This is a genomic window from Bradyrhizobium sp. SZCCHNS30572, assembly GCF_032484415.1.
In the GTDB taxonomy this organism is placed as follows: Bacteria; Pseudomonadota; Alphaproteobacteria; order Rhizobiales; family Xanthobacteraceae; genus Bradyrhizobium.
The window spans coordinates 112356-200091 of record NZ_JAUESY010000014.1; the positions used below are offsets into that span (position 1 = coordinate 112356).

Below are 87736 nucleotides of genomic sequence, written 5' to 3' on the forward strand. Positions count from 1 at the left end.
ACATCCGCACCTTGGTCCAGGGCTGGCCCGAAGCCTCGCGCCGGAATTCGATGCGGTCGTGCAGGCGGTATGGCCGGTCGTGCCAGAACTCCATGCTGACGGGCGTGATGCGCCAGCCGCTCCATCCTGGCGGGCGCGGCACCTCGCCGATGATGTATTGCGCGGCGACCTTGGCGATCGCCTGCTCGAACGCGAAGCGGCTCTCCAGCGGCTGCGACTGCTTGCTGGCCCAGGCGCCGAGCTGCGCCTGCTTCGGCCGGGTCGCGAAATAGGCGTCGGCCTCTTCGTCGGTCACCGGCGCCACGAGGCCGCGGATGCGGACCTGGCGGCGCAGCGATTTCCAGTGAAACAGCAGCGCGGCCTTCGGATTGGCGGCGAGCTCGCGGCCCTTCTGGCTGGCCTTGTGGCTGTAGAAGACGAAGCCGTCCTCGTCATAGCCCTTCATCAGCACCATGCGCACGTCAGGCAGCCCGCTGTCGTCGACCGTTGCCAGCGCCATCGCATTCGGATCGTTGGGCTCGCTCTTGCCGGCTTCGGCAAACCACGCCGCAAACAGCGCAAACGGCTCGCCGGCCTGGGTAAAATCGGCCGATGTACCGGATGTTAAGGTTGTCTGGTGTTTGATGCTCGTGGGGTCGGTCATGTGTATGGGGAGTCCGAGTTTTGCGTTCACCCGCGGCCAGGCGCGTGCAAGTCCATTCTGGTCCGGCCCTATATAGGGCATCGGTCCGGCTTGGCCTATCCGCGATCGGTCATGCCGGCACGGCTTTGACACTCATTCTAATCGGCCTGTCCGGCGGCGGCTGCAGCCTGTCGCGCCCTGAAACGGCCTTTGCCAAGATGGACGATGCGGAGATCACCGGCGCGGTCAGCCCGCCGCCCGAGCGCGAGCCGACCGAAGCCGATCTCGCTTTTGCCCGCAACGCCGCGTCGGACGTGCTGACCAAGGGGAGCAAGGATTCCAGCCAGCCGTGGCAGAATCCCCAGACCGGCGCCCGCGGCTCGGTGACGCCGATCGCCAAGTCCTACACGGCCGACAACGGCCGCACGTGCCGCGATTTCCTGGCGAGCTACGTCAACGGCAAGACGGAACGCTGGCTGCAGGGCTCGGCGTGCCGTATCGAGCGTGGGCGCTGGGACATCCAGACGCTCAAACCCTGGCAGCAAAGCTAGCGGGGGTCGTCTGGAGCCCGTTGCAAAAATACAACGGACTCCCCAGATGAAATGCGAAGCGGGCGGGGAGCCCATAGGTTAGTATCTGACTTTCTGTAAGGAGACGTGACGGATGCGCGACCCCTATGAGGTCTTGGGGGTGCCGCGAAGCGCCAGCGCTGCGGCCATCAAGAGCGCCTATCGCAAGCTCGCCAAGAAGCATCATCCCGACAGCAACAAGGATGACCCGAAGGCATCGGCGCGGTTTGCCGAGATCAATTCGGCCAACGAGATCCTGGGCGACGAGGAGAAGCGCAAGCAGTTCGATCGCGGGGAGATCGACGCTGACGGCAAGCCGCGCTTCCAGGGCTTTCCGGGTGGCGGCGCCGGCCGCGGCGGGCCGGGTGGCGGCTTCGAGAGCTATACCTTCCGCAGCGGCGGCGGGCCGGGCGGCGGCTTCGGCGGTGGCGGATTCGAGGACATTCTGAACAGCATGTTCGGCGGCGCCGGCGCGCGCGGTGCACGCGGCGGCGGCGGCTCGTTCGAGTTCGACACCGGCGGTGTCGGCCTCGACCTCGATCTGAAGGTTGCAATGTCGGTCTCGCTCGAGGAGTCCGTCAATGGCGGCGAGAAGCGGGTGCGGCTGCCGTCGGGCAAGGAGCTCAACGTCAAGGTCCCCGCCGGTGTTACCGCCGGCCAGCAGATTAGGCTGAAGGGGCAGGGCGAGAGCGCGCCCGGACACCGGCCGGGTGATCTCCTGATCACGATCCAGATCGCGCCGCATCCGTTCTTCAAGGTCGAGGGCAGCGACCTCAGGCTCGATCTGCCGATCACGCTTTACGAGGCGGTCCTGGGCGCCAAGGTGAGGGCGCCGACGCTCGGCAGCGCGGTCGAGCTGTCGATCCCGAAGAACACCTCCAGCGGCCGGACCTTCCGGCTCAAGGGTAAGGGCCTGCCCAAGAGCGACGGCTCGGCCGGCGATCTGTTCGTCACCACCCGGATCGTGCTGCCCGACGGCAACGACGCAGAGCTCGAAGCCCTGATGACCAAATGGCGCGACCGTCATCCCTACAATCCGCGCAGCAACCTCTCCTGAGGTTGCGCGTTGCGGACCACTCGGCTGAAAGCTGAAGGACGAGCTGGAAAGCTGAGAAAAAAGTGCGGCCTCGAAAGGGGGACCAGCGCGGTACAAAACCCCGATCGAGGCCGCTTCCGTGTCGATCGGCGGATCGAACACTCCTCATTTTTTCGTGAACATTTGGCGCTATATTGAGACGTGCCGGTGACCTGATTCCAGATTTCCGGTGACCGAATTGCGGCGCCGACCCTGGCGTGTCGCCCGCCTGAGCCATGCGGGGATCAGTACCCTCTCGGGCAGCGTTCGCGGCCATCCTGCAAACGCTTCTGATCACGGCCGTAATCGCGCCGAGGCCGGCACCTCGCGAAATCGGGCAATGGTCCGCCGCTAGCCGCCCGTCCGTTCGGTCTGGTCATAAACAAGGCGCGCGACCTGGGTGAGACGCGTCCGGTCACTGCCGCCGCTGACGACGTAGCTGACGCCGCGCTCCGCCCACGACAGTGCAGCGGTGTTGCCCTGCGTCGTATAGCGCATCTCGGCCGCCTCGATCCCGACCTTGGTCGCATACACCGTGAAGCGCTCGCCGGAGGTGCTCTCGTACATCAGGAAGGACGCCGGGCCGGTCGGCCCCGGCAGCAGCCGGCCGCCGACGAGCTTCAGCCCGGTGGTTTCCAGCTCCGGCGCCTGCACGGTGCGACCGCAGCGCCGCGTCAGCCATTGCTGCAGATGGGCCTTCTCGTCGCCAGGAACCTCGACCGGATGGCGCACCTCCACGACATAGAGTCGGTGCGCATCGAGCGCCTCGCCGGCAAGGGCCTGGAGCGGCGACGGCGAGGAGGCGGCGCCACGCGCGACCCAGCCGACCGCGCCGCCGACCGCGAAGGCCGCCACGCTTGCCGCCATGGCCGCGACGACCCAGCGCCGCGGCCGGCGCTCCAGGCCGTCGAGGTCGAGCCGCGGCGGCACCGGCTCGTTGACGATCGAATCGTAGCGGGCATGGAGCGCCTCAGCCATGCTGCGCCAGGATTGCACCCGCTCGGCGTCCGCCGGATGCGCGGCCAGCCAGCGCTCGACGTCGCTGCGGCGCTCGGCCGGCAGCTCGTTGTCGACATAGGCGTGCAGCTCGTCTTCGGTGACGGGAATGGTCGGGTCGGTCATCATCGGGATCTCGTTGCAATCGGGCGGCTGCGGCGATGCGCGGTCGCTGCAGGCTTGGGCAGCCGAACATGGCAGGGCGGCTTTTGTGCAGTGGTCATTTCACCCTCCGCAGCGCCGGCCGCTCGCCCTCGAGCACGGCACGGACATGGGCGCGGGCGCGGGCGAGGCGGGACATCACGGTGCCGATTGGGACACCCTGGATGTCGGCGACCTCGCGGTAGCTCAGGCCCTCGAGCACGACGAGGAGAAGCGCCGCGCGCTGCTCCTCCACCAGGGTCGCCAGCGCGTGCTCGATGTCCCGGCCCTCGGCCTCGGTGCCGCTGGCGTCGGCATTGTCGTCCTGGAGCGGCATGAAGTGCGGCCGCCGCGCCAAGGAGCGCCGGCGGTTCTTGTTCAGATTGGTCAGGATCGTGTACAGCCAGCTCCTGATGTCGCCGCCCAGGAACAGCCGCTCCGAGCGCAGCGCCCGCACCAGCGTGTCCTGGACCAGCTCGTCGGCCGCGTCCATGTCGCGCGCCAGCGCCCGGGCATAACGGCGCAGTGCCGGAATCATGGTCTCGACGCTCTGGCGGAACGCGTTCATGGAATGCCCTGCGGCTGTTCGCTGCGATGACAAGGGCGCAGGCCGCAGCCGGCGTCTTGCAAAGATCATAACCCCGCGATGATCAGCGTATTCCGGACCGCAAGCCCTGCGGGGGAGTTTGCCACAGAGCGGGCGGAATGGGGCTGTACCGGGCCAGACCGGTGGTGTACGTCCAGTCCTTAATAATCAGTTCGATGGGAAGCCGCATGGCGCAGATTTCAGGTTTGATGCAGGGCAAGCGCGGGGTCGTCCTCGGCGTGGCCAACAACCGCTCGATCGCCTGGGGCATCGCCAAGGCCGCGCGCGCGGCCGGCGCGGAGATCGCGTTGACCTACCAGGGCGACGCGCTGAAGAAGCGGGTCGAGCCGCTGGCGGCCGAGCTCGGCGGGCTCGTGCTCGGCCATTGCGATGTCACCGATCCCACGACCATCGACGCGGTGTTCGACGTGCTCAAGGAGAAGTGGGGCCAGATCGATTTCGTGGTCCACGCCATCGCCTTCTCCGACAAGGACCAGCTCGACGGCCGCTACATCGAAACCACGCAGGACAATTTCTCCAAGAGCATGCTGATCAGCTGCTACTCGCTGACGGCGATCGCGCAGCGCGCCGAGAAGCTGATGACCGACGGCGGCTCGATCATCACCTTGACCTATTACGGCGCCGAGAAGTGGATGCCGCACTACAACGTGATGGGCGTCGCCAAGGCCGCGCTGGAAGCCAGCGTGCGCTATCTCGCCGCCGATCTCGGCGAGAAGAACATCCGCGTCAATGCGATCTCGGCAGGACCTATCAAGACGCTGGCCGCCTCGGGCATCGGCGACTTCCGCTACATCCTGAAGTGGAACGAATACAACGCGCCGCTGCGCCGGACCGTGACCATCGACGAGGTCGGCGACAGCGCGCTGTATCTCTTGTCCGACCTGTCGCGCGGCGTCACCGGCGAGGTGCATCACGTCGATTCCGGCTATCATGTCGTCGGCATGAAGCGGCCCGAGGCGCCCGACATCTCGCTGAACAATTCCGTCGGCGCCAAGGAATAACGTCAACGCGCAATGCCACGGCCCACGATCTACTACATCCGCCACGGCGAGACGGAATGGAATGCGCTCGGCCGGCTGCAAGGCACGCAGGACATTCCGCTGAACGCGCTCGGGCGGGTGCAGGCGGTGCAGGCCGGCAACATCCTGGCCGAGCTCGCTGCGCGCAACGGCCATGATGCGGCGCGCCTGCCTTACGTCGCCAGCCCCCTCAGCCGCGCCCGCGCGACCATGGAGCTGGTGCGTGAGACCCTGAGCCTGCCAGCCGAGGGCTATGCGCTCGATGCCCGGCTGCGCGAGATCGGCTACGGCAAATGGGAAGGGGCGACGCTGCCGGAAATGCAGGCGGCCGATCCCGCCTTCTATGCTAGGCGGCTGACCGACAAATGGTCGCTGGCGCCCGAGGGCGGCGAGACCTATGCCGACGTCGAGCGCCGCGTGCGCGACTGGTACGATGGGCTGTCTGGCGATATCGTGGCGGTCGCCCATGGCGGCACGGCGCGGGCGCTGATGGTCGCGCTGGGCTTCGAGACGCCGCACGGCGCCGTCGACCTGCCGATCCAGCAGGGCGCGGTCTATGTGTTCGGTGAGAACGGGTTCGAGAAGTACAGTTAGTTTGTCTCCGTCGTTCCGGTGCGCCTCGCGGAGGCGAACCCGGAATCTCGAGAGTCCGGGTCTGGTCCTTCGGACCATCCCGGAATGATGGTTTTTCCGGTTGGGTGATCAGCTCATGTCCTTCAACACCTTCGGCCACATGTTCCGCGTCACCACCTTCGGCGAGAGCCATGGCGTGGCCATCGGCTGCGTGGTCGACGGCTGTCCGCCGCGGATCCCGCTCGCCGCCGACGAGATCCAGCGTGATCTCGACCGCCGCCGTCCCGGCCAGTCGCGCTTCACCACCCAGCGCCAGGAGCCGGACCAGGTGAAGATCCTGTCAGGCGTGATGGCTGATCCCGACACGGGCGTGCAGGTCACCACGGGCACGCCGATCGCGCTCCTGATCGAGAACACCGACCAGCGCTCCAAGGACTATTCCGAGATCAAGGACAAGTTTCGTCCCGGTCACGCCGACTTCACCTACGAGGCCAAATACGGCCTGCGCGACTATCGCGGCGGCGGTCGTTCCTCGGCGCGCGAGACCGCGACGCGCGTCGCCGCCGGCGCGATCGCGCGCAAGGTCCTGCCGGACGTGAAGGTGCGCGGCGCGCTGGTGCAGATGGGGCCGCACAAGATCGATCGCGGCAACTGGGACTGGGACGAGGTCGCGCGCAATCCTTTCTTCTGCCCCGACAAGGATAAGGCGGCGTTCTTCGAGGGCTATCTCGACGGCATCAGGAAGTCCGGCTCGTCGATCGGCGCCGTGCTCGAAATCGTCGCCGAGGGCGTGCCGGCGGGACTTGGCGCGCCGCTCTACGGCAAGCTCGATGCCGATCTCGCCGCGGCGATGATGAGCATCAACGCCGTGAAGGGCGTCGAGATCGGCGCCGGCTTTGGTGCGGCCGAGCTGACCGGCGAGGAGAATGCCGACGAGATGCGCTCGGCCAATGACGGCACGCGCTTCCTCTCCAACAATGCCGGCGGCATTCTCGGCGGCATCGCCACGGGACAGCCGATCGTGCTGCGCTTCGCGGTCAAGCCGACCTCGTCGATCCTCACCCCGCGCCAGACCGTCGACCGCTCGGGCCAGGAGACCGAGATCCTGACCAAGGGCCGTCACGACCCCTGCGTCGGCATCCGCGCGGTTCCCGTCGGCGAGGCGATGATGGCCTGTGTGCTGGCCGATCATCTGCTGCGCCATCGCGGCCAGGTGGGGTAGCCGCACGCTGCCGCCGCGGCTGTTTGCTGTTGCCACGCTGCTCGCCTAGTGTCGTCCCATGGACGCTTCGAAGCTGCGGGACATCAAGGACTGGCTGGTCGACGGCGCGCGCTCTGCGGCGACGCCGAGCCAGATGATGTCCGAATGCTGCGATCGTCTGGTCGGGCTCGGCGTGCCGCTGTGGCGCGTGGGCGTGTTCGTCCGCACCCTTCATCCTGATATCGCCGGCCGCAGCTTCATCTGGCGCCAGGGGGCGGAGGTCGAGATAGGCTCGGTCGATTTCGGCTTCGAGAGCACGCCGGCCTACAGGGACAGCCCGCTTGCGCGCGTGTTCGAGCAGGGGACCGAGTTCAGGGCCGATCCTCGCGATCGGGAAGCCGAGCTCTTTCCGATCCTGATGGATCTGCGGGCCGAAGGCGTGACCGACTATTTCACTCTACCTTTGACCTTCATCGACCGTGCGGTCCACGCGTCGAGTTGGACCACCAAATCTCCAACAGGCTTCACCGACGCGCATCTGAATGCGATTCGCTCGCTGATGCCGGCTTTGGCGCGCTACACCGAGATCGTCACGCTTCGACGTACGGCCTCGATGCTGCTCGACACCTATGTCGGCAATAGCGCCGGCGAGCGTATTCTGGGCGGCCAGATCCGCCGCGGCCACACCGATACGCTGGATGCGGCGATCTGGCTGTCGGATCTGCGCGGCTTCACGCCCTTGTCCGATCGCCTGCCGGCTGAGGACGTGGTGGCGATCCTCAACCACTATTTCGACTGCCAGGTCGATCCGATCCGCGAGCAGGGCGGCGAGGTGCTGAAGTTCATGGGCGACGGCCTGCTCGCCGTGTTTCCGTTTCGCGAGCAGGGCGGCGATCCGACCGAGGTCTGCGCCCGCGTCCTTGCGGCGGCGCGCGCCTCGCGGGCCCGCGTCGATGCGCTCGAATACGCGGCCGGCGGCACCGGGGAACGCTTCCGCTTCGGCGTCGCGCTGCATGTCGGACGGCTGCTCTATGGCAATATCGGCGGCGGCAACCGGCTCGACTTCACCTGCATCGGCCCGGCCGTCAATCTCGCCGCTCGGCTCGAGAAGATCGCCGCGCGACTGAAGCGGACGGTGGTCGCGTCCGAGGCGTTTGCCGGCGCCTGTCCCGGGCCGCTGACCGATCTCTGGACCGATCTCGGCGAATTTCCGATCGCAGGCCTCGCGACCGCACAACGTGCGTACGGGCTGCGCGAGGAAGGGAATTAGTTCGCCGGCTCAGGTCTCCGGCTCGGTGGTGAACAGCAGCGGGTATCCCTTGGCGCGGCCGGCATCGGTCGCGCGCGTCGCCTTGGTCTCGGCGACGTCCTTGGTGAACACGGCCACCACGCAGACGCCGAGCTTATGCGCCGTGATCATGACCTTGTAGGCCTGGTCCTCGGTCATGCTGAATTCCGCCTTCAGGATCATCACCACGAAATCGCGCGGCGTGAAGTCGTCGTTGACGAGGATCACCTTGTAGAGCCGCGGACGCTCGGTCTTGGTGCGTACCTTCGTCTTGGGCTTGGTGACGGCATCGTTCATTCTAAGGGCGCGCCTGTGTTCCGGATGCGGCAGTCACGCCACGATACAGGCTTCGGCCGCTCCGGGAAACCACGGGCTGCATGCCTTGCGCGATGGGCGCACGCGGCTGCCTGACATCCGGGCAAACCCCAGGGGACTAACCGGAATGTGAATGGATGTGTGCGTTCCCGCTTTGCGCTCTGCGGATTGCATGTCACCATCATCAGACGCGATTGGAGGGCAGCTCATGCGCTGGTGGATCTCGATCGGGGTGGCGTGTCTGGCGGGCGCCTTGGCCGGCGGCGACGTCGCCACCGTCGTGGCCGCGCCGAGGACCCAGCCGGCGCAGCAACTGAGCGAGAAGGAAGCGTCCGTCGACGTCGAACTGATCCTCGCCGTCGACGTGTCCTACTCGATGGATCTGGACGAGCTGGCGATCCAGCGCGAAGGCTACGCCCAGGCGCTCAGCTCGCGCGAGTTCCTGCAGGCGCTGAAGAGCGGCGTGCACGGCCGCATCGCCGTGACCTATTTCGAATGGGCGGCCTCGAGCGACCAGAAGATCATCATTCCATGGCGCCTGATCGACGGACCGGAAAGTGCCGACGCCGTCGCCGCCGAGATCATGAAGACGCCGATCCGCCGCGCGTCGCGCACCTCGATCTCCGGCGCGATCTACTTCGCCATGCCGCTGTTCGATGAGAATCCCTACCGCGGACTGCGCCGCGTCATCGACATCTCCGGCGACGGGCCCAACAACAATGGTCCCTCACCGGTGACGATCGCGCGCGACGAGGCCGTCGACAAGGGCATCACGATCAACGGCCTGCCGATCATGGTCAAGGAGCCGTCCTACTCGACCATGGATATCGAGAACCTCGATCTCTATTACAAGGATTGCGTCACCGGCGGTCACGGCTCGTTCGTCGTCACCATCAAGAGCCGCGACGAGTTCAAGGAAGCCATCCGCACCAAGCTGCTGATGGAGGTTGCCGGACGCTCACCTCCGCCGCGGATCGTGCCGGTCGCCGACGATGCCGACAAGGAGCCGCGCGTGTCCTGCACGATCGGCGAGAAGATCTGGCAGGACCGCTGGGGGCGGTGACCCGCAGGCCCGGGCTGCCGAGCAGACGCGCGCGCGGGGAGACTTGATTGGTAAGGCGCCGATCTCAGCCGGCCGCCGCAGCATGGACCAACGCCTGTTTCAATTCGGCCTCGACCTCCCGCAGGCTGCGGAGCGCCGCACCGAATTCGCCATTGCCGATCGATTGCCAGATGAGCTCCACGCGCGCCGTCAGATCGGCGAGTGCCAGTCCAAACGTCGCGGCCTCATTGAGCGCACCCTTCTCGTTGATCAGGTAGCGCCCGTTGACCGCAAACAGCACCTGCGCAAGGCAGGCGAGGGCGCGATAGGCGCAGCCCGCGACGTGGGTATGGTCGCCACGCCCGACAGCCAACTCGGCATTATCGATGCTGAATGCGATCTCCCACTGGAAGCGCGCAATAATCGCGTCGCGCAGGCGGCGCGGATAGGGCGTGCAGCGCGACTTCAGCCCCGCCAGCAGTTGCGCGGGATCGTGCAGCGGGCGGCAGAGCGCGACCTCGCCCATCCAGATCGCCGAGACGAAGCCATGCGGATGGCCTGGCTGGTAGTGCATCTCAATCCGCCCATTCCGGCAGTCGTCGATCACGCCGCCGACCGCATCGATCTCGCGATAGAGCAGGTCGACCTTGTGCCCGTCGATTCTGAGCCAGCCGCCGCCGACGATCCACTGTCCCCAGCCGCCGACCGCCGTCAGTTCGAGCGTTTGCGGGTCGTCGACGAGCCGCCGCACTGCTTCGCGCAGCACGTCGGTGTCGAGGTCGTGCCTGGATGCGATGTAGAGCCCGACGTCGTAGTCCGAGCCCGAATGCGCGGTGCCGCGCGCACGTGATCCACCGAGCGCGATGGCGCGCAGTCCCGGGACATCGGCAAGTTCGCCGACGATGCGGGTCAGCAGCGGGTCAGGCATTCACGTGTTCTCCCAGGATGACAGTATGAAGTTCTTGCGTGGAAAAACTCCACAGGGCCGCTGTTCAGGCTGATCTGTTGCCATTAAGCCACAATCTCCCAAAAACCAGGGGTTGCACCTCCCGCAAGTTTCCCTTTGCCACCGTGCCGCCGCGATTGGGCCGCGACCATGAGCGAGTTGAGGCGGAGGCGCACAGAACATGCGTATCATCGACCGGACAGCACGTCCCGCGCAGCGCGTCAGGCGCTCGTCAGTCATCCAAGGTCCGCGTGCAGGGCTCGCTCGCCAACTTCTCAGGGCAGCGCTGGTGTGTGCGGCGGCGGCTTCGCTCGCAGCCTGCGCGCAATCATCGGCGGTCCGGCAGGCGCGCTGGGCGGCGCCGACGAAGCAGGCCGGAGCCGAATTTCGGCCGCAGGTGCAGCGTGCGGAGACGGCACCGGAGTCAGTGGTGCGCGTCCGGCGGGCCGAGCTCAGCCCGCCGCCGGCGCACTCCGGAGCGTCCGGTCTCGCCAGCTACTATTCGGAAGGCCAGAAGACCGCGAGCGGCGAGCGCTTCAATCCCTCCGAGCTGACGGCCGCGCATCGCAGCCTGCCGTTCGGCACCCGCCTGCAGGTCACCAACGTCAAGACCGGCCGCTCCGTGGTGGTGCGTGTCAACGATCGCGGACCGTTCGTGCAGGGCCGGGTGGTCGACGTGTCCTACTCAGCCGCGCAGGCGCTCGGCATGGTCAACTCCGGCGTCGCGCCGGTGAAGGTCAGCGTGGTGAGGTAGCGCATCGGATAGGCGACATCGCTGGTCGATCGCCTACGAGTTCGTGCTCATAGTCAGCGGCGTTCTCAGTCGACCTCTCCCCGCAAGCGGGGCGAGGGGGCGCACCGAGCGTGATGCGCGAGCTCCGTGCGTCATTGCAGGGGCAACGCTTGGCGCTTCCCGAAAAAGCCGATATCGCTCGTAAATCCGCTGACGGTGCTCACCGCACCAGCCTCGCCACCAGCTCGACATGCGGCGTATGTCGGAACTGGTCGACCGGCACCACGGTCTCGAGCTTGTAGCCGCCGTCGATCAGCATGCGCATATCCCGCGCGAACGTCGTGACGTTGCAGGACACCGCGACGATCACCGGCACCTTGCTGGCCGCGAGTTGCCTGGCCTGCGCCTGAGCGCCCTGGCGCGGCGGATCGAACACGACGGCGTCGATGTCGCGCAATTCCGGCGACATCAGCGGGCGGCGGAACAGGTCGCGCGCCTCGGCCTTGATCGGCTTGAGGCCGGGCGTGCCAGACGCCTTTTGCAGCGCCGCGATCGCGCCGGCATCATTGTCCATGGCGGTGACGCGCGCCCGCGTGGCGAGCCGCAGCGCGAACGGGCCGACGCCGCAGAACAGGTCGGCGACGTGCTTGGCTTTGCCGATCCGCTCCATCACCAATTGCGCCAGCGTCTCCTCGCCTTGCACGGTGGCCTGCAGGAACGAGCCGGGCGGCAGCGTCACCTGTGCCGTCCCCATCGTAACCACGGGCGCATTGCGCATCAGCACCAGCTCGCCATGGCGCGTCAGCCGCGCCAGCCGGTGCTGTTCGGCGAGGCGGGACAGGGCCGCGACGCGCGGCGGCGGCAGCGGGCCGGAGCCGCGGATGTCGATGTCGAGGCCGTTGCTGGTCGCGGTCGCCTGAATGTCGAGCGGCTTGCCGGTCGGCTTCAGCGCCTCCGCCAGCGCCCATGCGGCTTCCAGCGCACCGTCCAGCGCGGGGTCGAGGATCGGGCAGCGGTCGATCGGCACGATATCGTGGCTGTTCGCGGCCGAGAATCCGACCCTGAGGACGTCGTGCGTGCCCATCCGGGCGTGGAAGGTGGCGCGGCGCCGGCCGGCGCCGTGGGCATCGATCAGATCGGCCACGTCGCAGTCGACCTTGGCGGCCCGTAGCGTCTCGACGACGATGTTGCGCTTCCACTGCTGATAGGGCCCGGGCATCCAGTGCTGGATGGCGCAGCCGCCGCACACGCCGAAATGCGCACAGAATGGCGCGATCCGCTCCGAGCTCGCCGCCTCCACCGCGAGCAGCTTGCGGCGATCGGGATGCCCGGGCACGACAGCCGCCTCGACGGTCTCGCCGGCCAGCGTGTAGGGCACGTACAGCGCCTCGCCCGATGACAGCGACACGCCATCGCCGCGATGGCCGACATGGTCGATGACGAGACGCTCAACCATGGCGGCGCGCTCCCAGGAAGAACTCGGCGTTGCCGTCGCCGCCCTTGATCGATGACGGGAAGATCTCGATGTCGCTGCAGCCGAGCGAGGCGGCGAAGGCCGCAATGTCGTCGCAGACGGCGGCATGCACGCTTGCATCCTTGATGATGCCGCCCTTGCCGTGCTTTCCCTGCGCCTCGAATTGCGGCTTGATCAGCGCCAGCAGGCTCATCGGCGAGGCCGCGAGTGATAGCGCGACCGGCAGCACCGCCTTGAGCGAGATGAAGCTGCAGTCGATCACGACGACGTCGGGGCGCTGCGGCAGGCGCTTGCCGTCGTAGCTGCGGATGTCGGTCTGCTCCATCGAGATGATCTTCGGGTGATTGCGCAATGATGGGTGCAATTGGTCGCGGCCGACATCGACCGCGAACACGAGCGCCGCGCCATTCGCCAGCAGGACCTCGGTGAAGCCGCCGGTGGAGGCACCGACATCGAGGCAGACATGGTCTTCGACCTCGATGCCATAATGCTCCAGCGCCGCCGCCAGCTTGACGCCGCCACGCGACACCCAGGGATGCGCCGGCTCGGCCTGCAGGACGGCGTCGGCGGGAATGTTCTCCGAGGCTTTGCCCACCTGCTTGTCGTTGGCGAACACGAGCCCCGCCTCGATCGCCGCCTGCGCCCGCGCGCGGCTCTCGAACAGGCCGCGTTCGACGAGGAGGATGTCAGCACGTTTGCGGGCAGGGGTCATGGGCCGGATCGCGAGATAGGTGAGATGAGGGCGACGCAATGAATTTTGAACTCCGTCATTGCGAGGAGCGAAGCGACGAAGCAATCCAGACCTCCTTTGTAGCCCTGGATTGCTTCGCTTCGCTCGCAATGACGGGTGTTGCAAGCTGTTCGTGCGTATTCGCGGCTTCGGAGGGGCCCGGGATCAAACCGTCCTCGTCGCCAGCCGCTCCGCCGCCAATCTCACGCAGGTCTCGAACGCTGCCAGATGATGCCAGACGTCCGCAGGGCGTTCGCGTGGAGCGACGAGCGGAGCGCCGCGTAGCTCGAGCGCGTGGATCATCATGAGATTGTCGGGCAGGCCGAAATCCTCGACAGTCAGGCCTTCGCCATCGACCAGGCGACCGTCCTGCTCCGTCACCGCCGTGAAGCGCCGGGCACGATCGGCGTAGACGGCCGGGTCGTTGCAGTAGCCGAGACACAGCTTGCCGGAGCCGGCCATGTAGCCGAACTCATAGACCGTGCCGGCATCGGCGCCGGGCCCGCGGAACGGTGTGAGATTGGCGATGATGGCATCGGCGTCGTCCATCATCGCCTCGTTGCCATGGAAGATCTGGCGCGAGGCGTCGGAGGAGGCGAGGTCGATGCTGTTGTCGAGGGGGTAGAGGCCGATCAGGCCGTGGCGGTCGCAGATCGCGACCTTCCGCCGGCCGATTTCAATGGCATCCGGCAGGAACACGTCGGGACCTGCCAGATAGATCTTCATGGCTCACCACTGCGGGACGCAAGCTCGCCTCAGGCGAGCTTGACCGACTCGGTCGTGTAATCCTTGCCGAGCGCCTCGAACACCTTGCGGACGATGCCTTTGGCGTCGAGCCCGGCGCGCGCGTACATCGCTGCCGGCGTGTCGTGGTCCTGGAACTCGTCGGGCAGCACCATCGAACGCATCTTCAGGCCGCCGTCCAGCATGCCCTGGTCGGACAGATACTGCATCACGTGCGAGCCGAAGCCGCCGATCGAGCCTTCCTCGATCGTGATCAGGATGTCGTGCTCGCGGGCGAGCTTCATCACCAGCTCCTCATCGAGCGGCTTCATGAAGCGCGCATCGGCGATCGAGGCGGACAGGCCATGGGCGGCGAGCTCGTCGGCGGCCTTCTCGCACTCGGCAAGCCGGGTGCCGAACGAGAGCAGGGCGACCTGCTTGCCCTGGCGGATCATGCGGCCCTTGCCGATCGGCAGCGGAACGCCAACCTCGGGCATTTCCACGCCGCGGCCTTCGCCGCGCGGATAGCGCACCGAGCTCGGCCGGTCGTTGATCGCGACCTGGGTCGCCACCATGTGCACCAGCTCGGCCTCGTCGGAGGCCGCCATGATCACCATGTTCGGCAGGCAGCCGAGATAGGCGTTGTCGAAGGAGCCGGCATGGGTCGCGCCGTCGGCGCCGACCAGGCCGGCGCGGTCGATGGCGAAGCGCACCGGCAGGCTCTGGATGCAGACGTCGTGGACGATCTGGTCGTAGCCGCGCTGCAGGAAGGTCGAGTAGATCGCGCAGAACGGCTTGAAGCCCTCGGCTGCGAGGCCGGCGGCGAAGGTCACGGCGTGCTGCTCGGCGATGCCGACGTCGAAGGTGCGCTTCGGGAACGCCTTGGCGAAGATGTCGATGCCGGTGCCCGAGGGCATCGCGGCAGTGATGCCGACGATCTTGTCGTCCTTCTCGGCTTCCTTGACCAGGCTCTGGCCGAACACGTTCTGATAGGCCGGCGCGTTCGGCTTGGCCTTCGCCTGGGTGCCGGTGGCGATGTCGAACTTGGCCACCGCGTGATATTTGTCGGCCGCCGCTTCCGCGGGCGAGTAGCCCTTGCCCTTCTGGGTCACGACGTGGACCAGGATCGGGCCGGTCTCCATGTCGCGGACGTTCTTCAGGACGGGGAGCAGATGGTCGAGGTTGTGGCCGTCGATCGGGCCGACGTAGTAGAAGCCGAGCTCCTCGAACAGCGTGCCGCCGTCCATCATGAAGCCGCGGGAATATTCCTCGACGCGGCTGGCGCGGTTGGCGATCACCTTGGGCAGATGCTGGCCGAGCTGCTTGGCGGCATCTCGCAGCGTTCGGTAGGTCTTGCCCGAGTACAGGCGCGACAGATAGGCCGACATGGCGCCGACCGGCGGCGCGATCGACATGTCGTTGTCGTTGAGGATCACGATCAGGCGGGAGTTCATCGCGCCGGCATTGTTCATGGCCTCATAGGCCATGCCGGCGGACATCGCACCGTCGCCGATCACGGCGATCACGTTGTTCTTGCCGCCCGACAGGTCGCGGGCAACGGCCATGCCGAGGCCGGCGGAAATCGATGTCGACGAGTGCGCAGCGCCAAACGGATCGTAGTCGCTCTCGGCGCGCTTGGTGAACCCGGAGAGGCCGCCGCCGGTGCGCAAGGTGCGGATGCGGTCGCGGCGTCCGGTCAGGATCTTGTGCGGGTAGGCCTGGTGGCCGACGTCCCAGATCAGGCGGTCACGCGGGGTGTCGAACACGTAATGGATGGCCGTGGTCAGCTCGACCACGCCGAGACCAGCGCCGAAATGGCCGCCGGTCACCGAGACCGCGTCGATGGTCTCCTGGCGCAATTCGTCGGCGACCTGCCGGACCTGCTCGACCTTCAGCCGGCGCAGATCTTCCGGGGTCTTGATGGTGTCGAGAAGCGGCGTCTTACTAAATGTGGTCACGGTGACATTCCAATTTTGCAGGTCGGGTTCAAGGGCCGACATCTGAGAGGTTCATCGTAACGGGCGGCGAAACCTGAGGTCTTGAAGGTCACATCCGCGCGGATCGAAGCCGCAGTCCGAAGACTAGCCGGGTTTGGGATCGATCTATGTGATGTAAGTCACTCTTGGTGGCCTTGCCGTCCTCGTTAGTCGCCCAAGATCGCCAAGTCGTTCAGCCAAGTCAGTTTTGCTAGCTCTTGCAAGCGCTTAGATTCCTCTCTCCGGAGAGGATGGACACTTCCAAAAACCCGCAGTTGCGAGAAGCTTTACACCAAAGTGCGTCTTAAAGCCAACCCGGCGGGAGTTGGCAAGCCCGCAAACGGTACCTTTGCGCCACGTCTCAACCGCGGCGGCATGCCGGAGGTTCCATTGCTCTGCTCAAATCGACGGCAACCGTCGCTCCGGAATAGACCGGGGACGCGAGCTCGGTCCAGGCTTTTTCCCGCGCCGCAGAATCGGCCGATGCGGCGATTGCGCGCGCCGCGGTACGGTGAGCCATGCGTCCGCGTCAGGGGATCGGTCCGCAGACGATCATGAAGAAGTCGCAGGCGTGCGGCCTTTCGTGGATCGTCACGAAGCGGACGCGGAAGACCTGCGAGCCAAGCACATTGTCATGATCGGGCCGGACGATCGCAGACGCGGAACGGAACGATCGTAGGATCGGGGGGCGCCACGGCGAACTGCCCGGATCCAATCGTGTCGCATGGTAAACGAAGGACGTCGCGCTGGCTCTCGAGCGGTGAACGCGGTGGCAGAGACTTCGCCGGGGGACACTTGGCGGCCAAGCCCATTGACGATGCAGTTGCACCGATGCGCGGCTGAATTGCACGAATGGGAGGCGCTTTGCCCGCGTGTCGCGTCGGGCCACAACCAGCGAAATAAATCCGGACTGTCGCTCGGAGACGGCCGGTCGGCCGCAAGCCGCTATTGCACGTCGAGCGGCACGGTTCCCACCGCATGGCCGCTGGCGTCGGTCGTGATCTTCTCGACCCGGGCCTCCGCTTGGCGCAGCAGCTCCTCGCAGCGCCGCTTCAGCGCCTCGCCGCGCTCATAGATCGCCACCGACTCCTCGAGCGGCACCTTGCCGTCCTCGAGGCGCTTCACGATCGATTCCAGCTCCTCGATCGCGCGCTCGAACGACAGCTTCTTGACGTCGGTTACGGTGTTGTCCGCCATGCGGGTTCCCTGCAGCTCACTCAACTCCGGGGCCGTGCTTTTACACCCCGCTCGCGGCCCTGTCAGGCCCTGCCGGGGTGGATCGGCTGGAACCTGGGGATTACGCCCCGGTCAGCGCCGCAACGTGGGCCGCGACGGATTCCTTAAGTCCCTGAAGGTCATAGCCGCCCTCCAGGACAGAGACGACGCGGCCGCCGGCGGTCTTGTCGGCGAGCTCCATCAGCTTGCGGGTGACCCAGCCGAAATCCTCCGCCCGCAGGTTGAGCGACGCCAGCGGGTCGCGATAGTGGGCGTCGAAGCCGGCCGAGATGATCACGAGCTCGGGGCTGAACTTGGTGAGCTGCGGCAGGATCAGGTTCTCGAAGGCGGAGCGGAACTCAAGGCTGCCGTCCTCGGAGGCCAGCGGTGCGTTGACGATAGTGTCGTGCTCGCCGCGCTCGCCGCGGGCGCCGGTGCCCGGGAACAGCGGCATCTGATGGGTCGAGCAGTACATCACGCTCTTGTCGGCCCAGAAGATGTCCTGGGTGCCGTTGCCATGGTGGACGTCGAAGTCGACGATGGCGGCACGCTCGATGCCGAAGGTGCGCTGGGCGTAGCGGGCGGCGATCGCGACATTGTCGAAGAAGCAGAAGCCCATCGGCTTGGCGATCTCGGCATGATGTCCGGGCGGGCGCACCGCCACGAAGGCGTTGCGGTGGCGGCCCGACATCACCGACTCCGTCGCCGCGACGGCGCCGCCGACGCCGCGCATCACGGCCTCCCAGGTGCCCGGCGACATCGAGGTATCGCCGTCGAGATAGATGATGCCCGAGGTCGGGGCCATGTGGCGCAGCTCGGTGACGTAGTGCTCGTTGTGGCAGAGCAGGGCCAGCTCGATGTCGGCCTCCGGGGCCTCGTCGCGATCGAGCAGGGCGAAGCGCTCCTCGGTCAGGGCCTCCTCGACGGCGCGCAGGCGGTCGGCGCGCTCGGGGTGGCCGGACGGCGTGGCGTGATCGAGGCAGGCTTCATGAGAGAGATACAGCGTCGACATCAGGGCTCTGCCACTCGCGCGTTGCGGGAGGGCCCAATCTATGCGCTGAACGCAGCCTCGGAAAGAGCCCCGCGGGCGATATGACCGGCTTTCCGCCCGGCGCGGCAGGCGTCACGAAGCCTTGTTGACGATACGGCCGCGCGGCGGCAGGGCCAGCGGGCTGTTGGCCTTGAGATAGGCGAACAGCGCCTCGTCGTCATAGGGTCCCGTGATCGGATCGCGGCCGCTCTTGAACGCGGTGAAGCCGTCGCCGCCGAGCGCGAGGTAGTTGTTGATGGTGACCCGGTAGGACGCGGCGGGATCGATGGCCTTGCCCTCGAGCATCATGCTGGCGGCATCGATCCGCGCGCCCGCGGACTGTTTCGCATCGAAGGCATAGGAGAAACCGCTGGAGACCTGCAGGATGCGCGGCCGCGCCGGGTCGAGCCATTGCTGCTCCAGCGCGGCCTTGATCTCGGCACCGGTCAGGGTGACCGTCATCAGCTGGTTGCGAAACGGCTGGCTCGCGAACACGTCGGCATAGGTCACCGCGCCGTCGTCGCGGCGAACGAGATCCGTCCGGATGCCGCCGGGATTGGTCATCGCGATGACCGCGCTCCCTTTGTCCGCCGCGGCTGTCGCTGCGAGCTGGGCATCGGCGATGACGTCGCCGAGCACGCTCTCGCCGGAGGCGTTCGGCAGCCGCGACAGCGTCGCGGTGAGCACGCCGGCGGGGCGATTGGCGTAGGGCGCCGCGAGCTTCTCATAGGCGTCGATCAGCGCGGTCTGCGCCGGATCCTTCGGCAGGCTGGTGTCGACGACGATGTTCGTCGCGGTGGCGCTGATCACGTCGCGCGTGGTGCGGTCGAGCTTGACGTCGATCGCCGTCACCAGCGTGCCGAACTTGTCGCCCGAGGTGACGAGCCGCTTGTCGATGGTGCAGACATAGGCCTGATGGGTGTGGCCGGAGATGACGATGTCGACCGCGCTGTCGAGCTCCTTGACGATGTCGACGATCGGCCCCGACAGCCCGGGACATTCGTTCATGCCACCGGACGGCCAGCCGCCCTCGTGGATCAGCACGACGATCGCCTGCACGCCCTTGGCCTTCAATTCCGGGATCAGCGCGTTGACGCTCTCGGCCTCGTTGCGGAAGTCGAGGCCGGCCGCGCTCGCCGGCGAGATGATGCCCGGGGTCCCTTTCAGCGTCAGCCCGATGAAGGCGACCGGAACGTCCTCGAAGGTGCGGATCTCATAGGGCGGAAACACCGTCTTGTCGGTGCCGGCGAGGAACGTCGACGCCGCGAGATAGTGGAATTTGGCACCGGTGAACGGCTGCGGCCCGCGGCAGCCGTCGGTCGGATGACAGCCGCCGTTCTGCATCCGCAGCAGCTCGGCCTTGCCCTCGTCAAACTCGTGATTGCCGACCGCCGACAGGGCGAGCCCCATCTGCGACATCGATTCGATGGTCGGCTCGTCGTGGAACATCGCCGACAGGAACGGGCTCGCACCGATCAGGTCGCCGGCTGCGACGAAGATCGTGTTGGGCTGGCCGTCGGCGAGCAGCTTGACGAGGCTCGCCATGTGCTCGGCGCCGCCGGCTGGAACAACGGTGGTCTTGGTTGGATCGGCGGGATCGGCGACGCGGATGCCGGAAGAGGGCGGCTCCAGATTGCCGTGGAAGTCGTTGATGGCGAGGATGCGCAACGCTATCGGCTCGTCCTCGGCCGATGCTGGCGGGCCGACGATGCTTGCAACGGCGGCGCCGGTCAGCAGGCAGGCAAGGGCGAAGCGGGAGAGACGGCTCATGGCAGGGTCACGTGTGATGCAGGGGCCGCGGGACGAAGCGCGATTGCCCCGCCGCGGTCGCAATGACATAAAACGATTTCATAACACCAATACATCGGGAGGCCGGAATGAAAAGAATGATGCTGCTCGCGGCGACATTGTCGCTGGCCGCCGGCTCCGCTGCAGCGCAATCGCTGCCGGACCTGATGAAGCAGATGGTCGCGGCGTGGAATAAGCCGACCGAGCCGTTCAAGGTGATCGACAACGTCTACTACGTCGGCACCAACGGGCTCGCTTCCTACCTGATCACCACGCCGCAGGGCCATATCCTGATCGATACCGTGATGCCGGAATCGACCGCGCAGATCGAGGCCAGCATCGGCAAGCTCGGCTTCAAGGTCGCCGACATCAAATACATCCTCAACACCCACGCCCATATCGACCACACCGGGGGGCTGGCGCAGATCAAGCAGGAAACCGGGGCGCAGATGGTGGCGGGCGCCAAGGACGTGCCGCTGCTGGAAGGCGGCTTCTATCCGGGCCGCGAGGAGGAGCGCTATCTCGGCTTCCCGCCGGTCAAGGTCGACCGCGCCGTGCGCGAGGGCGACACCGTCACGCTCGGCGGCGTCACGTTGACGGCGCATGAGACGCCGGGCCATTCGCCGGGCTGTACCAGCTGGACGACCGACGTGAAGGATGGCGACGCCACCCGCAGCCTGATCTTCTTCTGCAGCGCCACCGTGGCGCTGAACCGGCTGGTCGGCCGTCCCACCTATCCGGGCATCGTCGACGACTACAAGAAGACCTTCGCCTGGGCCAGGACGGCGCATCCCGACATCCTGCTGGCGCCGCATCCGGAGATGTACGACATGGCCGGCAAGCGGGCGAAGATCGCCGACGGCGCGCCCAACCCGTTCGTCAAGCCGGGTGAATTCAACGCCTATCTCGACAAGCTCGAGACGCAGTTCAACGACGGGCTGGCCAAGCAGACGGCGGCGCTGCAGTCCGGCAAGTAGTTGCGCCGTCCGCTATGCTGGATCGGCGACGGCCAGCCGGTCCAGTGTGAAGCCGGAGAGGTCGACGCGCGGCGTCTCGCCCCGGGCCATCGCCGCGAGCGCCTCGCCCACGGCCGGCGAATGCTTGAAGCCGTGGCCCGAGCAGGCCGAGGCGTAGATCACCTCGGCGTCACCTGGATCGTGGTCGATGACGAAGCGGCCGCCCGCCGCGTTGGTATAGAGGCAGACCTCGCTGCGCAGGCAGCGCGGGCCGAGATCCGGCACGAAGGGGCGGACATAGGTCTCGTAAACCTCGGCGATCTCGTCCGCCGTCACCGCGCGCGACACGTGGTCGGGATCGGTCTCGCCGGTCAGCACCTCGTTGGCGATCTTCACGCCGTTGTCCGGCGAGCCGAGCCAGGGGAAGCCGTAGATATCGGACGCCGCCCGCCCGCGTCCGCTGACGTCCCATATGAAGACCGGCGTGTCCGGCCCGAAGCGCTCGGGATGGGACAGGACCTCGAGCCAGTACAGCACCTGCCGCGTGACATTCACACGCCGGCGCAGCGGCGCGATCAACTCGGTGATCCAGGGCCCGGTGGTGACGATCAATCTGTTGGCCGACGCCGTCGTGCCGTCGTCCATGGTCACGATGTGGGCGCCCGCGGCGCGGCGAAACGCCGCCACGCGCCGGCCGGTCACAAGCTCCGCGCCATGCCGCGCGGCGACCGCGAGCTCGGCCCGGACGCAGTCCTCGACCAGGAGATAGCCGCCCTCGCGATCGAGGAAGGCGCGATCGCCCGGCGCGATGGCGAAGGCGGGATAGTCGGCGCGTAGCCGCTCCGATGAGATGATCTCGCCGTCGACGCCGTGCAGCCGCGCCGCGGTTTCGATGTTGCTGAAGAACTGCGCGCTAGAGACGCCGTGAACCTCGCCGCCATCCTGGCTCGGGATGAACAGGCAGCCGCATTGTTCGAACAGCCGCGCGCCGGTCTCGCGCTCCAGCTCCCGCCACAGCACGTGCGAGCGCTGCGCCAGCGGCGTGTAGTCGACGCCTTCGCCGATCGCCGCGCGGGTGATGCGGGTCTCGCCATGGGTCGAGCCGAAGCGGTGCGGCGGCTGGAAGCGGTCGATGCCCAGCACGCGCCGCCCGGCCTTGGCGAGATGCAGCAGCGTGGCGCTGCCGACCGCGCCACAGCCGATCACGATGACATCAAACTGCGCCATGCGCGCCCGCCGCGGCCCCGCTCATTTCTTCTTCTTGCGCGACAGGAACGCCTTGAAGGCGCCGACCGCCTCCTCGGAGGTCATGCGCTCGGCGAACAGATAGGCCTCCTGGTCGATCCGGCGGGTCAACTCGTCCGGCGCGGTGCGGATCAGCTTGCGGCCGATCGCCACCGCCTCGGCCGGCAGCCGGCAGATGTCGCGCGCCACCTTGTGCGCCTCGACCTCGGTATGGCCCGGCGCCACCACGGCGTTGACGAAGCCGGCGATCTGCGCGTCCGCCGCCGTCATGGTGCGGCCCATCACCAGCATCGCGAACGCCCGCTGATAGCCCATGGTCCGCGGCATCAGCAGGCTCGAGGCGCCCTCCGGCACCAGGCCGAGATGGATGAAGGGCGTCGAGAACGTCGCCGTGGTCGAGGCCAGCACGTAGTCGCAGTGGAACAGCATCGTCGTGCCGATGCCGATCGCGACGCCGTCGACCGCGGCGATGATCGGCTTGACGTTATGCGCCAGCGAATACAGGAACTTGGTCGCCGCCGAGGTGCGCGCGGCGTCGTTGCCGGCCGCCCCCGCATGCAGGAAGTCCTCGAGATCGTTGCCGGCCGTGAACACGCCGGAGCCGCCGGTGATGATGATGCATCGCACCAGCGGATTGTTCTGCGCGGTGTCGATGGCATCGCTCATGCCGAGATACATGGCCTGGGTGATCGCGTTCTTCTTCTCCGGGCGCCTGAGCTTGATCGTCCGCGTCTCGCCCTCGTCGGTCACGATCAGATGGTCGGTCATGGGCCCCTCATGCGTGTGCGCCGGCGGCTGCGTTGCCGCCGGTCATTTGTCCAGTCCTGCATCTCGCCGCAGCCTACATCATCCGCTGGTCGCGCCAAGGGCTGAAGCGGTCATTGGTCGCGGAGGGAAGGCGGGCGTGATCGCAGGCGAGCGCTCGCCATGGATTCTCGCCGTGGTTTACGACTGGTTTGCAACAGCATCGGCGTCCGCTATCGTCCCGCGCAGAGCTGCGATCTTTTGCAAGGCAATTCGATGACCAAGGTCTTTTCAATACTGCTGTCGCTGCTGCTACTCTGTCACGCCTTCCCGGGGATCGCTGAGGCTGCCGCCACCGACCGCGCGCTGCTGTCGCTGTTCTGCGCGCCCGGCGCGATCGCGGGCACCACCTGCAAGCGCGCCAGGTCCTATCCCGACTCCGAGGGGCGCCGCTGTGACGTCACCCTGAGGCCTGAGCGGCAGCAGGGACGTTTCCTGGCCTCCAGCAATCCGCTGCTGGTCGTGAGCTATGGCAGCGGCTGCGAGCCGCACGCGACCGATTTCGGCGGCGCGGTCGTGTTCGAGCAGGTCGGCGGCGCTTACAAATTTCGCGGCTTCCAGCCGGGCATGCAGGTGAATGAATGCGTCATCTCCACCACCAGGGACGAAGCGCAGGACGTGCTCGTCTGCCTGACCGGGCATATGGGGCAGGGGGTGGTCGAGACCGGCGTGGCGCGCGTCGGCTTCGCCAGTGCCAGCGGCGGGTCCATCGAGATGTCCTACGATTTTCTGCTGCAGGCCGAGGACACGACGGGAGCCTATCTGACCAACATCGTTACCTGTTCGGAGCAGCTCAAATATTTCGGCCTGTCGAAGCTCGCGGCCGGGCCAACCCCCGGCAGCGTGGTCGCCGCCGTCAGCTACGCCGATCACGAGACGATCAGCACGGCCTGCGCCAAAGGCTTTCCGAAGCCGAAGGACGCGGAGGACATGCGCGAACTCGCACCGGGCGAAGCCTTTGTGCCGGACGGTTACGCCAAGAGCGGCAGCGTCATCATCGAGATTGCAAGCCGCTCGGCAAAGTTGCGCTGAGTCTGCCGCGGTCCAGTTGTCGCGCCTCAGCGTGATCCGTCCGGGCGGGACGGGGCAGCCGGCGGGCGCGGGCCGGCGGCCGGCGATGCCTGCTGTCGGACAGCCTCGCGCCGCAGTGCCTGCTCCAGCACCACCAGCCGAGTCGCCATGCGCGTCAGTTCGTCATGCACCGAGCCCTGGACACCCTGCACGGCGTGCTGCACCTCGCGCAGCGCATCGCGCTGCGTCTCCGCCTTGAGCACCCTGAACTCGGCCTCGATCGAGGTCAGGCGGTTGTTGACCGCCCTGATCGCCTCGGCGATCTCCTTCTGGCCATCCTGCAGCGCGCGCACGTGATCGACCAGCCGCAGATGATCGGTCAGCTCCTCGACCGTCTTGCCGATATTGCTGCGGCCCCACATCCTACTTTACCGACCTCAGCAGGTTCCTGATCGTCGCCAGATGATCCTCCGGCGATCCGAGCCGCGCTGAGATCGCGCTCATCAGGTCCTTGCGCAGTTCCGACAGTTCGTCCTCGGGCACGATGCGCTCGGCGGCCTCATCATAGGCCATCCGCCGCGGCTCGACCTCGACGGGGCGCGGCGCGACGTCGAAATAGGGTGGCCGCTCGTACACCGGGATGTGCGGCGCCTGGCGCGACGATGTGACGCGCGCGAGACTCGGAAACCGTGGTGGCGGCGTGTGCGCCGGACGTTCGATCTGATCAATCAGCGCCGCCAGCGCGACGTCCATGTTGCTGTCGTCAGGCTCATCGTCGACAACGTAGGACGGCTTCCGCAGTGTCGCCCCATTCGCGGGCGATGATGAGGTGAATGACGATGCGTGGTCGCGGAGTCGCTCGATGACCCGACGGACTCGCGCGCCGAGACCTGGCTTCTCCCTGGCCGGTGTTCGCATCAACATGTCGCTCTCCAGCGGAACAGCTTAGGCGAGCAGGGAAAACCTTAGCAAGGGGCCATCGTTCAGCTGCCAACAGGATGTCGCGTGGCAGCCCGCGCCGGTGGCGCAGGCGCCGCCTCCCCCCGGCAGGTTCCCTCTTGCGCATTCCTGGCACCAACGCGCAAAGCCTCGATGATACCGGCAATCCGGGTGTGGAGTGCGTCTTGGCGTGCATAATGGAGCTCGCCGACAAGGGGAAGGCGCGTTTGACGCGGCATCGCCCTGACCCCTCGTGCCGTGGCCGGCCTGCCTCGATCGCGCAGCCGGCAGGAACGCGCATGGCGTCAGTCGGCGGTAAGGAACAACCGTGGTGGCCGGCCGTTCGGACCTTGCTTGCCGTCCCCCCGCAAACGTCCGAGGCCTTCCATGTATCACCACGTCAAGAAGCTGATGTTCACCGTCCGTGTCGACGAGCCGGATCCGCGCTTCGGCAACATGCTGCTCGAGCAGTTCGGCGGCGCCAACGGCGAACTCGCCGCGGCCATGCAGTACTCGATCCAGGGCCTGAATTGCGAGGATCCCGACCGCAAGGACCTGTTGATGGATATCGGCACCGAGGAGCTGAGCCATCTCGAGGTGGTCGGTACGCTCGCCCGCATGCACCTGAAGCCCGCCAAGTTCGACCGCGAGGCCGCCGAGGCCGATCCGCTCATTGCGATCGCCGGCGGCGGTGGCGTCAACCTGTTCAACTCGCAGGGAAATCCGTGGACTGCCGATTATCTCAAGATCACCGGCGAGCTCGACGTCGACCTGCGCAGCAACATCGCCGCCGAGGCGCGCGCCAAGATCGTCTATGAGCGGCTGATCAATTTCACCGACGATGCCGGCACCAAGGACGCGCTGCAGTTCCTGATGACGCGCGAGATCACCCACATGAAGGCGTTCGCGCTGGCGCTGGAGAGCATGGGCAAGCCGGCCTTCAGCATCGGCCGCCTCGCGCCGACGCCGGGCCTGGTCGATCAGTTCTTCAACGATTCCACCGGCGCCGGGGACCACGGCGAGATCGACACCCGCGGCCCCTGGAACGAGGGCGGCGACTGGGTGTTCACGGAATCGCCGGCGATCCAGGCCGGCGAACCCGGTACGGCCTCTGCGATCGTCACTGAAAGCTCGCCGCCGGCGGACGAATCCGGCTTGAGCGATCTGCTCATGGACGAGCTGCGCGACATCCTGCACGCCGAGAAGCAGCTCACCAAGGCGCTGCCGGCCATGGCGGAGGCCGCGCGCTTCGATCAGCTGCGTGAACTGTTCGAGCAGCATCTGATGGAGACGGAGCAGCAGATCGAGCGCATCAACGAGTGTTTCGGCCTGCTCGGCAAGACCCCGCGTGCAAAGCCCTGCAAGGGCATGATGGGCCTGGTCGAGGAGGGGCAGGAGATCATGACCCAGAGCGAGGACAAGGAGGATGCCGCCGCCGACCTCGCACTGATCGGCGCCGCGCAGCGGGTCGAGCATTACGAGATCTCCGGCTACACCACCGCGCGCAACCTCGCCCAGCAGCTCCGCCACAGCGCCGTCGTCGCGCTGCTGTCGAAGTCGCTGGCCGAGGAGGAGAACGCCGACCAGCTCCTCAACCAGGTCGCGCGCTCGCTGATGTCGGTCGCCAAGATGCCGGCCGCGATCGAGCAGGCGTGAGGAGGGCGTAGTCGTAGGCGGATGAGCGCAGCGTCATCCGCTGCCTTCCAAATCAAGACGGCGGGTTACGCCCGCGGCTAACCTGCCCTAAGAGTCTCAACTCTCTCCCAGTCGTCATTCCGGGGCATTCGCGCGCAAACGGCGCAGCCGTTTGAAGCAGCGTGAATGAGCCCGGAATCCATAACCACAGGCCTCAGTTTGAGGCGAGCACGCGCCACATGCCGCTCGCACCTCACCACCATCGTGAGTATGGATTCCGGGCTCGCCCTGCGGGCGCCCCGGAATGACGGTGGAGGGAGCGATGACAACAACGAGCAAGCCAATATGGGCTGCCGTCTCACTCCGTATAGCTGTGCGACCGCTCCGCCCGGCGGAAGTGAACCGGCGACAGGCAGCGCCGGGCCCGGCTGATCTGGGCGTCGGTGGCGCCCCGGCTGCGCGCATACATCTCGGCCACCTCGGCGGTATATTTCTCGACGTAGTAGCGAACCTCGGAGCACGACATCCGTGTCTCCGGACCTGCTTCGTTGGCCGCCTGCAACTCGGACCCCATCGCCAGCACCAGCACTCCCGCGCCGATCACGCTTCGCAACATCGTCGTCTCCCCATTGTCGTAGCCGCCTGCCAGCAGGCGTGACTCGGCGCGCCGGGGCAAATTAACAATGGGCCGCGCATGACATCGCGCGCGGACTGTTGCTTCACGGCGTCACCGCGACGCGTGCGTCGCAGCGCGTTTTGCTGTTGTAATGCTCGTCCAGTTCCTCATTCGGAACCGGCGCGTTCGGATGCGACGCTCGCGATCGGCGCCACGCCATCGCTCGGCGCGACCCACAGCTCGTAGGACGGCGCGGGGATTCCGAACGAGCCTCAGGCCGTCACGCCTTGGCTCGACGCAGCCGTGCTGCTGGCTGCGCCATTGGTCGCGCCCTGCGCATTGTAGGTCTGCGCGTTGTTGCCGCTTCCGTTCGAGGCAGCGGCAGTCTTGGTCACCTCGGTCGAGCCGTCGGAATAGGTGATCGTCGTCGTGGTGATCCCGTCGAGGGTGATCGAGACCTCGCTGACCACGGTCTTGCCCGACGATGAGCCGCCGCTGCCGGAAGAACTTTCAGACGTGGCGCTGGCGGAGCTGGTGGCCGAGGACGACGACGTCTGAGACGTGGACGAGGTGGATTGCGTGGCGGTGCTTGCCTGGGACGCGGTGGCCGCGACGGGCGTTGTGACAGAGCTGATCGACATGGGACTCTCGCGTGAAGAAGGAAGCCGGGCCGCGCGGTGGACGTTCGGCCCGCTTCTTCAACGCAACTGCCGCCCGAAACTGGCGGCGCCAGTTGCGTCTGATTATGTCCGGACGCCGCCGTCCTGATGCCGGACCAAGACCGAAGCTTGACGCCGGTGGCCCCATCGCGCTCGCATCTCATGTCCATCGTGGGCATGGATTGCGAACTCGGCGGCGGGAAAGAAGAGCGATTGCCAAGCTCCCGCGGCGCACTCTAGTCTCCTGCGCGCATGACCTTCGCGCTCTCTTCCCAGCAGAAATCGCAGTTCACCGACGCCGGCGCGCTGCACGTCACGACGGCACTCGATGCGTCCGCTTTGCACGCTCTCGCCGCCGCGCTGTCCCGCCACGCACCGGCGCAGGCCGGCACCCGGCTGCACGGTGTTGCCGCGCTGACGCCGTTGCTCGCCAATGACGGTCCGGTCGGCCGCGCCGCCGCCGCCGTTCTCGGCGATGCCGCGCGCCCGGTGCGCGCCGTCTATTTCGACAAGACGCCGCAGATGAATTGGGCGGTCCCGTGGCATCAGGACCGGACCATCGTAGTGCGCGAGCGCATCGAGCTCTCGGGTTTCGGTCCCTGGACCACCAAGGGCGGCCTGCAGCACGTCGCGCCGCCTTACGAGGTGCTGGCGCGGATGGTCACCTTGCGTGTCCACCTCGACGCCGTGCCCGACGGCAACGCCCCGCTCCTGATTGCGCCAGGCTCACACTGCCTCGGCCGCATCCCGGAAGCCGATGTGCCGATCGTCGTCGCGCGGTGCGGCACCGTCGCGTGCCACGCCGAGCCGGGCGACATCTGGCTGTATGCAACACCGATCCTGCACGCCTCGGAACTATCCGTGCAGCCCGGCCATCGCCGCGTGCTGCAAGTCGATTTTGCCGCGGATGAACTGCCGGGCAGACTGGAATGGCTCGGCATTTGAGACAACGGAGGAGGGCGGATGAGCGGAGCGTCATCCGCCCTTGGCGGCGCGGTGGAAAGGCGGGTCACACTAACACCAACCCGCCCTACGCGACACGGATGGTGCGCGTCGCCGGTTACTTGCCGAGGATCTTCTCGGCCGCCGTCACGATGCTGACCGTCGGATGCTCGGCGCAGTACGCGCCGAACTTCTTGGCGTTCGCGATGAACTCCTCGGTGTCGAACAGCGCTTCGTCCTGATCGCCCTTGTACCAGCCGTCCAGCCAGATCAGCACCATCTTGATGGTGTCGTCGCCGCTTTCGACGAACTGCTTGCAGCTCATGGTCGACAGATCGAGGACGACCGCCGACGCCGGCGCAGATGACAGCAGGAGGGCGACGGCAAATAGTGGGGCAACGAGCGATTTCATATGTCTTCTCCGAACGGGCATGATCAAAAACGATGAACTATGCAGAGGCTCACCAATCCCTTCGCGAAGCGGCGCGAATTCCGTGATCACGATCGCGACGGGAGCGGTGGCCGGAACTGTCCGTACCGCGCGGAGAAAGTCAAGCATGAGCGGGAGAGCCGCAGGGTGCATCGAGCCTTTCCAGCTCCGAGGTCTGAATTGGGAGCCTCGGCGGGCGCGCGTGCCCGTCGGGCAAATCACGTTAACCCGAAATGATCGTGTCAAGGTTTGCTGAAAAACATAAATCGCTTTGTCGTTTCCCCAAATCAGCATTATGGTCCGCCCATCCCGTTGCACGGTAGGGGACGGTTCGCGGTCGTCACGGACGTTGGCAGCGGGATGCGGTGGACGCGGGCGGGCGCAGTGCTGTTGGCACGGACGAACGGCTGCTCGCGGACGGTCAAGGCGTGTGGTTCTGATACTCCGACGCTAGTATCAAGCGTAATGCGCGAGAGCGCATTGCGCGACATGGTGGCCAGAAAGCCCGGTGCACCAGGAAGAGCGCGCTATAGACCGTTAAAACCATCGCGCGGGGAAGGCCGGGTCTGTCCGGCTGTACCTGTGGTGACTGCCGCCTGCTTTTTTCTGCAGGCGGGCCACGGGCCTCAGCCGAGGTCCGGCCTTCCTCGCGCCCTCCACTCGGTGAGGGCGGGAATTTAGCTCATAGCTCGGGCGCGGAGCGCGTCGCGAGAGCGCGGATGCTCATGCCGAGCTACGCTCCGAGCTGATCGTGACATGCTGTTTGAGATTGTGGATCACACGATGCTACATGGCCGGTGCTCACCCTCCCCTGGAGGGGGAGGGTCGATCGCGCGCGAAGCGGGCGAGCGGGGTGGGGTGATGTCTCCACCGGCACGGGTGCGTGTGGAGACATCACCCCACCCCGCCTCACGTTTCGCTGCGCTCCTCGTGAGGCGACCCTCTCCCTCCAGGGGAGGGTGGGAGCCCGGTGATCAGCCATGATGTAAGGACGTCAAAGCTGCGCTGTCACGACCGAGTCGAACTCACGCCACCAGCACGGCCTCGGCGCCGAGCACCGCATCGGCGCCGTCGGTGACGGTCTTTTCCAGGGACGGCGCCTGCACGGCAAACGTCTCGGCGAAGAACCGTGCCAGCGCCACGTGACGGGCGCCGACGGTCTCGCTCTCGCTGCGCGCGGCGAGCGCCTCGTTGGCCAGCATGCAGCCGCCGAGCGCCGAACCGAACAGGCGCAAGTACGGCGTGGCGCCGGCAAGCGCGTCGTTCGGGGCTGTCGCCAGCTTCTCCAACAGCCAGCGGCTGGAGCGGTCGAGCGCGCCGAGCGCGTCGCGCAGCTTGGCGCCTGTCGTGCCGAACGCCGGATCGTTGGAGGCCTCGACGCGGCGGACGATGTCGGTGAGCTCGTCGAGCAGCTTGAACACCGAGGCGCCGCCGTTCGCACCCAGTTTGCGGGTGACGAGGTCGATCGCCTGGATGCCGTTGGTGCCCTCGTAGATCGCGGTGATGCGCGCGTCGCGATAGTGCTGCGCGGCGCCGGTCTCCTCGATGAAGCCCATGCCGCCATGGATCTGCACGCCGAGATAGGCGACCTCGTTGCCGATGTCGGTGGAGAACGCCTTGGCGATCGGCGTCAGCAGCGCGCCGCGCGCGGCCGCCTCGGCGCGCACGGCGGGATCCTTGGCGCGCACGGCGACGTCGAGCGCCACGGCGGTCGCGTAGCAGATCGAGCGCGACGCGGCGGTCAGGACGCGCATCTGCATCAGCATGCGCTTGACGTCGGGATGGGCGATGATCGCGTCCGAGCCGGTGCCTTTGCTGCCGACGGCGCGGCCTTGGCGGCGGTCCTGCGCGTAGGCGAGCGCCTGCTGATAGGCGCGATCGGCGACGCCGACGCCTTCGAGGCCGACTCCGAGCCGCGCCTGGTTCATCATCGTGAACATGCAGCGCATGCCGGCGTTTTCTTCGCCGATGAGATAGCCGATGGCGCCGCCATTGTCGCCCATCGTCATGGTGCAGGTCGGCGAGGCGTGCATGCCGAGCTTGTGCTCGACGCCGGTGGCGTAGATGTCGTTGCGGGCGCCGAGCGAGCCGTCGGCATTGACGAGGAATTTCGGGATCAGGAACAGAGAGATGCCCTTGGTGCCGGCCGGCGCGTCCGGCAGCCGCGCGAGCACGAAATGCACGATGTTGTCGGTCATGTCGTGGTCGCCATAGGTGATGAAGATCTTGGCTCCGGTGATGCGGTAGCTGCCGTCCGCGGCCCGCTCGGCGCGGGTACGCAAGGCGCCGACGTCGGAGCCGGCCTGCGGCTCGGTCAGTTGCATCGTGCCGGTCCATTCGCCGGAGATCAGCTTGCCGAGATAGATGTCCTTCAGCTCCTTGCTGCCGTGGGCGTCGAGCGCCTCGATGGCCGACAAGGTCAGCAGCGGGCACAGGCCGAAGGCGACGTTGGCCGCGCTCCAGATCTCGGTGCAGGCGGCGTTGATGGCGAGCGGCAGGCCCTGGCCGCCATGCGCCTCGGGGCCGGACACCGCGTTCCAGCCGGCCTCGGTCCAGCGCTTGTAGGCATCCGGCCAGCCCGGCGCGGTGGTGACCTTCTTGTCGGCGAGCTTGACGCCGTTCCTGTCGCCGATCTGGTTGAGCGGGGCGAGCACGTCGGTGGCGAACTTGCCGGCTTCCTCGAGCACGGCGGCGGTGATGTCGGGGTCGAAATCGCCGTAATGGCCGGCCTCGACCGCCGCCTTCAGCCCGGCGCCATGGTTGAGGGCGAGCAGCATGTCGTTGAGCGGGGCGCGATAGGTCATGGCGTGTCCTCGGGGGTCGAAATTGGCCGGTTTGGCCGCCGTCATCCCATGAAACCGGCCGGGTCTCAACTTTTTCGCAAGCCGTTGCGGCGGGCGGCCGCGGCGGACCCGGCGGGACAGGGTAAAGGCTTGTTCAGATTGACGAATCGGCGAGCGCGGCGGATCACCCGGAGCCCGCGCAAATTTCCTGCGGCGCAGCGGTTGAAATGGGCCGGCGCGCTCTGTAGACCACGGGCGCCGATCCGGAATCGCATGGCGCCCGCGCGCCATGCCGATCCGCCGGGCCTGATGGGGCGTAGCCAAGCGGTAAGGCAGCGGATTTTGATTCCGCCATTCGGAGGTTCGATCCCTCCCGCCCCAGCCAGATTTCCGGAGCCCAGTCGGTATCTTACATTTTTACGATCTTGTTGTTCTGAAACTCGCCAGACGCCGCATTCCGAAACCCTGTTTGCGTTGTGTTCGCCAAAACGTGAGCTCGTCGTTTGCGTGTTGCCGCAAGGACGCGCGGAGCCGTGCGCTTGGCGTAGCCGGCGTTACTCCGGGCCAAGGATTCGGGATATCCCTGGCGAATTCGGCCGGGTACAGCCGATGAACCACGCGCCATGCCTTGCGGCACAGGCCAACGAATTTCTCGCCGCGCCGAGAGAGTGTGCTCTCGCCCGCGTCATCCCTGATGAACATTTCGTAGAGCTTATCAGCGGCACGCGGGGCGATACTCTTGATCGGCAAGCACCCGATGCGCTCGCCTCCTCTGTTGCGCACGTCGCAGATGGCTTGCATGCTGTGCTCGTAGCCGGGTCGCGAGCGCTTCGAGACCTTTTCGAGACATGCCTTTGTCTGCCTATATTCGCGGAAAAGCCAATCAACCGAGCCGACGCGCGCTACGGAAGCCTTTGGATTGGAGATGCCCTTTCGATTTTGGCATCGGCATCACTCCACGTCTCGTCGTTGTCAGAATCACTGTCATCCGAAGGCAGCCGATCATTGGCACAATCAAGCTCTCCGACGTTCCATGCTCTTCGGCGAGCGCCAATGAGTGCGGGCTTCGGCATACTTCCTGCCTGCACCATCTGATCGAAGACGTTGAGGGAAGCGCAGATGCAAGCGGCTATGGCCTCACGGGTGATGGGCCGGGGCTTGAGCGATGACGAGCGAGTCGTCTGCCTTGGCTCGGCGAGATCTTGGTAACAGAGCCTAGATTCTTCGTGCCCGTTCTATCTTTTTCGGTGTAGTTCGCTATCCTTGTTACGACATGAAAGATATCATCGTCATACGTCGATGTGGGTGCAATGGAGTTGCTGGAGATGAACAAGCAGGGTGGAGGCGTCGAGATCGCGAAGGGAAATCCCTTTCACGCAGATGTCGTCCGTATGCTCAGAGACGCAGACGAATATTATGCGTCGCTTTACCCGCAAGAAAGCAACCACTTGATCGATGTGAATGAGTTGGCGAAGGACGATACTCTATTCTTCGTCGCTCAGATCAACGACAGGGTGATTGGCTGCACGGCCCTCGTCTTGTCACCTGACTATGGTGAGTTGAAACGCATGTATGTAGATCCTGCCTATAGGGGGCTGGGGGTCGCGCAAGATCTGCTGGATACGATCGTGCAGGCCTCGCGAGGGGCAGGGCTATCTTGTATTCGTTTGGAAACCGGATATTTGCAGCATTCCGCGATAGCATTGTATCGAAAGAACAGCTTCTTCGAAATTCCGCCGTTTGGCGGTTACGGCATTGACCCGCTGAGCATATTCATGCAGCGCGACCTCTAGCAACCTGTTGAATGTCCCACAGGCATCTGCCTGCACTTTGGTGCCGATGTTGGACTCTGTCGTTGTCTTGGTCGTTGCGCGGTATTCGCTCTTCTGCGCAGCGGCCGCAGGCGGCCTATTTGAGGAGCATCAAGTGGACGCCAGTTCCCTAAGGGCTATGCGCTTCAACAGCAGCGCGGCACGCTCGATATTGCGATCGTCGAAATCATATGAGGGGCTGTGCAGGCTGGCAGCACCGTCCGCCCCCTGACCAATCAAGCAATATGCTCCCGGGACCTTTTGTAGAAAGAAGGAAAAGTCCTCTCCGGCCATGCTCGGACGAACGTTGCTCAGGATGTCGTCTTGATCAAGCAAGCTGTCTGCAACGCCGGTCACGAGAGCAGCGCGGTCCGCATGATTGATCGTGGCTGGATAGAGCTTCTTGTAGGTCACCAATCCCGTCAAATCATGGGCATCGCAGACGTGGTCCACGATATCTCGGATCTTCTTCTCAATAGTCGATTGAACGTCCGTACAATATGTACGAACCGTGCCGACACAGTCGACCCGATCGGGAATCATGCTGCCCTTGAGAGGGCTTCCGCCGTGAATGCCTCCGATAGATATGACGGCAGCCTCCGCGGGATCCACATAGCGCGATACGACGTTTTGCAGCATCGAAATGATGTTTGCGGTGGCAACGATCGGATCCCTCGTCTGGTGGGGAATTCCGCCATGGCCACCCGCTCCAAGGACGGAGATTTCGATTCGGTCCGCCGCGGCCATCACCGCCCCGCTATTGATGGCGATCTTTCCGATTGGAAGCCATGGCGCATTATGAATTGCATAGATCGAGCTGAGCGGGAATCTCTCAAGCAATCCATCTTCGATCATCGCTTTTGCACCCGCTCCCCCCTCCTCAGCGGGCTGGAAGATGCAACATACGGTTCCGGAAAACTCACGGTTCGCTGAAAGCTCTCGTGCGGTGGCGAGCAGAATGGCCATGTGGCCGTCGTGACCACACGCATGCATGCAGCCGCTGTTCTGCGACTGCCAAGCAAGACCCGTCTGCTCCGTCAATTCCAGGCCGTCCAACTCTGCCCTCAACCCCACATACTTTCTGGTGCCGGTCCCTTTGATGCCGCGAATGATGCCGACCACACCGGTTCCGCCGATCCCGGTCTGTATCTCGTCGGCACCGAGCGCTTGCAGACACTCCACAACCATCGCCGACGTCTTGAGCTCCTTGTACCCTAACTCCGGAATCGAATGCAGCGCCCTGCGGATGCGTATCGCTTGATCGAGAGTGCCTGGCTGCAGTGCGTCACGCAATGACATATCATCTCCTTCGTCTCGAAGCGGGCGTCCTCGTCGCTGCGACCCGCTACGGCAGCTTCTGGATGTTCTCGGACAAGGCCATTGCCTCCGACCTTCCACGAACAGGAGCGAGTTGGTGAAACGACAGCATGTCCTCCAGGGCGGCCGCACAGGAAATGACGTCGTGGTCGCCATTTGTCGGCCCGATCACCTGCAGTCCTACTGGAAGACCCGACCGCGTCATACCGCAAGGCAGCGACAACGCAGGAAGACCGGCCACGGCCGCAACGTAGGTCAACGCTGTCCAGTCGAAATAGCCATCGAATACATGGCCTGCACATTCAACTACGGTCGGCTGATCGATCGGATGAGCCGGCACGATTGTCGACGGACATATCAAGAGATCATATGTTTCGAAGAAATCAGCCACATGCTGCACGATGCGAACCCGCGCCTGTTCGGCTTCAAGCATCTGGTCGATCGTCAGCTGCAGCCCCTCGGTCACGTTCTCCCTGATATCGGTTGATCTCACCAGCGTACCCTGCTTCCTCAGGACGCTACCAAGGCTGCACGCCAATACGTAAGCACGCATCACTCGAAAACATCGCTGGACACCATCTAGATTCGGAGACGCCTGATCCACGACGACGCCATTGGCCTGAAGTCGCGCCGCGGCATTTTGCACGATGCAAGCGACTTCGGGGTCCACAGGGCCGATGTTCAGATCAGCAGAGAAGGCGACTCGCTTCGGCAACTTCTGGACTTCAGCCGCGCTGGCAAACGACCGCAATGGACGTGGTTTGGAAAGCAGATCCCTGTGGGTCTCGCCCGACATGGCGTCAAGGAACATTGCAAGATCGACCACGTTTCGTGCCATGGGGCCTTGGACGGCTAGCGTCTGATCAACGGATGCGCGGTTAGCCATCGCGACCCGCCCCGGCGACGGCCTCATCCCAACAACGCCACAAAAGCTCGCGGGAATGCGCAAGGATCCCCCCATGTCAGAGCCATGAGCAAGCCACGTCATATTCAACGCCAGAGCAGCAGCCGAACCGGAAGATGATCCCCCCGGCGAATATTTGACGTTCCACGGGTTCAAACATGGGTCAAAGACCGGATTCAGAGAATTGAATCCAACGCCGAGTTCAGGGACGTTGGATTTTCCAAATACAAGTCCCCCTTCATCCTCGATGTGCTGGACGACCGCATCAGTGAAGGCTGGAACATGATCGCTATATATGAGAGATCCGGCCGTCGATCGAACCCCGGACACTTTCTGAAGGTCCTTGATGACCAGCGGCAGGCCAGACAGTTGGCCGCGCTCGTCGCGAGGCTTCTGCATCAATTTTGATGCACGATCATGCGCCCTATCGAAGCAGAGCGTCGGCAGGGCGTTGACGGTCGAGTTGACCTCGCCGACGCGCTGTTCCACGGCATCAAGGCAATCATGCGGAGTCACGTCACCGCGTCTAAGCAGGGACACGATCTCAACAGCCGAATAGTCGAGCAAGGCGTTCATCGCTGGTGTGCCCCTTCGAAGATGAGTAAAGCGGTGCCCGCCACTGCCGTGATTGCGCCCAGGAGCGAACTTGCATTCGGTCTCTCACCCCGCGTAAGCCAGAGCAGAAGCAGGAGCACCAGCGGCGTCGAGGACGCGTATGTCATCGATATTGCGATTTTTCCGCTCGTGATCGCCAGCATAAGAAGCGTCAGGCCGCCGCACATTCCAACGAGCGCACTCACAACGATCTTGGCGTAAACGGTAGCTGAGCTGGCGTCTGTCCTGATGTCGTCGCTGCGGGTCCGGCCCATGATGACAAACAATAGGGACGCTGCGCAGAACCGTATTGTCGTCGCCATGATGGGCGACGTTCCCGCCGTTACGACGGGAGTCGAGATCAGCGTGCCGATCGCCTGGCATCCGGCTGCAAGAACCGCCAATGCGACGCCCGTGTTCTGACGTTCGGCGTTGAGATGTCCATTCAGGGGAGCGCCGGCGCCTCCTCTGAAGGCAATGACAATCAACGCCCCAGTCATTACAAGAAGAATACCAACTCCCGCCTCTATCGTGGTCCTCTTGTGATAGATGGCAGCCTCCAGCACGGCGCCGATAACGACGTTGGACGAGAATATGATGCTGGTCTTCTTCGGCCCTATTTTGCTGATGGCGGCAATGAGAGACAGGTCGCCGACCACAATTCCAATGAGGCTCGATGCCGCGAGCGTCAGCGCGTCCGCGACACTCACGCGAAGCGGAACATCGGCGATGAACAGCACCGGTAGCATGAAAAAAGACGCGAAGATCATTCGCGTCTTCGTGAACTCGAAAACACCTGTGGTGCGACTGACGTCAGCGGCAATGAGGCTACTGATCGCCAGGCACGCAGCGGTTCCAAGCCCGGCAACTTCGACGCCGACCGTCATTCGACGTTAGCCGTCTCGACTGTTGCGTCATCAGACCTGGTATCATCTGGATAGATGTCTTCCATCGAGTTGTGCGTTATGGAATCCGACACCATGTCTTCCGGCGACGCAAACGTCAGGACCACAACGGTTCTCTTGGTAGATCCCGTCAGGGGCGCCACACGATGCAGTGTCGTATTCGCCTTCATAAAATAGCAATGTCCGCTGTTGACGTAGAGAGACCGAACGACGTTGTCTTGCAGGATCCGCCGGAGGTATGGCTCAGTCGAGCCTTTCTGCCATTCGACGTTCGAGAGGTACTCGACGCGTCCCCCGAGGAGCGGATCTGGAGCCTCAATGACAAAAATGAGGGCATAGGCATAATCGTCCCAATGCCATCCATGGGTGTCGCCAGGCTCGCACTGGCTGTTGATGATATACTCCTCGGGTCGGTAAGGAACCCGTTCAATGTTCTCACCGGCGAGCTTCCGGAGGAAGGAGAGAACCGCGTCGCTATTGAAGATGGCCGGAATAATCCCGTCATGTTGACAAATAGCGTCACGCCCGACGCTGCTGTAGGCTCTTGGTGTGTTGCCGCTTTCCTTGATGGTCAGCTTTCGCCGCTTCGACTCCCGGTCGAGCAGGATATTGGCTTCGCTGGTGAGCGCTTCGACCATATCCTTCGGAAGAAGCTGATCGATGACAGCGACGTGATTGCTCCTGAACGTTTGTGACAGCTGATCGATGGCGGCTTGCGACAGGCCGCCAATGTGACTGGCTAGGCGCAGCTCGGTGTCTGTGGGCGTGCAGTTTGCTGACAGATTCATTGCAACCTCAAGTTCGCTGCTGAAAGAGCCAGGGCGGATCCCCCCGCCCGAGGACGTGCGGCTATGCATCGCGCGCGTCGCGACTGCCTCCGTCGTTCTGTACGGTGCCTGTGGGCCATGGAAGTATCGATACCGTATTTTTCGGATATGGCCGCCCGCGGTGGTCGTCGGTAGCTATGGACGACAGGGCATTGGGCTCGCTCTGCTTCGCGTTGAAGGCGACAAATCACAAAGGATGGCGTCGGTGAGCGAGAGCCAAGCAGGATGCGGCGCGATATTGCGAATGTTCGACGCGGCTCCCTGACGTTCAGTATCGTGTCACAAAGTTAAGGAGTGCGTCTCCGACGGACATCCTCCCTACGTCACGCCGCCTGTTCGGCGTTCATCGCCGGTGCCGTTCGCCGCGGCGCTGCTTGCCTGCTAATCACCGTGTCATCCACCGCCGCTCGGAGCTCTCTCTCAAGCCACCTCGACTTCACCGACGATGTGTTCGCTCAATAGAGTGGAATCAGCGATGATGAATTATGAAGGCATATTTGTCCGGGCGATCGACGCTCTTCGTGAGGAAAGGCGATATCGGACATTTGCCACTCTGGTGCGCAATCCCGAGACTGCGCCGACTGCGCTCTGGCGACCGCCGGGCGAGACACGAGCACCACAGCCCGTCACCGTCTGGTGCTCCAATGACTATCTCTGCATGGGCCTGCATCCGGATGTGATCGAAGCGTCCACGGAAGCGTCCCGGAGCTTTGGCACGGGCGCGGGAGGAACAAGGAACATCTCCGGCACGCACCAAAAAATCGTAGAGTTGGAGCAGGAGCTGGCCAGTCTGCATGGAAAGGAGGCGGCGCTCGTCTTCACGTCAGGCTGGGTATCGAACTTCGCAGCAATCTCCACCATCGGGACTCTGTTGCCGGACTGCGTGATATTTTCAGACGCGGACAACCATAACTCGATCATTGAGGGTATCAGCCGCTCGAGATGCGAGAAGAAGATCTGGCGTCATAACGACGTGAGGCATCTTGAGCAGCTGCTTGCCACGGAGCCCCGCAATCGCGCAAAACTCATCGTATTTGAAAGTCTCTATTCGATGAGCGGCAGTATTGCGCCCATCGGCGGGATCGCTGCTCTCGCTGAACGGTACGGTGCCATGACCTACATCGACGAAGTTCATGCCGTGGGGCTGTATGGACCTCAAGGTGGGGGCATTTGCGATCGAGACGGCCTCGCAGATCGGATCGACGTCATTCAAGGTACGCTCGCCAAAGGGTTCGGATCGCTTGGCGGCTATGTCGCCGCAAATGCATCGATCGTCGATTCAATCCGAAGCTATGCGCCGTCGTTCATCTTCACGTCGACGATACCGCCACACGTCGCCGCGAGCGCAACGGCGGCGGTACGGCATCTGCGCCGGTCCAAGGCCGAACGCGACCAACAGCAAGCGGTGACGCGCAGGGTCCGGCGTGCGCTTCAGGCCGCGCGCCTGCCGGTCATGGCCAATGAATCGCATATCATCCCGGTCGTGGTAGGCGACGCGCAGAAATGTACCGCCGCGAGCCAGATGCTGTTGGAACGACACGGGATATATGTTCAGCCTATAAATTATCCGACTGTGAGCAAGGGCACGGAGCGGCTTCGTCTGACTCCGACACCGGCCCATCGAGACGTGCACATCGACCTGCTGGTCGCCGCTCTCTCTGATGTCTGGGCGTCTCTCGAGCTTCCGTACGATGAACGGGCCGCGCGATCTCCGATCGTTGGCATGACGGACGACGCGGTCAATCCGAAAGACATGACGAATCAGCGGTCGGTTCCGGCGGAGTAAAGGCGGACGCACCGCGCGTCGTGACGATGCGGCATCAGGCATGACGAGGGCGGATACATGACGCATTCCAAGTACAAGATCCTGTTCGTAACGCAGCACTATCATCCAATTCATCTGGCAGACGACCGGATCTATATTGTTGAACCCATCCAGTACGAAGTGCTGGCGTCCATGCTGGACAAGGATGAGGTGGACATTTCTCTGCTGGATCAGCGCCTTGATCGCCGCCCGTTGGCCCTGCTCGAGACGATAAGGCGCCTGCGTCCAAACTTCGTCGGATTCACGTCTTGGACGATGCATGTCGACCTCGTGCGGATGCAGGCGGCGCTGGTCAAGCAGATCGACCCTTCGATCATCGTTGCGGTAGGGGGGCATCATGCTAGCCTAAGTCCGTCCGACTTTGCGGACCCCAACATTGACTACGTCATGATGGGAGAGGCTTATCTCTCTTTCCGGGATCTGATCCTGCGCTGCCGGGAAAGCGAGCGTAACGTAGCTGATCTGGCAGGCGTTGCCTGGCAGGACAACGGCAAATTCTTCTCGAACGGCAAGGCGGTCGTTCCGAAGTCCTTCGATCTCGACAGCCTCCCCCTCCCGGACCGAAGCATCCTCGGCAAATATAAGGGCAGATACTATCACCTCTGGTGGAAGCCGGTTGCTGCCCTGAGGACGTCCATGGGATGTCCCGCAAGATGCTCGTTCTGCAATTTGTGGCGGCCGAACCTCGGAAAGTATCTAACGTGGAGCCCGGAATACATCGTCGAGTATCTCAAGACGATCGAGGAGCCGTATGTCATATTTACAGACGACCACTTCTTCGGGGACGGGCGCCGGGCGCACGCCATTGGTGAAGCGATCCTTCGGGCGGGCATCAAGAAGGAGTACTTGTTCTACAGTCGGGCGGACGCGATTGTCAGAGACCCGAGCCTGGTCGCGCTGTGGTCGCGGGTTGGGCTCAAGCGCCTTCGGATGGGTCTGGAGAGCTATTCCGATTCCGAGCTCGGTGCCATGGAAAAGGGCAGCTCCGTGGCGCACAACGACAGGGCCATCGAGATTCTCAAGAAGAATGATGTCTTGATCGAAGGCCTGTTCATCGTCGGTGTCGACTACAAAAGAGAACAGTTCGAAAACTTGACGAGCTACATCCGCAGCCGAAAAGTCGATATCCCGAACATCACTGTCGCGACGCCGATGCCGGGGACGACAGACTACGCCAAGAACGAAGACGCGCTCATTTACAAGAATCCGACGTACTACGATTTTCAGCACGCCGTGCTCCCCACAAGGCTCGATATCAAGGAGTTCTGCCATCTCTATGGGAAGATGCTGCTCAAGGTCCAGAGACCGCCACTCGAGCAGATCCGGCGCATAGGTCTGTTCAAATTCATTTGTAACGTTCCGTCATTCTGGATCTACTTTCTTCGCGTCTACACGTCTTACAAGCACTACGGCTACGTAGAGCGAAGCGGGGGCGAACTTCCAACACTTCCATGGGTTGATATGCGGCGCGGAAGCTGCGGCGGTGACGCGGTAGCGGACAAGAAATATGGCTCCGTCGACATCGACAAGGTGTTTCCGACAGGGGTTCCGTCATGACGGACGAGGCCGACGTCACGAATGATATCAAGCTGCGCTTCGGACGCCCCGACGATTTTGCCGCGCTTAGGTCTCTGCGGGGCGAGGTGTTCTGCGATGAGCTTGGGATTCAGGAGCGATCCTATCACGACGTCATTTTCGATTGGTATTCGAAGAATGTCGTTTTGCTTGCGGGCAACCGTTTGATAGGTGCTGTTCGTCTTGCCTACATCCGAGATTGGCAGGAGTACTATGTCAGCTACCTATGCCTCGCGGCGCAATACCGCCGGAAAGCGCATCTGCGGCTGTTGTTCGGAGCCATTATTCTGCTCATGAAGCGAAATGGGATCAGGTCAATCAGGGCGGATTCGTCCGACGCAAATCTGATGATGTATCAGGCGATGGGGTGCGTTCCCATCGGAGGAAAGTTCAAGAAGCCAGGATTTGTCTGCGACTGGACACCGATGCGCTACGACATTGGTGTCAATGCAGCGGCGGAGGAGAGTCTTTCAGAACGCGCGGCGGCTCATTTTGAACCGTGGACCGAGAGCGATCTGACATGGGTGTTCGACACCGTGTTTCATCGGTGTGACACCGCGTCGGCATTCGGGGCGACTTTCGAGGCCCTTCTCGAAAAGGATCTGATCCCTGGGCATCTGCCGTATCTGGCTCGTCCCGACCGGGTGATCGACCTGCCGCACGATGAGGCGTTTACGCGTCATCTGAGGACAGTCGAGGTGCGGTCAGATGACGATGAATTCTTTTCGGCAACTTCAACAGCATCTCCCACTCGCCCTGCCTGCCCGGATCGCACGACCATCACCGCGAGCAGTCGGTTCGCGCATCTGAATGCTCGGTTTTCGTCCAAGACCCTGGTGGCGGTTCTTGTCGACTCGGAGGCGTTGGTCTTCGCGCGACTATACGCTGTCCTGACCTGCAAGCGTCTGGTCGAGTTGAACGATTGGGGGGAACTGCCCTCTCTCTGCCCACCGTCCGTATCGAGCGTGACTGCCATTATCGGACCGGCTGATCGGGCGCTGCCGAAGGCGGTTTTATCGGCAGCGCAACGCCGATGCGCTATCGGGCTCCTGAGCGCCGCGGACCTGCCGGCTCTCTCGTCGACGTTGCTCGGCTCGTATCTGAACTTCATTGGACCAACACAAGTCGCGATCGCGGTCCATCCGGCGGGTCTTGCGTCGTACGAGGCGCCGACAGGCGAGTGCGGTCGTGGGCTCGGCCCAGGTTTGTGGAGCCTCGCCGGTGGACCAGAAATGACCGTCGTCGCGATTGGCCCGTATCATTTGCTCATCGTGCCCGCCAGGATATGCCGAGCTGCCGTAGCGGCCATTTCAGAATTTCTCAAGGTTGGCTATGCCATCGGACAATCAGTCCGATTGGTCCGCGAGGAGTGCCTGGGCGATGAGCCGATCCTGCTGATGGGAGATCCGAGCCTTCGCCTCGATGTCGCCCCGTCAGAGAAGAACGTGGAGGCGACGTGGCGCTTGGCGGCCGTCTCGAACTGATGTTCGTGCTGAACAACTCATTTTCGATGCCTGCTTTCACGGCCGTGGTGGTGACAGGGACGCTATGCGTTGTTGGGCCGTGTTTTCTTTTCGGGCTGGCGCTGGTCGCGACGATCTTCGTGCGCGCGATGCCAAGGCGATCGGGTGAACGCAGGCTTGCCGGGTTGGGGAACGAGGTCAGGATTTATCACGACAAGCATGGCGTTCCCCATATCTTCTCGGAGAATTTTCAGGATGCCGCGCGGTGCCTGGGTTACCTGCACGCAAGCGAGCGCCTGTTTCAGATGGAAATTCACCGACGTGCTGGACAAGGGCGACTTTCCGAAATCTTCGGGGCGGATTTCGTCGACACAGACAAAATCATTCGTGTTCTAGGTCTCTACCAGCTGGCCAAGACCAGCTTTGCCGCGCTTGCGCCGGAAACTCAATCCACGCTTTCGGCCTATGCGGACGGCGTCAATGCATTCTTGTCGACGCACCGAAGCAAACTGCCGTTTGAGATGGTCTGGTTGAGATTCCGGCCGGAGCCATGGTCTCCCATTGATTCAATCGTGTGGGGCAAGCTCATGGCTTGGCAAATGAGCCGGAACTATCTCGCCGAGCTGAATCGAGCCGAGTTGACCAGCAGAATCGGAACGGTCGATGCCGGCCCGTTCTATCCCGATCCCATGCGGGGCAAGACTGGACCATCGGCGTCGGGTGGGTCTGGTGGCTCGCGCGGACAATCCGACTTTTCAGACAAGATGGGAGCGCTGCTCGGATTGGCCAATGGCGCTTCAAATGCTTGGGTCGTCGCCGGCGAGCGAACCACCAGCGGCCACCCGCTCCTCGCGAACGATCCGCATCTTGACGTGTCGTCGCCAGTGCTCTGGTTTTTATGCCGGATCGTCACCCCCGAAGGATGGGTGAAAGGAGCCGGAGTACCAGGCGTACCGATGATCCTGCTTGGACAGAACGAGAGCTTCGCCTGGGGAACCACGGCGGCGATGTCCGACGTTCAGGATCTGTTCGTGGAAACTCTGGATCCGGCGGATCCGACCAAATATCTTGCGCAGGCTGGCTCTCACGCATTTGACAGGCATGAAGAGACGATCCGAGTCCGAGGTCGGCCCGACGTCAAATTCGCCATCCGCAAGTCGCGGCATGGCCCGGTGCTATCCGATGCTGTCCCGCGTCTTGCCGCGCTGGCGGGCAGCGATGGCGTCATCGCGCTATCCTTCAGCGGGCTCGGAGATTGTGACCGCACTGCCGAGGCGTTTCTGAAGCTCAATCGGGCGCGGAATTGGGAGGAGTTCAAGGATAGTTTGCGGCTGTACGAAACGCCTGCGCAGAACATGTTCTACGCCGACGTCGCCGGCAATATCGGTGTCATGAGTCTAGGGCGGGTCCCAGTGCGCAAGTCGGAATATGGCCTGCATCCCGCGGCGGGATCAACGGGTGATGCAGACTGGTCAGGCTACGTTCCGTTCGAGCAGATGCCGCACTCGTTCAATCCGGCCTGTGGCTATATCCATAATGCGAATGGTCGACCGGCCTGGTGTGGGCACGATGTCTTTATGGGATGCGATTGGGAAGAGCCGTATCGGACACAAAGAGTCCAGCAGTTTTTCGACAACATCAGATTGCACTCGCTGGAAACATCTGCCCAAATGCAGGCCGACATTCTATCTCTCGCCGCTCAGGATCTTCTGCCGATTTTGCTTCGAGCAACCCCGTCCAGTCCACTGGGACGGCAAGCCCTCGCGCTGCTCTCGAAGTGGGACGGCACGATGCACAAGGACTGGGCAGAACCGCTCATTTTCAACGGGTGGATGCAGGCGCTCCGACGAATGCTGATCGATGACAAGGCGAAGGTGAAGCTTGAGTATGTCGGGCCATGTGCGGCTTCGCTCCTCAGGAAGCTTATCCTGGAGCATCCCAAATGGTGCGCTTCGGGCGAAGAGACGGATCTGGAATGTCGTGCATGTCTGACGCGGGCTCTCGAAGAAGCTATGGCGATGCTCTCGAGGCGCCGCGGATCTGACCTGACGAAATGGCGGTGGGGAGACGAGCACATCTCGACGCTTTCGCACGTCTTCTACTCGCGGATACCGATCTTCAGGTCATTGAGCGAGCTTGGCGTCGGAAGTGGCGGGGACCTGTATACGCTCAACAGCGGAGGTGCTCTGCAGCCGCACCATGATCGCCCGTTCGAGCGGAAACACGTTCCGACATTTAGAGCCCTATATGATCTCGGCGATCCGGATCGGTCCCGCTTCATGATCGCGACCGGCCAATCTGGCCATATCTTCTCGCGCTTTTACGGAAACCTGACGCCGCTTTGGAACGAAGGCGAGTCGATCACGCTGGCTGGCGATGAGTTGGCCTTGCAGCGTGAAGGCGCGACTCTCATGAGATTTATTCCGTAGGGCTGACAGGGCAGTCACATGGCGGTCGAGGAAGCATCTTTGGTCAAATCGGGTGATACGGAAGCCGATTCCTCGGGCGCGCCGTTGCCGCCGGTTGACTCAGGGTCCAGTCGATCAAGTCCCTATGTTTCGGGGCTGATCGCAGTCATGTTTTGGGGAACGACTCCGGCCGCGACGGTACTGGTCGCCCATGACATGCCCTCATCGTTGATCGGGCCGTCCAGACTTCTCCTGGCCGCGGTCTTCCTCCTACCAATGGTTCTCCTGCTTCGGCCGCCGCTTCCGACCGATAGGGGAGGTTGGATCGCCGTCGCGATCAACGGTGTGATCGGGTTCGGTGGCTCGTTCTTTCTGCAGGGTCTGGGCTTCTCGCGAACGTCGACTTCGCACGCGGCTCTCATCTTGGCTTGCGCTCCGGTGTTTACATCCATCATCCAGCATGTGCTGTCCCGGACATTTCCCCGCACTCTTTGGCTGATCGGAAGCGCGATGGCATTGTGTGGTGAGACGTTTCTAATCGGCGCTCGTTCGAACGGCGATGTCTTCGGCAGTGGAACAATGGTGGGCGACGTCATCGTTCTCATCGGCACCATTACGGTCAGCATTGGATATGTGGCAGGCGCTCGCGCATCTGCGCGAATTGGCCTGTTCGGAGCGACGGCATGGTCGATCATCTTCGGTGCTGCTCTTGTGACGCCGCTGTTGCCCTCTGTCTTGGAGGCGATCTCCGGGGTGACGGTCGTAGGAGGAGGGGCCCTGTTCTTTCTTGCGGTCTTTTGCACCTTGATCGGATTCGCCGCATGGTTCTGGGCTTTGGACAAGGGAGGCGTCTCGGCGATTGCGCCTCTGCAGTTCGGACAGCCGATCGTATCACTCTTGATAGCCGTGATCTTTCTGGGAGAGCAGCTTTCGATGAGCATTTTTGCTGCAGTTGGATTGGTTCTCACGGGGGTATACTTCTGTCGAAAGTCGGCGTGAGAGGTCGTATCCCGCGAGGTGGGTCGCCGGTTAGCAATGCGGCTCTTGATGTGCGTTCCGCAATAGCGGCTGGGCGAATTGCTGTGCTGGATGAATGCGGTTGCAGGTTGTTGTTGTCAGCGAGCCGGACCGCAAGGTCGAAGAACAGCGTTTCGTTCAAGAACTCGTCGCGGATCTCTGCATCCGGTTCATCATGACGCTGCGGGTGAGCTCGGTACTTTGTCCGAGACGATCGCGCCCGGCTTGCCGTCCGGTGCGACAATCGCAGTCAGCCCGCGCTTCCTGTCGCCCGAGAGCGAAGTATCGGCAAATGCTCCCAGCCATTCCGCGGTGACGATCGTCGATCGCACAGCTGTCAGCGCGAACGCTGGCTCGGCACGCTCTTGGCGCGGCGGACCGCAAACTGCTGATCGGCACTCGAACTGCCGAGCTCTCGTCCTTGGACGGGGCTTACCGCCTGCAGGTGCTTGCGGGCGGCTCGCTGTAGCCAACAGCCAGAAGGCAACTTGGGCCCGGAATGACAGGTCTGGTTAGGTCACCGGGGTCGCCGCGCTGTAGGTGCGGTTGGCGCCGTCCACCTGCAAGGAGCATAGATCTAACGGCTCGGGTACAATCTCTCGTTGCGCGTGAAGTACCCCGGTCCTGCGCAGCGCTCCTGCGCAGATGTGACGTTTTGCTTTGGAAGCGGCGAGGTCTCGGAGGGATGGTTGGTCTAAGATGTCAGTGTCGATTCCCAAGCATTTGCGCGATGTAGATACCGTACGGTCAGAGACTCTCGCCTCCAACGCAAGGGTCGGTCGCCCATCAAAGACCACGGGATCGGCGAGTGGTTGCGCATTCCATCCAAGCCGGTTCAGCCGCCGTACCCAACCCGGCTTGGATTGCGCGATAAGACCCGTGATGCCGAGGTACTGGCATATCTCTGCTATGGCGACCATCAGTCGACGCGAGGCTAGAACGTCACCGTCTCCGATCTCGGACCTGGCGCAAAGACGGGTCCATTCGAAGATGTCCGGCGCCTTCGGATATGATCGCCCCCGCACCAGCTCCGGATACACGTGCGACAGGAGATGCGGCCTGGTCGTCGGAAGAAGCCGCGAGTACGCCATCACCCGTCCGTCGTGGATATCAACTACATGCAGCGCATCATCACCATCAAACTGGTCCCGATCGCGCCGGTCCGGCTTGACAAGGCTTGACCACGCAAGCGCTTCCACGAAGATCCTATATCTAAGATCGTAGATTTCATCCATAAGGCTGGGGGTCGCCAGTTTTGAATCCTCGTAGAACGCAAATATCATCATGGTCTCCTCGGGTAGGGAGACCAACCGATCATTTTGCAGAAGTATTGGCGATGCCGTTCTAGTACAGTATTTACTTCATACTGGCTTTAGCGAACCGTTCAATATCGCGATGCGGACGGCCTCTGTTCGGCTGCCGGCGCGAAGCTTCGACATCGCGTTGCGAAGATATTGATCGACGGTTCGCTTGGAAAGACGAGCCTCAAAGGCGATTTCCTTGGATTTCAGGCCGTGCATCGCCCAATGTAGGCATTCCAGTTCGCGCGGCGCGAGCACGCACGCTCGCTCCTCTTTCGCCGTTGCAGGTCTTTTCGCGTGTATCATTTGGTCGACACGCTGATGACTGAGTAACGCCATGAAATGAAGATTGTGCCGATCGCTTCGCTGCAGCGGCTTGGCGCCCGTCGCAAACGATACGCAGGTTGTGCGCATTTGCGGACCGTGGATGGGGACCGTGAAGCCGTCAATCAGTCCTGCGTCCCTTGCTTCGTCCATGAGCTTTCGTTGTTTTGCGGTGAGCGGCTGAACCGCACACTCCTCGCTCCAGACGTACGGCGTCGCTCTTTCCCGAAGCAGTTGGGCAATCGGGTCTATATGGACATAATTTCTCTCATTATAATATCTGATCCAGGCATCATTCCAGCCACGTAGCTGGATATGAGGCTCGAGGATTTCCATTCGGCTCGGCAGGTCAGCGATAAAGACGCCGGTCACTCCGAAGCGCTCAGTGGAGGCTAGAAGCAGCTCGAGTAGGCTGTCGATGCTAGTAGCATCAGCGATAGCTTCGCCATAGGCCTGAGGGATCTCAAACATTGCCTTCTGTCTCGAACGCAAAGTAGTCAGGATACTGCCGATAGCTGACGGATATCTCTCGTCCGGACAGTCACCCTAGAAGTTCGCGAGTCGCCACACATTCAACCAGCGCACCTCCTCCCGACGTTCCGTTCAGAAATTCCTCGTCTCGCCCGCGCGGTCGTGCACAAAAAAATTGGAGAGTCGCTTCTTCGACATGCCCTACAACCTCTGCGGATGATTAGCAGTGACGGTATAGGAATGCAACCGTTCTGGTTTCCTTGGAATGGTTTTTTGCAGATTGAATGGCAATCTGGTCGGAGCGGTGCGTCGAATGTCTGCCGTACGACTCTGGTAATCGGCCGCAGACATCAAGAAAGCTGTGGCGAAACCCATTCACCGATTCCTCTGCTGGGCGGCTCTCGCTGCCATCAAACGCGACCGAACGATAATGAACGGCCAGAAGCCGGCGGCCCCGACGTCCTGGGTAGGAGACGAGAGTGTCAGCGAATACACGTATTGATTGACGATGAGAAGACTGATCCAGCCAGCACTTGAAAAGCGGTCTGCAAGCGCAGCGTTTTTTCGCCATCAACGCGAACAGCCGGCCTGCTGAACCGATCGCGCCGCGCGTCGGGATACGACGCGTTCATTGAGAAGGCAAACAACCGATTGATATTGCGGCAGTTCGTCTCGACGATTTGCCAAAATGGCTTTGATATCGTTGCATCATCAAACTGATTTTGAATCCGCCATGCGGCCTCTCATCCAGCAGCGTGGCCCGACGTCATGGAATCGTCATTGGTGGAATGACCATGGAAGTTACTGGCAAGTCATATGCCTCTTAATCAGCGGGTCCTAGGTTCGAGCCCTATGCGCCTGCCGCCAACAATCTATGGTTGTGTTTGATCCAAGGCCTGAACTGCAGGCCTCGTACGGGCAATCTTCAACACGGTGGGTGAGATCGATTATGTCGTCGGTGACGTGCCCGTGGTTGCTCACTCTGCTCGAACCAAGGAGCGCGACATCAATCGACGCCCGTGAGGCCGGCACATCGAGACTGTGAATAGCTCGGATCAAAACGATCAATTTTACGAATGATCTGGGATCGCTCATCAATGACGCGATCGGTCGGGCGCGGGCGCGTCGCCGTGAGGTCGGTCGGGGGCAAGCTCGTTTCGTAGAAAACGCGCCACCAAGGGGGGATTCATGACAAGAGGACTGCAGCGGTCCGCTTCCGCAGCGTTGATGTTGGCCGGGATGATCCAGGGTGCGTGGGCCGCCGAGAACGCGGCCACCAACTATCCGGCGGGCTCGCCCGGCGTGTTCATTGCGTCGTTTCCGCCGATCCCGGGCCTGTTTGCGATCAGCCAGACCAGCTACACCAGCGCCAACGGCCTGTATGACGGGCAGGGCAAAAAGCTGCCGATCGACTTCAAGCTCTCCGCCGTGTCGGAGACGATGCGGTTTCTCGCCAGTTATCCCGGCGACTTTTTCGGCGCCCATGTCTATTCGCAGCTCGTGGTGCCCTTCGTCCATCTCGAAAGCACCAATCCCGGCGGATCGTTCCAGGCCAACGGCCTTGCCAATCTGACCTTCTCGCCGATCATTCTGAGCTGGGCGCTGTCGCCCGTGCAGACCTTCACGGTCGGCCTGGACATCATGCCCAACACCGGCACCTATTCGGCGCGGCAGCCCCTCAACGTCGGCACGAACTACACCACCATCTCGCCCGTCCTCGCCTATCGCTATGCCGATCCGAAGGGCTTCGAATTCGCCGTCTCGCCACGTCTGCTGCTCAACGGCACCAATACCGATTCGGTCAACGCCTTCACGCAGCTGACCCAGCAGTACCGCAGCGGTGATGCGCTGGTGGTCGACTTCAACGCGGGCTATAATATCGGCGCCTGGAAGCTCGGCGTCGTCGGTGGCTATACGCATCAGTATCAGGACGACAAGATCAACGGCGTCAAGGCATTCAATTTCGCCGGGGTGCAGGACGGCAACCGGTTGCGCTCGATCAATGCAGGCCCGTCGCTGACCTATAATGCGGGTCCCTTCCAGATCAACGTGAACTACCAGCATACATTCTACGTCGAGAACGGCAGCCGCGGCGATACGGTCTGGGCCAATCTGGCATTCCCGATCTGGGTGCCCGCGCCGCCGCCCGGAGCCGGACCGATCAAGCGCTGACTCGCGCAAGCTGGATTGATCGCTCCTCAACGAAGGCGGCCGGCGTCTCGCGCCGGCCGTTCGCCATCGCCAGTGCCGGTCGACGGTGGTCAGGGCAGCTCGGCGACGACCTCGCGGATCAGAGTGCGCAGCCACAGCAGGCCGGCATCGTTGGAGCGGTAGCGATGCCATTGCACGCGCTGCCGCAGCGCCGGCAGCGCGATCGGCAGCTCGATGATGCGGATGGGAAGGCTGCGCTGGGCGGCGATGGCGAGCCGCCGGTGCACGGTGGCAAGGCGGTTCGTCCCGGCAACGAGATGCGGAATGGCGGTGAACGCGTAGACCGAAACGTCCTCGCTGCGGCTCGTGTTGCGCTGCTCCAGATAATAGGTTTCGAGCGATTGTGCCGCGATCGCCGGCCGCATCACGACGTGGGACGACTTGGCGAAATCCTGCCGTGACAGCTTGCCCTTGCCATACTTTCCCTTGCTCCACGCGATGACGCAGAAGTCGTCCTCGAAGATCACCTCGGACGGGTGCAGCTTGGAGCTGAATTCCTCCGGGATGATCAGCAGGTCGACGTCGCCGCGCTCGAGCGCGCGCTCTGGCCGCTGCACCTGCTGCAGGAAGTCGAAGCGGATACCGGGCGCAAGGGCCTCGCTGCGCGCCAGCAGCCGCGGGATCAGCGTCACCAGCGTGTAGTCCGACGCCAGGATCTTGAAGCAGCGGTCGGACTGCGCGGGATCGAACTCGGCAGACGAGGCGATGGCCCAGTCGACCCGCACCAGAAGGTCCCTGATCGAGTCCTTCAGCGTCTCCGCTCGCGGCGTCAGCTCCATTTTGCGGCCGATCTTCACCAGCAGTTCGTCATCGAAATAGGTTCGCAGACGCAGCAAGGCATTGCTCATCGCGGACTGCGTCATGTTCATGCGCGCGGCGGCGCCGCTGACGCTGCGCAGGTGCAGCAGATGGTCGAGCGCGACCAGGAGATTGAGGTCGAACTTGTTGTTGAAGCGCATCGGCGGCCTCGCTCGAGGTATTCAAGAGATCAATGCGATCAATCTTGTTAATCAATTTTTCGAAATGGTCAAACGGGGCTATGCCAGACCTCGGGAAGAACGTCGAGGAAGACGCGTGGCCGGGCCGCGCGTCGCGAGTGCATTCATGTTCAAGTATTTTCCGACCAACTATGTCTGGAATCTCTCGGTCGATCTCGCGATCGAGATGGGCGCGCGGATCGGCGAGATCGAAGAGATGTGCGCGCCGCTGCAGGAGGCGGCCCGGCAGCCCGATGCCAACGGTACCCAGGCCTTCCGCGAGACCTGGGCGCGGATGGCAGACAAACTCTGTGCGCTCGCGTCCGAGGACGAGGCGAAAGGGCGGCTGCTGTCGGCCGGCGAGAAATATGGCCGCGCAGCGAGCTATCTGATCACCTGCGAGCGTCTGCAGGCGCACGAGGCGCCGGGGCGGCTGGCGCTGTACCGCAGATGTCTCGACGTGTTCGCCAAGGGCATTGCACTGGCGCGGGAGAACTGCGAGCGCGTCGAGATTCCCTATGAAGGCTCCCACATTGCCGGTCTCATGGTCCGCGCGGAAGGGCGCGACGGGCCGGCGCCGCTGCTGGTGCAGGTCAACGGCCTGGATTCGACCAAGGAGATGAAATACCGCGTCGGCTTGCCCGCCTGGCTCGCCCGACGGGGCGTGTCGTCGCTCGTGATCGACCAGCCCGGATCGGGCGAGGCGCTCCGGCTGCAGGGTCTCACCGCGCGCCATGACAGCGAGCATTGGGCGTCCCGGGTCGTCGACTGGCTGGAGACCCGCAGCGACGTCGACCCCAAGCGGATCGGTCTCGAGGGCGTCTCGCTCGGTGGCTACTACTGTCCGCGCGCGGTGGCTTTCGAGCCGCGCTTTGCCTGCGGCGTCGCCTGGGGTGCCAATCACGATTGGCGCGACGTGCAGAAGAGGCGCCTGCAGAAGGAAGGTGATTTCCCGGTCCCGCATTACTGGGCGCATGTGCGCTGGGTGTGGGGTGCGAGAGATCAGGACGACTTCATGCGGATTGCCGAGCAGGTTCACCTCGACGGCATTCTCGACCGCATCAAGGTGCCGTTCCTGGTGACGCATGGCGAGAAGGACTCGCAGATTCCGCTGCATTGGGCCGAGCGGACCTATGAGCAACTGGTGAATTCGCCCAAGCGCGAGCTGAAGGTCTTCACCGCGCGCGAAGGCGGCGCCCAGCATGCGAGCTTCGACAACAGCATCAATGCCGGCCACTACATCGCGGACTGGGTCGCAGAGACATTGAACGGACACATCGCCTGAAGCAGCAGGTGGAGAGGAAAGTTATGAAAATTGTCGGTCTGGAGAGCCTGATATTCGGTGTCGACGACGTGAGGGGCGCGGCGCGCTTCCTGGTCGATTACGGGCTGACGCCCGTCGACGTCTCCGATCGCGGCGGCCGCTTCGAGGCGATCGACGGCACCGCCGTGGTGATCGCACGGCAGGATGATCCGGCTCTGCCGCCGGCGCCCGTGCCGGGCTGCCGTCTGCGCAAGACGGTGATGGGCGTCGCCGACGAGGCGACGCTGGGGGCGATCACCGCCGAGCTGCGGCGCGACCGCGAGGTCCGGCGGCTGCCCGATGGCTCGATCGAGTCGACCGACGATTCCGACTTCGTGATCGGCTTTCAACTGACGGCACGGCGGCCGTTCATGCTGGCCAGCGAGATCTCGAATGCGCCGGGCGGCGTGGTGTTCCGGCCGATCAACAGCCTCGGCGTGCCGCCGCCGGGCAGCGTGATCCGTCCGCGCTCGCTGTCGCATGTGGTCTATTTCGTGCCCGACGTGGTGAAGGCCGAGGCGTTCTACGTCAACCGGCTCGGCTTCCGCTGCACCGACCGCTTCACCGGCACCGGGCCGTTCCTGCAGCCGGGCGGCTCGCTCGACCATCACACCCATTTCCTGATCGGCGCGCCGCCGCACATGCACGGCGTGGAGCACTTCACGTTCCATTTCGGTGGTCCTTCGGAAATGATCACCAACGGCTATCGCTTCGTCGAGAAGGGCTATCAGGCGTTCTGGGGCCCCGGCCGTCACATCCTGGGCTCGAACTGGTTCTGGTACTTCAATAGCCCGTTCGGCTGCCACATCGAGATGGATGCCGACATGGACCAGCACGATGCGAGCTGGCAGCCGCGCGAGGCGACGGCATCCGCCGACAATTCGCAGACCTTCCTGATGAAGATGCGCAAGAAATGGTACCCCGGCCCCGGAATCCCCGAGAATGGCGACTACGCGTGAGGCCGAGGCGCGATGGATCCGGCTGTGCCGCGCCGATGAGATCGGCGAGGCGCAGTCGCGCGGCTTCGATCCCGATGATGAGGGGCAGGACAGCCTGTTCGTCGTGCGCCGGCACGGACAGCTGCATGGCTGGCGCAACGCCTGTCCGCATATCGGCGGTGCGCCGATGGCCTGGCGCAGGGATGCGTATCTCAACGCCGACGGCACGCGTATCGTCTGTCACGCGCACGGCGCCGAGTTCATGCCCGACACCGGGCTGTGCGTGCAGGGGCCGTGCCGCGGCGAGCGGTTGAGCCGTCTCGAGCTCGTCGTCATCGACGGCGAGTTGTTCGTAAAGTCATAACATGCCCGCAAGGGCGGACTGCAGAGGGGGAAGCACCATGGCAGTGGTGAGCAGGGTGCTGACGATCGGAGGCGGCTTTTCCGGTATGGCCGCGTCGATCCAGATGCGCAAGGCGGGCATCAACATCGATCTCGTCGAGGTCGATCCGAACTGGCGGCCGGAGGGCGCCGGCATCACGGTCAGCGGACCGACCTTGCGCGCGCTCGAGACGATCGGCGTGTTCGCGGAATTCGCGCGGCGCGGCTACACGGCTGACGGTGTCGACCTGTTCGCGCCATCGGGGCATCGGATCGGCGAGATCCCGACACCGAAGGCCGTAGGATCGGATGTGCCCGGCGGCGGCGGAATCATGCGGCCCGAACTCGGGCGCATCCTCGCCGATGCGACGCGCGCCGCTGGCGTTCACGTGCGTGTCGGCTGCACCTACACGCGGATCACGCAGCACGACGGCGATGTCGAGGTCGCCTTCACCGATGGCACGACGGGCCGTTATGATCTCGTGGTGGCTGCCGATGGCGTGCATTCGAAGACGCGGGCGCTGCTGTTTCCCGAGGTCAAGTCGCCGCAATACATCGGCCAGGTGGTCTGGCGCGCCGTGCTGCCGCGGCCGGCCGACATCGTGCGTCCGCGGATGTGGCTGGGTGGTGCGGTCAAGGCGGGCGTCAACCCGGTGTCGCCGAGCCACATGTATATGTTCGTGACGGAGGCGCGGCCGGAAAAGCTCCAGGCCGAGCGCGCGTCCTGGCCGCAACTGGTCGCGGACCTGCTGGCGCCGTTCAGCGATCCCGTGCTGGTGGCACTGCGGGCGCATTTGTTCGCTCCCGACGCCGCCATCGACTATCGGCCGCTCGCCAACCTGCTGGTGCCGGCGCCGTGGAATCGCGGCCGCGTCATCCTGATCGGCGACACCGTGGCCGCGACCACGCCTCACCTCGCCTCCGGCGCGGGCATCGGCATCGAGAGCGGCATCGTGCTGGCCGAGGAGCTGGCTCGCGCGACGACCCTGCAGGAGGCATTCGACCGCTTCCATGCGCGCCGCTGGGAGCGCTGCCGCATGGTGATCGAGAACTCCGCGCAGCTCTGCCGCATCGAAATGGAGAACGGCGACAAGGCGGAGCACGCCAGGATCATGCGCGAGTCGATCGTCGGGCTGACGCAGCCGATCTGAGCCAACAACATCAACGAACAACATCATCAACGGGGAGGAAGCCATGACGGTGACGACGGAGACGTGGCGCGGACGCATCGCGCTGATGGTCGCGCATTGCGCCGGGATGGTCGATCTCGTCGCGCTGCCGGTCTGGGTGGGCGCGCTGATCGAGCGCTACAGGTTCAGCCCGCAGCAGGCGGGACTGCTGGCCACGCTGTTCCTGCTGGGCGCCGTGCTCAGCAGCCTGTTCTTCGCACCTCGCTTCAACCGGATGAACGCCCGCCTGGCGGCGGCTGCGGGATATGGCGTGGCCGCGCTGGTGTTCCTGGCCGCGAGCCGAACGTCGGAGTTTGCGCTGCTCGCGATGCTGCACGCGCTGGGCGGCGCAACAGCGGCCTGCGGGCTGAGCTTCACTCACGGCACCATCGCACGCAGCGCCAACCCGCACCGCCTGTTCGCCATCGTCGGAATGGCGCTCGGTGTGTTTGCCATTCTGTTTCTCGGCATGACGCCCAATCTCGTGGCGAGCTTCGGCGGCCAGGCCTTGTTCGTCGTGTTTGCCGGCGTGATGGCGGTCGCGGCGCTGGCGGCGGCGCTGTCATTTCCGAAGGGCGTGGTGCGCAGTGACGAGGATCTGATCGCGGAGGTCAGCCATCTGCCGCGCGCCGTCTGGTTCGGCATTGCCGGCATCAGCTGCATGGCGCTGACCCAGGCGATGCTGTTCAGCTTCATCGAGCGGATCGGCGCTGACCGCGGCTTCGAAGCTGACGCGGTGACGGGCGTGCTGATCGCGCTCGGCTTCGTCAACCTGCTGCCGGCGCCGCTCGCCGCCATAATGGAGCGGCGGCTACCGGCGAGACACGTGCTGCTGGCGGGCCCGGTCTGCCAGGCGCTGATCGCCGTGACGATCACCTTCGGCTCCGGCTTCGTCGCCTATGCGGTCCCGACCGCGATCTTTGCCGCGGTAATGATCTTCACCCACACCTTTGCGTTCGGGCTGCTGTCGCGTCTCGACCCGACCGCGCGGGCGTTGGCCGGCACGCCGGCGATGCTGATGATCGGCGCTGCGATCGGCCCCATTCTCGGCGGCACCTTGGTGCAGCTGTTCGGCTATCCTGCGCTCGGGCTCGGCGCCGTCATCATCTCATCCGTCGCCGTCGTGATGTTCTCGCGCGTGTTCGCTGCGCGCGGCGCGGCGTCCGCCGCCTCTCTCGAAATCGCCTGACCAGGAGGCCTCCAGCATGACCCTTCCGCAGATCCGCCGCGTCGTCACCGGCCATGACGCGCAGGGCGCCGCCGTGATCTCGTCCGACGGCGCCTTGCCAACCGTCACCGAGCTGGCGGCGATCCCCGGCACCTTCTTCCACGAGGTCTGGAGCACGCAGGCAACGCCGGCGCTGATCGACAACGGTCCCGATCCGACGATCGGGCCGCTGCGGCTGCCGCCGCCAACGCATGGCAGCCGCATCCGCTTCGTCGACATTCCGCCGGATACCGAGGACTTTCTCCGCAACGGCGCGGCGCGCATGAATGCCGCGTTCAGCCAGATCGGCGACCCCCACGCCTCGACCGTGACGACGGAATCGCCACATCCGCTGATGCACCGCACCGAGACGATCGACTATGGCATCGTCATCTCCGGTGAGATCACGCTGGTGCTCGACAAGGGCACCGCTGACCTCAAGGTCGGCGACGTGGTGATCCAGCGCGGCACCAACCACGCCTGGGCCAACCGCAGCGACAAGCCGTGCCGGATGCTGTTCATCCTGGTCGACGGCAAGTTCGGTCCCGAAGCCAACCCGACCAAGGCCAGCTGATGAGACTCGCGACCTATCGGAACGGCAGCCCCGACGGCGGCCTGGTCATCGTCTCCGGGGATCAGGCGCGCGCGTGCAATGCCAGCGCCATCGCACCGGATCTGCTGACGGCGCTGCGGAATTGGCAGCAGGTCGAGCCGGCGTTGCGCCAGCTCGCTGAAAGTCTCGAGGATGGATCGGCTGCCGATGTAACGGCGTTCGATCCCGCGCGATGCCTCGCACCGCTGCCGCGCGCGCCGCAATGGCTGGATGGCTCGGCCTTCCTGAATCACGGACGGCTGATGGATGTCGCCTTCAACAAGCCGCCGATCCCCGACTTCGACACCGTCCCGGTGATGTACCAGGGCGCCAGCGACGACTTCCTCGGGCCGCAGGACGATGTTCCCTTCGTGACAGAAGCTGATGGCATCGACTTCGAGGGCGAGTTCGGCGTCATCGTCGACGACGTGCCGATGGCTGCTTCTGCCGAAGAGGCTGCGCAACGAATCCGGCTGCTGGTGCAGATCAACGACTGGAGCCTGCGCGCGGTCGGCGCGCGCGAGGTTCGCACCGGCTTCGGCTTCCTGCAGGCGAAGCCCTCGACCAGCTTCGCGCCGTTTGCGGTGACGCCGGACGAGGTCGGCGATGCCTGGCGCGATGGCCGGCTCGACATGGCCCTGCATGTCCGGCGCAATGGCGAGCGGATCGGCGCAGCCTCGGGCCGCGAGATGGCGTTCTCGTTCCCGCAGCTGATCGCCCATGCGGCGCGGACGCGGCGGTTGACGGCCGGCACGATCATCGGCTCGGGCACGGTCTCGAACGCCGATCGCGCCGCCGGATCGAGCTGCCTTGCCGAGGTCCGGGCGATCGAGATGATCGAGCACGGCGCGGCGCGGACCTCGTTCCTGCGCTTCGGTGAGGAGGTGACCATGCAGGCCTGCTTCGCCGATGGCCGGCCGGGTCCGTTCGGGCGTGTCGCGCAGCGCGTGGTTCGTGCGGCGGGCGCCGATCGGCCGGATTGAACCATGCGTATTCTTGTCACGGGGGCCGCGGGCTTCATCGGCCGTGCGCTGCTGCATCGGTTGCTGATCGACATGGACGGTGCTGAAATCACCGCACTCGATCTCGCCGAGGCGCCAGCGGGATTGTCCGGTGCGCGTCTGTCCTGGATCCGAGGCGGCCTCGACGATCCCGCCGTGCTCGAGCAACTCGGCGCCGCGCCGTTCCACCTCGTGTTCCACCTCGCCAGCATTCCCGGCGGCCGCGCCGAGGCCGCGCCCGCGCTCGGCCGCCGCGTCAATCTCGATGCGTCGCTGGATCTCTTCCAGCTGCTGGCGGAGAGCCGACATCGGCCGCGCGTGGTCTATGCCAGCAGCATCGCCGTCTACGGCGCGCTTGCGGAGGCGCGGGTCGGCGCACGCACGGAGGCGCGGCCGGCGATCACCTATGGCGCGCACAAGCGGATGGTGGAGATCGCGCTCGCCGATCACACGCGACGCGGAGATCTGTCGGGTATCGCACTGCGGCTGCCCGGCATCGTGGCGCGGCCCAGGCCCGTGAGCGGCTTCGGATCGGCGTTCATGAGCGAGCTGCTGCACGCGCTGTCCGCGGGCGAGCGCTATGTCTGTCCGGTGTCGCCGGGCGCGACGGCCTGGTGGTTGTCCGCGAAGGCCGCCGTCGACAATCTCCTCCTCGCCGGGAAGCTCGATGTCTGCGGAACCCTGCAGCTTCCGGCGCTTCGTCTCTCGATCGCCGAGGTGGTGGACGGCCTGGCGCAGCTGCTCGGCGCGGAGCGCGCCGCGCGCGTGACGTTCGATCCCGATCAAGGCATAGAGGACGTCTTCGGCCGCTATCCCGAGTTGGATGCCACCGCCGAGCTGGCCCTCGGCTTCGCCCACGATGGATCGGTGGCGGAGATGATCGCGAATGCGGTGCGCGCGATCGCATGACGGGGAATGAGCCCAACTCGCCGGACCAGCATCTGTCGGGCGAGGCCACGGGCACCGCAGCCATGGCGTCCCGAAAGGAGTGCTGATTCTTTGAGTTTGTTGGTTTTCCCTGCTTCCTTAGGGAGCGCCAGTTTCCAAGCTGAACTATTGATTTCTGGGAGTTTGAGCCGGACTACATGTTCGGCAGGATGGGCGTTGACGCCAAGGTCGGTGGTGCCGCAATCCCAGGCTGGACCGTTACGGCTCTGGTGTTCATTCCATTCGCGGCTGGTTATTTCCTGTCGTACCTGTTCCGGACGATCAATGGCGTGGTCTCCCCGCGCCTCGCCTCCGAGCTTGGACCGATGCTGATGATCGCTCTTGGCGCTCGCCGAGGCGAAGCAAGCCACGCGTCTGGAGGTCGTATCAATAGAGCCGAGCCGGACAAATGCAGTGCTGCGGTTGGAGGCTCCGGCACGTCGCGATGAACTGATGTGCCGGCCGAACCGGCTCCATCGGGGAGCGGGCGGAGGCTCATTTCGCACCCGACAGGAAGCTCTTGATGAAATCGACGGCTCCCGCCGATTTTGCCGGATCGGACGGCGGCGCTTCGGTGGCCGACGGTTGCGCCGCCTGACGCGCGGTGTGCGCGTGAAGATGCCGCGTCCGCCGGTGGGCGTAAGTGGCGCTCTGCCCGTGCCTCTGCGAAGCACTGCTCACGGTGATCGTGATCTTCTTCGATACCAGCGGTGGATCGAAGTTGAAGTGCATGCCGTCGCCCAGGACGAGCTGCAGGTTATGCTTGCCGGGGGGCAGCTCGATCAGGGCCTCGGTCTCGCCCGCGCCGTAGTGCAGGTGCTTTCTGTCCTGCGGAATCGGCTCGCCCGGGCTGATCGGCTCATCGGCGTCGATCAGGAGGTGATGATGGCCGGTGTTGGCAAAGGCGTCACCGGCATGGGTCACGCCCATGTTGCGAAGTCCGAACCGGCACCAGAACGCGGTCTTCACGGTGTCGCCGTCGGTTGGCGTGATGAAATACAGGTAGGCGTCCTTCGGCGCCGTTTTCGCCTGCGCCCATGCGAGAGTCGGCAACAGCACCAGCGTGCAGGCCAACACGGTGGACCCGAGCGTCGCGACTGCGGCGAGACGACGTCGTCGCCAGGGCGTCAGATCCAGTAGCGGCGCGCGACGCGTAGATTTCTCACTCCACATATCCCCAACTCATAAACAACGACGATCATCGATCGCAAATATCGAACGGTGTAGCCGGTCCATGAATGGGGCGTAGCGCGGCAAATTTGAGGTTTCGATCGGTCTCGTCCTACGATTCCCGATAAGAATTTGAATAAAGAGGCTCGGCAGACCAGGCGTCCTGCGGATCTGCGACGCTGGTGTTCGCTGTGGCGCGAGACATTTGCGGGCGCAGGCCCCGCATCGGCGTCGACGGCACGCTGGCCTGGCTCAGCATACCGCGGCCGCATCAGAGCGAAAGAGCGAGGCGAAAGCCATGGGTCGGATACCTGACGCGCCCATCATAGCGGTCGCGGCTCCCGCTGCGGGCATAGCTCGCATCCTTCTTCCATGAACCCGAGCGAATGACATGGACGAAGCTCTGCTCGTCGATCCATGCCGAGCCATCGGACGGCGCGCCCTGATAGCTCTTGTGCCAGCTGTCGGCCACCCATTGGTCGACGCTCCCGCCCATGTCGAACAGGCCAAACGGATTGGCCGCAAAGCTTCCGACCTTCATGAGCTGCGCGGGCGCGCCGGGCTCGTTGCATCCGTTGCAATTGGCCATGCCGGAGCGCATCCGGTCGCCCCACCAGAACGCCGTCGTTGCGCCGCCGCGCGCTGCATATTCCCATTCGGCCTCGGTCGGGAGCCGGAACGGCTTGCCGACGGCCCGCGAGAGCCAAGCCAGATAGCCCCTGACGTCGTCGTAGCCGACATTCGTCACGGGGTTGTCGTCCGGGCCGCTCATCACGTCGGCGCATGCCCCGTCAGCCACGCACGCCTTCCACTCGCCAATCGTGACGGGGTACTTGCCGAGCGCGAACGGCTTGGTCGTGACGCGGTGGACCGGAAGCTCGGAGCTCTCGACGCCGCCCATCGCGAATGCCCCTCCTGGAATCATCACCATGTCAGGCAGGCGAATCGCCGCTGCCTCCGCCGGCCCTGGGGTCGCGGTCGACTCTGCTGCCGGCGCAGTCTCGGGAGCGGTCGCAGCGCTTGCCGACGCGAGCAGGGCGGGTGCCTCGAGCGGCGCGGTTTCCGTGGAACGCGAGAGCGTTGCAGGGTCCGAGGGCGCGTCCGGCATCGGCGCCGGGGCGGTCGCGGCCGACATGGCCTCTGCCGTGACGACGCGCCCCGAACTCTCGACGCTTGCGCGGCTCCACGCGGCCACGGAGGCCTCGGCGGCTTGCGGCTGTGTTGGCGGGGGAGCGGCCGGCTCCCGCGCCAGCATGAACCAGCTGGCGGCGGCAGCGAGCAACAATGCGCCGAGGCTGGCCGCCGCAGCGCGGGTCCAGACCAGCGGCCTGCGCTCCGCCCTTGCTGCGGCCGCGCGCAGCCTCGTGGCCAGCTTGTCGTAGCCGTGCGCCTGCCAGATCTCCGCGCGGCTGCGCGCCTCGTTCGGGGCGTATTGAGCGATCGAGACGCCGGGAATGCTGCAGACGACCCGTCCCGCCTGTCCGCCACCGGGAGCGGTGGCCTCGACCTCGGCCGCATCGCATCGTGCGGCGAGCGATTGCTTCAAGGGGCCGCACATCATCAACAACAGTCCGCCGTCGCCCCTGCTGCGGCGCTCCTGGATCTCGGGGCAGGCGACCTGCTCGTCGAGGCGGTGGAAGCCGGGTGGGCGCAGCGTGTTCATCGCCACCCGCACGATCCGGCCGCACTGCTCGCAAGGCACCGGATAGGTCACGGCGGTCAGCGGTCGCTCGTCCCGATCGGTGACCGGAGCCTGCGATGGCGCGAGGATGTCGATGCCGATCATAGGACGGCGCCTTCCGTGCGTCGGCCTTGCCGCCGGATCATTGTCCCCAGGCGGCAAACGCATCCTTGAACGCGCGCTCACCGTCCGCTCCCTTCTCGATCGCCAGCACCGCCCGGCTGCCGCCATTGTAGACGATCGGGATGTCGATCCAGTCCTTGCCCTTGAGCAGCAACACGTTCCGCTTCATGTCGACATCCCCCGCCGACAGCGCGATCATGAAGAACTCCGGCGTCACCTTGGCGGTCATGGTGGTCAACGGGGTCCCGCGACCCGCTTCCTTGGGCTTCATGCTGACGCCCTTCAAGGTCTCCACCCCGGCGTGAGACGGGTCGTCCGGCCAGTTGAACTTGATCTCCATGATGTGGCTCGCCGGCATTTCGGCTTCCTTGTTTGGACGCAGCGACAACGTCGCCGTCATCCTCTTGTCGATCTCGACATCGCCTTTGATCGAGGCTGGCACCGCTCCTGCCGCAGGCTCGACATGCCAGGTGACTTTCCCGAGATAGCGCTTGCCGTGCGGATCCTGCGGATCCTCCTGGTACAGCACGGCATGTGACACCATCGTCTCGGTCGCGCTCCCCGTGGTGATCGCATCGCCGCCAGCACCGCCCCTGGCGTCAGGCGTTATCCGATCCGCGATGACCTTGCGCGGCTCGGCGGCGGCCGGCGAGGCGGCATTCCAGGACACCGGGAGTCGGTTCAAAACGGTTTGCAAGGACGTCGTGATCCGGCTCGCCGCCGGCTGCCAGTAGATCGATGCGCCAACCACCGCGACCGCCAAGCCGGCGGCAGCGGCCATCATGTGCCGGCGGAGCGAGCGGTGTGGACGCCTCGCTCCATGATCAGGCCGCGGACGCCGACCCGGCGACAGCGCGCGATGATCGATATGCACGGCGTCGCGCTCCGACTCGGCTTGGCCGCGCGTCGTCGTCTCGGACAGTTCCGCCGGGCGGGCGAGCACGGCCACCCGCGCGATGGTGGCATCGTCGGCCGGCGACCTCGCAGCCTCCGCGAGCCGATCGGCCGCGGACGGCTGATTCTCCTCGATCTCGACCGGCGCTGCGGGCGCGACGGACGCGGGCGGCGCAGAGGCGGGCGTATCAGACGACGAGGCGGCACGCGTTTCATCGGTCGCGACCTCATGCTCGCGGCGCCGCGTTGGACGCGCCCCGATGCCGGCGCCGGCGCGGTTGCCCAGCCAATCCGGCACCGGACTCTCGATCGAGATGGCCGGCTCAGCGCGTTGCTCCGAGAGCCGCGCCAGCGACAGGCTTTCGGCCACCGTGGCGATCTCGTCTTCCAGCGAATAGGCGCGGCGCGTTACGGATCGCGCGGATGCCGGGTGATCCTCCGCAGCGCCAGCGAGCCGCGCGGGAGCCGGATGCGGGCTGGTCGCCGGCGGTGCCGATGGCTGCGGTGAGCCGACGGCTGCAAGCGCGACCGGATCGACCCGGCGAGCGTGCTCCCGAAGTCTGATCATCCGGTCGGGAAACAGCATCTTGACGAAATCGCAGAGCGCTGCGCCCGGCAGCAGGAACCGGCGCATGGCAGCCGGACCGCTGCGCAGGATGCTGCGTGCGATGGTTTCGATGTCGTGCTCACCTTGCGCGACGCGCTCGCCGGTCTGCCGATCGTCATCGATGACGACGACCTTGCGGGCCCGGAGCATCGCAGTGAGTTCGCGCAGATCGGATTGCGAGGCATCGTCGATGACGACGAGATCAAATGCGCCGAGCCGGGCCGGTAGCTGCTCGGCCACGCGCCATGCCGGCACGAGCTGGCATGGGATGCCTTCGTAGCAGCTCTCGAGTGCCTCGCGTGCAGCCTGACGCAACCGGCATGCGGTGGGGCCGGAACAGGTCGCTGCCATCTTTCTCAGCGTAGTCATGAACACGGTGAGCGCCTGCCTCATGGCGCTGCCGGTGTTCTGTGCCAGGCCGAGATGCATCCGTGCCACGACGACCTGACCGAACAGCTCGCGCAGTCGCGTCTCCAGCGCCGCGCGCTGGTCGGACAGGCCCTGCAAACGCTGATGCTGACCGATGCCTTCGGTCTGCCGCATCAGCACCGCCCAATTCCAGGCCATCATCCAATCTGCAACGAGCACCGGATCCCCGGTCTGCGGATGTGCCGGCTCGGTCCTGATCCGCCGGGCGAAGGCGTCCGCTCCGGCCTCGGTGATCGCTCGGCAGACCTCGTCGAGCAGTTCGAAATCTTGGCGCCGGTCGTGCAGCGACTGCAGCCGGGTGCGAAGGGTGCTCCAGCGTGTCTCGATGTCGCGCGGGTCGACACCGTCGCGGCCGATCTGCGAGAGCACGTCGGCATGAGCCTGCGTTGCGATCTTGCCGCTGCCGCCAAACAGCTCGTTCAGCCGGGTGAGCTCCAGCCGCTGCTTGCCGATGCGGAGAGCCATGCTCCTCACTGCGGCTGCGAGCGCGGACAGTCTTCGGCCGTCACCGAGCAGTCCGGCGATCGCGTCGTCCGGCATCGACAGCTTCGGTGCGGCGGTGAGAACATTGCGCTTCGCCAGCGCCGCCAGCACGATCGCGGCCTCGACGCTTTTGACGACGCGCTCGTGACCGTGGAACGTGTGAGAGGAGTCCGGCTCGGGCGCAGGCGCACCGATTTCGGCCGCTAGCGATCGCCATCTGGCGTCGAGCGAATGCAGGTGCCGACGCCAGGTCAGATAGTCGCGAACATGGCCCCAGTCGGCCGCGCCTTTCGGCGCGAAGCCAGCCACCCTGATCGCCTCCACGGTCTGCTTCAACGCACGGCCGGACAGGGAGAATGTCGCGAACGGCCTTGCTCCGGCCGACAGCCGTTCGACAATCGTGAGCAGTTCCTGGCTGGCGAAGGCGTCCGCCGGCGTTTCCACCGGCCGAACCAGGAAGCCGGCACGTTGCGACAGCAGGGACGACGCATCGCGGGCAAAATCGACGAGGATGCCACCGTCAACCGACATTGCATCGGCCTTGCGGCCGACCGGCGACAGCGCTGCGAGCCAGGGCTCGTCGGCAATGATCCGGTGGGCCGCCGCGAGCGCGTCGAGGTCGCCGGCGAGCAAGTCCGCTCCGTCCGGCCCGAGCTCCGCGATGATCTGGCAGGCAAGCCGGCTGTCATGGCTTTCGCCGTCGATCCGCGCCGGCTGCAGGTCCTCGTGCAAACGTCTCACGGTCACGGCGTCCGGCAGGGCCGCGATTTCCGGGAGCGCGTCGTCGACATATGCGAGATCGGTACCCAGCCGAACACGCGCCTCACGGGCCTGCTCGACTGCCGCAACCAGAAGGTCGCTCTCACTCACGAATCGTGACGGCTGATCGGTGAACCAGGCATAGGCGTCGCGGTCGGCGATCAGCGTGGTCAACGCGTCGAACGGCAGGTCGGGGACACCGGATGACCGCAGCATGCTGCGGCTGGCGATGTCTGCGAACGCGTCATCGAGACGCGATATCTCGACGCTGGTCGCGATGATGTCGCGCTCCAGCCGATTGACCTGTTCCGCCTGCGCGCGCGGGTTCGTGGTCTTGAGGATCGACAGCAGCCGGCTGACGACTGTCTCCGCATGCTTCAAGACGTCCTTGTCGGAGCCGGTTAGATCGACGGTCAGATCACGGACAGCGCGCGGCAGCTTCTCGGACAACAGTCCGAGTGCAGCCTCGTTGCGCGAGACGACGAGAACGCGCAGGCCCATTGCGAGGTGATGGCAAACCAGGTTGACGAGGGTGGACGTGCGCTCGGACCCGCGCGCGCCTTGCACGACAAGTCCGTCCGATCGCCGGAGCTGTCGCACGACCTCCATCTGGTCGGAGTTCGTCGGCAGCGGAAAGAACAGGTCGCCGTGATCCGCCGCGATCTGCGCATCCGGCCCGACGTCGATCGGTTCACCGATCACGCCGGATAGACGACGGCGCGCGCCGTCATGGGCTTCGTGGTCCGGCGCGCCAAGCAGAAGGCGAGACAGTGCGGCCAGGCAGCAAGCGTCGCCGGGCGCGTATTCGATCGCTCGCTTCAGCCGCTCGATGTCGCGCAACAGCAGTGCGTCCGAGCGCGGCCGCGCAAAGATCACCCAGCGATCGGAGACGACCAGTTGCTCGTCCTCCTCGGGAAGCAGCAATGCGGAGTCGGGCATGGTGGGACAGTAGATCCCATGCGGGTCGAGCTGTGAGCCGATGGCGCTGAGAACCGGCTCGAAGCTGGTGGGCTGGAATGGCGAAAGCTCGTTGCCGCGCTCGATCGTCTCGAGCAACTGCTCGGCCGTTTGCCCCGCCAATCCGGCCGCTGATGTCAGCGGTTCGAACGCCTTGAGATTGACCGTCGCGCCGACCATGCGGGGCCGGATTCTGATTTCGGTGTCGGAGCCATCGAGGACCTCGATCTCGACCAGGCGTTCGAGCAGCGGAAGATCCAACTCGCGGCCTTGTTGCCGCCAGCGTGACACGCCAATGCCCCACACGATTTCGCAGCTGCCATCGTTGCCTCCGGCTCCCGCCACGCGAGCCATCTCGCGCAATCGCTGATGAACCGCGATGGTCTTGCGGCGTAGCCGCTCGGCCGCGGCCCAATTTGTCCACGAGCCGGCGAGATAGCGGTCCAGACGCTCGACGATGTCCGGGCGTTGCTCAAGATGCAATCGCACGTTCCAGAGCCCGGCGGCCACCCCCGGGCCGTTCGCCGGCGAGCAGTGCTCGCCGCGTGCGTCACCGGCCGCGATCAACCGGTCTTTTTCCGCCGCGTGCACCGTGATCGTCACGCGTTGCCGAACCAGCGGGCGACGGTCCGGATCAGCGGACACGTCAATCCACATCGCCAGGTCGTACTCGACGGCGGGAGGATCGGTGGCGACCAGGCGTTCGATGGAGAGCCACACGGGCCCATCAGCGTCGAACGTGTTGTAGGTAATGCCGGGCAGCTTCTCCAGCTCATGCTGATGGAACACGAAGCATTGTCCGCCCGCAAGCCGATGGTCAGACAGGCGCGCGACCGCACGTGCATTGCGCAGGATCATCTCGGTGAGATACCCAAGAACATTCTGCAACGGTCCGGCCGCCGGCTCCAACCGATGGACAGCGTTCATAGTGCCTCTCCGATGATAGCGGCGACCAAGCGAAGCAATCGGTTCACCCTCAACTCCCGTCCTGACGTCCGTCCCGCTTTGCAGAAAATTCCGTCACGCGCGTCGAAGAAGATGGACGTATCTGACTATTCACGATCCTGATGTGGTCAGGCGACGTCTTCGTCGATGGCATTCGAGGGAATACTGAAGCCAACGTCAGATAGACCACACTAACTGGCGAATAATAGCGTCACGCAATGCGGCGTAATGATGGGAGCGAGTCCGGGCGTGTCGTCGACCCTGAAAACTGCGCCAACTGATTTGTTATCATTTCGAGAACCACCGCTGTCGGTTCGCGTAACCGGTTTAGAATCTCTTTAAAGAAGCCGAGCGCCTTACCGGTTTGACTGCCTTGATCGGAAGGGACTGGTATTCGCGTGCGTAGATGCGACATCTCCACGAGAGAAGCGTGCGGCGTCTTGCCGCAATCTCAGTCGCGTCCGCTTGCGGCTTTTCGTTGGATTCCATTGCTTCGTCCGAGCTGCGCCATCGCACGAACGCAATTTCTTTCGGAGTAGGGCCGTCGTTGGCGAAGTGTGACGTCGCTTATTACTTCGCGATGCAAAGGCATGAATGCAGCTCTACGCTGCGCCGCTCGACGCTCCGCACGCCGGACATGAACCCAGCAGCAATTATCAATGACTGAAAACACTTAGCCAGATCTCGGCTGGCGTCCAAGCGATTGGTCGGCAAGCCGTGCCTCCGCCGCGCAACGAGCGCCGCCCAAGTGCTGACACGCGAGCATCTCCGACGAGCCCAAGTATCGACATCGCGGGCTTCTAGCGCGAATGGCTCGCAGTCGCGCACGAATTCTGTGCTCACGGCGGCGCGGGCGAAGGGGATGCACGTCCGCGCATCATCATGGGGAGGTTTGACTGATGGTCTTGATTAGCTGCAGCGGAAGGCGCGCAGATTGCTCCGCGTCTTCACACGACGGCGCTTTGAGTATTGGCAAAGGCGGTGGCCCGCTTCGCGGCCGCGACCGACTCCTGCCATCTCTGCTTGCCGCCGTATCGACATTGGCGTTGAGCGCCGCAGCAGCCCAGGCGGCCGACGCCGGCTCGGCGCGGTCCACGGACGGGGCAGCCGTCAAAGCGCTGATGGCGAAGCTCGAGTCCATGGAGCAGCGCATCAACAGTCTTCAAGTCGAGCTCAAGGACGCCAAGGCAAAGAAGACGACCAGCGTCGGACAGTCCGCATCACTCGCATCTCGCCGCCCGGCCGACCCGATGCCTCTGATCGGCGCCAAGGACGCGCGTGCCGGAGGTGCGAAAGCCTCCGACAACGCGCAGACTGCGTCCAGCCAGCCGGTCGGCAACGCCATGGCGCTCGCCGACTCGAAGGACGTCAGGGACAGTGGGTCGAAGGGGGCTGATGCCGGACCATCGCCATCCCCGGCATCACGGCTGGCGGCAGCGTTCGCCGATTCGGATTCCAAGCCGCGATTTCTGCCGGCAGCAGATCTAAAAGCACCTGCGCCGCAGCCCAGCAGAGACCTGTTCGGCGCCGCGCCGTCGCCGGTCCCCGGCATGAAGATCGGCATGTACGGCGAGATCAAGCTCGGCTCGGTGCAAAATCCCGCAGCGAACGGTCAGTGGCAGAACGGCTTCGACATGGCCCGCCTTGTCTTGCTGCCGACCTATCAGGTCAATGACTCCATCACTTTCAACGCGGAGCTGGAATGGGAGCATGGCGGCACCGCATTCGATAACGACGACAAGCTGCATGGTGCGGTCGAGGTCGAGCAGGCCTTCTTCGACGTCAAGTTCAACGACCACTTCACCCTGCGTTCGCCGGGTATCGATCTCATCCCGATCTCCTTCACCAACCTGTATCACGAGCCGACGCTGTTCTACAGCGTGCAGCGGCCGGAGCTTGCCAACGGCCTGATCCCGACGACATGGTACGCGCCATCGGCAGGGTTTCACGGCAAGATCATCGACGGCTTGAACTATCAGTTCCAGGTCAGCCAGAGCGCGGAGGATTTCGGCGACGGATTCGATCATCGCGGCGACAATGGTCATATCAATCCGGGCGGCTATGAAGGCGGCATCAACGGCTCGGAAGCGCTCGCGCTCTCGCGAGCGCCGATCGGCGATTTCCGGCAGCTGAGCAACCAGCTCGCCTATACGCTGCGGCTGAGCTACACGCCGTCGTTCCTTCCCGGCTTTGCCGGAAGCTCGGCGATCTATTATTCGCCGAACGTCACGCCGCGGGGCGCCTATGCGACGCTGCCGGACGGCAGCGAGGTGCCGCTCGGCAAGAACGCGATGACGATCTTCAATACCGAGGCCCGCTATCGCGTTCCGAACACCGGGCTGGAGCTGCGGGCTGAATATGCCCACGTAAACTTCTCCAATCCGGAGAACCTCCGCGCCAACAATGATCTCGTCGACGACAACAACGTCGGCAAGAACATGTGGGGCTACTCCGGCGAGATCGCCTACCACTTCAGGGCGCCCAACGACTACGACATCGTGCCGTTCTATCGCTATACCCGACAGAACTTCCAGACGTCGGGCATGCTCGGCTCCGATCTCACCAACGGCCTGAACAACATCACGGGCAGCGGTGACATGACGTTCCACGACGTCGGCCTTGCCGTGTTTCCGAATCCCAGCCTGGTTTACAAGCTGAACTACACCAAGGTGATCGATCACAGCGCGGCGGGGGCGATGTCCGACCGGGTTCTCGCTGGCGTCGGCTGGCTCTGGTAGCCGACCGACGCGAGCAGGGGCCGCGGCCTGCCGGCAGCGGCGTCTCCTCGCAAGACACAGGTTGGAGCACCCGGGCGGAGCGCGACCGCTCTCCGCCCGGGTGTGCCTCGAAACCTAGAATGGACTCGGCAGATCGGGTGGGCGGGCGAGTGGTTGAAATTGCTGATTTGAGCGCAGCTTGGCTGCGATGCCGCACGCTCGCAACGTTGCTCACGATGTCGGTCGCGTTGGCGGGCTGCAACCCGGCGACGCTCGGCAGCGATAGCCGCGGCGATGACGTGCTTGACAAGGTCGGCCGGATCGACCTTTCGCCGCGCTATCCCAGGCAGGCCATGCCGGAGCAGTCGCCGGCGGCGCGGCGCGCCCGTGCCGAGATCTATGGCGGCAACGACGATGCACGGGATGCCAGGGACGCGCGAGCGGAAGCGCCGGCCGCGGGCTCGCTTCCGATCCAGCAGGTGGCCGCGCATTCGCAGCCGGTTGGCAACGGGTTCGAGCTGAACTTCGAGAATACGCCGATCGCGACGGTGGCCAAGGTGGTGCTCGGCGACGTTCTCGGCGTCGGCTACACCATCGATCCAAGGATCCAGGGAACGGTCAGCCTGTCCTCGGTGCGCCCGGTCCCGAAATCGGACGTTGCCTACGTGCTCGAGAACGCGCTCCGGCTCTCGGGGACGGCGCTGGTTCGCGACAACTCCGGATACCGGCTGATTCCACTCGGCGACGCGGTGGGTGCCGGCAACGTCGATCCCGCCGGAGGCTCGGCAGAGCCCGGTTACGGCATCTCCGTGCTGCCGCTGCAATATGTCTCCGCCCCGACACTGCTGAAGCTGCTCGACAGCTTTGCACTCAAGCCCGGCACGGTGCGCGCCGATCCCGGCCGCAACCTGCTGCTGATCCAGGGGACGGGCGCCGAGCGCCGCACCGCGATCGATGCCGCGCTGAGCTTCGATGCGGACTGGATGCGCGGACAGTCGGTCGGAATCTTTCCCATCGTCAATGGCAATCCCGAGCCGATCGTCGCCGAGCTCGAGAAGATCATGGACACCGGCGACAGCGGGCTCGGCCAGAACATGGTCAAGTTCCAGACCGTCAGCCGGATGAACGCCGTCATGGTCATCAGCCGCAAGCCGGCGCTGCTGCATACGGCGGAGACCTGGATCAAGCGGCTCGATGCCGGCAACACGCTGCGCAACAGCGTCCATGTCTACCGTGTCAAGTATGGCGAGGCGCGCCAGATGGCGCGGGTGCTGAACGACATGTTCACCGGAAACGCGGGCAGCGCGGCCGAGGCATCGTCGACTGACCTCGCTCCCGGGTCCGGAGCATCGTCGAGCTCGAGCAGCGAACGGCTCTCGGCCGCCGGCACGACGGCCCAGTCGGGCGGCTTCGCGAGCCAGCAGCAGGGCAACGCCGGCCTGGTCGCCAACCGCGGCTTCGGCGGGGCGCCGCCGCCGACCCAGGCCGGCCTTGATACGGGATCGGAATCGCGCGCATCGGGTTCGGGCGGCAAGCCGCTCATGGAGGGCGTGCGGATCACGCCCGACGTCGTCAACAACACGCTTCTCATCTATGCCGACAGGGAAAACTACCGGCTGATCGAAGCTACCCTGCGTCAGTGCGATCGTCCGCAGCTGCAGGTCGCGATCGACGCGACGATCGCCGAAGTCACGCTCAACGATTCGCTGAACTACGGCGTGCAGGCCTATCTCACCAGCAAGAACCTCGGCCTGAGACCCGACCAGGGGTCAGTGCTCAACACCACCTCGACATCGGCGCCGGCAACGGTCGCCTCGGCCGCGGGAACGATCACCAACGCCTTTCTCAGCCGCGCTTTTCCCGGGTTCAATTTCCTGGTCGGGTCGGAATCCCAGCCGAGCGCGATCCTCAGCGCGCTGCATACGGTCACCGATGTCAAGGTGCTGTCCAACCCGTCGCTGGTGGTGATCGACAACCAGGCGGCGACATTGCAGGTCGGCGACCAGGTGCCGGTCTCGACCGGCAGCGCCACGGTGCTCACGACTAACAACACGGTCGTCAACACGATCGACTACCGCAACACCGGAATCATCCTGCGCGTCGCTCCGCGGGTCAACGAGAACGGCAACGTCCGGCTGGAGATCGAGCAGGAGATCAGCAACGTCTCGCCGCAGACCGCCAACAGCCTCACGCCGACGGTCGCGCAGCGCAAGGTGAAGAGCTCGGTGGCAGTTGCCAGCGGCCAGACCGTGCTGCTGGCCGGTCTCATCAGCGAAACCCATCAGGGCACCCGCAGTGGCGTGCCGGGGATCGACCAGATCCCGGGTCTCGGCGACCTGTTCAGCAACAACGACCGCAGCCGCGGGCGGACCGAGCTGATCATCTTCATTCGCCCCCAGATCATCCGCGACGGCACCGACGCCCACTACGTCGCGGAGGAGCTGCGCTCCAAGCTGCGCGGCACGATCAGGCCGGTCTCGACGAGTGCGCTTCAGACACCGCGGGTCAGTCGATGATGCGGCATGCGACGACGGCCTTCGCTGTTCTGGCGCTCGCCTTCGGCATCGTCGCGGCCGATGCGCGGCCGCGCGGAGACGGATGGGCCGCGCTGGCGCGCGGCGACTATGTTACGGCGGCCGCAGCGTTGGCGCCGATGGCGCAGAGTGGACATCCGCCCGCCATGACCGCGCTCGGCTACATGTATGAAAACGGGTTCGGCGTCCCGCAGTCCTACGAGGCGGCGGTCGAGCTCTATATCGGAGCCGCCGAGCGCGGCGACCCAACGGCGCAGCACCTCTTGGGCCTGAGCTACGACAAGGGGCATGGCGTCTGCCAGGACCTCGTGCTGGCCTACAAATGGCTCAATCTTGCGGCGGCCGCAGCGCCCAATCGTCTGCGCGAACCTTATTTGCGAATCCGGGACGCCGTCGCGTTCAAGATGTCGCCCGATCAGATCGCCGATGGCCAACGGCTCGCGCTCGAATGGCGGCCGACGCAGCCCGGCGGAGTTCGCGCGACCGCATCGATTTCGGGTTTGTAGTTGTTCTAATCAGCTGACCGCAGAAGGGTCATCTTTGGTATCGAGAACGAACTGTTCGACAGTCGGGACCTCGGCAATGAGGTGATCGACAACGATCCGTCACGGGACGCGCCATGAGCTCGACTCCTCCTCTACGATTGGCCGACGATCTGCGGGATGGCCGGGGGCCGGTCCGGCTCGCCGCTGGACGGGTCGACGCTGCGGCGCAGCACCGCGCGGGGATGGGATCATCGACGGCGACCAATCCCGCAGGTCCCGAGTCCGCCGACGAGATCGCGCGGCAGCTCGGATTGACTCGGATCGCGCTGTCCGATTTGCTGGCGTCCAAACCGCTCACAGAACATTTTTCACGGCGCTTTCTGCGGGAGACGATGGTCTTCCCGTTCCAATCCGCCGGGCACGGACCATGCCTTGCGGTGGCGGATCCCCGCGACACCGCAGCGGCACGCGCCGCGGAGCTGGTGTTCGGCACGGCGGTCGAACTGGTGGTCGCCTCCGCCGAGGATGTTGCCACCGCGCTGAACCGGCTCGCCGGCGAGGACGAGGTACCGGCGCGCAGCGAAACGGCTGAGCCGCAGCTGCGCGACGACGACATCGAGGGCTTGCGCGACCTCGCCACCGGAGCGCCGGTGGTGCGCGCGGTCAACGATCTGTTCGAGCGGGCGGTGGAGCTGCGCGCCAGCGACATCCATGTCGAGGCGATGCGGAGCGGGCTATCGGTCCGGATGCGTGTCGACGGCCTGCTGAAGCTGCTCCCTGAGCCGTCCGGCGTGCTGCCCCGAGCCGTCATCTCGCGCATCAAGATCGTCGCCGGGCTGAACATCGCGGAACGGCGCCTGCCTCAGGATGGCGCTGCGCGGCTTCGCATCGGCCGCGTCGAGTTGGACGTGCGCGTCGCCGTGATGCCAACGCAATATGGCGAGTCGGCGGTGATCCGGCTGCTTCCCAAGGATCGGGGTCTGCTCGCGATCGAGAAGCTCGGCTTTTCTCCCCACGACGATCGATCGCTGCGCCGCCTGCTGGCGCTGCCGCACGGCATGATCGTGATCTGCGGGCCGACCGGCAGCGGCAAGACCACAACGCTCGCGACTGCGCTGTCGATCCTCAACGAGCCCACGCGCAAGATCCTCACCATCGAGGACCCGGTCGAGTATGAGATACCGGGGATCAACCAATCGCAGGTCAAGCCGTCGATCGGGCTGACCTTCGCCTCGGCCTTGCGCTCCTTCGTCCGGCAGGATCCCGATGTGATCATGGTCGGAGAGGTCCGTGACGGCGAGACCGCCCACGTCGCGGTCCATGCCGCGCTGACCGGCCATCTCGTGCTGACCACGCTGCATACCGAGAACGCCGCGGCTGCTGTGCCGCGTTTGCTCGATCTCGGCGTCGAGGACTTTCTGCTGCGCTCGACGCTCCGCGCGGTGATCGCCCAGCGGCTGGTGCGCCGGCTGTGCGAGCGCTGCAGGTCGAAGCGGATGCTGAGCGCCAACGATCTCTGCGCGGACCCGCGCTACGCCGCGGTGGGCTTCGACGTCGGCGAGACGGTCTACGAGCCGGCGGGCTGTGAGCGCTGCGGCGGCACCGGCTATCGCGGCCGGCTCGGCATCTTCGAGGTTCTGGAGCTGAATCCGGAGATCCGGTCACTGATCCAGGGCACGACCGATGCGGCCGTGATCGACCGCAGCGCCATTCTGAACGGCATGACCACGATGCTCGACGATGGTGTCGCGAAGTGCCGGGCCGGTGCCACGTCGGTCGCGGAAATCCTGCGCGTCACAACGTTACGGTGAGCCGGTGAGCAGATTCCGCTATCGTGCACTGACCGAGAACGGCGACGTCGTGCACGGCACGATCTCGGCTACGACGGCCAAGGAGGTAATCGACCGGATCGAGTATCTGCGGCTGCTGCCGATCGAGACCGTCGAGGAAAAGGCCGCGAGCGTCCTCGCCCGCGACACTCTCGCGCTGTTCGGCGGTCCGACCCCTGGCGATGTCACGACCTTCACGCGTGATCTGGCGCTGTTGTTGAAGGCCGGAGCCCGGCTCGAGGATTCGCTCGAGCTTCTCGCTGGCGATGCCGATATCGGGCGGTTGCGTCCGATCGTCAGTCGGTTGCGATCCAGCGTCCTGGCTGGAGAAAGCTTCGCCGAAGCGCTGGCGCATCATGCCGCGCAGTTTCCCGCGATGTATGTCGCGCTGGTGCGGGTCGGGGAGGTCTCGGGCACTCTCGATCACGTGCTCGATGTGCTCGGCGCCGAGCGGGCACGCGCGGAAGCCTTGCGTCGCAAGCTCAGCGACGCGATGCAGTACCCGCTGTTCGTCCTGATCGCCGCTTTTCTGGTGATGCTGTTCTTCTTCATCGTCGTGCTGCCGCAGTTCTCGGCGGTGCTGCGTGATTTCGGCGCCAGGTCCGACGCCGCCATCAACACGTTTCTCGACATCTCCGATTTCATCCGTGGCAACGGCGCGGCGATCGCGCTGTCGGCGAGCGCGCTGATTGCTGCCGCTCTCCTTCTCCTTGGCCGCGCAAGCGTGCGCGCTGCCGTGATCGCGCGGGTCTGCCAGCTTCCGGGCCTTGCGACCGTGTTCAGGTCGTATCGCACGAGCGTATTCTGCCGCAATCTCGCGATCCTGCTCGGCAGCGGGCTGACCTTGACGGCGACGCTGCGCGTCCTGGTCGACATCATGGCGGCCACCGGCAGCGCTGCGGCGTGGAACGCAGCGGCCGACCGCGTTCGTCAGGGCGGCAAGCTATCGGAAGCGCTGGCGGCGACGAACATTCTGCCGGCCATGGCCACGCGGATGATCCGGATCGGCGAGGAGACCGGACAGCTGCCGGTTCTCGCCGGCCGCATCGCCGAGTTCTACGAGGCGAAGCTGCAGCGCGGTCTCGATCGCATCGTGGGCATCGTCGGTCCGGCCGCGATCATTCTCATCAGCACCGTCGTGGGCGGTCTCATCGTCTCGGTGATGACCGCGCTGCTGTCGGTGACGCAACTCGTCGGGTAGAACAAGATGGATCATCGCATGAAACAGTCAGGGATCAGCTGTACCGCGCGGCGGACCAACATTGCGCGCGACGACCCTCAGAGCGGCTTCACGCTCGTCGAGATGCTGGTCGTCATCGCCATCATCGGAATGATCATGGGTCTGATCGGACCGCGTGTGCTGACATCCCTGAACGAATCCCGCGTCAAGACCGCCCGGATTCAAATTCAGAGTTTTTCGAGCGCGCTCGATCTGTTCTATCTCGACACCGGGCGCTATCCGACCTCGTCGGAAGGTCTGACCGCGCTGGTCCGGCCTGCCTCGACCATCGCAGGCTGGGCGGGTCCGTATCTCAAGGGAGGAAATGTCCCGAGCGATCCCTGGAATCACGCCTACGTCTACCGGTCGCCCGGACAGCATGTGCCCTATGAAATCGTGTCGTACGGATCGGACGGGCAGGAGGGCGGCGTGGATCTTGCCGCCGACATCTCTTCGTCGATCACGATGGGTGCCAAATAACGATGGTCGGCCGTGACGGCTGCGAGGCCGGCTTCACTCTGATCGAGATGGTCTGTGTGCTCGCGATCGTCGCGCTGCTGGCGTCCGTCGCGGTCCCCGCCGTCTCGCGGCAGACCTCGCGGCCGCAACTCGAGGCCTATGCGATCGAGGCTGCTGCGCTGTTGAAGGCCGATCGCAACGCCGCGATCAGGCGAGGCTTGGAGGTCGTGACTCGCATCGACGCGCAGGCGCGCTCGTTCAGCTCGGGCGCGAACGGGCAGGTCGTTCGCTTGCCGACGGACGTGCGGGTCGAGACGGTGCTGCCGCGTCGTTGCGACGATCGGCCCGCAATCCAGACCATCAGCTTCTTCGGATCGGGCATGTCGTGCGGCGGCGTCATCACGCTCACCCATCTCGATGCGGGCTACCAAATTCGCGTCAACTGGCTGACAGGAGGGATCGAGATTGTCCCGAGCACTGGTCTGTCGAGCCGATAGGCCGACGGCAGGATTTACCCTGATCGAGACATTGGTCGCGCTCGCGATCATGGCGGTGTCGCTCGTCGCGATCGGCGCGCTCATGGGGTCCTCGGCGCGCGGCAGCAGGAAGCTGGAGCAGCACGTCGCTCTGGTACAGGCGGCCTATAACGCACTGTGGCTGGCCTTTCCGTCCCGCCTGCCGCCGGCATCGCCGACCCAGTCAGGGGAGTCGACGGCTCATCTCTGGCGCGCGCAGGCGGAGCCATTCGCCATCGATGGCGGCGCACCGGACAGCGCGTCGGCGTGGGTCCCAAAGAAGATCGTGCTCCAGGTGCGATCGCCATCGGGCGCGACCATGGAGCTGGAAACCGTCCGGCTGTTTCGAAGGCGGGCCGAGTGATGGCGACGCGGACCAACGATACTCAAGCTGGCTTCACCCTCGTGGAAGTCCTCGTCGCCATGGTCTTGATGGGGCTGCTGATCTCCGGGCTGCTCGCGGTCACGTCGCAATGGCTGCCGAACTGGGATCGCGGCCTGTATCGCATCCAGCGCAGCGAATCCATCAGCATGGCGCTCGATCGCATCGGCGCCGATATCGCGGCCTCCGAATTCATCAAGCCGGATGGGCAGGCCAAGTCCGTTCTGTTCGACGGGTCGGAGACCTCGATCACGCTCGTCCGAACGGCGCTCGGACCGCATCGGGGCAGCGGACTGGACGTGGTCCGCATCGCCGAAGGCGGCGGCGATGGCGCGGCGTTGACCCGCACCCGCGCGGCATTCGCGCCCGGCAGTGCGTCCGCCCGGGATTTCGGTGATCCGGTGGTGCTGCTGAAGGCGCCGTACCGGGTGTCGTTTGCCTATGCGGGGACAGACCGGATCTGGAGTCCATCGTGGCAGAATGCAGAAAGGCTGCCTGCGGCCGTGCGGGTGACGGTGCACGACGGAAGCCGCGCAAGCGCACCGTCGCTGTCACGGATCGCCGTCATTCGTGTTTCGGCGCCGCCCGACAGCGTCTGCCGGCCCGCGGACCCCACCTGCGACAGACACGCTCTCTCGGCCGATGCAACGGTCGGGCGCGCCTCCACAGCATCGAAGCAATGATGATGTGGCGACAGAAGCACCCGCGAGATCCGGATCCCGATGATCGGGAAGGCGGCTTCGTACTCATTGCGGTGCTGTGGCTCCTGGTCTCGCTGGCTGGACTGGCAGGAGCCTTGTCCGTCTATCTCGTCAGCACCTCTCAACGCCTGTCGCTCGATGATGCTCGCCTGCGATCGGCGGCGCTGGCCTCGGCAGGCCTCGAGCTTGCGGCCTACAGATTGTCCGCGTCGCCGAAGCCGCAGCGCCCCGCCGCCGGCGCCTTTTCATTCCGGCTCGATCATGCGCAGGTTTCGGTCACGTTCCGGTCGGAAGCCGCCCGAATCGATCTCAACCAGGCATCCAGGCAGATGCTGGCCAACCTGTTCGAGGTTCTCGGTGCGCGCGCGGACAAGGCCGGCGAGTATGCCGAGCGGATCGTCGGCTGGCGAACGCCGCCGGCTGACAACGTTGCGGACGCGGAGCGCGATCTCTACCGCACGGCCGGCGCGGACTACATGCCTCGTTCCGCGCCGTTCGCAAACGTCGAGGAGCTTCGGCTGGTGCTCAACCTGCCGCCGCCGCTGGTCGACAGAGCCATGTCCTTCGTCACCGTCTTCAGCGGCCGGCGCGAGATCGACGCGCTGGAGGCCGCCCCCGAGGTGGTGGCCGCGCTTCCCGGGATGACCCAGGAGCAGTTGAAGAGCTTCCTCGATCAGCGGGCCGGCCTGCGCCGCGACGTCAGGTCGCTCAACGCGGCGCTGGGGCCGGCGCGCGCCGGAGCGACCTTGGAGGTCGCCGATGCCGTCCGCGTGTGGGTCACGATCGGCTTTGACGGCGGTCGCAGGGCCGCAACGGAAGCGGTCATCCTGCTGGGCGATGGTGAGGATCCTTACCGCGTCCTGGCGTGGCGCGATGATGTCAACACTCCGGGGATGCTTCGGCCAACAGGAAAGGCGCCGAGATGACGATGTCGACGCGCGTGCGCCGCGAACTGGCGGCCTGGATCGGCTCCGTCGCCGAAGCCGTGGTGGCCGCGATAGGCCGGCTCACCATCAAGCCGTCTGTCCGGCTGATCGAGATTGAACGGAACGTCTTCATCATGCGGATGCTCGCGCGACCCGGGCGATCCGTCCCGCCCGATTGTCGCATTCTCCTGCCGGACGGCGACGCGAGCCTGCCCGCGCCTCCGGAGAGCTGGAACGCGGCCGTTCACGGCAGCCGGATCGAAGTCGTGCTGAGGCCGGACCGTTTTCTCTGGCGGCCGCTGGATCTGCCCAAGCGCGCCGTCGAGTTTCTCGATGCCATGGTCCGCTCGCAGCTCGACCGGTTGACGCCGTGGTCGGCGCATGAGGCCGTGTTCGGCAGGACTGCGCCGGTCGAGATATCGAGTGAGCGCATCCAAACAACCGTGATCGCCGCGCCAAGGCCGAAGCTGGAATCTCTCATTCGCCTCGCCGAGTCCTGGCGGGCTGGATCGATCATCCTGTTTGCTGCGCCTGAGACGGCGCCGATGCCGGTCGACGACCGGCTCACCGCAACCAATGCAACGAGGTTGAACGAGCAGCGCCTGGGGGGATCGCTCGACGTCGGCCGTGTCAGTCGGGTCCTGGCCGCTCTGTTGATCGTCGCCGCAATCTCAGCGGCGCTGTCTTTCGCGGCGGGGAGCCTGCTGGGCGAGAGGCTGGACGAGCAGCAAGGCCAGCTCACGCGGAGGATATCCGAGCGGCGCGCAGCGCTGCGCCTCGATCTGCAGGGCACCGACAACGCCGCGCTGCGAGGCCTGATGCGACGCAAGCAGGAAAGCCCCGCGGCGGTCGTGCTGATGGAGGCGCTGTCCCGGATACTGCCCGACAACACGTATGTGACCGAGCTGCGGATCGAGAAAGACAGACTGCAAATCGTCGGAATGACCCAGGATGCGCCGGCACTGGTCAAATTGATCGAGCAGTCGGCGCACTTCACGCGCGCGACCTTCTTCGCGCCGACCACGCGTTCGGCTGACGATCCCGGACAACGGTTCCATATCGAAGCGGGCATCAAGCCCCATTTTGGACTTGGCACATGAGCGTCGCAAAGCTCGTCACGGACAATTCCGCATCGCCCTCGATCGCCGCCGCCGCCTATGCGGGACTGCTGATCGTGCTGATCTCGGTCACGGTGCTGTCGATCAAGAGCATGATCGATCAGCGCAGCGAAGTGACCTCGCTCGCCGATACACTCCACCTGCTGGACGCCCACAGCATGGCGGCCGCGCGTCAGGCCGGCAACGGCGATGCCGGCATGACGGGATCGGCCTTTCTCGAAGGACCGACCGTGACCGTGGCAGGAGCAGCGCTGCTGCAGCGCCTTGGCGACGTGGTGACGCGTCATGGCGGCAGCGTGTCGTCGTCGCAGCTCGATGTGCAGGGCCCCCGCGCCAAGGACGGTCATATCAGCGGGAGCGCGAGCTTCGAGGCCGGTCAGTCCGATCTGCAGTCGATCCTCTACGATCTGGAGGCCGGCATGCCCTGTCTGTTCGTCGACGAGCTGGTCGTCGAGGGGAACGGCCCCGCGGCGTCCTCCAGCGGCAAGCTGCGCGTGCTGATGACGGTCTCCGGACAGTGGCAGGGCCTGCAATGAGTAGTCGCGCCAAGCTTTGCATGATCGGCTGTTGCAGCGTTCTGGCGGTGGCGTCGGCGTTCGGCATCGCCCATTCGGCCGGTCTGGACGTCTCGGGAGCGGTCTCCGCCGAACAGCCGAGCGGATCGGCGCAAGGCTCGTCCATCGCGCAGCGAACGCCATCGCGAACCGGCAACCCATTATGGGGCATTCCGCTCGAGCAATTGTCGGCGACGCGCGAGCGCCCGCTATTTTCGCCGTCTCGCCGCCCTCCGCCGACGGAGGCTCCGCTGCCGGCCGTCGTGGAGGCTCCGGTGGTGCAGGAGCCGCCCGCACCGGAACGGCCGCAACTCGCGCTCGTCGGCACCGTCGTGAACGGGGACCGCGGCCTTGCGGTGTTCGTCGATACGAGCAGCAAGACGCCGTTGCGGATCAGAACCGGCGCGGACTATCAGGGGTGGACGCTGCGTCTCGTCGAGGCGAGATCGGTCACGCTGCAACGGGGCGAGGACGTCACCGTTCTCACGCTGCTGCCGGCGCAGGCGCCGGCCCAGCCGACGAATTCAGCTAACGAAAGCTTTGCCCAGATGCCGTCAACCCCCACTGCGCCTCCGCTGGCTCAAGCCGGGCCGCCCTTTCTGTCGCCGGAGTCGAGGCTGCTCCGGATGCATCAACGCCAACGCTCGGGACGCCGTCAATTGTAAGGATGGATCCGATCTGGATCGAAGCGTGACGATAGGCGCCGGCAGGCCGCACCGACAAAAGCGATGAGGCTCTCGGTCGATGGCGCTCAGCGCTTGCACAATCCGCTCGTCAGCACCCATCCCTTGTCCGTGAGAGCCGCGGAGACGATGTCGAAATACAGGCGCTTGTCGGGGTCGTCCTCCGATACGAAAGAGACCTGGCACAGGAAACGCCCGCCCACGTCGCCCTTGTCGCAGGCCGCCTCGACGATCTTGAGGCCCTTGTCGTGGCGGACGCCGGATGACGGCGCCTCCTGCTCGTAGGCCTTCTGGATGATCTCGGTGGTCGGTGCTCCACAGGCCATGCCGGTTACGTTGCAGGCCCATGCGAGAACAACAGCAAGCAGCATCGTTCGGTCTCCTCGGAGCGGGGCACTCACAAACATGTCCAGCAGCGTTCGCGTCCGACACGATCTCATGAGCTTCATGGCGAGCTACGAGAGCTGGTTGTCGTTTTTGTGTCGCTGCTGTCCGCCACGCGCACAACGCAGGCGTCTGGACGTGTAGTTAGATCGATTCTTAAACGCCGGTCGGCAATTCTCACAAAGCGAAAGAAAACGTCACAAAGGAGCCACCCGACATGGCGACGAAGGCCGAGGGGACGATGCGGCAGATCGGCTGATGAGTTCGGACTGCTCATTCGAATTCCGCATCCCGGGGACGGTGATCGTTCCTACCGGTGTATCTCGAGCCAGATGGGGATCAGGCATGTTAGTTGGGCGTGTGCGCAAGCCAACTCTGCGATTACTGACGTCGGCGGCCGCGATGTTGGCCGGTTTGACCGTTGCGGGTCCTGCGGCGCAGGCCCACGATCTGGCCGAGCCGACGGTGTTCAGGAGTTGGCATGGCGTGCTCGATCTGCTGATGATCGCGCGCCCCAAGCCGATCTCGACGATCACCTATGAGCCCCCTGGGGGCTCGCCGATGAACCCGACCGGCTGGGTCTACGAGATCTGTCGGCGGCCGGCCTCAGGCGACAAATGTCCTGCCGGCGCCGCGGTGGCGGATTATGGTGGCGTGCGACTGGCGCTGCAGAAGGGGGATACGCTGAAGATCAGGCTGGTGAACCAGCTGCCGCAACTCGACCCGGCCAAGGTGAATCACAACACCGATCCCGGCCAGGCCAATTTGTTTCGCAATCCGACCAACCTGCATACCCATGGGCTGATCGTCGAGCCGCGCGCGCCGACGCTGACCGACCAGACGTTCGGGGACTACGTCTTCGTCCAGATCTTCAACTCGGCCAACGGCATGCCGGTGCCGCAGACCACCCATCAGCACGGCTCCAACAAGATGGACTCCGTGGATTACCGCATCGAGATTCCGCGCAACCACCCGTCGGGCCAGTTCTGGTTTCACCCGCACATTCATGGCATTTCGCTCAACCAGGTCTCGCAGGGCCTGGCGGGCATCATCTCGGTCGGCGAGGTCTCGGACTATGCGCATGGCGATGCCAGGCATTCGCCGTTTCCGGACGCGAGCGTGCGCCATCTGATCCTGAAGGATCTTCAGGTCGCGCCCGGCGGCCCGGTGCAGTTCGACAGCGGTCCGGTGGACGTCCAGCCCGGCGAGGTGATCAACCAGCAGGATCCGGGCTTCTGCGCCCAGTTTCCGGCAGACAGCTCCGAAGTGCGTGAGGGGGCGTGCCCGGGCGTCGATCTGTCGGCCGATGGCGGCTCCAACTTCTCCGGCGGCAAATGGTTCTTCACGGTCAACGGCCAGACGTTCCCGAAGATCAAGGTCACCGATCCCGATGGCGAGGTCTGGCGGCTCACCAATGCGTCCGGCAGCCTGTCCTACAATCTTCAGCTGACCGATGACGAGACGCAGAAGCCGATGGTCATGCAGCTGATCTCGGTCGACGGCGTGAGCGTGAACCTGCCGCAGGATACGACGATGGACACCATGGTTCGTCTCGGCGGCGCCCGCTTCAGGGTCGTTCCCTGTCCGCCGTCGCCAACGTCGGGCTTTCATTCGAAGCCGGTCTGCGTCACCCAGATGGTCATGATGCCGAGCTCGCGCACCGAGGTGTTCGTCACCTATCGCGATCCCGCGACAGGTGCGATCGCCAGCCTTGGGCGGTCCGCCTCCGCGACCTTCAAGATGGCCGGATTGACGATGGGTAGCGGCGATCAGTGGCCGGCGGTCGATCTCGCCAAGGTGCACTTCCACCAGCGCGGTTGGCGCAATCACATCGCCTACGCCATGGACATCAGGGGAGACGCCTTGGCGACCATGCAGCCGTCGGGCATCCTCGATGCCAAGGTGCCGTACGCGAACGCCGCGCCGCTGCGTGCCGGCTGCCGTCCGCTGCCGGCGGGGCATCGCCGCCGGATCTTCTTCGGCATCGCCGACCTGACCGACGACGGCACCTTCGGTCTCGGCTATGAGGAGGTCGATCAGAACGGCAACCCGGTGCCCGGCACCCAGCTCCCGGTGAGCCAGTTCGACCCGTCGCAGAACATCGTCTGTCTGCCGCTCGCGCCGGGACAGCGCCCCGTCCACGAGACCTGGGAGCTGGTGCAGCTGTCGACGGAAAATCACAACTTCCACATTCACCAGACGCGCTTCCGGACCGTCAACAGCAAGGCGGGGGAGAACACGCCGCTGTCGGTATCGCTGAACAGGAGCATCGGCGGGGGCATGCTGCAGGACAACGTCCCGCTCGGCGTCGCGACTCCGAACGTCCCGGAAGTAATGGAATCCCAGAGCGGGGTCTGCAGCATCGAGCAGTGGCGGAACGGGCAGTGCACGTCGAAGCCCGTGGTGGTTGATATCCCGTTCTCACAGGTCGGCGAGTTCGTCTATCACTGCCATATTCTCGAACATGAGGACGGGGGCATGATGGCGAAGATCAAGGTCGTGCCCTCGCCCTATGGCGGCAATCCGTGGGAGGCAATGAACCAGATGCCGTGGTAGTTGCGGCAGCGGTCTTCTGCCATGTCGTTCACGAGGTCGGCGCCACATCTGCGGCGCCGACCTTCGTTTGTGCGCAGCGATGCTCATGCGCGGCCGCCTTACCGCCGCGAAGGACGATCGCCTGCCAAACGCGACGCGCTTTCCAGGTCCTGTTCGAAGAAGGGATTACGCATTTTGAATCGATCTAAACGGCTGCAAACGTCTTTGCATGACTTTGAAATGTCAGGCTCGCGTGCCGCAAGCTGCGCGAGCGCGGGTCCCCGCGATGTGGCGATCTGCAGCAACATTGTTATTCCCCAGCCGCTCCGGCAAATCGCCAACATCGACGCGGCAATTCGCCGCAATCGAAACACTACTCTCTCGACTGACATTCGGAGCCATTTGCAGCGCGCGTGGTTGCGAACGTCGGCAAGGACGGAGAGGCAGACCCGCGAACGGGTAGGGCTGTTGCCGAGGCAAAGTGTGATCGATCGCTCGGGTTCATCGTCGCACTGAACTGGATGGTTCGGAGCGTCGCTGCTGCGGTTTAGACGGCTTCGCAGGAGAGGTTGACAGCGATCGATGCCCTGAGAAGACGAAAATGCGTTCGGCGAGGGAGGGCGTACCATGGAAACAAAGTTGAGGTGGACGAGATGAGCGATTGGTTGAAATGGACGGCGCCCGCCGTGGCCGTCATGTCGATCGCCGCACCGGCCCATGCCATTCAGTACATGAGCGTCGAAGAGGCGCAGAAGGCCGCTTTTCCGGGAGCCAGCTTTTCCGAAGTCCAGCCGGGCAGGGTATGGAAGGCGAGCAATGGCGGCTACTTCTATTACGATCACGTCGTCGGCAAGCACCTCCTGATCGACTACACGGTTGCCGTCGGACCCGACGGGCGGGTGCGTCGCGTCGACATTCTGAACTATCGCGAATCCTATGGCGGCGAGGTGCACGATGCCAGCTGGCTCGGTCAGTTCGTCGGCAAGAGCAGTCAGAACGAGCTTCGCATCAACTCCGACATTCGCAACATCTCGGGCGCTACGCTGTCCTCTACCCATTTGACCGAGGGCGTTAAGAAGGTGCTGTCGTATCATGCCAGCCACTTCCGCTAGCCTTCGACGAGCACGGGCTCTGCTCGGGACATTCGTCGAGATCGACGTCACGGATGCACGCCGCTGCGATGCGGAGAATGCCGTTGAAGCGGCGTTTTCCGCGGTGACCGACGTGCATCGGCTGATGAGTTTCCACGATCCCGACAGCGACGTGTCGCGGCTGAACCGCGCGGCATCGAGCGGCGTCGTGAAGGTGCATTCCTGGACCTACGCCGTGCTGAAGATGGCGCTCGATGTGACCCATCACTCCGACGGCGCCTTCGACGTTGCCGTCGCCGGCGCGGCAAGGCCGTCTGTGGGCTCGACGGCGCAAGCGGATGTCCCGCAGTCGACTGCGATCGAGTTGCTCGCCGACGACCGCGTCCGTTTCCGCGATTCCGCCGTCAAGATCGATCTCGGCGGCATCGCCAAGGGGTTCGCCGTGGACCGCGCGATCGCGGCGTTGCAGAGCCGCGGCGTGCGCTCCGCAATGGTCAATGCAGGTGGGGACCTCGCCGCCTTCGGGCCCGATGCCCGCATCGTCCACATTCGCGACCCGCGTTTCCCGGACAGGCTTTTGTGCCAGGTCGAAGTAAGCAATGGGGCGCTCGCGTCGTCGGCGCGCCGCTTCGACCCGTTTCGATCGACGGAAACAATGGATACAGCGGTCGTCACGCCTTCGACCCGGCTGCCCACAGGGGCGGCCCACGGCGCCACCGTGAGCGCGCCAACCTGCATGGTTGCCGACGCGCTGACCAAGGTCGTCATGGTCGCCGGCGAGCAGTCCGCGGCGTCATTGGCGCGCTTCCAGGCGAGCGCCATGTTGATTGCGGCGAACGGCGACATTCATACGACACCGGACTGGCAAGGAGTTCACCAGCATGCGGCTTAAAGGCTTGTTTCGGTTCGCCCTCTACGGAATTCTCGGGCTCTTGTTCGCCAGCGGCGCGCTGTGGATCTATGCCGACCAGATGAAGACCCGCACGGAGCTGGACAGCGAGATGTGGCAGCAGGCCGCCGCATACCTGCTGAGCATGCATGGCGGAACTGCAATGGTGACGCTGATGCTGCTTGGGGCGCTCGGTCCCATGCACGTCCAGCGCGCGTGGCGTGCCGGGAAGAATCGAGCGACCGGTATCGTCAGCCTCGCGATGTATGGTCTGCTCATCGCGACGGCGTTCGGGCTCTACTACGTCGGATCCGAAGCGCTTCGGCCCTGGATCAGCACGGTCCACATTGCGTTCGGGCTCGGCGTTCCGGCTGTCATCACCGCCCACATCATCGTCGGCCGCTCGAGCGTTGTCGCCACGGCTCAGTCCGTGCGGCCACAACGTGCGACCTCTCCGACCCTGGTTCCTGCCGATGCGCCTGCCGATGCCGATCTGGTCAACGTCATGAGCAAGGTAGGTTGACCGCATCCGGCGTTCGGCTGGCCGAGCAGGTCTCCATCCCGGCAACGATTTCCTTGCTCGCAGTTGGCCAACCGCCGCATGGAGGAATTCTCCGAGCCGGCGATCGATGCGTCCCATGAAATGGCTGTTTGATGACTCCCGATCGATCTCGGGCAGCTCGTGGTCTGCTCGACTGGTCTCAGGCTGAATTGGCTGCTCGGTCCAATTTGAGTGACAGTACCATTCGCGATTTCGAAAAAGGCGGCCGGATCCCGTCAATCAACAATTTGGCGGCCGTCAGGCGCGCCCTGGAGGCGGGAGGCGTGCAATTCATCGACGGCGACCGGCCCGGTGTTCGACTGGCGCGCTGAGAGTTAACTCCGATCGCTCAGATTCCAAAGTCGCCCTGGGCTCGCTAGCCGCCCATGGAATTGGCCATCATCTACTCTGCAGCCGCGGCAACTTCTGGCGAAGCCAATAGCCGAGTTCAACACTCGGATGGGACCGGCGCCGCGGACGCCTCGTGTTTGCGACCAAGGCGCGAGAATAGCCAATGATGGATCGTGTCCCCAAGCGTGGTGTAGCTGGCGGTCCACCGCGTTCGCCGGCTGGAGCCGGGCCTGTCAGCTGGCGA

The 87736-nt window shown here is 64.6% G+C and carries 76 protein-coding genes and 1 tRNA gene (1 of these 77 running past the window's edge); 46 read left to right on the forward strand and 31 right to left on the reverse strand.

The annotated features are described in order from the left end of the window. A protein-coding gene (gene pdxH / locus QX048_RS33775; protein WP_316201041.1) for a pyridoxamine 5'-phosphate oxidase crosses the window boundary here: on the reverse strand, window positions 1-643 show its 5' portion. Its footprint begins 8 nt before the window's first position; the window shows 643 of its 651 coding nt (coding positions 1-643); it begins with the start codon at window positions 641-643; the stop codon falls past the left edge of the window. Between the two features lie 125 nt (window positions 644-768). Here pdxH and QX048_RS33780 point away from each other — a divergent pair, with 125 nt between their 5' ends. Both QX048_RS33780 and QX048_RS33785 read left to right on the forward strand, forming a co-directional pair. Further along, entirely contained in the window at window positions 769-1173 is a 405-nt protein-coding gene (locus QX048_RS33780) for an RT0821/Lpp0805 family surface protein (RefSeq protein WP_315752065.1), read from the forward strand. Between the two features lie 112 nt (window positions 1174-1285). Beyond that, complete coding sequence (locus QX048_RS33785; protein ID WP_315828080.1) at window positions 1286-2248, forward strand: DnaJ C-terminal domain-containing protein; 963 nt, start codon at window positions 1286-1288, stop codon at window positions 2246-2248. Window positions 2249-2617: 369 nt separating this feature from the next. Here QX048_RS33785 and QX048_RS33790 read toward each other — a convergent pair whose 3' ends face one another. Together QX048_RS33790 and QX048_RS33795 are read right to left on the reverse strand one after the other, a co-directional pair. Then, window positions 2618-3391, reverse strand: a complete 774-nt coding sequence (locus QX048_RS33790; protein ID WP_315828081.1) for an anti-sigma factor — start codon at window positions 3389-3391, stop codon at window positions 2618-2620. Between the two features lie 91 nt (window positions 3392-3482). After that, a complete protein-coding gene (locus tag QX048_RS33795; protein ID WP_315752062.1) occupies window positions 3483-3971 on the reverse strand; it encodes a sigma-70 family RNA polymerase sigma factor in 489 nt (162 codons plus the stop codon). A 206-nt stretch (window positions 3972-4177) separates the two neighbouring features. Between QX048_RS33795 and fabI the strand changes: the two genes are divergently transcribed. The 4 genes from fabI to QX048_RS33815 all read left to right on the forward strand — a co-directional run bounded on the left by fabI (window position 4178) and on the right by QX048_RS33815 (window position 8073). Next, on the forward strand, window positions 4178-5011 hold the full coding sequence (gene fabI / locus QX048_RS33800) for an enoyl-ACP reductase FabI (protein WP_315752061.1): 834 nt from the start codon (window positions 4178-4180) through the stop codon (window positions 5009-5011). A 12-nt stretch (window positions 5012-5023) separates the two neighbouring features. Then, the gene (locus QX048_RS33805; RefSeq protein WP_315715533.1) at window positions 5024-5623 is read left to right on the forward strand and encodes a histidine phosphatase family protein; all 600 of its coding nucleotides are present in this window, start codon (window positions 5024-5026) and stop codon (window positions 5621-5623) included. A 115-nt stretch (window positions 5624-5738) separates the two neighbouring features. Then, window positions 5739-6824, forward strand: coding sequence for a chorismate synthase (aroC, locus tag QX048_RS33810; protein WP_315828082.1), 1086 nt, complete (start codon window positions 5739-5741; stop codon window positions 6822-6824). 58 nt (window positions 6825-6882) lie between these two features. After that, window positions 6883-8073, forward strand: a complete 1191-nt coding sequence (locus QX048_RS33815) for an adenylate/guanylate cyclase domain-containing protein (protein ID WP_316201042.1) — start codon at window positions 6883-6885, stop codon at window positions 8071-8073. Window positions 8074-8082: 9 nt separating this feature from the next. Here QX048_RS33815 and clpS read toward each other — a convergent pair whose 3' ends face one another. Then, window positions 8083-8388 carry an ATP-dependent Clp protease adapter ClpS gene (gene clpS, locus QX048_RS33820; RefSeq protein WP_315715536.1) on the reverse strand — a complete coding sequence of 102 codons (306 nt, stop codon included), beginning with the start codon at window positions 8386-8388 and terminating at the stop codon, window positions 8083-8085. Window positions 8389-8614: 226 nt separating this feature from the next. Between clpS and QX048_RS33825 the strand changes: the two genes are divergently transcribed. Further along, a complete protein-coding gene (locus QX048_RS33825; RefSeq protein ID WP_315828084.1) occupies window positions 8615-9469 on the forward strand; it encodes a DUF1194 domain-containing protein in 855 nt (284 codons plus the stop codon). Window positions 9470-9533: 64 nt separating this feature from the next. On the opposite strand, the gene QX048_RS33830 is transcribed toward QX048_RS33825, so the two are convergent. Continuing rightward, window positions 9534-10376 carry a nucleotidyltransferase domain-containing protein gene (locus QX048_RS33830; protein WP_315828085.1) on the reverse strand — a complete coding sequence of 281 codons (843 nt, stop codon included), beginning with the start codon at window positions 10374-10376 and terminating at the stop codon, window positions 9534-9536. 199 nt (window positions 10377-10575) lie between these two features. Between QX048_RS33830 and QX048_RS33835 the strand changes: the two genes are divergently transcribed. After that, window positions 10576-11148 (forward strand): septal ring lytic transglycosylase RlpA family protein, encoded by a 573-nt coding sequence (locus QX048_RS33835; RefSeq protein ID WP_315828086.1) that lies wholly within the window; start codon window positions 10576-10578, stop codon window positions 11146-11148. 199 nt (window positions 11149-11347) lie between these two features. On the opposite strand, the gene QX048_RS33840 is transcribed toward QX048_RS33835, so the two are convergent. The 7 genes from QX048_RS33840 to QX048_RS33870 form a co-directional block, all read right to left on the reverse strand. Further along, window positions 11348-12583, reverse strand: a complete 1236-nt coding sequence (locus QX048_RS33840; protein ID WP_315828087.1) for a class I SAM-dependent RNA methyltransferase — start codon at window positions 12581-12583, stop codon at window positions 11348-11350. Continuing rightward, window positions 12576-13313, reverse strand: coding sequence for a TlyA family RNA methyltransferase (locus QX048_RS33845; RefSeq protein WP_315715541.1), 738 nt, complete (start codon window positions 13311-13313; stop codon window positions 12576-12578). Before QX048_RS33845 ends, QX048_RS33840 begins: the two co-directional genes overlap by 8 nt. Window positions 13314-13496: 183 nt before the next feature. Further along, window positions 13497-14057, reverse strand: a complete 561-nt coding sequence (locus QX048_RS33850; RefSeq protein ID WP_315715542.1) for a nucleoside 2-deoxyribosyltransferase — start codon at window positions 14055-14057, stop codon at window positions 13497-13499. A gap of 29 nt (window positions 14058-14086) precedes the next feature. Beyond that, window positions 14087-16012: a 1-deoxy-D-xylulose-5-phosphate synthase gene (dxs, locus tag QX048_RS33855; RefSeq protein ID WP_315715543.1), complete on the reverse strand. Its 1926-nt coding sequence runs from the start codon at window positions 16010-16012 to the stop codon at window positions 14087-14089. A gap of 963 nt (window positions 16013-16975) precedes the next feature. After that, window positions 16976-17227 (reverse strand): exodeoxyribonuclease VII small subunit, encoded by a 252-nt coding sequence (locus QX048_RS33860; RefSeq protein ID WP_315715544.1) that lies wholly within the window; start codon window positions 17225-17227, stop codon window positions 16976-16978. 100 nt (window positions 17228-17327) lie between these two features. After that, window positions 17328-18257 carry a histone deacetylase family protein gene (locus QX048_RS33865; RefSeq protein ID WP_315715545.1) on the reverse strand — a complete coding sequence of 310 codons (930 nt, stop codon included), beginning with the start codon at window positions 18255-18257 and terminating at the stop codon, window positions 17328-17330. A 111-nt stretch (window positions 18258-18368) separates the two neighbouring features. Then, a complete protein-coding gene (locus QX048_RS33870) occupies window positions 18369-20045 on the reverse strand; it encodes a bifunctional metallophosphatase/5'-nucleotidase (protein ID WP_315752054.1) in 1677 nt (558 codons plus the stop codon). A 107-nt stretch (window positions 20046-20152) separates the two neighbouring features. On the opposite strand from QX048_RS33870, the gene bla reads away from it, so the two are divergent. After that, the gene (gene bla / locus QX048_RS33875) at window positions 20153-21040 is read left to right on the forward strand and encodes a subclass B3 metallo-beta-lactamase (RefSeq protein WP_315828088.1); all 888 of its coding nucleotides are present in this window, start codon (window positions 20153-20155) and stop codon (window positions 21038-21040) included. Between the two features lie 12 nt (window positions 21041-21052). On the opposite strand, the gene solA is transcribed toward bla, so the two are convergent. Both solA and QX048_RS33885 read right to left on the reverse strand, forming a co-directional pair. Then, window positions 21053-22246: an N-methyl-L-tryptophan oxidase gene (gene solA, locus QX048_RS33880; RefSeq protein WP_315828089.1), complete on the reverse strand. Its 1194-nt coding sequence runs from the start codon at window positions 22244-22246 to the stop codon at window positions 21053-21055. A 21-nt stretch (window positions 22247-22267) separates the two neighbouring features. Beyond that, window positions 22268-23032, reverse strand: a complete 765-nt coding sequence (locus QX048_RS33885) for a crotonase/enoyl-CoA hydratase family protein (protein WP_315828090.1) — start codon at window positions 23030-23032, stop codon at window positions 22268-22270. A gap of 252 nt (window positions 23033-23284) precedes the next feature. Here QX048_RS33885 and QX048_RS33890 point away from each other — a divergent pair, with 252 nt between their 5' ends. Beyond that, window positions 23285-24100, forward strand: a complete 816-nt coding sequence (locus QX048_RS33890; RefSeq protein ID WP_315828091.1) for a hypothetical protein — start codon at window positions 23285-23287, stop codon at window positions 24098-24100. A gap of 26 nt (window positions 24101-24126) precedes the next feature. Here the strand turns inward: QX048_RS33890 and QX048_RS33895 are convergent, their stop codons facing one another. Beyond that, on the reverse strand, window positions 24127-24501 hold the full coding sequence (locus QX048_RS33895; RefSeq protein WP_315828092.1) for a hypothetical protein: 375 nt from the start codon (window positions 24499-24501) through the stop codon (window positions 24127-24129). 1 nt (window position 24502) lies between these two features. Next, a complete protein-coding gene (locus QX048_RS33900) occupies window positions 24503-24832 on the reverse strand; it encodes a hypothetical protein (protein ID WP_315828093.1) in 330 nt (109 codons plus the stop codon). Between the two features lie 573 nt (window positions 24833-25405). Between QX048_RS33900 and QX048_RS33905 the strand changes: the two genes are divergently transcribed. Continuing rightward, window positions 25406-26674 carry a DUF892 family protein gene (locus tag QX048_RS33905; RefSeq protein WP_315828094.1) on the forward strand — a complete coding sequence of 423 codons (1269 nt, stop codon included), beginning with the start codon at window positions 25406-25408 and terminating at the stop codon, window positions 26672-26674. Between the two features lie 337 nt (window positions 26675-27011). Here the strand turns inward: QX048_RS33905 and QX048_RS33910 are convergent, their stop codons facing one another. Beyond that, window positions 27012-27269 (reverse strand): hypothetical protein, encoded by a 258-nt coding sequence (locus tag QX048_RS33910; protein ID WP_315715554.1) that lies wholly within the window; start codon window positions 27267-27269, stop codon window positions 27012-27014. Between the two features lie 272 nt (window positions 27270-27541). Continuing rightward, the gene (locus QX048_RS33915) at window positions 27542-27910 is read right to left on the reverse strand and encodes a hypothetical protein (RefSeq protein ID WP_315715555.1); all 369 of its coding nucleotides are present in this window, start codon (window positions 27908-27910) and stop codon (window positions 27542-27544) included. A gap of 270 nt (window positions 27911-28180) precedes the next feature. Here QX048_RS33915 and QX048_RS33920 point away from each other — a divergent pair, with 270 nt between their 5' ends. Next, window positions 28181-28873: a phytanoyl-CoA dioxygenase family protein gene (locus QX048_RS33920; protein WP_315828095.1), complete on the forward strand. Its 693-nt coding sequence runs from the start codon at window positions 28181-28183 to the stop codon at window positions 28871-28873. A 115-nt stretch (window positions 28874-28988) separates the two neighbouring features. Here the strand turns inward: QX048_RS33920 and QX048_RS33925 are convergent, their stop codons facing one another. Together QX048_RS33925 and QX048_RS33930 are read right to left on the reverse strand one after the other, a co-directional pair. Then, the gene (locus QX048_RS33925; RefSeq protein ID WP_315715557.1) at window positions 28989-29282 is read right to left on the reverse strand and encodes an HdeA/HdeB family chaperone; all 294 of its coding nucleotides are present in this window, start codon (window positions 29280-29282) and stop codon (window positions 28989-28991) included. Window positions 29283-30325: 1043 nt separating this feature from the next. Then, the gene (locus QX048_RS33930) at window positions 30326-32104 is read right to left on the reverse strand and encodes an acyl-CoA dehydrogenase (protein WP_315828096.1); all 1779 of its coding nucleotides are present in this window, start codon (window positions 32102-32104) and stop codon (window positions 30326-30328) included. Window positions 32105-32393: 289 nt separating this feature from the next. Between QX048_RS33930 and QX048_RS33935 the strand changes: the two genes are divergently transcribed. Together QX048_RS33935 and QX048_RS33940 are read left to right on the forward strand one after the other, a co-directional pair. Then, window positions 32394-32468, forward strand: a tRNA-Gln gene (locus QX048_RS33935). A gap of 940 nt (window positions 32469-33408) precedes the next feature. Next, on the forward strand, window positions 33409-33876 hold the full coding sequence (locus QX048_RS33940; protein ID WP_315828097.1) for a GNAT family N-acetyltransferase: 468 nt from the start codon (window positions 33409-33411) through the stop codon (window positions 33874-33876). A 129-nt stretch (window positions 33877-34005) separates the two neighbouring features. On the opposite strand, the gene QX048_RS33945 is transcribed toward QX048_RS33940, so the two are convergent. Genes QX048_RS33945 through QX048_RS33960 form a run of 4 tightly spaced genes read right to left on the reverse strand, consistent with a single transcriptional unit; the run spans window position 34006 to window position 38402 of the window. Continuing rightward, entirely contained in the window at window positions 34006-35193 is a 1188-nt protein-coding gene (locus tag QX048_RS33945) for an amidohydrolase (protein ID WP_315715560.1), read from the reverse strand. A 46-nt stretch (window positions 35194-35239) separates the two neighbouring features. Continuing rightward, window positions 35240-36691, reverse strand: a complete 1452-nt coding sequence (locus tag QX048_RS33950; RefSeq protein ID WP_315828098.1) for an amidase — start codon at window positions 36689-36691, stop codon at window positions 35240-35242. Beyond that, window positions 36688-37596 carry a DMT family transporter gene (locus QX048_RS33955; protein WP_315828099.1) on the reverse strand — a complete coding sequence of 303 codons (909 nt, stop codon included), beginning with the start codon at window positions 37594-37596 and terminating at the stop codon, window positions 36688-36690. Before QX048_RS33955 ends, QX048_RS33950 begins: the two co-directional genes overlap by 4 nt. Next, window positions 37593-38402, reverse strand: coding sequence for a hypothetical protein (locus tag QX048_RS33960; protein ID WP_315828100.1), 810 nt, complete (start codon window positions 38400-38402; stop codon window positions 37593-37595). The genes QX048_RS33955 and QX048_RS33960 overlap by 4 nt, the downstream gene beginning before the upstream one ends. Window positions 38403-38919: 517 nt before the next feature. On the opposite strand from QX048_RS33960, the gene hemA reads away from it, so the two are divergent. From hemA to QX048_RS33985, 5 genes are read left to right on the forward strand one after another with little or no spacing between them, the layout of a single operon-like run. Continuing rightward, window positions 38920-40227, forward strand: a complete 1308-nt coding sequence (gene hemA, locus QX048_RS33965; protein WP_315828127.1) for a 5-aminolevulinate synthase — start codon at window positions 38920-38922, stop codon at window positions 40225-40227. Window positions 40228-40284: 57 nt separating this feature from the next. After that, entirely contained in the window at window positions 40285-41823 is a 1539-nt protein-coding gene (locus QX048_RS33970) for a B12-binding domain-containing radical SAM protein (protein ID WP_315828101.1), read from the forward strand. Then, window positions 41820-43325, forward strand: a complete 1506-nt coding sequence (locus tag QX048_RS33975) for a hypothetical protein (protein ID WP_315828102.1) — start codon at window positions 41820-41822, stop codon at window positions 43323-43325. Before QX048_RS33970 ends, QX048_RS33975 begins: the two co-directional genes overlap by 4 nt. Further along, window positions 43298-45733, forward strand: a complete 2436-nt coding sequence (locus QX048_RS33980; protein WP_315828103.1) for a penicillin acylase family protein — start codon at window positions 43298-43300, stop codon at window positions 45731-45733. The genes QX048_RS33975 and QX048_RS33980 overlap by 28 nt, the downstream gene beginning before the upstream one ends. An 18-nt stretch (window positions 45734-45751) precedes the next feature. Next, on the forward strand, window positions 45752-46711 hold the full coding sequence (locus QX048_RS33985; RefSeq protein ID WP_315828104.1) for a DMT family transporter: 960 nt from the start codon (window positions 45752-45754) through the stop codon (window positions 46709-46711). Window positions 46712-47241: 530 nt separating this feature from the next. On the opposite strand, the gene QX048_RS33990 is transcribed toward QX048_RS33985, so the two are convergent. Both QX048_RS33990 and QX048_RS33995 read right to left on the reverse strand, forming a co-directional pair. Then, complete coding sequence (locus QX048_RS33990) at window positions 47242-48012, reverse strand: acyl-homoserine-lactone synthase (RefSeq protein WP_315828105.1); 771 nt, start codon at window positions 48010-48012, stop codon at window positions 47242-47244. Between the two features lie 78 nt (window positions 48013-48090). Then, window positions 48091-48825 carry a LuxR family transcriptional regulator gene (locus QX048_RS33995; protein WP_315715569.1) on the reverse strand — a complete coding sequence of 245 codons (735 nt, stop codon included), beginning with the start codon at window positions 48823-48825 and terminating at the stop codon, window positions 48091-48093. 1188 nt (window positions 48826-50013) lie between these two features. Between QX048_RS33995 and QX048_RS34000 the strand changes: the two genes are divergently transcribed. After that, window positions 50014-50997, forward strand: coding sequence for a transporter (locus QX048_RS34000; RefSeq protein WP_315715570.1), 984 nt, complete (start codon window positions 50014-50016; stop codon window positions 50995-50997). Window positions 50998-51086: 89 nt separating this feature from the next. Here the strand turns inward: QX048_RS34000 and QX048_RS34005 are convergent, their stop codons facing one another. Continuing rightward, window positions 51087-51995, reverse strand: a complete 909-nt coding sequence (locus QX048_RS34005) for a LysR family transcriptional regulator (protein ID WP_315715571.1) — start codon at window positions 51993-51995, stop codon at window positions 51087-51089. A gap of 145 nt (window positions 51996-52140) precedes the next feature. Here QX048_RS34005 and QX048_RS34010 point away from each other — a divergent pair, with 145 nt between their 5' ends. Genes QX048_RS34010 through QX048_RS34045 form a run of 8 tightly spaced genes read left to right on the forward strand, consistent with a single transcriptional unit; the run spans window position 52141 to window position 59513 of the window. Beyond that, window positions 52141-53298 carry an alpha/beta hydrolase family protein gene (locus QX048_RS34010; RefSeq protein WP_315715572.1) on the forward strand — a complete coding sequence of 386 codons (1158 nt, stop codon included), beginning with the start codon at window positions 52141-52143 and terminating at the stop codon, window positions 53296-53298. A 23-nt stretch (window positions 53299-53321) separates the two neighbouring features. Next, a complete protein-coding gene (locus tag QX048_RS34015; RefSeq protein ID WP_315828106.1) occupies window positions 53322-54275 on the forward strand; it encodes a VOC family protein in 954 nt (317 codons plus the stop codon). Next, entirely contained in the window at window positions 54259-54618 is a 360-nt protein-coding gene (locus QX048_RS34020) for a Rieske (2Fe-2S) protein (RefSeq protein WP_315715574.1), read from the forward strand. The genes QX048_RS34015 and QX048_RS34020 overlap by 17 nt, the downstream gene beginning before the upstream one ends. Before the next feature lie 37 nt (window positions 54619-54655). Next, the gene (locus QX048_RS34025) at window positions 54656-55786 is read left to right on the forward strand and encodes an FAD-dependent oxidoreductase (protein ID WP_315828108.1); all 1131 of its coding nucleotides are present in this window, start codon (window positions 54656-54658) and stop codon (window positions 55784-55786) included. A gap of 49 nt (window positions 55787-55835) precedes the next feature. Then, complete coding sequence (locus tag QX048_RS34030) at window positions 55836-56993, forward strand: MFS transporter (RefSeq protein WP_316174801.1); 1158 nt, start codon at window positions 55836-55838, stop codon at window positions 56991-56993. Window positions 56994-57009: 16 nt separating this feature from the next. Next, entirely contained in the window at window positions 57010-57585 is a 576-nt protein-coding gene (locus QX048_RS34035) for a cupin domain-containing protein (RefSeq protein ID WP_315715576.1), read from the forward strand. After that, window positions 57585-58586, forward strand: coding sequence for a fumarylacetoacetate hydrolase family protein (locus QX048_RS34040; RefSeq protein ID WP_315715577.1), 1002 nt, complete (start codon window positions 57585-57587; stop codon window positions 58584-58586). The genes QX048_RS34035 and QX048_RS34040 overlap by 1 nt, the downstream gene beginning before the upstream one ends. Window positions 58587-58589: 3 nt before the next feature. After that, complete coding sequence (locus tag QX048_RS34045; RefSeq protein WP_315828109.1) at window positions 58590-59513, forward strand: NAD-dependent epimerase/dehydratase family protein; 924 nt, start codon at window positions 58590-58592, stop codon at window positions 59511-59513. A 513-nt stretch (window positions 59514-60026) separates the two neighbouring features. Here QX048_RS34045 and QX048_RS34055 read toward each other — a convergent pair. The 3 genes from QX048_RS34055 to QX048_RS34065 all read right to left on the reverse strand — a co-directional run bounded on the left by QX048_RS34055 (window position 60027) and on the right by QX048_RS34065 (window position 67561). Beyond that, window positions 60027-60590 (reverse strand): DUF4399 domain-containing protein, encoded by a 564-nt coding sequence (locus tag QX048_RS34055; RefSeq protein WP_316186890.1) that lies wholly within the window; start codon window positions 60588-60590, stop codon window positions 60027-60029. 382 nt (window positions 60591-60972) lie between these two features. Next, complete coding sequence (locus QX048_RS34060; RefSeq protein WP_316201043.1) at window positions 60973-62487, reverse strand: formylglycine-generating enzyme family protein; 1515 nt, start codon at window positions 62485-62487, stop codon at window positions 60973-60975. Between the two features lie 37 nt (window positions 62488-62524). Further along, window positions 62525-67561, reverse strand: a complete 5037-nt coding sequence (locus QX048_RS34065; protein ID WP_316201044.1) for a helicase — start codon at window positions 67559-67561, stop codon at window positions 62525-62527. 917 nt (window positions 67562-68478) lie between these two features. On the opposite strand from QX048_RS34065, the gene QX048_RS34070 reads away from it, so the two are divergent. The 13 genes from QX048_RS34070 to QX048_RS34130 all read left to right on the forward strand — a co-directional run bounded on the left by QX048_RS34070 (window position 68479) and on the right by QX048_RS34130 (window position 81683). Next, window positions 68479-70317, forward strand: coding sequence for a porin (locus QX048_RS34070; RefSeq protein WP_315715581.1), 1839 nt, complete (start codon window positions 68479-68481; stop codon window positions 70315-70317). Between the two features lie 137 nt (window positions 70318-70454). Beyond that, window positions 70455-72812, forward strand: a complete 2358-nt coding sequence (gene gspD, locus QX048_RS34075; protein ID WP_315828129.1) for a type II secretion system secretin GspD — start codon at window positions 70455-70457, stop codon at window positions 72810-72812. After that, complete coding sequence (locus QX048_RS34080) at window positions 72809-73336, forward strand: tetratricopeptide repeat protein (protein WP_315828112.1); 528 nt, start codon at window positions 72809-72811, stop codon at window positions 73334-73336. The genes gspD and QX048_RS34080 overlap by 4 nt, the downstream gene beginning before the upstream one ends. A gap of 113 nt (window positions 73337-73449) precedes the next feature. Next, on the forward strand, window positions 73450-75126 hold the full coding sequence (locus QX048_RS34085) for a GspE/PulE family protein (RefSeq protein ID WP_409999283.1): 1677 nt from the start codon (window positions 73450-73452) through the stop codon (window positions 75124-75126). 4 nt (window positions 75127-75130) lie between these two features. Next, the gene (locus QX048_RS34090; RefSeq protein ID WP_315828113.1) at window positions 75131-76345 is read left to right on the forward strand and encodes a type II secretion system F family protein; all 1215 of its coding nucleotides are present in this window, start codon (window positions 75131-75133) and stop codon (window positions 76343-76345) included. An 18-nt stretch (window positions 76346-76363) separates the two neighbouring features. Continuing rightward, a complete protein-coding gene (gene gspG, locus QX048_RS34095) occupies window positions 76364-76843 on the forward strand; it encodes a type II secretion system major pseudopilin GspG (protein WP_315828114.1) in 480 nt (159 codons plus the stop codon). A gap of 2 nt (window positions 76844-76845) precedes the next feature. After that, window positions 76846-77319, forward strand: coding sequence for a prepilin-type N-terminal cleavage/methylation domain-containing protein (locus QX048_RS34100; RefSeq protein WP_315828115.1), 474 nt, complete (start codon window positions 76846-76848; stop codon window positions 77317-77319). Continuing rightward, a complete protein-coding gene (locus QX048_RS34105) occupies window positions 77288-77701 on the forward strand; it encodes a type II secretion system protein (protein ID WP_315828116.1) in 414 nt (137 codons plus the stop codon). The genes QX048_RS34100 and QX048_RS34105 overlap by 32 nt, the downstream gene beginning before the upstream one ends. Then, window positions 77701-78402 carry a prepilin-type N-terminal cleavage/methylation domain-containing protein gene (locus QX048_RS34110; protein ID WP_315828117.1) on the forward strand — a complete coding sequence of 234 codons (702 nt, stop codon included), beginning with the start codon at window positions 77701-77703 and terminating at the stop codon, window positions 78400-78402. The genes QX048_RS34105 and QX048_RS34110 overlap by 1 nt, the downstream gene beginning before the upstream one ends. Beyond that, window positions 78399-79346 carry a type II secretion system protein GspK gene (locus QX048_RS34115; protein ID WP_315715589.1) on the forward strand — a complete coding sequence of 316 codons (948 nt, stop codon included), beginning with the start codon at window positions 78399-78401 and terminating at the stop codon, window positions 79344-79346. The genes QX048_RS34110 and QX048_RS34115 overlap by 4 nt, the downstream gene beginning before the upstream one ends. Further along, window positions 79343-80446, forward strand: coding sequence for a PilN domain-containing protein (locus QX048_RS34120; RefSeq protein WP_315828118.1), 1104 nt, complete (start codon window positions 79343-79345; stop codon window positions 80444-80446). The genes QX048_RS34115 and QX048_RS34120 overlap by 4 nt, the downstream gene beginning before the upstream one ends. After that, complete coding sequence (gene gspM, locus QX048_RS34125) at window positions 80443-81000, forward strand: type II secretion system protein GspM (protein WP_315828119.1); 558 nt, start codon at window positions 80443-80445, stop codon at window positions 80998-81000. The genes QX048_RS34120 and gspM overlap by 4 nt, the downstream gene beginning before the upstream one ends. 293 nt (window positions 81001-81293) lie before the next feature. After that, on the forward strand, window positions 81294-81683 hold the full coding sequence (locus QX048_RS34130; RefSeq protein WP_315828120.1) for a hypothetical protein: 390 nt from the start codon (window positions 81294-81296) through the stop codon (window positions 81681-81683). An 86-nt stretch (window positions 81684-81769) separates the two neighbouring features. Here QX048_RS34130 and QX048_RS34135 read toward each other — a convergent pair whose 3' ends face one another. Next, window positions 81770-82072 (reverse strand): hypothetical protein, encoded by a 303-nt coding sequence (locus QX048_RS34135; protein WP_315828121.1) that lies wholly within the window; start codon window positions 82070-82072, stop codon window positions 81770-81772. 574 nt (window positions 82073-82646) lie between these two features. On the opposite strand from QX048_RS34135, the gene QX048_RS34140 reads away from it, so the two are divergent. The 5 genes from QX048_RS34140 to QX048_RS34160 all read left to right on the forward strand — a co-directional run bounded on the left by QX048_RS34140 (window position 82647) and on the right by QX048_RS34160 (window position 87473). Then, the gene (locus tag QX048_RS34140; protein WP_315828131.1) at window positions 82647-84641 is read left to right on the forward strand and encodes a multicopper oxidase domain-containing protein; all 1995 of its coding nucleotides are present in this window, start codon (window positions 82647-82649) and stop codon (window positions 84639-84641) included. A 632-nt stretch (window positions 84642-85273) separates the two neighbouring features. Then, window positions 85274-85732: an FMN-binding protein gene (locus QX048_RS34145; protein WP_315715594.1), complete on the forward strand. Its 459-nt coding sequence runs from the start codon at window positions 85274-85276 to the stop codon at window positions 85730-85732. Further along, window positions 85713-86603 (forward strand): FAD:protein FMN transferase, encoded by an 891-nt coding sequence (locus QX048_RS34150; RefSeq protein ID WP_315828122.1) that lies wholly within the window; start codon window positions 85713-85715, stop codon window positions 86601-86603. Before QX048_RS34145 ends, QX048_RS34150 begins: the two co-directional genes overlap by 20 nt. Beyond that, the gene (locus tag QX048_RS34155; RefSeq protein ID WP_315828123.1) at window positions 86593-87123 is read left to right on the forward strand and encodes a hypothetical protein; all 531 of its coding nucleotides are present in this window, start codon (window positions 86593-86595) and stop codon (window positions 87121-87123) included. Before QX048_RS34150 ends, QX048_RS34155 begins: the two co-directional genes overlap by 11 nt. Before the next feature lie 131 nt (window positions 87124-87254). Further along, window positions 87255-87473 (forward strand): helix-turn-helix transcriptional regulator, encoded by a 219-nt coding sequence (locus QX048_RS34160; protein WP_315828132.1) that lies wholly within the window; start codon window positions 87255-87257, stop codon window positions 87471-87473. The last annotated feature ends 263 nt before the right edge of the window (window positions 87474-87736 follow it).

What these genes read in the sequence shown, in the direction of transcription:
- QX048_RS33785 (WP_315828080.1), top strand. Translation starts at nt 1,286, where the DNA reads ATGCGCGACCCCTATGAGGTCTTGGGGGTGCCGCGAAGCGCCAGCGCT.
- QX048_RS33790 (WP_315828081.1), bottom strand. Translation starts at nt 3,391, where the DNA reads ATGATGACCGACCCGACCATTCCCGTCACCGAAGACGAGCTGCACGCC.
- QX048_RS33795 (WP_315752062.1), bottom strand. Translation starts at nt 3,971, where the DNA reads ATGAACGCGTTCCGCCAGAGCGTCGAGACCATGATTCCGGCACTGCGC.
- fabI (WP_315752061.1), top strand. Translation starts at nt 4,178, where the DNA reads ATGGCGCAGATTTCAGGTTTGATGCAGGGCAAGCGCGGGGTCGTCCTC.
- QX048_RS33805 (WP_315715533.1), top strand. Translation starts at nt 5,024, where the DNA reads ATGCCACGGCCCACGATCTACTACATCCGCCACGGCGAGACGGAATGG.
- aroC (WP_315828082.1), top strand. Translation starts at nt 5,739, where the DNA reads ATGTCCTTCAACACCTTCGGCCACATGTTCCGCGTCACCACCTTCGGC.
- QX048_RS33815 (WP_316201042.1), top strand. Translation starts at nt 6,883, where the DNA reads ATGGACGCTTCGAAGCTGCGGGACATCAAGGACTGGCTGGTCGACGGC.
- clpS (WP_315715536.1), bottom strand. Translation starts at nt 8,388, where the DNA reads ATGAACGATGCCGTCACCAAGCCCAAGACGAAGGTACGCACCAAGACC.
- QX048_RS33825 (WP_315828084.1), top strand. Translation starts at nt 8,615, where the DNA reads ATGCGCTGGTGGATCTCGATCGGGGTGGCGTGTCTGGCGGGCGCCTTG.
- QX048_RS33830 (WP_315828085.1), bottom strand. Translation starts at nt 10,376, where the DNA reads ATGCCTGACCCGCTGCTGACCCGCATCGTCGGCGAACTTGCCGATGTC.
- QX048_RS33835 (WP_315828086.1), top strand. Translation starts at nt 10,576, where the DNA reads ATGCGTATCATCGACCGGACAGCACGTCCCGCGCAGCGCGTCAGGCGC.
- QX048_RS33840 (WP_315828087.1), bottom strand. Translation starts at nt 12,583, where the DNA reads ATGGTTGAGCGTCTCGTCATCGACCATGTCGGCCATCGCGGCGATGGC.
- QX048_RS33845 (WP_315715541.1), bottom strand. Translation starts at nt 13,313, where the DNA reads ATGACCCCTGCCCGCAAACGTGCTGACATCCTCCTCGTCGAACGCGGC.
- QX048_RS33850 (WP_315715542.1), bottom strand. Translation starts at nt 14,057, where the DNA reads ATGAAGATCTATCTGGCAGGTCCCGACGTGTTCCTGCCGGATGCCATT.
- QX048_RS33860 (WP_315715544.1), bottom strand. Translation starts at nt 17,227, where the DNA reads ATGGCGGACAACACCGTAACCGACGTCAAGAAGCTGTCGTTCGAGCGC.
- QX048_RS33865 (WP_315715545.1), bottom strand. Translation starts at nt 18,257, where the DNA reads ATGTCGACGCTGTATCTCTCTCATGAAGCCTGCCTCGATCACGCCACG.
- QX048_RS33870 (WP_315752054.1), bottom strand. Translation starts at nt 20,045, where the DNA reads ATGAGCCGTCTCTCCCGCTTCGCCCTTGCCTGCCTGCTGACCGGCGCC.
- bla (WP_315828088.1), top strand. Translation starts at nt 20,153, where the DNA reads ATGAAAAGAATGATGCTGCTCGCGGCGACATTGTCGCTGGCCGCCGGC.
- solA (WP_315828089.1), bottom strand. Translation starts at nt 22,246, where the DNA reads ATGGCGCAGTTTGATGTCATCGTGATCGGCTGTGGCGCGGTCGGCAGC.
- QX048_RS33885 (WP_315828090.1), bottom strand. Translation starts at nt 23,032, where the DNA reads ATGACCGACCATCTGATCGTGACCGACGAGGGCGAGACGCGGACGATC.
- QX048_RS33890 (WP_315828091.1), top strand. Translation starts at nt 23,285, where the DNA reads ATGACCAAGGTCTTTTCAATACTGCTGTCGCTGCTGCTACTCTGTCAC.
- QX048_RS33895 (WP_315828092.1), bottom strand. Translation starts at nt 24,501, where the DNA reads ATGTGGGGCCGCAGCAATATCGGCAAGACGGTCGAGGAGCTGACCGAT.
- QX048_RS33900 (WP_315828093.1), bottom strand. Translation starts at nt 24,832, where the DNA reads ATGGACGTCGCGCTGGCGGCGCTGATTGATCAGATCGAACGTCCGGCG.
- QX048_RS33905 (WP_315828094.1), top strand. Translation starts at nt 25,406, where the DNA reads ATGTATCACCACGTCAAGAAGCTGATGTTCACCGTCCGTGTCGACGAG.
- QX048_RS33910 (WP_315715554.1), bottom strand. Translation starts at nt 27,269, where the DNA reads ATGTTGCGAAGCGTGATCGGCGCGGGAGTGCTGGTGCTGGCGATGGGG.
- QX048_RS33915 (WP_315715555.1), bottom strand. Translation starts at nt 27,910, where the DNA reads ATGTCGATCAGCTCTGTCACAACGCCCGTCGCGGCCACCGCGTCCCAG.
- QX048_RS33920 (WP_315828095.1), top strand. Translation starts at nt 28,181, where the DNA reads ATGACCTTCGCGCTCTCTTCCCAGCAGAAATCGCAGTTCACCGACGCC.
- QX048_RS33925 (WP_315715557.1), bottom strand. Translation starts at nt 29,282, where the DNA reads ATGAAATCGCTCGTTGCCCCACTATTTGCCGTCGCCCTCCTGCTGTCA.
- QX048_RS33930 (WP_315828096.1), bottom strand. Translation starts at nt 32,104, where the DNA reads ATGACCTATCGCGCCCCGCTCAACGACATGCTGCTCGCCCTCAACCAT.
- QX048_RS33940 (WP_315828097.1), top strand. Translation starts at nt 33,409, where the DNA reads ATGAACAAGCAGGGTGGAGGCGTCGAGATCGCGAAGGGAAATCCCTTT.
- QX048_RS33945 (WP_315715560.1), bottom strand. Translation starts at nt 35,193, where the DNA reads ATGTCATTGCGTGACGCACTGCAGCCAGGCACTCTCGATCAAGCGATA.
- QX048_RS33950 (WP_315828098.1), bottom strand. Translation starts at nt 36,691, where the DNA reads ATGAACGCCTTGCTCGACTATTCGGCTGTTGAGATCGTGTCCCTGCTT.
- QX048_RS33955 (WP_315828099.1), bottom strand. Translation starts at nt 37,596, where the DNA reads ATGACGGTCGGCGTCGAAGTTGCCGGGCTTGGAACCGCTGCGTGCCTG.
- QX048_RS33960 (WP_315828100.1), bottom strand. Translation starts at nt 38,402, where the DNA reads ATGAATCTGTCAGCAAACTGCACGCCCACAGACACCGAGCTGCGCCTA.
- hemA (WP_315828127.1), top strand. Translation starts at nt 38,920, where the DNA reads ATGAATTATGAAGGCATATTTGTCCGGGCGATCGACGCTCTTCGTGAG.
- QX048_RS33970 (WP_315828101.1), top strand. Translation starts at nt 40,285, where the DNA reads ATGACGCATTCCAAGTACAAGATCCTGTTCGTAACGCAGCACTATCAT.
- QX048_RS33975 (WP_315828102.1), top strand. Translation starts at nt 41,820, where the DNA reads ATGACGGACGAGGCCGACGTCACGAATGATATCAAGCTGCGCTTCGGA.
- QX048_RS33985 (WP_315828104.1), top strand. Translation starts at nt 45,752, where the DNA reads ATGGCGGTCGAGGAAGCATCTTTGGTCAAATCGGGTGATACGGAAGCC.
- QX048_RS33990 (WP_315828105.1), bottom strand. Translation starts at nt 48,012, where the DNA reads ATGATATTTGCGTTCTACGAGGATTCAAAACTGGCGACCCCCAGCCTT.
- QX048_RS33995 (WP_315715569.1), bottom strand. Translation starts at nt 48,825, where the DNA reads ATGTTTGAGATCCCTCAGGCCTATGGCGAAGCTATCGCTGATGCTACT.
- QX048_RS34000 (WP_315715570.1), top strand. Translation starts at nt 50,014, where the DNA reads ATGACAAGAGGACTGCAGCGGTCCGCTTCCGCAGCGTTGATGTTGGCC.
- QX048_RS34005 (WP_315715571.1), bottom strand. Translation starts at nt 51,995, where the DNA reads ATGCGCTTCAACAACAAGTTCGACCTCAATCTCCTGGTCGCGCTCGAC.
- QX048_RS34010 (WP_315715572.1), top strand. Translation starts at nt 52,141, where the DNA reads ATGTTCAAGTATTTTCCGACCAACTATGTCTGGAATCTCTCGGTCGAT.
- QX048_RS34015 (WP_315828106.1), top strand. Translation starts at nt 53,322, where the DNA reads ATGAAAATTGTCGGTCTGGAGAGCCTGATATTCGGTGTCGACGACGTG.
- QX048_RS34020 (WP_315715574.1), top strand. Translation starts at nt 54,259, where the DNA reads ATGGCGACTACGCGTGAGGCCGAGGCGCGATGGATCCGGCTGTGCCGC.
- QX048_RS34025 (WP_315828108.1), top strand. Translation starts at nt 54,656, where the DNA reads ATGGCAGTGGTGAGCAGGGTGCTGACGATCGGAGGCGGCTTTTCCGGT.
- QX048_RS34035 (WP_315715576.1), top strand. Translation starts at nt 57,010, where the DNA reads ATGACCCTTCCGCAGATCCGCCGCGTCGTCACCGGCCATGACGCGCAG.
- QX048_RS34040 (WP_315715577.1), top strand. Translation starts at nt 57,585, where the DNA reads ATGAGACTCGCGACCTATCGGAACGGCAGCCCCGACGGCGGCCTGGTC.
- QX048_RS34045 (WP_315828109.1), top strand. Translation starts at nt 58,590, where the DNA reads ATGCGTATTCTTGTCACGGGGGCCGCGGGCTTCATCGGCCGTGCGCTG.
- QX048_RS34060 (WP_316201043.1), bottom strand. Translation starts at nt 62,487, where the DNA reads ATGATCGGCATCGACATCCTCGCGCCATCGCAGGCTCCGGTCACCGAT.
- QX048_RS34065 (WP_316201044.1), bottom strand. Translation starts at nt 67,561, where the DNA reads ATGAACGCTGTCCATCGGTTGGAGCCGGCGGCCGGACCGTTGCAGAAT.
- QX048_RS34070 (WP_315715581.1), top strand. Translation starts at nt 68,479, where the DNA reads ATGGTCTTGATTAGCTGCAGCGGAAGGCGCGCAGATTGCTCCGCGTCT.
- QX048_RS34080 (WP_315828112.1), top strand. Translation starts at nt 72,809, where the DNA reads ATGATGCGGCATGCGACGACGGCCTTCGCTGTTCTGGCGCTCGCCTTC.
- QX048_RS34085 (WP_409999283.1), top strand. Translation starts at nt 73,450, where the DNA reads ATGAGCTCGACTCCTCCTCTACGATTGGCCGACGATCTGCGGGATGGC.
- gspG (WP_315828114.1), top strand. Translation starts at nt 76,364, where the DNA reads ATGAAACAGTCAGGGATCAGCTGTACCGCGCGGCGGACCAACATTGCG.
- QX048_RS34100 (WP_315828115.1), top strand. Translation starts at nt 76,846, where the DNA reads ATGGTCGGCCGTGACGGCTGCGAGGCCGGCTTCACTCTGATCGAGATG.
- QX048_RS34110 (WP_315828117.1), top strand. Translation starts at nt 77,701, where the DNA reads ATGGCGACGCGGACCAACGATACTCAAGCTGGCTTCACCCTCGTGGAA.
- QX048_RS34115 (WP_315715589.1), top strand. Translation starts at nt 78,399, where the DNA reads ATGATGATGTGGCGACAGAAGCACCCGCGAGATCCGGATCCCGATGAT.
- QX048_RS34120 (WP_315828118.1), top strand. Translation starts at nt 79,343, where the DNA reads ATGACGATGTCGACGCGCGTGCGCCGCGAACTGGCGGCCTGGATCGGC.
- gspM (WP_315828119.1), top strand. Translation starts at nt 80,443, where the DNA reads ATGAGCGTCGCAAAGCTCGTCACGGACAATTCCGCATCGCCCTCGATC.
- QX048_RS34135 (WP_315828121.1), bottom strand. Translation starts at nt 82,072, where the DNA reads ATGCTGCTTGCTGTTGTTCTCGCATGGGCCTGCAACGTAACCGGCATG.
- QX048_RS34140 (WP_315828131.1), top strand. Translation starts at nt 82,647, where the DNA reads ATGAACCCGACCGGCTGGGTCTACGAGATCTGTCGGCGGCCGGCCTCA.
- QX048_RS34145 (WP_315715594.1), top strand. Translation starts at nt 85,274, where the DNA reads ATGAGCGATTGGTTGAAATGGACGGCGCCCGCCGTGGCCGTCATGTCG.
- QX048_RS34150 (WP_315828122.1), top strand. Translation starts at nt 85,713, where the DNA reads ATGCCAGCCACTTCCGCTAGCCTTCGACGAGCACGGGCTCTGCTCGGG.
- QX048_RS34155 (WP_315828123.1), top strand. Translation starts at nt 86,593, where the DNA reads ATGCGGCTTAAAGGCTTGTTTCGGTTCGCCCTCTACGGAATTCTCGGG.
- QX048_RS34160 (WP_315828132.1), top strand. Translation starts at nt 87,255, where the DNA reads ATGACTCCCGATCGATCTCGGGCAGCTCGTGGTCTGCTCGACTGGTCT.